109 protein-coding genes (2 of these 109 running past the window's edge) are annotated in these 112,280 nt (G+C 61.6%); 48 read left to right on the top strand and 61 right to left on the bottom strand.

What is annotated here, in order from left to right; translation table 11 throughout:
- Window positions 1–775: the 3' portion of an MFS transporter gene (locus tag B2J69_RS06565; RefSeq protein WP_081137565.1), read on the top strand. 545 nt of this gene lie to the left of the window's left edge; 775 of the gene's 1,320 nt are visible here — the last part of the coding sequence; its start codon lies beyond the left edge, outside the window; it ends in the stop codon at window positions 773–775.
- Window positions 776–788: 13 nt separating this feature from the next.
- Here the strand turns inward: B2J69_RS06565 and B2J69_RS06560 are convergent, their stop codons facing one another.
- The 5 genes from B2J69_RS06560 to B2J69_RS06535 form a co-directional block, all read right to left on the bottom strand.
- Window positions 789–1,403 (bottom strand): glutathione S-transferase family protein, encoded by a 615-nt coding sequence (locus B2J69_RS06560; RefSeq protein WP_081137563.1) that lies wholly within the window; start codon window positions 1,401–1,403, stop codon window positions 789–791.
- 757 nt (window positions 1,404–2,160) lie between these two features.
- On the bottom strand, window positions 2,161–3,453 hold the full coding sequence (locus B2J69_RS06550) for a PQQ-dependent sugar dehydrogenase (RefSeq protein ID WP_081137561.1): 1,293 nt from the start codon (window positions 3,451–3,453) through the stop codon (window positions 2,161–2,163).
- 11 nt (window positions 3,454–3,464) lie between these two features.
- Window positions 3,465–3,872, bottom strand: a complete 408-nt coding sequence (locus B2J69_RS06545; RefSeq protein ID WP_081137559.1) for a DUF2231 domain-containing protein — start codon at window positions 3,870–3,872, stop codon at window positions 3,465–3,467.
- Window positions 3,873–3,999: 127 nt separating this feature from the next.
- Window positions 4,000–5,115 carry an ABC transporter substrate-binding protein gene (locus B2J69_RS06540; protein ID WP_081137557.1) on the bottom strand — a complete coding sequence of 372 codons (1,116 nt, stop codon included), beginning with the start codon at window positions 5,113–5,115 and terminating at the stop codon, window positions 4,000–4,002.
- A gap of 99 nt (window positions 5,116–5,214) precedes the next feature.
- Complete coding sequence (locus B2J69_RS06535) at window positions 5,215–6,042, bottom strand: MBL fold metallo-hydrolase (RefSeq protein ID WP_081137555.1); 828 nt, start codon at window positions 6,040–6,042, stop codon at window positions 5,215–5,217.
- Window positions 6,043–6,366: 324 nt separating this feature from the next.
- Between B2J69_RS06535 and B2J69_RS06530 the strand changes: the two genes are divergently transcribed.
- Genes B2J69_RS06530 through B2J69_RS06505 form a run of 6 tightly spaced genes read left to right on the top strand, consistent with a single transcriptional unit; the run spans window position 6,367 to window position 12,747 of the window.
- The gene (locus tag B2J69_RS06530; RefSeq protein ID WP_081137553.1) at window positions 6,367–7,521 is read left to right on the top strand and encodes a mandelate racemase family protein; all 1,155 of its coding nucleotides are present in this window, start codon (window positions 6,367–6,369) and stop codon (window positions 7,519–7,521) included.
- Between the two features lie 57 nt (window positions 7,522–7,578).
- Window positions 7,579–9,210 (top strand): ABC transporter substrate-binding protein, encoded by a 1,632-nt coding sequence (locus B2J69_RS06525; RefSeq protein ID WP_081137551.1) that lies wholly within the window; start codon window positions 7,579–7,581, stop codon window positions 9,208–9,210.
- Window positions 9,207–10,232: an ABC transporter permease gene (locus tag B2J69_RS06520; RefSeq protein WP_081137549.1), complete on the top strand. Its 1,026-nt coding sequence runs from the start codon at window positions 9,207–9,209 to the stop codon at window positions 10,230–10,232. The genes B2J69_RS06525 and B2J69_RS06520 overlap by 4 nt, the downstream gene beginning before the upstream one ends.
- On the top strand, window positions 10,229–11,134 hold the full coding sequence (locus B2J69_RS06515) for an ABC transporter permease (protein ID WP_081137547.1): 906 nt from the start codon (window positions 10,229–10,231) through the stop codon (window positions 11,132–11,134). The genes B2J69_RS06520 and B2J69_RS06515 overlap by 4 nt, the downstream gene beginning before the upstream one ends.
- The gene (locus B2J69_RS06510) at window positions 11,106–11,972 is read left to right on the top strand and encodes an ABC transporter ATP-binding protein (RefSeq protein ID WP_081137717.1); all 867 of its coding nucleotides are present in this window, start codon (window positions 11,106–11,108) and stop codon (window positions 11,970–11,972) included. Before B2J69_RS06515 ends, B2J69_RS06510 begins: the two co-directional genes overlap by 29 nt.
- A 10-nt stretch (window positions 11,973–11,982) precedes the next feature.
- Window positions 11,983–12,747, top strand: a complete 765-nt coding sequence (locus B2J69_RS06505) for an ABC transporter ATP-binding protein (protein WP_081137719.1) — start codon at window positions 11,983–11,985, stop codon at window positions 12,745–12,747.
- A gap of 38 nt (window positions 12,748–12,785) precedes the next feature.
- On the opposite strand, the gene B2J69_RS06500 is transcribed toward B2J69_RS06505, so the two are convergent.
- Entirely contained in the window at window positions 12,786–13,424 is a 639-nt protein-coding gene (locus B2J69_RS06500) for an RpiB/LacA/LacB family sugar-phosphate isomerase (protein WP_081137546.1), read from the bottom strand.
- Window positions 13,425–13,562: 138 nt separating this feature from the next.
- On the opposite strand from B2J69_RS06500, the gene B2J69_RS06495 reads away from it, so the two are divergent.
- Entirely contained in the window at window positions 13,563–13,886 is a 324-nt protein-coding gene (locus B2J69_RS06495; RefSeq protein WP_081137545.1) for a cupin domain-containing protein, read from the top strand.
- A gap of 11 nt (window positions 13,887–13,897) precedes the next feature.
- Here the strand turns inward: B2J69_RS06495 and B2J69_RS06490 are convergent, their stop codons facing one another.
- From B2J69_RS06490 to B2J69_RS06410, 18 genes are all read right to left on the bottom strand, one after another.
- Window positions 13,898–14,326, bottom strand: a complete 429-nt coding sequence (locus tag B2J69_RS06490) for a thiol-disulfide oxidoreductase DCC family protein (RefSeq protein ID WP_081137544.1) — start codon at window positions 14,324–14,326, stop codon at window positions 13,898–13,900.
- A gap of 107 nt (window positions 14,327–14,433) precedes the next feature.
- The gene (locus B2J69_RS06485; RefSeq protein WP_081137543.1) at window positions 14,434–15,030 is read right to left on the bottom strand and encodes an AAA family ATPase; all 597 of its coding nucleotides are present in this window, start codon (window positions 15,028–15,030) and stop codon (window positions 14,434–14,436) included.
- Entirely contained in the window at window positions 15,027–15,464 is a 438-nt protein-coding gene (locus B2J69_RS06480) for a PTS sugar transporter subunit IIA (RefSeq protein WP_081137542.1), read from the bottom strand. The genes B2J69_RS06485 and B2J69_RS06480 overlap by 4 nt, the downstream gene beginning before the upstream one ends.
- 9 nt (window positions 15,465–15,473) lie before the next feature.
- Window positions 15,474–15,743, bottom strand: coding sequence for a hypothetical protein (locus tag B2J69_RS06475; protein WP_081137541.1), 270 nt, complete (start codon window positions 15,741–15,743; stop codon window positions 15,474–15,476).
- 59 nt (window positions 15,744–15,802) lie between these two features.
- The gene (locus tag B2J69_RS06470) at window positions 15,803–16,645 is read right to left on the bottom strand and encodes a class II fructose-bisphosphate aldolase (protein WP_081137540.1); all 843 of its coding nucleotides are present in this window, start codon (window positions 16,643–16,645) and stop codon (window positions 15,803–15,805) included.
- Window positions 16,632–17,999, bottom strand: a complete 1,368-nt coding sequence (locus tag B2J69_RS06465; protein ID WP_081137539.1) for a PTS sugar transporter subunit IIC — start codon at window positions 17,997–17,999, stop codon at window positions 16,632–16,634. The genes B2J69_RS06470 and B2J69_RS06465 overlap by 14 nt, the downstream gene beginning before the upstream one ends.
- The gene (locus tag B2J69_RS06460) at window positions 17,992–18,306 is read right to left on the bottom strand and encodes a PTS sugar transporter subunit IIB (RefSeq protein WP_081137538.1); all 315 of its coding nucleotides are present in this window, start codon (window positions 18,304–18,306) and stop codon (window positions 17,992–17,994) included. The genes B2J69_RS06465 and B2J69_RS06460 overlap by 8 nt, the downstream gene beginning before the upstream one ends.
- A gap of 10 nt (window positions 18,307–18,316) precedes the next feature.
- Complete coding sequence (locus B2J69_RS06455) at window positions 18,317–19,297, bottom strand: 6-phosphofructokinase (RefSeq protein WP_081137537.1); 981 nt, start codon at window positions 19,295–19,297, stop codon at window positions 18,317–18,319.
- A gap of 463 nt (window positions 19,298–19,760) precedes the next feature.
- A complete protein-coding gene (locus B2J69_RS06450; RefSeq protein ID WP_081137534.1) occupies window positions 19,761–20,345 on the bottom strand; it encodes a YceI family protein in 585 nt (194 codons plus the stop codon).
- 116 nt (window positions 20,346–20,461) lie between these two features.
- The gene (pqqF, locus tag B2J69_RS06445) at window positions 20,462–22,756 is read right to left on the bottom strand and encodes a pyrroloquinoline quinone biosynthesis protein PqqF (RefSeq protein WP_081137531.1); all 2,295 of its coding nucleotides are present in this window, start codon (window positions 22,754–22,756) and stop codon (window positions 20,462–20,464) included.
- Between the two features lies 1 nt (window position 22,757).
- The gene (pqqE, locus tag B2J69_RS06440) at window positions 22,758–23,900 is read right to left on the bottom strand and encodes a pyrroloquinoline quinone biosynthesis protein PqqE (protein ID WP_081137528.1); all 1,143 of its coding nucleotides are present in this window, start codon (window positions 23,898–23,900) and stop codon (window positions 22,758–22,760) included.
- Window positions 23,887–24,165 (bottom strand): pyrroloquinoline quinone biosynthesis peptide chaperone PqqD, encoded by a 279-nt coding sequence (gene pqqD, locus B2J69_RS06435; RefSeq protein ID WP_081137715.1) that lies wholly within the window; start codon window positions 24,163–24,165, stop codon window positions 23,887–23,889. Before pqqD ends, pqqE begins: the two co-directional genes overlap by 14 nt.
- Before the next feature lie 4 nt (window positions 24,166–24,169).
- Window positions 24,170–24,925 (bottom strand): pyrroloquinoline-quinone synthase PqqC, encoded by a 756-nt coding sequence (gene pqqC, locus B2J69_RS06430; RefSeq protein WP_081137525.1) that lies wholly within the window; start codon window positions 24,923–24,925, stop codon window positions 24,170–24,172.
- A gap of 3 nt (window positions 24,926–24,928) precedes the next feature.
- Window positions 24,929–25,846: a pyrroloquinoline quinone biosynthesis protein PqqB gene (gene pqqB, locus B2J69_RS06425; protein WP_081137522.1), complete on the bottom strand. Its 918-nt coding sequence runs from the start codon at window positions 25,844–25,846 to the stop codon at window positions 24,929–24,931.
- Window positions 25,847–25,899: 53 nt separating this feature from the next.
- Entirely contained in the window at window positions 25,900–25,971 is a 72-nt protein-coding gene (gene pqqA / locus B2J69_RS06420) for a pyrroloquinoline quinone precursor peptide PqqA (protein WP_010617686.1), read from the bottom strand.
- Window positions 25,972–26,119: 148 nt separating this feature from the next.
- Window positions 26,120–27,139 carry a dipeptidase gene (locus B2J69_RS06415; RefSeq protein ID WP_081137519.1) on the bottom strand — a complete coding sequence of 340 codons (1,020 nt, stop codon included), beginning with the start codon at window positions 27,137–27,139 and terminating at the stop codon, window positions 26,120–26,122.
- Window positions 27,140–27,352: 213 nt separating this feature from the next.
- A complete protein-coding gene (locus B2J69_RS24165) occupies window positions 27,353–27,502 on the bottom strand; it encodes a hypothetical protein (RefSeq protein WP_167376554.1) in 150 nt (49 codons plus the stop codon).
- Between the two features lie 166 nt (window positions 27,503–27,668).
- On the bottom strand, window positions 27,669–28,601 hold the full coding sequence (locus B2J69_RS06410; RefSeq protein ID WP_081137516.1) for an ABC transporter substrate-binding protein: 933 nt from the start codon (window positions 28,599–28,601) through the stop codon (window positions 27,669–27,671).
- Between the two features lie 185 nt (window positions 28,602–28,786).
- On the opposite strand from B2J69_RS06410, the gene leuA reads away from it, so the two are divergent.
- Window positions 28,787–30,469 (top strand): 2-isopropylmalate synthase, encoded by a 1,683-nt coding sequence (gene leuA, locus B2J69_RS06405; RefSeq protein WP_081137514.1) that lies wholly within the window; start codon window positions 28,787–28,789, stop codon window positions 30,467–30,469.
- Here leuA and B2J69_RS06400 read toward each other — a convergent pair.
- Together B2J69_RS06400 and B2J69_RS06395 are read right to left on the bottom strand one after the other, a co-directional pair.
- Window positions 30,420–31,202, bottom strand: a complete 783-nt coding sequence (locus tag B2J69_RS06400; RefSeq protein ID WP_081137511.1) for an AraC family transcriptional regulator — start codon at window positions 31,200–31,202, stop codon at window positions 30,420–30,422. The genes leuA and B2J69_RS06400 overlap by 50 nt on opposite strands.
- A 3-nt stretch (window positions 31,203–31,205) precedes the next feature.
- Window positions 31,206–32,069, bottom strand: coding sequence for an NAD(P)-dependent oxidoreductase (locus B2J69_RS06395; protein ID WP_081137508.1), 864 nt, complete (start codon window positions 32,067–32,069; stop codon window positions 31,206–31,208).
- A 210-nt stretch (window positions 32,070–32,279) separates the two neighbouring features.
- Between B2J69_RS06395 and pqqU the strand changes: the two genes are divergently transcribed.
- Window positions 32,280–34,391: a TonB-dependent receptor PqqU gene (gene pqqU / locus B2J69_RS06390; protein WP_174580889.1), complete on the top strand. Its 2,112-nt coding sequence runs from the start codon at window positions 32,280–32,282 to the stop codon at window positions 34,389–34,391.
- Between the two features lie 34 nt (window positions 34,392–34,425).
- Here pqqU and B2J69_RS06385 read toward each other — a convergent pair whose 3' ends face one another.
- The 4 genes from B2J69_RS06385 to B2J69_RS06370 form a co-directional block, all read right to left on the bottom strand.
- Window positions 34,426–35,496 (bottom strand): AbrB family transcriptional regulator, encoded by a 1,071-nt coding sequence (locus B2J69_RS06385; RefSeq protein WP_094078481.1) that lies wholly within the window; start codon window positions 35,494–35,496, stop codon window positions 34,426–34,428.
- A gap of 1 nt (window position 35,497) precedes the next feature.
- The gene (locus B2J69_RS06380) at window positions 35,498–36,055 is read right to left on the bottom strand and encodes an isochorismatase family protein (RefSeq protein ID WP_081137505.1); all 558 of its coding nucleotides are present in this window, start codon (window positions 36,053–36,055) and stop codon (window positions 35,498–35,500) included.
- Between the two features lie 11 nt (window positions 36,056–36,066).
- Window positions 36,067–36,498: a MarR family winged helix-turn-helix transcriptional regulator gene (locus tag B2J69_RS06375; protein WP_081137502.1), complete on the bottom strand. Its 432-nt coding sequence runs from the start codon at window positions 36,496–36,498 to the stop codon at window positions 36,067–36,069.
- Between the two features lie 79 nt (window positions 36,499–36,577).
- The gene (locus tag B2J69_RS06370; RefSeq protein ID WP_081137499.1) at window positions 36,578–37,123 is read right to left on the bottom strand and encodes a helix-turn-helix domain-containing protein; all 546 of its coding nucleotides are present in this window, start codon (window positions 37,121–37,123) and stop codon (window positions 36,578–36,580) included.
- Between the two features lie 92 nt (window positions 37,124–37,215).
- On the opposite strand from B2J69_RS06370, the gene B2J69_RS06365 reads away from it, so the two are divergent.
- From B2J69_RS06365 to B2J69_RS06350, 4 genes are all read left to right on the top strand, one after another.
- Entirely contained in the window at window positions 37,216–38,391 is a 1,176-nt protein-coding gene (locus B2J69_RS06365; RefSeq protein WP_081137496.1) for a benzoate/H(+) symporter BenE family transporter, read from the top strand.
- Window positions 38,392–38,552: 161 nt separating this feature from the next.
- A complete protein-coding gene (locus tag B2J69_RS06360; RefSeq protein ID WP_081137493.1) occupies window positions 38,553–39,833 on the top strand; it encodes an SrfA family protein in 1,281 nt (426 codons plus the stop codon).
- A 2-nt stretch (window positions 39,834–39,835) separates the two neighbouring features.
- Window positions 39,836–42,799 carry a virulence factor SrfB gene (locus tag B2J69_RS06355; protein ID WP_081137490.1) on the top strand — a complete coding sequence of 988 codons (2,964 nt, stop codon included), beginning with the start codon at window positions 39,836–39,838 and terminating at the stop codon, window positions 42,797–42,799.
- On the top strand, window positions 42,796–45,168 hold the full coding sequence (locus B2J69_RS06350; RefSeq protein WP_081137487.1) for a virulence factor SrfC family protein: 2,373 nt from the start codon (window positions 42,796–42,798) through the stop codon (window positions 45,166–45,168). The genes B2J69_RS06355 and B2J69_RS06350 overlap by 4 nt, the downstream gene beginning before the upstream one ends.
- Here B2J69_RS06350 and B2J69_RS06345 read toward each other — a convergent pair.
- From B2J69_RS06345 to B2J69_RS06335, 3 genes are all read right to left on the bottom strand, one after another.
- Window positions 45,165–45,434, bottom strand: coding sequence for a barstar family protein (locus tag B2J69_RS06345; RefSeq protein WP_081137485.1), 270 nt, complete (start codon window positions 45,432–45,434; stop codon window positions 45,165–45,167). The genes B2J69_RS06350 and B2J69_RS06345 overlap by 4 nt on opposite strands.
- Before the next feature lie 2 nt (window positions 45,435–45,436).
- Window positions 45,437–45,871 (bottom strand): ribonuclease domain-containing protein, encoded by a 435-nt coding sequence (locus tag B2J69_RS06340; protein ID WP_081137482.1) that lies wholly within the window; start codon window positions 45,869–45,871, stop codon window positions 45,437–45,439.
- 86 nt (window positions 45,872–45,957) lie between these two features.
- Window positions 45,958–46,302: a helix-turn-helix domain-containing protein gene (locus B2J69_RS06335; protein WP_081137479.1), complete on the bottom strand. Its 345-nt coding sequence runs from the start codon at window positions 46,300–46,302 to the stop codon at window positions 45,958–45,960.
- 310 nt (window positions 46,303–46,612) lie between these two features.
- Here B2J69_RS06335 and B2J69_RS06330 point away from each other — a divergent pair, with 310 nt between their 5' ends.
- Together B2J69_RS06330 and oqxB are read left to right on the top strand one after the other, a co-directional pair.
- Window positions 46,613–47,773, top strand: a complete 1,161-nt coding sequence (locus B2J69_RS06330; RefSeq protein ID WP_081137477.1) for an efflux RND transporter periplasmic adaptor subunit — start codon at window positions 46,613–46,615, stop codon at window positions 47,771–47,773.
- A 17-nt stretch (window positions 47,774–47,790) separates the two neighbouring features.
- A complete protein-coding gene (oqxB, locus tag B2J69_RS06325) occupies window positions 47,791–50,943 on the top strand; it encodes a multidrug efflux RND transporter permease subunit OqxB (RefSeq protein ID WP_081137474.1) in 3,153 nt (1,050 codons plus the stop codon).
- A 181-nt stretch (window positions 50,944–51,124) separates the two neighbouring features.
- Here oqxB and B2J69_RS06320 read toward each other — a convergent pair whose 3' ends face one another.
- From B2J69_RS06320 to B2J69_RS06310, 3 genes are all read right to left on the bottom strand, one after another.
- Window positions 51,125–51,457: a hypothetical protein gene (locus tag B2J69_RS06320; RefSeq protein ID WP_081137472.1), complete on the bottom strand. Its 333-nt coding sequence runs from the start codon at window positions 51,455–51,457 to the stop codon at window positions 51,125–51,127.
- Between the two features lie 164 nt (window positions 51,458–51,621).
- Window positions 51,622–52,110 carry an RrF2 family transcriptional regulator gene (locus B2J69_RS06315; RefSeq protein ID WP_033789942.1) on the bottom strand — a complete coding sequence of 163 codons (489 nt, stop codon included), beginning with the start codon at window positions 52,108–52,110 and terminating at the stop codon, window positions 51,622–51,624.
- A 193-nt stretch (window positions 52,111–52,303) separates the two neighbouring features.
- The gene (locus B2J69_RS06310; RefSeq protein ID WP_081137469.1) at window positions 52,304–53,485 is read right to left on the bottom strand and encodes an MFS transporter; all 1,182 of its coding nucleotides are present in this window, start codon (window positions 53,483–53,485) and stop codon (window positions 52,304–52,306) included.
- Between the two features lie 216 nt (window positions 53,486–53,701).
- Between B2J69_RS06310 and tus the strand changes: the two genes are divergently transcribed.
- Window positions 53,702–54,628, top strand: a complete 927-nt coding sequence (gene tus, locus B2J69_RS06305) for a DNA replication terminus site-binding protein (RefSeq protein WP_081137466.1) — start codon at window positions 53,702–53,704, stop codon at window positions 54,626–54,628.
- Between the two features lie 42 nt (window positions 54,629–54,670).
- Here tus and fumC read toward each other — a convergent pair whose 3' ends face one another.
- On the bottom strand, window positions 54,671–56,068 hold the full coding sequence (gene fumC, locus B2J69_RS06300; RefSeq protein WP_081137464.1) for a class II fumarate hydratase: 1,398 nt from the start codon (window positions 56,066–56,068) through the stop codon (window positions 54,671–54,673).
- Between the two features lie 189 nt (window positions 56,069–56,257).
- Here fumC and manA point away from each other — a divergent pair, with 189 nt between their 5' ends.
- Window positions 56,258–57,433, top strand: coding sequence for a mannose-6-phosphate isomerase (gene manA, locus B2J69_RS06295; RefSeq protein WP_081137461.1), 1,176 nt, complete (start codon window positions 56,258–56,260; stop codon window positions 57,431–57,433).
- Between the two features lie 133 nt (window positions 57,434–57,566).
- Window positions 57,567–59,066, top strand: a complete 1,500-nt coding sequence (locus tag B2J69_RS06290; RefSeq protein WP_081137458.1) for a YdgA family protein — start codon at window positions 57,567–57,569, stop codon at window positions 59,064–59,066.
- A gap of 39 nt (window positions 59,067–59,105) precedes the next feature.
- On the opposite strand, the gene malI is transcribed toward B2J69_RS06290, so the two are convergent.
- Window positions 59,106–60,137 carry a Mal regulon transcriptional regulator MalI gene (gene malI, locus B2J69_RS06285; RefSeq protein WP_081137455.1) on the bottom strand — a complete coding sequence of 344 codons (1,032 nt, stop codon included), beginning with the start codon at window positions 60,135–60,137 and terminating at the stop codon, window positions 59,106–59,108.
- A 181-nt stretch (window positions 60,138–60,318) separates the two neighbouring features.
- Between malI and malX the strand changes: the two genes are divergently transcribed.
- The 3 genes from malX (at window position 60,319) to add (ending at window position 64,221) form a co-directional block, all read left to right on the top strand.
- Window positions 60,319–61,902: a maltose/glucose-specific PTS transporter subunit IIBC gene (gene malX, locus B2J69_RS06280; RefSeq protein WP_081137452.1), complete on the top strand. Its 1,584-nt coding sequence runs from the start codon at window positions 60,319–60,321 to the stop codon at window positions 61,900–61,902.
- 5 nt (window positions 61,903–61,907) lie between these two features.
- Entirely contained in the window at window positions 61,908–63,089 is a 1,182-nt protein-coding gene (locus B2J69_RS06275; RefSeq protein WP_081137449.1) for a MalY/PatB family protein, read from the top strand.
- 133 nt (window positions 63,090–63,222) lie between these two features.
- Window positions 63,223–64,221, top strand: a complete 999-nt coding sequence (add, locus tag B2J69_RS06270; RefSeq protein ID WP_081137446.1) for an adenosine deaminase — start codon at window positions 63,223–63,225, stop codon at window positions 64,219–64,221.
- Between the two features lie 61 nt (window positions 64,222–64,282).
- Here the strand turns inward: add and B2J69_RS06265 are convergent, their stop codons facing one another.
- From B2J69_RS06265 to B2J69_RS06245, 5 genes are all read right to left on the bottom strand, one after another.
- Window positions 64,283–65,323 carry an oxidoreductase gene (locus tag B2J69_RS06265; protein ID WP_081137443.1) on the bottom strand — a complete coding sequence of 347 codons (1,041 nt, stop codon included), beginning with the start codon at window positions 65,321–65,323 and terminating at the stop codon, window positions 64,283–64,285.
- Window positions 65,324–65,401: 78 nt separating this feature from the next.
- Complete coding sequence (araC, locus tag B2J69_RS06260; protein ID WP_081137440.1) at window positions 65,402–66,319, bottom strand: arabinose operon transcriptional regulator AraC; 918 nt, start codon at window positions 66,317–66,319, stop codon at window positions 65,402–65,404.
- Window positions 66,320–66,381: 62 nt separating this feature from the next.
- Window positions 66,382–67,368, bottom strand: coding sequence for an L-arabinose ABC transporter permease AraH (gene araH, locus B2J69_RS06255; protein WP_081137437.1), 987 nt, complete (start codon window positions 67,366–67,368; stop codon window positions 66,382–66,384).
- A gap of 14 nt (window positions 67,369–67,382) precedes the next feature.
- Entirely contained in the window at window positions 67,383–68,903 is a 1,521-nt protein-coding gene (gene araG / locus B2J69_RS06250) for an L-arabinose ABC transporter ATP-binding protein AraG (protein ID WP_081137434.1), read from the bottom strand.
- A 61-nt stretch (window positions 68,904–68,964) separates the two neighbouring features.
- Complete coding sequence (locus tag B2J69_RS06245; RefSeq protein WP_081137432.1) at window positions 68,965–69,948, bottom strand: arabinose ABC transporter substrate-binding protein; 984 nt, start codon at window positions 69,946–69,948, stop codon at window positions 68,965–68,967.
- 368 nt (window positions 69,949–70,316) lie between these two features.
- Between B2J69_RS06245 and B2J69_RS06240 the strand changes: the two genes are divergently transcribed.
- A complete protein-coding gene (locus B2J69_RS06240) occupies window positions 70,317–72,002 on the top strand; it encodes a ribulokinase (protein WP_081137429.1) in 1,686 nt (561 codons plus the stop codon).
- Window positions 72,003–72,013: 11 nt separating this feature from the next.
- Entirely contained in the window at window positions 72,014–73,516 is a 1,503-nt protein-coding gene (araA, locus tag B2J69_RS06235; protein WP_081137426.1) for an L-arabinose isomerase, read from the top strand.
- Between the two features lie 507 nt (window positions 73,517–74,023).
- On the opposite strand, the gene yjfF is transcribed toward araA, so the two are convergent.
- The 4 genes from yjfF to ytfQ are packed head-to-tail and all read right to left on the bottom strand — an operon-like array spanning window position 74,024 to window position 78,541.
- Window positions 74,024–75,010 carry a galactofuranose ABC transporter, permease protein YjfF gene (gene yjfF, locus B2J69_RS06230; RefSeq protein ID WP_081137424.1) on the bottom strand — a complete coding sequence of 329 codons (987 nt, stop codon included), beginning with the start codon at window positions 75,008–75,010 and terminating at the stop codon, window positions 74,024–74,026.
- Complete coding sequence (ytfT, locus tag B2J69_RS06225) at window positions 75,007–76,017, bottom strand: galactofuranose ABC transporter, ATP-binding protein YtfT (protein ID WP_081137422.1); 1,011 nt, start codon at window positions 76,015–76,017, stop codon at window positions 75,007–75,009. Before ytfT ends, yjfF begins: the two co-directional genes overlap by 4 nt.
- On the bottom strand, window positions 76,010–77,530 hold the full coding sequence (locus B2J69_RS06220) for a sugar ABC transporter ATP-binding protein (protein WP_081137419.1): 1,521 nt from the start codon (window positions 77,528–77,530) through the stop codon (window positions 76,010–76,012). The genes ytfT and B2J69_RS06220 overlap by 8 nt, the downstream gene beginning before the upstream one ends.
- Window positions 77,531–77,584: 54 nt before the next feature.
- The gene (ytfQ, locus tag B2J69_RS06215; RefSeq protein WP_081137416.1) at window positions 77,585–78,541 is read right to left on the bottom strand and encodes a galactofuranose ABC transporter, galactofuranose-binding protein YtfQ; all 957 of its coding nucleotides are present in this window, start codon (window positions 78,539–78,541) and stop codon (window positions 77,585–77,587) included.
- 710 nt (window positions 78,542–79,251) lie between these two features.
- Here ytfQ and ydgT point away from each other — a divergent pair.
- The 9 genes from ydgT (at window position 79,252) to nth (ending at window position 86,566) form a co-directional block, all read left to right on the top strand.
- A complete protein-coding gene (ydgT, locus tag B2J69_RS06210) occupies window positions 79,252–79,467 on the top strand; it encodes a transcription modulator YdgT (RefSeq protein WP_081137414.1) in 216 nt (71 codons plus the stop codon).
- Between the two features lie 91 nt (window positions 79,468–79,558).
- Complete coding sequence (locus B2J69_RS06205; RefSeq protein WP_081137412.1) at window positions 79,559–80,002, top strand: DUF2569 domain-containing protein; 444 nt, start codon at window positions 79,559–79,561, stop codon at window positions 80,000–80,002.
- A gap of 123 nt (window positions 80,003–80,125) precedes the next feature.
- On the top strand, window positions 80,126–80,707 hold the full coding sequence (gene rsxA, locus B2J69_RS06200) for an electron transport complex subunit RsxA (RefSeq protein WP_033747388.1): 582 nt from the start codon (window positions 80,126–80,128) through the stop codon (window positions 80,705–80,707).
- Window positions 80,707–81,285, top strand: coding sequence for an electron transport complex subunit RsxB (gene rsxB, locus B2J69_RS06195; protein WP_033747391.1), 579 nt, complete (start codon window positions 80,707–80,709; stop codon window positions 81,283–81,285). The genes rsxA and rsxB overlap by 1 nt, the downstream gene beginning before the upstream one ends.
- Window positions 81,278–83,542, top strand: coding sequence for an electron transport complex subunit RsxC (gene rsxC / locus B2J69_RS06190; protein WP_081137410.1), 2,265 nt, complete (start codon window positions 81,278–81,280; stop codon window positions 83,540–83,542). The genes rsxB and rsxC overlap by 8 nt, the downstream gene beginning before the upstream one ends.
- A complete protein-coding gene (gene rsxD / locus B2J69_RS06185; protein ID WP_081137408.1) occupies window positions 83,543–84,601 on the top strand; it encodes an electron transport complex subunit RsxD in 1,059 nt (352 codons plus the stop codon). It begins immediately after the preceding gene.
- Between the two features lie 3 nt (window positions 84,602–84,604).
- The gene (gene rsxG / locus B2J69_RS06180) at window positions 84,605–85,237 is read left to right on the top strand and encodes an electron transport complex subunit RsxG (RefSeq protein ID WP_081137406.1); all 633 of its coding nucleotides are present in this window, start codon (window positions 84,605–84,607) and stop codon (window positions 85,235–85,237) included.
- Window positions 85,230–85,934, top strand: a complete 705-nt coding sequence (locus tag B2J69_RS06175; protein WP_081137404.1) for an electron transport complex subunit E — start codon at window positions 85,230–85,232, stop codon at window positions 85,932–85,934. Before rsxG ends, B2J69_RS06175 begins: the two co-directional genes overlap by 8 nt.
- Window positions 85,931–86,566: an endonuclease III gene (gene nth, locus B2J69_RS06170; protein WP_081137402.1), complete on the top strand. Its 636-nt coding sequence runs from the start codon at window positions 85,931–85,933 to the stop codon at window positions 86,564–86,566. The genes B2J69_RS06175 and nth overlap by 4 nt, the downstream gene beginning before the upstream one ends.
- Window positions 86,567–86,591: 25 nt before the next feature.
- On the opposite strand, the gene B2J69_RS06165 is transcribed toward nth, so the two are convergent.
- Complete coding sequence (locus B2J69_RS06165; RefSeq protein WP_081137400.1) at window positions 86,592–87,290, bottom strand: CTP synthase C-terminal region-related (seleno)protein; 699 nt, start codon at window positions 87,288–87,290, stop codon at window positions 86,592–86,594.
- Window positions 87,291–87,970: 680 nt separating this feature from the next.
- On the opposite strand from B2J69_RS06165, the gene dtpA reads away from it, so the two are divergent.
- Window positions 87,971–89,467 (top strand): dipeptide/tripeptide permease DtpA, encoded by a 1,497-nt coding sequence (gene dtpA, locus B2J69_RS06160; RefSeq protein WP_081137398.1) that lies wholly within the window; start codon window positions 87,971–87,973, stop codon window positions 89,465–89,467.
- Between the two features lie 145 nt (window positions 89,468–89,612).
- Window positions 89,613–90,248, top strand: a complete 636-nt coding sequence (gstA, locus tag B2J69_RS06155; RefSeq protein WP_081137395.1) for a glutathione transferase GstA — start codon at window positions 89,613–89,615, stop codon at window positions 90,246–90,248.
- A gap of 6 nt (window positions 90,249–90,254) precedes the next feature.
- On the opposite strand, the gene pdxY is transcribed toward gstA, so the two are convergent.
- From pdxY to anmK, 5 genes are all read right to left on the bottom strand, one after another.
- Window positions 90,255–91,115 (bottom strand): pyridoxal kinase PdxY, encoded by an 861-nt coding sequence (gene pdxY / locus B2J69_RS06150; protein WP_081137393.1) that lies wholly within the window; start codon window positions 91,113–91,115, stop codon window positions 90,255–90,257.
- Window positions 91,116–91,179: 64 nt separating this feature from the next.
- The gene (gene tyrS / locus B2J69_RS06145; RefSeq protein ID WP_081137391.1) at window positions 91,180–92,454 is read right to left on the bottom strand and encodes a tyrosine--tRNA ligase; all 1,275 of its coding nucleotides are present in this window, start codon (window positions 92,452–92,454) and stop codon (window positions 91,180–91,182) included.
- 137 nt (window positions 92,455–92,591) lie between these two features.
- Entirely contained in the window at window positions 92,592–93,248 is a 657-nt protein-coding gene (pdxH, locus tag B2J69_RS06140) for a pyridoxamine 5'-phosphate oxidase (RefSeq protein ID WP_081137390.1), read from the bottom strand.
- Window positions 93,249–93,253: 5 nt separating this feature from the next.
- Window positions 93,254–93,586 carry an MliC family protein gene (locus B2J69_RS06135; RefSeq protein WP_081137388.1) on the bottom strand — a complete coding sequence of 111 codons (333 nt, stop codon included), beginning with the start codon at window positions 93,584–93,586 and terminating at the stop codon, window positions 93,254–93,256.
- A gap of 17 nt (window positions 93,587–93,603) precedes the next feature.
- Window positions 93,604–94,719 carry an anhydro-N-acetylmuramic acid kinase gene (gene anmK, locus B2J69_RS06130; protein ID WP_081137386.1) on the bottom strand — a complete coding sequence of 372 codons (1,116 nt, stop codon included), beginning with the start codon at window positions 94,717–94,719 and terminating at the stop codon, window positions 93,604–93,606.
- 282 nt (window positions 94,720–95,001) lie between these two features.
- Here anmK and B2J69_RS06125 point away from each other — a divergent pair, with 282 nt between their 5' ends.
- Window positions 95,002–95,469 (top strand): outer membrane lipoprotein, encoded by a 468-nt coding sequence (locus B2J69_RS06125; RefSeq protein ID WP_081137384.1) that lies wholly within the window; start codon window positions 95,002–95,004, stop codon window positions 95,467–95,469.
- A gap of 42 nt (window positions 95,470–95,511) precedes the next feature.
- On the opposite strand, the gene slyA is transcribed toward B2J69_RS06125, so the two are convergent.
- Complete coding sequence (gene slyA / locus B2J69_RS06120) at window positions 95,512–95,949, bottom strand: transcriptional regulator SlyA (RefSeq protein WP_081137382.1); 438 nt, start codon at window positions 95,947–95,949, stop codon at window positions 95,512–95,514.
- Between the two features lie 152 nt (window positions 95,950–96,101).
- On the opposite strand from slyA, the gene B2J69_RS06115 reads away from it, so the two are divergent.
- From B2J69_RS06115 to B2J69_RS06105, 3 genes are read left to right on the top strand one after another with little or no spacing between them, the layout of a single operon-like run.
- Entirely contained in the window at window positions 96,102–96,347 is a 246-nt protein-coding gene (locus B2J69_RS06115) for a DUF1656 domain-containing protein (protein ID WP_081137380.1), read from the top strand.
- Complete coding sequence (locus B2J69_RS06110; protein ID WP_081137378.1) at window positions 96,344–97,210, top strand: efflux RND transporter periplasmic adaptor subunit; 867 nt, start codon at window positions 96,344–96,346, stop codon at window positions 97,208–97,210. The genes B2J69_RS06115 and B2J69_RS06110 overlap by 4 nt, the downstream gene beginning before the upstream one ends.
- Window positions 97,207–99,207: an FUSC family protein gene (locus B2J69_RS06105; RefSeq protein ID WP_081137376.1), complete on the top strand. Its 2,001-nt coding sequence runs from the start codon at window positions 97,207–97,209 to the stop codon at window positions 99,205–99,207. The genes B2J69_RS06110 and B2J69_RS06105 overlap by 4 nt, the downstream gene beginning before the upstream one ends.
- On the opposite strand, the gene B2J69_RS06100 is transcribed toward B2J69_RS06105, so the two are convergent.
- The 4 genes from B2J69_RS06100 to B2J69_RS06085 form a co-directional block, all read right to left on the bottom strand.
- Window positions 99,208–99,675, bottom strand: a complete 468-nt coding sequence (locus tag B2J69_RS06100; RefSeq protein ID WP_081137374.1) for a hypothetical protein — start codon at window positions 99,673–99,675, stop codon at window positions 99,208–99,210. It abuts the gene before it with no gap.
- A gap of 139 nt (window positions 99,676–99,814) precedes the next feature.
- Entirely contained in the window at window positions 99,815–100,336 is a 522-nt protein-coding gene (gene sodC, locus B2J69_RS06095; RefSeq protein WP_081137372.1) for a superoxide dismutase family protein, read from the bottom strand.
- Window positions 100,337–100,419: 83 nt separating this feature from the next.
- Window positions 100,420–101,316, bottom strand: a complete 897-nt coding sequence (locus tag B2J69_RS06090) for an aldo/keto reductase (RefSeq protein ID WP_081137370.1) — start codon at window positions 101,314–101,316, stop codon at window positions 100,420–100,422.
- Between the two features lie 57 nt (window positions 101,317–101,373).
- Window positions 101,374–101,613 (bottom strand): DUF1289 domain-containing protein, encoded by a 240-nt coding sequence (locus B2J69_RS06085; protein ID WP_081137368.1) that lies wholly within the window; start codon window positions 101,611–101,613, stop codon window positions 101,374–101,376.
- A gap of 202 nt (window positions 101,614–101,815) precedes the next feature.
- Here B2J69_RS06085 and eptA point away from each other — a divergent pair, with 202 nt between their 5' ends.
- From eptA to rnt, 5 genes are all read left to right on the top strand, one after another.
- Window positions 101,816–103,456, top strand: a complete 1,641-nt coding sequence (gene eptA / locus B2J69_RS06080; RefSeq protein ID WP_094078485.1) for a phosphoethanolamine transferase EptA — start codon at window positions 101,816–101,818, stop codon at window positions 103,454–103,456.
- Between the two features lie 39 nt (window positions 103,457–103,495).
- Window positions 103,496–104,077, top strand: coding sequence for a TetR/AcrR family transcriptional regulator (locus tag B2J69_RS06075; protein WP_081137709.1), 582 nt, complete (start codon window positions 103,496–103,498; stop codon window positions 104,075–104,077).
- Window positions 104,078–104,125: 48 nt separating this feature from the next.
- Entirely contained in the window at window positions 104,126–105,223 is a 1,098-nt protein-coding gene (nemA, locus tag B2J69_RS06070) for an alkene reductase (RefSeq protein ID WP_081137364.1), read from the top strand.
- 111 nt (window positions 105,224–105,334) lie between these two features.
- A complete protein-coding gene (gloA, locus tag B2J69_RS06065; protein ID WP_081137362.1) occupies window positions 105,335–105,742 on the top strand; it encodes a lactoylglutathione lyase in 408 nt (135 codons plus the stop codon).
- 111 nt (window positions 105,743–105,853) lie between these two features.
- Window positions 105,854–106,525, top strand: coding sequence for a ribonuclease T (gene rnt / locus B2J69_RS06060; protein ID WP_081137707.1), 672 nt, complete (start codon window positions 105,854–105,856; stop codon window positions 106,523–106,525).
- 35 nt (window positions 106,526–106,560) lie between these two features.
- On the opposite strand, the gene B2J69_RS06055 is transcribed toward rnt, so the two are convergent.
- A complete protein-coding gene (locus tag B2J69_RS06055) occupies window positions 106,561–106,896 on the bottom strand; it encodes a Grx4 family monothiol glutaredoxin (RefSeq protein ID WP_174580892.1) in 336 nt (111 codons plus the stop codon).
- A gap of 362 nt (window positions 106,897–107,258) precedes the next feature.
- On the opposite strand from B2J69_RS06055, the gene B2J69_RS06050 reads away from it, so the two are divergent.
- The gene (locus B2J69_RS06050; protein ID WP_081137358.1) at window positions 107,259–108,059 is read left to right on the top strand and encodes a C40 family peptidase; all 801 of its coding nucleotides are present in this window, start codon (window positions 107,259–107,261) and stop codon (window positions 108,057–108,059) included.
- A gap of 45 nt (window positions 108,060–108,104) precedes the next feature.
- Here B2J69_RS06050 and cydH read toward each other — a convergent pair whose 3' ends face one another.
- Window positions 108,105–108,194, bottom strand: coding sequence for a cytochrome bd-I oxidase subunit CydH (gene cydH / locus B2J69_RS23570; protein WP_094078480.1), 90 nt, complete (start codon window positions 108,192–108,194; stop codon window positions 108,105–108,107).
- A 285-nt stretch (window positions 108,195–108,479) separates the two neighbouring features.
- Between cydH and purR the strand changes: the two genes are divergently transcribed.
- A complete protein-coding gene (purR, locus tag B2J69_RS06045; RefSeq protein ID WP_081137356.1) occupies window positions 108,480–109,505 on the top strand; it encodes an HTH-type transcriptional repressor PurR in 1,026 nt (341 codons plus the stop codon).
- Here purR and punR read toward each other — a convergent pair.
- Window positions 109,502–110,407 carry a DNA-binding transcriptional activator PunR gene (gene punR / locus B2J69_RS06040; RefSeq protein ID WP_081137354.1) on the bottom strand — a complete coding sequence of 302 codons (906 nt, stop codon included), beginning with the start codon at window positions 110,405–110,407 and terminating at the stop codon, window positions 109,502–109,504. The genes purR and punR overlap by 4 nt on opposite strands.
- 123 nt (window positions 110,408–110,530) lie before the next feature.
- Here punR and punC point away from each other — a divergent pair, with 123 nt between their 5' ends.
- On the top strand, window positions 110,531–111,733 hold the full coding sequence (punC, locus tag B2J69_RS06035; RefSeq protein WP_081137705.1) for a purine nucleoside transporter PunC: 1,203 nt from the start codon (window positions 110,531–110,533) through the stop codon (window positions 111,731–111,733).
- A 307-nt stretch (window positions 111,734–112,040) separates the two neighbouring features.
- Window positions 112,041–112,280: the 5' portion of a cyclopropane fatty acyl phospholipid synthase gene (gene cfa, locus B2J69_RS06030; RefSeq protein WP_081137352.1), read on the top strand. 909 nt of this gene lie beyond the right edge of the window; only the first 240 of its 1,149 coding nucleotides appear in the window; the start codon lies at window positions 112,041–112,043; its stop codon lies beyond the right edge, outside the window.

The raw sequence follows: 112,280 nt of genomic DNA, 5'->3' as shown, positions 1-112,280 counted from the left end.
TTTCTCGCTACTGGCGATGCTGCTGTTTGCGCGCCGCTTCAGCGACCTCCCTGAACAACAGCCCGCCGCCAACGCGGCAGAGCGCGCGCTGATCCGCAACGGGCAGCGGCAGGAGGCGCACGACGAGGCGCCGCTGCCCTGGTGGCGCTTCTTCACCAGCAGAACGCTGGTGTGCAACGCGCTGGGCTACTTCTCCTTCCTCTATATCACCTTTACGCTGGTGACCTGGCTGCCGAAATACCTGCAGGACAACTTTCATTACGACCTGCATTCACTCTGGTATGTGGCGATGATCCCCTGGAGCGGCGCCTGTCTTACCGTGCTGCTCGGCGGCCGCATCGCCGATCGTCTGCTGGCGCGCTTCAGCAACCTGCGCGTGGCGCGCAACGGCTTTGCCGCCGTGACGCTGCTCGGCACCGCCTGCTGTTTTATGGCCATCCCCTACGCTGGATCGGCCGCGGCGATTATTGCGCTGATGACGTTAGGCAACGCGCTCAACGCGATGGTCAATAACGTTTACTGGTCGGTGGTGATCGACGTGACGCCGAAAGCCTCTGTAGGCGCCTTTAGCGGCATGACGCTGGCGATCGCCAATCTCGCCTCGATTATCTCGCCGATGCTGTGCGGCTGGCTGGCGGAGTATTACGGCTACAACGCGATGTTTACCGTCACCGCCGTGATTGCGCTGGGCAGTATGCTGGCGATGACCCTGCTGCAGCCCGAGAAACGTCTGCAGCCGCAGCGCGCGTCCGGCGTGGCGCAGAGCGCGTTGTAGCCGCAGCGCGCGCCTACAGCTCATTGCGCGCCACCACGGTTTGCAGCGCTTCTCGCGCTTTCACGCGCTGAGCAATCGCCCACAGCTTCGGGGTATTTACCTGAAACCAGGCTTCACGCGGTTGCCAGCGCACCAGCACCGGCAGATAAGCATCAAGCAGCGTGATGTTATCGCCGAGCAGATACTCGCCATCGCCGATCTGCGATTCGAGCCAGCGATACCCCTGTTCGCGATGGGCGCTGGCGCGCTGGCGCAGCTCCTGCGCACCGGCGGTCGTCCAGCGCTGCGGATAGTCGCCGAGCGTAAAGGTGGGATAAATATTCGCCACCAGCCAGACCAGCCAGTGATAAAAGCGCTCGCGCTGCGGATCGCCAGCCGACGGGATCAGCGCAGGATGGCGATCCGCCAGCAGTAGCGCAATGGCGGCGCTCTCCGTTAACACTCGGCCATCCTCGTGCTGCAGGGTCGGCACCTGGCCCAGCGGATTAAGCGCCAGCAGCCGATCGCGAGCCTCGCCTGGCTGGTCGAAGCCAGAGACATCCACCCAGCGATAGGGTTCATCGCAGAGGCAAAGCATCAGTTCGCTAATTGCCGATCCCCATCCCGGCGCGCCGTAGAGCGTGAACATAGCCTTCTCCTGTTCGGGTTGTGACCGAATAAGTGTAGTCAGCCGTGGCGTTCGCAGAAGCGCTCGATGTCGTGGATAACCGTCTGCTGCAGTGGGGCGGAAGAGAGAGCGTGCAAAGACATAGAGGCCTCGTCTGGTCGGATATCTGGATAAGCGACGCATCAGGCGCGCCGGAATCAGCACTGACGGTAACGGGCAGAGATGACAGGCAAAAGACAGCAAGGGGGCGAGACCACGAAAAAAGGCGGAGTGGTTAGCTCCGCCTTTATTCAAGTTCCGGCTAGTGATCCTGGCCGGTCAGTTGCAAAAGGGCAACGATGATCTGCAAGATGACCCGGACGAGATCCAGGAGCAATCTAATCAGTTCCATCACTTTCCTTCTCCTTTACCAGGAGCGCGCTGTTCGGCTACCGAGGCTTTGACTCTACCCGCCGGGCGCCTAAGCACATCTTGTGGAGAGCGCTGAGCGGCACTCGTTGCTAAAGCCACAGGCCAGCACCACCTGATGCCTGCCGGGATTTTCAAAACCGTGCCCCTGGGAGCGGCCAGTCAGCAAGTCGGCTCAGCTTTGCGCTCAACACCTGTATAACCATACAGTATTTTGCCGAAACTTGAAATATTTCTCCGCGCTATTTAGAATCGCAGATGTGGAGAGTGCTGAGCACCTCGTTCGTGGCGCGGTCACCAGCCGTTAAGCGAACAAAAAAAGAAAGGATTTGGCCATGACGCCAAATCCTTTTTTTATGCCTGCGATCCGCTACTGCGCGCTGACGCGCCACACCGTGTTGCCGGCGTCATCCGCAATCAGCAGCGCGCCCTGGCGATCCGCCGCCAGCCCGACCGGCAAGCCGCGCACCTGCTTCTGGTCGTCGGTGAGGAATCCCGTGACCACCGGCTGCGGCAATCCGACCGGCTTGCCGTTCTCAAATTTCACCCACACCACCTGATAGCCGTTAAGCGGCGTGCGGTTCCAGCTGCCGTGCTCGCTGATAAAGGCGCCGCCGCGATACTGCGGCATATTCTCCGCCTGGTAGAAAAGCAGCCCCAGCGGCGCGACGTGCGAGCTGAGGGCGTAGTCCGGCTTAATCGCCTTCTCGACCAGATCGGGACGCTGCGGCTGCGCGCGCGTATCCACATGCTGACCGTAATAGCTATAGGGCCAGCCGTAGAAGCCGTTCTCCTGCACCGAGGTCATATAGTCCGGCACCAGATCGGAGCCAATCTCGTCGCGCTCGTTGACGATGGCCCACAGCCGGTTGCTCTGCGGCTCAAACTGCAGGCCGGTCGGGTTGCGCAGACCGGTGGCGTAAAGACGCGTCGCGCCGGTGGCGGCGTCCACTTCCAGCACCGCGGCGCGATGGTATTCGGCGCCGATGCCGTTTTCCGTGATATTGCTGTTAGAGCCGATGCCGACATAAAGCTTGCTGCCGTCGGGACTGGCCACCAGCGATTTGGTCCAGTGGTGGTTAATCGGGCCGCCTGGCAGATCGGTCACCCACTGCGGCGGCGTGCGGATCTCGGTTTGCCCTTCCTGATAGGGAAACTTCACCAGGCTGTCGGCGTTGGCAACATAGAGCGTATTGCCGATCAGCTGCATGCCGAAGGGGGAAAAGAGGTTTTCGATAAAGGTGTGCTGCTCCCATTTGCCGTTGACGTTGCGCAGCAACGTAATGCGGTTGCCGCCCTCGCCCCCTTTGCCAGAAGCTTTCTGCACGATGCCCATAATCAGCTGCTTGGGCCGCGTGGTGGGCTTGGCCGGGCCGTTGGACTCCGCCACCAGCACGTCGCCGTTCGGCAGCGTCAGCACCTGACGCGGATGCTTGAGATTCTCGGCGATCTTCTCAATCTTCAGCCCCTGCGCCACCTTCGGCATCTCGCCCTGCTTCCACGGCACCCCTTCTGGCACCTGCATCGGCGGCATAAAGAAGTTTTTCGCTTCCGGCAGTTCCGGGTTGGGGCCAGTCTGCTTCTGCGGGTCGAGCTGCGCGCCGCTGTCGCAGCCGGCCAGCAGCGCGGTCAGCGCCAGGGCAATAAGCGTTTGCTTTTTCATGGTGCTTCTCCTTAAGCCGTGCGCTGACGCAGCGCGAGTTGAACATTGGCGATCAGCATCAGCACCACCACGATGGTCGACAGGATCACGCCGGACGGCACCACGGCGTAAGCGTCGCGGCTGTGAACAAAGGCATTCAGGATCGCCAGCACGATCGCCAGCAGCGTGAGCCAGAAATGCACCTTCTCTGCGCGGTCAGGGCCGCGAAACAAGGCGATCAGGGCGATAAGACGCGGAATAATGGCGATAACCAGCCCGATGGCGATCAGCCAGCTGGCGGCGTGCGTCCACTCCACGACAAAACTGTTCAGGTAAATAATGTCGAAGATCCATGCCGCCACGAAAAAACCGAGCGGCACAGGTTCAAACAGCGTGTAAAGCGCCACGGCGAAAGCCGATCGTCCCGAGGTTCTGGTCATTATCATCTCCATATTATTGAGCGTCTCAGCGCATAAATGCGCCGCGCCTGTAAAATATTAGTAAATATGAAGAAAATGTGCGGAAAGTTTCCGCACAGGATGCGGCGTCCCTGCCGCAGCCTGACCGTCAGCCCTTGTCCGCCGGCAGGGTGACCCAGTAGCCCGGCTGATAAGGCAGCGGTAAAAACTTCTCATGAAATTCACGGAAGGTGGCGTCGGGATCGAGATCGGCGAAGAGATCGGGATGCAGCCACTTCGCCAGCGCCTGAATGGCGACGAACTGATAAGGGCTGTCGTAGAACTGATGCCAGATGGCGTGCGCGTGGCCGTTGTGCGCCACCGGCAGGGTTTTAAAGGCGTCGCGCATCATTAGCCGCTTCAGGCGCGCTTCGGCTTGCTTCACGTCGGCGCCAGGCCCGACGCCGACCCACTTGCCCACGGTGTTGTAGTTTTTCCAGTTGGCGCCGGTCACCACCACCACATCAGGCTGGCTGGCGATAATCTGCTCCGGGTTGAGGGTGCCGAAAGTGCCAGGGATCAGATCCTTCGCGATGTTGCTGCCGCCGGCGATCTCCACCATCTGACCGAAGTTTTCATTGCCGAACGACATGCAGCACTCATCGGTGTAGCCGCCAGCGCGGTCGATCATCACCTTCGGGCGCGGACCGTGAAAATCGTTTAGCCGCGCGGTGACGCGCGCGATCTGCTGGCGGCGGAAATCGATAATCGCCTCTGCGCGCGCGGGCTTATTCAGCAGCTCGCCCATCATGCGGATGCTTTTTTCCGCGTTAACCATCGGCGCTTCGCGGAAGTCAATAAACACCACCGGAATGCCAACCGCCTGCAGCTTCTCAATCAACTTGCCTTCGTCGGTCGCCGCTTTCGACTCCAGATTCATCAGCACCAGATCGGGCTTCAGGGTCAGCGCCTGCTCGACGTTAAAGGTGCCGTCTTTGGCGCCGCCGAAGGTCGGCAGCGTCTTGATCTGCGGATAACGTCTTTCATAAGCCTGATAGCCGTCCCAGTCCGCTTTGTGAAAATCGTCGCGCCAGCCCACCACGCGCTGAAACGGCGCCTCGGTGTCGAACGCCGCCAGCAGATAGATCTGCCGCCCCTCGCCCAGAATAATGCGTTTCGATTCCGCGGCGACCTCTACCTGGCGGCCCGCCACGTCGGTGATGGTTTTGGCCGCAGCCGTTCCCGCTATGCACAGCAACCCCAGCGCTAACATCCATTTTTTCATTGAATTAACCCATACAAATGATAATGAGAATTATTAATGTAAAGCGCCGTTACTATCACGCAAAATGGGTTAAAGGAGAAGAGGCAGCGAAAAATGTTTTTACCGGTGGTCAAGCAGTCCCAGCTCGCGCCGGTCGTGGCTGCAAAACAGCGTCACCTTCGCGTCGGCCTGCAGCGAGAGCGCGCGTAGCCGCTGCTGATTGGTGCGCCAGGCCTCGCGATCGCTGCACATCATCCACTGGTAGAAGCGCAGGCCAGGCGTGCAGTGGCGTTCCGCCTGCCGCATCTCCTCACGATAAAACCAGGCGTCACCGCCGTGCAGCAGCCAGCCGTCGCCCTGCCGTACCGCCACGCCCGCGTGGCCGAGCGTATGGCCCGGCAGCGGCACCAGCAGCACCTCGTCGTTGAGATCGTCGAGCGCCCGCACCGCGTCAAAGCCGAACCAGCGCTCCCCGCCGGCGGCGTAGCCGCGCCAGCCGCTGTGGTTGCCCCACTGCTGGGGACGAAAACGCTGCCGCTGTAGCCAGCTCTGGCGCTGCGGCGCGGTCTCCAGCTCTCGCTGCAGCAGATGCACGCGCGCCTGAGGAAAGTCGCTGATGCCGCCCGCGTGATCGAAGTCGAGATGCGTCAGGATAATATGGCGCACATCCTCCGGCTTAAAGCCGAGATCGACGATCTGCTGCCAGGCGCTGAGCCTGCGGTCGAACTGAATATTGTTGAACAGCCGGAAAAAACCCGACAGGCGCTGGCCGGGACGCGCCATATCCTGCAGGCCAATGCCGGTATCCACCAGCACCAGCCCGTGGGCGTCGGTTTCCAGCAGCAGGCAGTGGCAGCTGAGGTGCGCCAGCGGCGAGCGGCTGAATCCGTCATAGAGCGCGCCGCCGAAGGGACACATACAGCCGCAGTTAAGATGATGAACGCGCATTGTCTTCTCCTTGCCTTTCGCCGTCGCGGCGAAAGAGCCGGTTAATGATGAACGGGTGATGTAACCAATAATGGTCAGCCCTGCCGCATCTGCAAGCGTGAGCGGCACAATCAATGGGGAAGTTTTTCACTGCGGCCTCGCTCACAAATCCACCACTCTTCGTGAATCTGTTCACATCAGGCTGTGCGGCTGCCCAAATATGCGGCTGCATTTACCCCGCTTTGGCTAATGCGTAAACAATCTGTGAACGCTAGATTACGAAATGAAACGCCGTTTTACTTTTATTTCACAATAGCAGCAGCAGCCGCATAAGGAGCCTGTGCCGTGAAGATCAGCGCCATTGAGGTCACCCAGTTTACCTATCCCAGCCGACGTCATGCCGACAGCGCCGGACACTCTCATCCCGGCGACGAAACCGAGGCGCAGATGGCGCTGCTGACCCTGACCACCGAGGAGGGTCACAGCGGTTACGCCTTTGCGCCGCCGGAGGTGATCCGCCCGCATGTGGTCAACGCCTTTTTCCGCAAGGTGCTGATCGGGCAGAACGCCATGGATCGCGAGCGGCTGTGGCAGGATCTGGCGCACTGGCAGCGCGGCAGCGCGCATCAGCTCACCGAGCGCGCCCTGTCCGCCGTGGAGCAGGCGCTGTGGGATCTGATTGGCCGTCGGCTGCAGCAGCCGGTGCACAAGCTGCTCGGCGGCTATCGCGAACGGGTGCCCGCCTACGGCAGCACCATGTGCGGCGACGAGCTGCCCGGCGGATTGTCGACGCCGGACGACTATGCGCGCTTCGCGGAGAAACTGGTGGCGCGCGGCTATAAAGCGATCAAGCTACACACCTGGATGCCGCCGGTGGCATTTGCGCCCAGCCCGCAGATGGATATCAAGGCGTGCGCCGCGGTGCGCGAAGCGGTGGGCCCCGATATCGCCCTGATGCTCGACGGCTACCACTGGTATAGCCGCAGCGAGGCGCTCACCATCGGCAAGGCGCTGGAGAAGCTTAACTTCAGCTGGTTCGAAGAGCCGATGGAGGAAGAGAGCATGGCCTCCTATGCCTGGCTGGCGGAGAACCTCAGCATCGACGTGCTGGGGCCGGAGAGTCTCGGCGGCAAACATCACAGCCGCGCCGACTGGGTGCGCGCCGGGGCCTGTGACATTCTGCGCGCCGGAGCCAACGGCGTCGGCGGCATCGGCGCCACCATGAAGGTCGCCAGCCTGGCGGAGGCGTTCGGCATGGACTGCGAGGTGCATGGCAACGGCGCGGCCAGCCTGGCGGTGGTTGGGGCGATCCGCAACTGCCGCTGGTACGAGCGCGGCCTGCTGCATCCGTTCCTCGACTATGAGCAGCCGCCCGCCTACCTGAACAGCCTGATCGATCCGATGGACGACGCGGGCTATGTGCAGCTGCCGACGCGACCCGGCCTCGGCGAAGACATTAATTTCAGCTGGATTGAGACCCATACCCTGAACCGCTGGTAACGCTGAGAGAGAAGTACAGCAAACAACTATAAACCTCTGACCTGCTGGACTTACTTTATGACTATCCGCACCCGCTGCGGCGCGTGGCTCGCCACGCTGCTGCTGCTGGCGAGCAGCGCGTCGCTCCAGGCGAATACGCCTGACGACCAGCTGATCGTCGGCATGAATATGAATAATCTGCTCACGCTCGATCCCGCCGCTATGACCGGCAACGAGGTGGTCGGCATGGTGGTCAATCTCTACGACGGGCTGGTGGAGCTGGATCCGCAGCAGCTGACCCACGTGCGGCCTGCGCTGGCGGAGAGCTGGGATATCAGCCCCGACAACAGCACGCTCACCTTCAGGCTGCGCGACGGCGTGCGCTTTCACTCCGGCAACGCGCTGACCAGCGCCGACGCGCTCTGGTCGATGCGTCGCGTGCTGCATCTCAACCTGGCGCAGGCGTCGGTGTGGAAATCCTACGGCTTCAGTAAAGCCAACGTCGACCAGGCGATCGTCGCCCCCGACGCGCGCACCCTGGTGATCCGCCTGCCGAAGCCCAACGATCCCCATCTGGTGCTCTATTCCCTCGCCGCGCTCGGCAGCATGGTGGTGCTCGACAGCAAGACCGTGCAGGCGCACGCGGTCAACAACGACTGGGGCAACCGCTGGCTCACCACCCATGCGGCGGGCTCCGGCCCGTTCCGGCTTGACGGCTGGCAGGCGAAAGATGTGCTGACCATGAGCCGCGCGCCGGACTACTGGCGCGGCGCGGCAAAAATGCAACGCGTGGTGTTCCGTCATCTGCAGGAGTCACAGACCCTGCGCCTGATGATGGAGAAAGGCGACCTCGATATCGCCAGCAATATGGCGATCCCGGACGTGCGCGCCCTGCGCGACGATCCCGACCTGAGCATCGACAGCGTGCAGCGCGGCACGATCTACTACCTGGCGATGAGCATGAAGGACGCCCATTTCGCCAACCCGAAGGTGCGCGAAGCGCTGCGCTATCTGGTGGACTATCAGGGCATCAACAAAACCCTGATGGCGGGCTACGGCGTGCTGCATCAGCGTCCTATCCAGTCCGGCATGCCGGCGACGCTGCCCGATCCCGGCTATCGGCTCGACATTGCACGCGCCCGCGCGCTGCTGGCGGAGGCGGGCTATCCTGATGGCTTCGACACCACGCTGCGCGTGCTGGCGGATCAGCCGTTTCTTAACGTCGCCATCGCCATTCAGTCGACGCTGATGCAGGCGGGGATCCGCGCGCGCATTATCACCGGCACCGGCAACCAGATTTACGGCGCGATGCGCGATCGGCAGTTCGGCCTGCTGGTGGGGCGCGGCGGTAGCGGCGTCGAACCGCATCCCCACTCCAGCCTGCGCTCGCTGGTCTACAACCCCGACAACGCCGACAGCGCGCGGCTGACCAACTTTCAGGGCTGGCGCACCAGCTTCTATGACGCGCAGCTCAACCGCATGATCGACCAGGCGCTGACGGAGCGCGACGCCGCGAAGCAGCAGCAGGCCTATTTCGCCATCCAGCAGCGCTATGACCAGCTGATCCCGGCGCTGATGCCGATTTCACAGATGGTCGACTCCGTGGTGGTCAACAATCGCGTCCAGGCCTATCAGCCGCATCCGTCCGCCACCACGTTCCTGCGCGACGTATGGAAAACGCCAGAAAGCCTGGCAGGAGGCACGCCATGATCGCCGCTCTTCCCCAGCTGCGCCGCGTCAGCAGGCGCGCCACCCAGGTCTTTATCACTCTGTTCGGCCTGCTGCTGCTCACCTTTTTTATCGGCCGCGTGATGCCGCTCGATCCGGTGCTGGCGATCGTCGGCCCGGACGCCGATCACGCCACTTATCAGCAGGTTTATCATCAGCTCGGCTTCGACAAGCCGCTGTGGGCACAGTTTGGCATCTATCTGAATGGCCTGCTGCACGGCGATCTCGGCCATGCGCTGCTCACCGGCCAGCCCGTCAGTCAGGATATTCTGCGCGTCTTCCCCGCCACGCTGGAGCTGGCGACGCTGGCGATCGTGATCGGCGCCGGGCTCGGCGTGCCGCTCGGCGTTATCGCCGCGGCGCGGCGCAACGGCGCGATCGATTATGCGGTGCGCGTGGTCAGCCTGGCGGGCTACTCGACACCGATCTTCTGGGTCGGCATGGTCGGTCTGCTGCTCTTCTATGCGCATCTCGGCTGGGTCGGCGGCGCGGGGCGCATCGATTTCAGCCTCGACGGCGTGGTGCCGCGCCGCACCGGCCTGATGCTGGTGGACGCCCTGCTGGCGGGCAACGGCACGGTGTTCTGGAACGCGCTTAATCATCTGGTGCTGCCCGCCTCGCTGCTCGGCTTTCACTCTCTCGCCTACATCAGCCGCATGACGCGCAGCTTTATGCTGGCGCAGCTGTCGCAGGAGTTCATCCTGACGGCGCGCGTCAAAGGGCTGACGGAGTGGCAGGTGATCTGGCAGCACGCCTTTCGCAACATCCTGGTGCAGCTGCTGACGGTGGTGGCGCTCGCCTACGGTTCGCTGCTTGAGGGCGCGGTGCTGATCGAGACGGTCTTCTCCTGGCCCGGCTTCGGCTCCTATCTCACCGGCAGCCTGATGCTGGGGGATATGAACGCGGTGATGGGCTGCGTGCTGGTGGTCGGCCTGATTTTCGTGCTGCTCAATCTGCTCTCCGACCTGCTCTATCAGGTGTTTGATCCGAGGACCAAAGTATGACGCTATCGATCGATACGCCGACAACCGGCCGCGCGCGCGAACGGCTGGCGCGCTGTCAGCGCTGCGCCGCGCGCGCCGGCCATTTTCTGCTGCGCATGGCCCGCAATCCGCTGACCGCCATCGGCGGCACCATCGTGCTGCTGCTCTGCCTGACAGCGCTGTTCGCCCCGTGGATCGCCCCTTATCATCCGCTGGTGCAGGATCTCGACAATGCCCTCAGTCCGCCCGGCGCGCAGCACTGGTTCGGCACCGACGAGTTTGGGCGCGATATCTTCAGCCGACTGGTGTGGGGCGCGCGTATTACGCTCTATATCGTGCTGCTGGTGTCGGTCACCGTTGGCCCAATCGGGCTGCTGCTGGGCGTCACCGCTGGCTATTTCGGCGGCAAGGTGGACGCGGCGCTGATGCGCGTCACCGATATCTTTATCTCGTTTCCCAGCCTGGTGCTGGCGCTGGCGTTCGTCGCCGCGCTCGGCCCTGGGCTGGAACATGTGGTGATCGCCATTACACTCACCGCCTGGCCGCCCATCGCGCGTCTGGCGCGCGCCGAAACCCTCTCCCTGCGTCAGGCGGACTTTATCTCCGCCGTGCGGCTGCAGGGCGCGTCGCCGCTGCGCGTACTGTGGCGCCATATCGTGCCGCTCTGCCTGCCCTCGGTGATTATCCGCATCACCATGAATATGGCGGGCATTATCCTTACCGCCGCCGGGCTCGGCTTTCTCGGCCTCGGCTCGCAGCCGCCCGCGCCGGAATGGGGCGCGATGATCGCCAGCGGCCGCACCTATATGCTGGAGTGCTGGTGGGTGGTGACCGTGCCGGGCATGGCGATCCTGATCAACAGCCTGGCGTTTAACTTCTTAGGAGATGGCCTACGTGACCTGCTCGATCCCCGCAGTGAGTAACGGCGCGCCGTTGCTGGACGTGCACGATCTGCGCGTCGATTTTGTTAACGGACGCCACAGTACCCCGGCGGTGCGCGGCGTCTCCTTTCAGCTTGGCCGGGAGAAGCTGGCGATCGTCGGCGAATCCGGCTCCGGCAAATCCACCGTGGGCCGCGCCCTGCTGCAGCTGCATCCGGCGAAGGCGCGCGTCGAGGCGGCGCGCATGCAGTTCGGCGACCTCGATCTGCTGCGCGCCAGCCCGGCGCAGATGCGCGCGGTTCGCGGCCGGCGCATCTCGATGATTATGCAGGACCCGAAATACTCCCTTAATCCGGTGCTGCCGGTCGGCGAGCAGATCGCCGAGGCCTGGCGCAGCCACCATCGCGGCGAGAAGGCCGCGGCGAAAAGGCGCGCGCTGGAAATGCTGGAGGTGGTGCGCATTCGCGAGCCGGAGCGCGTCTATCGGCTCTATCCCCATGAGATCTCCGGCGGCCAGGGGCAGCGCGTGATGATCGCCATGATGCTGATCACCGAGCCGGAGCTGGTGATCGCCGACGAGCCCACCTCCGCCCTCGACGTTTCGGTGCGCCTGCAAATTCTGGCGCTGCTGGATGAGCTGGTCAGGGCGCGCGGGCTGGGGCTGATTTTCATCAGCCACGACATCAGCCTGGTGCGCAGCTTCTGCGACCGGGTGCTGGTGATGTACGCCGGCCGCGTGGTGGAATCACTGCCGGCGGCGGATCTGGACCGGGCGCAGCATCCCTATACCCAGGGCCTGCTGGCGGCGCTGCCGGATATCGATCGCCGTCGCAGCCGTCTGCCGGTGCTGCAGCGCCAGGCGAGCTGGCTATATGAATAAGGAGCGCAGCATGATCACTGTCGAGGGGCTGAACCTCAGCTTTGGCGAAGCAGCGGCCAAAACCCAGGTGCTGTCTGCTGTCTCGCTGCGCGTCAGCGAAGGGGAAATTTTTGGTCTGGTGGGCGAATCGGGCTCCGGCAAGACCACGGTGCTGAAGTGTCTGGCGGGCCTGTTTACCCACTGGCAGGGCGAGCTGGCGATCGCCGGCGAGCCGCTGGGGCGCCGCCTCAATCGCGCGCGCTGTCGACGGGTGCAGATGGTGTTTCAGGATCCTTACGGATCGCTGCATCCGCGCCACACCATTGGCGATATTCTGGAGGAGCCGCTGCTGATCCACGGTATCGGCCAGCGCCAGGCGCGCGTGGTCGCCATGCTGGAGAAGGTCGGACTCAATCGCGCCTGGCAGACGCGCTACCCCCACCAGCTCTCCGGCGGTCAGCGCCAGCGCGTCGCCATTGCGCGCGCGCTGATCCTCGAGCCGCGCGTGCTGCTGCTGGATGAGCCGACCTCGGCGCTCGACGTCTCGGTGCAGGCGGAGATCCTTAACCTGCTGAGCGACTTGCAGCAGCAGGCAAATCTCACCTACCTGATGGTGACCCATGATTTAGGCGTGGTGGCGCATCTCTGTCATCGCGTGGCGGTGATGCAGCAGGGGCGCGTGCTGGAGACGCTGGACGTGCCGACGCTGGTGGCCGACCGCGCGGCGATGCCCTATACGCGCATGCTGGTTGAGGCGAGCCGTCACTACAATCCGGCGCTGGCAAGAGAGGTATAAAGAGAAGCGCGCGGCAGACGCCGCGCGCAGAGAGAGCGTTACTGGGTAATCTGACGCACGTAGTCGGCGATTTCCGGCACCTGGCCGTGCTCGAACAAACAGTGCTGCAGGCGCGGGCCGCTCAGCGCGGTGCGCACCAGCTCCGGGTCCAGCGCGCGCAGCGTGTCGAGATAGTTCTCTTTCAGCATCGCCGCTTTAACCTGATTGAGGATGCCGGCGTTGCGCACCTGCGGCTCTTTACGCTCCGGCGGATAGCCCAGCCCTTTTTCGCCGGTGAAGGCTTTCTCAAAAATAAAGCGCAGGTTCAGCTCCGCACCCCAGCCGAAGCCTTTGGCGAACGGCAGCGACAGCGCGTTGCCGTTGTTGATCTGGGCGAAAAGATAGGCGTCCGCCGGATCGATGCAGTAGCCGCAGACCACGCCTGGATGCAGGTTCAGGGACATCAGTGCGCCCTGTCCGGTGCCGCATCCGGCGATAACGAAATCGACCGCCTTGCTGTTGAGCAGCACGCTGGCCATGATGCCGAGATGAATATAGGTCAGATGGTGATCCTGTTCGTCGCTCATGCCGACGTTAAAGACCTGATGGCCTAACGGCTGCGCCACGTTTTCCAGCTCCTTGCGCACCACAGCATTTTTGGCGGCCTGGCTGTTTTCCATCATTAATGCGATTTTCATGATCTGCCCTTAAGTATTTATGAAACACCGTTTCATTTTAATCAAAAGCAGCTAAAGTGCATGGGTTAATCGCGCGCCGTGGTGTGAGTCACTTCACAAAAACAACAGCGCATCGCTTTTTATCGCGGAGGAGCAGAGATGTTTGTTTACCGAAACCAGACTCAGCAGGAAGCAGCCGGTAACGGCGTCACGCGGCGCGTGCTGGCGCACGGCGGCGCAATGATGGCGGTGGAAGTCACCTTTGAAGAAGGTGCGGCCGGGCCGCTGCATCATCATCCTCATGAGCAGCTGACCTATGTGTTAAGCGGACGTTTCGCCTTTACCATCGATGGCGTGACGCAGGAAGTCGGCGCGGGCGACACCCTGTATAAGGGACCGAACGTGGTACACGGCTGCCTCTGCCTGGAGGCGGGCACGCTGCTGGATACCTTTACCCCGCAGCGTGACGATTTTCTGTCCTGAGTCGCCGCGCCTCAGGCGTGCAGGAAGCGCCCCGGATAATCCGAGGTCACCGGATGCTGCGTGTCATAGCGGCCAAACAGCCGGTAGCGGTTCAGGGCGATGCGGTTGTAAAAAAAGTTGCTGATGAAATGGGGAATAAACAGGCCCGGCAGCGACAGCAAACCCCAGGGAAAAGGCAGCAGCCGCATAACGCGCAGAATCGCCTCGGCGCGGATCCAGTGACGGTCGCCGTCGATCAGCACAATGGTGCGAATATTTTCATCAGGCAGTCCGGCAAAGCGCAGCAGCGCCTTGCCCTCTTCGCTCTGCACCGCCGCAAAGCGGACGCGGCGCGACAGCTTCAGGCGCAGCAAGAGGTTAACCCAGCCATTGCAGATTTTGCACACGCCGTCATAGAGCACGACTTTTTCGCCCGGTTTGAGAAAGGGTGGCAGTGACATAATCCTCTCCTTTTTGATGACGGTTAATGATTAAGTACGGTCATTAACTGCTCATACGTCAAGCGATTGCAAGGGATAAAAAAACCGGCGCGGCGGCCGGTTGAGGGTTATCCCTGCTGATACAGTGAGTTATCGGGTGCAAATAAAGTGGTGCGCGGCGGCAGTAATTGCTGCCGCAGCCAGCGTTCCGCCCCTTCTGTGTCCGGCTGACAGGCGTCGACCCGCAGCAGCGGACCAGCGCCCATCGGCTGCGCCTGCTCTGCCAGCCGCCTCAGCTCCGGCAGATATTCCGCGCCGGGATGGCCAGGCATGCGGTCCGACAGCCGCGCCTGATAGCGTGCGACCGCCTCATCAGGGGAGATCGCCATCCACAGCTCCAGCGCCCGACTGACGCCTGCGCTTGCCAGCCCCTGCTCCAGCGCGCTTTTCGGCTGAAAACCGAACCAGGCGTCGATCAGGTAGACGCAGCCAGCCGGCGCCTGGGCGACAATCTGCCAGATCGCCTGATAGGCTGCGCAGCCCAGCTGACGATTACGCTGTCGATCGACCGGCGCGAAGCTCGCCATAAACGGCTCTTTAATGCTGTCGAGCGTCAGCACCGGCAGAGCGAGTCGCGCGGCGAGCGTGCGCGTCAGGCTGCTCTTGCCGGAAGCGGGAATGCCGTTCACCAGCACCACCTGTCTGGAATACGTCGCGCGTGTCATAGGATGTCGATCACCTCCGCTACGCTGTTCGCCTGGCGCAGCCGCGCCAGCGTCGTCTCATTATCCAGCAGCGACACAATGGCGCGGATGCCCTCTTCGATGTGCGCGTTGCTGTCGCGCGCGCCGAACATAATCACGATGTCCGCTTTGTCGCTGCCCTCAAACGAGATCGGCTCCGCCAGCAGCAGCAGGCTAAAGCAGTCTTTCACCACGCCGCTTTCCGGCCGCGCATGGGGAATAGCGATCCCCTCCTCAAACACGTAATAGGCGCCGTGCGTCAGCGTATTGGCGATCACCGCCTCGGGATAGGAGGCCTTTACATAGCCGCCGCGGATCAGCGGCTGCGCCGCCAGTGCGATCACCTGCCGCCAGTCATTTTCCCTGACGCCGATTTGGATGGCGCCCGCCTCCTGTAAACCCTGTTTAATACTCATCAGGTCTCCTCAGATCGACTTGCGGGTCAGCGTGCGCAACGCATCCATTTTGACGAACAGGCCATCTATCTCATCGCGATGGCGTCGACTTTTCGCGAACAGGCTCAGCGCCCGGTTATAGGCCACCATTAGTTGCTTCTGCGCCTCGCCGTCGCGCGCGTTCATCTCCAGCCGCTGCTCCAGCGCGCCTATTTCAGCGCTCAGCTGCGCCGCCTGACGATCGATGTCCGCTTCATCCGCGCCCTTATCGGGGGCTGACTTTTTCATAAATCCAAACATAGCCTCTCCTGCCCCGACTCGCGCCGGGTCATTACTGGTTTAATCGGAAATCAGGCGAATTAACGGAACAGCTGGATCTTCTCGACCAGCACGTTGGTCACCGCGTCGTTGGCCGGCACCAGAAAATTACGCACGCTGTCGTTGACCTTGCCCTGTTCAAAGGTCTGTTTACAGCGCGCCACCCACTGCACGTTCATTTCGGTGCCGACATTGACCTTCTCGATGCCGCTACGCACCGCCAGCCGCATATCCTCATCGCTGACGCCGGTGCCGCCGTGCAGCACCAGTGGCGTGGCGGTGGCGCGGGTGATCTCCGCCAGCCGCTGATGCTGGATATGCGCCTTGCCGGTGTAGAGGCCGTGAACCGTGCCGATGGAGATCGCCAGCATATCGACGCCGGTTTCATGCACAAAGCGCCGGGCATCCTCAACGGTGGTGAAGGCAATCGCCTCCATCGCCACCACCTTGCCATCTTCCGAGCCGCCTATCGCCCCCAGCTCCGCCTCGACCGAGACGTTGTGCGGACGCGCCATATCAATCACGCGGCGCGTATTGGCGATATTCTCCTCAATCGGCAGATGCGAGCCGTCATACATCACCGAGCTGAATCCCGCGTCGATCGCGGTCTGAATCGCCTCTAAATCTGAACAGTGATCGAGATGCAGACAGGTCGGCACATTTTTACTCGCCGAGAGCGAACAAATCGCATCCACCAGCAGCCGATGGCCTAAGTATTTCGCGGTGCCGGTGGAAATCTGGATCATTAAAGGACTGTTGGTCTTTTCCGCCGCCTTAAAAAAAGCGGGCAGCATTTCCAGACAGTGCAAATTAAAGGAGCCAAGCGCTTTGAATTCGCGTTGTTTAGCCACCTGCAGCAGATCGGTAAAGTTATACAGATTCATGGAGTTTTTCCTCACGGGGCTTAGTGGATTTTCCGTTAACAAACCAGGCGATCAGGGTAATAAAGAGCACGAACAGCGCGACGAACAGCCAGTTGCCCTGGAAGGCGTGGCCCAGCACCAGGCCGGTGCTGATGACGTCGGCGTCGCTGAAGGTCACGCCGGTAAAACCGTAGCTTTCCAGCATCGGCACCAGAATGGCGGGCAGCAGCGTAATGAACAGGCCGTGCACCACGCCGCCGATCATCGCGCCGCGCCGGCCGCCCAGCGCGTTGCCAAACACCCCGGCCGCGCCGCCGGCGAAAAAGTTAGTCAGCAAACCCGGCAGGATCATCGCCAAACCGAACAGGGGAAAGACGATCATGCCGATGATGGAGCCGAGCGTGGTGGCGAGAAAGCCGACGATGACGGCGTTCGGCGCATAGGGAAACAGCACCGGGCAGTCGAGTGCCGGTCTGGCGTTGGGCACCAGCCGCATCGCGATGCCGCGAAACGCCGGCACCAGCTCATTGAGCAGCAGTCGCACGCCGCTGTAGAGCACGAAGACCCCGGCGACAAACTGCATCGCCTGCATAAAGGCGTACATCAGATAATTCATGCCGTTGCTGTACTGGGCAATAAAGGCGGGACCGGCGGCCAGCGCCGGGATGAGGTACATCGGCACCATAACGATGCCCATCGCGAGGTAGGTGTCCTGCAGGAATTTAAAGTTGTCCGGCAGCTTGAGGTCTTCCGTCGAGCGGGAGCCTTTGCCGACCACCTTTGCCACCGCCGCCTGCACCAGATAGCCGATGGTGCAGAAATGGCCGAGAGCGATATCGTCGGAGTCGGTAATGCGGCGCACAATCGGCTGCGCCAGCGCAGGCATCACCACGGCCATCACGCCGCCGAAGATGCCGCCGGTCAGGATCAGCGGCAGTCCGGTCAGCCCCGCCTTATAGCCGATTACGGTGCCGATGGTGGCCATCCACAGCAGCGCCTGGCCGGTAAGGAAGATATATTTAAAGGGCGTGACGCGTGCGATAATAATATTGACGATGAAGATCACCAGCAGGGTCAGCGCCACTTCCGATCCCAGCTCGCGGTTGGCCAGCCCGGCGATTGCCGCCACGTCCGTAATATAACCCTGCATGCCAAAGCCGTGGGTAAATATGGTGTTCAGGAAAGTCAGCGCGCCGACGATAATATTAATGCCCGCCATCATAATCAAAAAGCCCAGCAGGGTTTTAAAGGTGCCTTCCACCACTTTCCCCGCCGATTTACGCTGCAGCAGCAGGCCGATCAGCGCAATAAAGGCGATCAGAATCGAAGCCTGCCCCAGTAAATCTTTCACCAGAAAATTAATGACGCTATTCATGATTAACAACCTTTGCGTTGCGATCTTTTAAAAACGCCAGGATCTTCTCTTCAATCTCCCCTTTATCGGTAAGACGGTTCAGCACAATGACGCGCTTCATCTCTTCCGGCGTGGCGTCGGCATTTAATACGTCGGCAAAGGCTTTTTGCGTCAGAATAATGTCGGACTTAAAAGCGTTGGCTTCCGAGATGGTGGTGTGATCGATGTCGGCGTCAATTTCCAGCTTTTTTAATACCGCCTTTGCGCTCATTTCGATGGCAAAACTGGACCCCAGTCCGCAGCCGCAGACACATAAAATTTTAAGCATGGCTCTCTCCTCAGACGATATTCAGTTGTTTTGCGAGTTTGTAATAGTGCCCTTCGGTATCGACAAGACGTTTTTTCATGCTGATTAAATCAATCGGAATCGGTTTATTGCTGCCGTTAATAATGACCGCTTTATTCCGCATGCCCGACTGAATACAACGCACCACTTCCGCCGCCATAATGGCGCCCTGATAGATCTCTTCGCAGGTGGGATCGCCATTACGCAGGCCGTATCCAATAATGGTTTTACGAATGCGCACGCCGGTCAGCGGCTCCAGCTGCCTGATAAGCGTGTCGATGGCGCCCTGGAAGCCCGGCGAATATTCGCGCGTATAGCCCTCGGAGCAGAGGATCACCACGCTGTTCTGCACCTCCAGCCGCGCCCGGATGCGGTCGGCCAGCTGCGTCACCGGGATTTGGCTCTCCGGGATCAGCGCGAAGTCGGCGTTGCTTTTAATCGCCGACTGCAGCGTCAGCTCGCCGCAAAAGCCGCCCAGCAGCTCTGCCATAAAGACACGTCCCGGCAGCGCGCGGCCGGTGTTGCGCAGCTTCGCCACCTCCTTCAGCACCTGCTCGCAGGCGGTGGAGAAGCCGATGGTGTAGTCGCTGCCGAACACGTCATTGTCGATGGTCATGCCAACGCCGAAACAGTTGACGCCAAATTCGCTCAGGATATGCAGGAATTGCAGCGAGCCATCGCCGCCCGCCAGTATTAATATCTCTACGTGCAGCGCCTTAAGCTGTCGGGCAATGCGCTCATAGTCGCTGCGCGCTAATTTTTTTTCGGTTCTGCCCGACTGCATCAGCGGAATCGACGCCACGGAATAATCTATTAACTCGCGCCAGCCTATCTCCTGATGCCGATTTTCCAGCAGGCCGGGAATGCCTCCGTTAAATAACACCATCTCCGCCTGCGCCAGTCGCGCCACCTGAAAGATAAAATTATTAATCCCGGCGACATCGCCGCCGCTTATCACCATGCCAATGCGCATTCTGCCCCCTCGCTGAGGTCATCCGGTCTGAGGCTATTGTTCCGACGCAGGGGCTTTAAATTTGCAACGAATATCACAAATCAGGGAGAGATTACGCATGGCGCAAGATTGACACGGCCTTTGAAAGACCAATATTTGAGAGGATCATCACAATATTAAATCACGCTAAAAATGCTTTTTTTGATGAATATTCATCTGGTTGGATAAAAAAAGCCTGTTTATTTTCGTCTGAGCCGGGGAGGTGATTTCGCCTTAACAGCGATCGTGCGGATTTGTGATTATCGCCTCATTTTTAACGGGCGCAGGCTTATTTAACGCGGCGTTTTTATTTCAGGCGTGATGATTTACTGCGCAACAGGTTGTCAGCGTTAACCGGTTTTAGCGCCAGCAGTTAAAAGAGATATAGCGAGGATAAGGATGGGGAAAACCTCTCTCTCCAGCGTCAGAGAGAGAGGCAAAAAACTTATTTTGCGTAGGCTTCGGTGGAAATAGTCAGCGTTACGTCGTCGCCAACGGCGGGCACATATTTATCCAGTTTGAAGTCAGAGCGCTTGATGGTGCCGGTGGCATCAAAGCCAATCGCCTGCTTCTTCACCATCGGGTGCTCGCCCTGCTTGTTCAGCGTGGCGTGCAGGGTAACCGGTTTGGTGATGCCTTTCAGCGTCAGGTTGCCCTCTACGTCAAATTTGTTGTCGCCCTTCGCTACCACTTTGGTGCTGTGGAAGGTGGCGGTCGGGTATTTAGCGGTGTCGAAGTACTCAGCGCCTTTAAACTCTTTGGTCAGCGCCGGGACATGGCTGTCGATCTGGCTGACAGGCAGCGTCACGTCAACGCGCGAGGCGGTGGGATTTTCGCTGTCGAAGACCAGTGTGCCTTTGCTGTCAGGAATATCCGCGGTGGGATGGGAAAAGCCAAAGTGGGTCCAGGTGACGATGACCGAGGTATGCTCTGGGTTAAGCTCGTAGTGCTGAGCAGCCGCCTGTGACAGCGGGGCGTAGAGTGCAAAAGCGGCCAGCAGCGGCAGCGCAAGACGTTTACTATTTTTCACTTTAGGTTCCTTTTAAAACAGCCGAATCCTTTTGAGTGTCTCTGAAACCCCGGCGCAGATATAGTGAAGAGTTTTGGTCTTAATTTTCAAATAAATTCAGCAATATCCTGGCGTGACTATTGCGTTTCGACGCAACGCGTTTCCAGCGCCACCGCGCCGGGCCATCCGATAACCAGCTGCGCCTGCGCCTGACGCAGCGCCTGCGGCGTAAGCGCGTCCACTGACGCCCGGCCCAGATCGCGCAGGCCGTGCGCCTGGCGCAGTGCACGCTGTAACTTCTCCGCCCTGGCCGACGCGGCCGTTAGCTGGGCGCAGAGCCGCGATTGCAGGGTCGCCAGCCTCTCCGCCTCCTCAGCGATGGCGAACTGCTGCAAAAAGGTTTCGCACTGCGCCCGCAGCGCGTCGGGCGCGACATCCGGCGACTGCAGGGCAAACAGAATGCCGTCGCGGTCGGCGCAGCGCTGATAGCGGCAGCTGACCACATAACCAATCTGCTGCTCGACGCGCATGCGCTGAAAAAAGCGCGGCTCCATCAGCAGCGCCAGCGCGCGCAGCGCGGCCAGCGAGACCTCAGGCGGCGCAGGCAAGAACAGCAGCAGCGCACGATCGCGGCTGGGATGGGCGACAGTCAGACACCGGCCAGCTCGGGGCGGCGGGCATGGATCGTCAGACTCTCTGGCCAGCGGCGCCAGCCACTGCGCGATAACCGCCTGCTGCTCGGGCGAACCGCCATAGAGCGCCGCGCGCCAGCGGCCGGTGGCAGAGCGTGCGGCAACCGCCTGCGGCAACTGGCGCAGCAGCTCGCGGATCGCCACATCGTCCGGCGGCGGCTCAGCAGGCGGACTGCCGTCCAGACGCAGGGCGTCCGGCAGCGACGCCAGCCAGCCTTCGCTGCCTGCCGGCAGCTGCGCCTCAAGCTGCCAGACGCCCTGCGCCTCGCGCCAGCTTCCCGCGCCGCCCTGATGACGCAGCAGCGCGAACAGCGGCCGCAGGCGGCGGTCGATTGCGGCGGCGTCCGCAGGGCTCACCGCAGTGAAAAAAGGCGGGCGCAGCAGCAGCGTCGCCGGAGCGTCGCCTGCCAGCGAGATCAGCGGCGCGCGGTCGGCGGGCGGTGTCAGCTCAGCGTGCCGGTGCGCCAGTGGATGGAAACGCAGCGGCGGCAGCGCCCCGTGAAAGTGGCCCGGCGTCCAGGGTTGCAGCTGCAGGCTGAAGCCCTGCGTCTCTGTCGCCTCGCCCTGCACGCTGGCGGCGCTCCACAGCCGCGCCTGCGGCGCCTGGGCTAACTGACGCAGCAGCGCGCTAAAATGCGTCGTCTGCGCGGGCGGCGCGAAGCCGAACGCCCGTTCGCGTAGCTGATCGAGCGGCGTGAGCGCGGCAAAGCGCTGCTGCGCCAGTTGCAGATAGTGCGCGCGCTGTGCAGATGAGGTGTGCGCCAGCGCGCGCAGCGCATGAGCAAGCCAGGCGCAGACCGCGTCGGGCTGCTCGGTGTCGAACTGCAACGCCAGCCAGCTGCCCGTCGCGTCAAGGCTGAGCCAGCTGAACGTCAGCTGCTGCGCCCACGCCTGCTGGCGCAGGCTATGCATCGCGCCGTCTGGCGCCTCATCCTGCAAAAACTCGCGCAATAAGGTGACGTTGTCACGAACGTCATGCGTGAAATCGTGCAGGTAAAAGGTGATCCCCAGCGCGCCAGGGCTGTGGGTCGTCAGCGCGATATCCGCCTGCGAGAGAAAACGAATCTCCTCTGCCCGCGGTGCCGCTCTGCCCGACGGCAGCCGCCCGGCGAAATCGTGCGCCAGCTGTTCCAGCGCCGCCAGCGACTGCGGCCCCTGCAGCAGGAGCTGCGTCTCGCCGGCGACAAAGAAACGCTGGTGAAACTGATGCAGCGCCTCTTTAAGCGCCGCCATATCGTCGCCAAACGCCTCGCGGCTGCCGATGTGGAAACGCTGAAAAGCGGACGGTGCGCTGACGCGCGTATAAAGCGCGGCTTCGCGACGCGATGGCGTGTGCTGCTGGATCAGCCGGTATTCGGCATCGATCACCGCTGCTTCCTGGGCGATCGCCTCGGACGGGAACTGCGGCGCGGCCAGCATATCCGCCAGCCGCGCCGCGCCCTCAGCCAGCAGCGCAGGCTCCACTTCGAAAAACCAGGCGCTGCTGCGCGGCAGCGTGGTGGCATTGAGCCGCCCGCCGGCGGCCTGCACCCAGGGCATCAGCCGTTCGTCGCCCTGAAACCGGGCGCTGTCGCTGAACAGCAGGTGCTCCAGCAGGTGCGCCAGCCCAGGCCAGGCGTCAGGCTCGTCATGGCTACCCACCGCCACCTGCGCCAGCGCGGCGGCCTGCTGCGCGTCGGGCTGATGGATCAGCGTAACGCGCAGGCCCTTATGCAGCCGCAGCTGACGCGTCTCGACCATGTTAAAAGGTCCGGGTTTTGTAGATCAGCTGGGAGTTGGTGCGGTTGCGGAACTGCAGCTGGCCGATTTTCACGTCGCTGCACGCCGCTTCGCGTCTCGCCTCAAGGATCACCTCATGATGCGGCGACTTGCTGCACACCGGATCGGTGTTATCGGCGTTGCCGGTCAGCATAAAGGCCTGACAGCGACAGCCGCCAAAGTCCTTCTCTTTCTCGTCGCACGAGCGGCAGGGTTCCGGCATCCAGTCGAAGCCGCGATAGCGGTTAAAGCCGAATGAGCGATACCAGATATCCTCCAGCGGCTGCTCCAGCACTGACGGGAATTGCACCGGCAGCTGGCGCGCGCTGTGGCACGGCAGCGCGGTGCCCTCCGGCGTCACGCTGAGGAAGATCGCGCCCCAGCCGCCCATGCAGGGCTTGGGACGCTCTTCATAGTAATCCGGCGTCACAAACAGCAGATTGGTCAGGTTGCCGCTGGTGCTCATGCGCTCGCGATAGCGGCTGACCACCGCCTCCGCCTGCGCAATCTGCTCGCGCGTCGGCAGCAGGCCCTGGCGGTTGAGCTGCGCCCAGCCGTAGAACTGGCAGGTGGCCAGCTCGACATCGTCCGCTTCCAGCTCAATGCAGAGGTCGATAATCTTGTCGATCTGATCGATATTGTGACGGTGTAACACGAAGTTCAGCACCATCGGATAGCCGTGCTTCTTCACCGCGCGCGCCATCTCCAGCTTCTGCTGGAAGGCTTTTTTCGAGCCAGCCAGCGCGGCGTTCAGCGTCTCGTCGCTCGCCTGGAAGCTGATCTGGATATGGTCCAGGCCCGCGTCGGCGAAGGCGTCGAGCTTCTTCTCGGTGAGGCCGATGCCGGAGGTGATCAGGTTGGTGTAGAAGCCGAGATCGCGCGCGGCGCGGATCAGCTCCGGCAGATCTTTGCGCGTCAGGGGTTCGCCGCCCGAGAAGCCGAGCTGGACGCTGCCCATGGCGCGCGCCTGACGGAATACCTCAATCCACTGCTCCGTGGTCAGCTCTTTCTCCTGCTGCGCGAAGTCGAGCGGGTTTGAGCAGTACGGGCACTGCAGCGGGCAGCGATAGGTCAGCTCCGCCAGCAGCCAGAGCGGCGGATTGACGGCGGGTTTATTCTGGGTCACGAAACATTATCCACTTTTGTTCATACGCCGCGCGCAGAAACTCTTTAACGTCTTCGCCGACGCCGCCCGCTTCCGGGAAGCGCGCGTCGAGGATGGCGATAATCGCTGCCACGCTCGCCTTGCCGTCTACCTGTTCGAGAATGGCGGCGGCGGTTTCATTCAGCTTCGCCATGCCTTCCGGATAGAGCACCACGTGGCTCTCCTGCGCGGCTTCCCACTGCATGCGATAGCCGCGGCGAAAGGCGGGAATAGCGTGTTCATTCATCATGTTATACCAGTCGTGTGGTGTGCCAGGCCGCCTTGTCGGTGACCGTATGGTAAGGCGGGCGCTGCAGCGCGTAGGCCATGGTCATGGCGTCGAGCATCGTCCAGAGAATATCGAGCTTAAACTGCAGGATCTCCAGCATGCGGTTCTGTTTCTCGACCGTGTTGCAGAACTCCAGCGCCAGCGCCAGGCCATGCTCGACGTCGCGGTTCGCCTGGCTCAGGCGGCTACGGAAGTAAAAGTAACCCTCTTCCTTGATCCAGGGATAGTGCTGCGGCCAGCTGTCGAGGCGCGACTGGTGGATCTGCGGCGCGAAGAGTTCGGTCAGCGAGCTGCAGGCCGCTTCCTGCCAGTTGGCGCGGCGCGCGAAGTTGACATAGGCGTCGACGGCAAAGCGCACGCCCGGCAGCACATGCTGCTCGGACAGCAGCGCCTCGCGCGTCAACCCCACCGCCTCGCCCAGCTGCAGCCAGGCCTCGATGCCGCCGTCGTGACCGTTGCTGCCGTCGTGATCGAGAATGCGCTGCACCCACTTGCGGCGCGTGGCAGGATCCGGGCAGTTCGCCATGATCGCCGCGTCTTTCAGCGGAATGCTGGTCTGGTAGTAGAAACGGTTCGCGACCCAGCCCTGGATCTGCTCGCGCGTCGCCTCGCCGCTGTGCATCGCGATATGGTAAGGATGATGAATATGGTAGTACGCGCCTTTGTCGCGCAGCGCCTGTTCAAACGCCTGTGGCGTCAGCGTCTCGGTGATTTGCATCACTCACTCCTGGAGATGAATCGCCATGCCGTCCCAGCTCACTTCAATGCCCTGCTGCGTCAGAAACTGACGCTGCGGCGACTGCTCGTTGAGGATCGGATTGGTGTTGTTGATGTGAATAAGGATTTTGCGCTTCGCCGGCAACGACGCCAGCAGCGCCATTAGCCCCTGCTCTTCAGAGAGCGCCAGATGGCCCATCGCCCTGCCGGTGTTGGTGCCGACGCCGGTTGCCTGCAGCTCGTCATCTTTCCAGACGGTGCCGTCGATCAGCAGGCAGTCCGCCTTCTGCAGCCAGGGCATGATCACCGCGTCCGGCTCGCCGAGGCCCGGCGCATAGAGCAGCGTCTGTTTGCTGGCGAGGTTTTCGATAAACAGCGCCACGTTGTGTCCCGGCAGCGGCCGGTCGCGCCAGGGCGAATAAGGCGGCGCGTTGCTGAGGATCGGGATGGCGGTAAAGCGCAGATTCGGGCAGACATCGACGCTGAACGGTGCCAGCGGCGCGATGGGACGATGCTGTAACCCGCCGTTCCAGTGTTTCAGCATGGTGAAAACGGGAAAACCGCTGGTGAGATCGTCGTGCACTTCCGGCGTACACCACACCTGATGCGGGCAGCCTTCGCGCAGGCTTAGCAGGCCGGTGGTGTGGTCGATCTGGCTGTCGGTGAGAATAATGGCGCCGATGGCGGTGCCGCGCAGCACGCCTTTTTTTATCAGTTCTGGGGTATGGGCGATCTGCTGGCTGATATCCGGCGAGGCGTTGCATAACACCCAGTTTTCGCCGTCGTCGCTGAGAATAATAGAGGACTGCGTGCGAGCGCTGGCCTGGATAGTGCCGTCACGCACGCCCTGACAGTTGGCGCAGTTACAGTTCCACTGAGGAAAACCGCCGCCAGCGGCGGATCCAAGGACTTTGATGAACATAGGGGAAACCCGGCGTTGAAACAAAATGCCCGCACAGCAGGCGGGCATGAATATTAACGGTTGGAGATGTACAGCGTCACTTCCAGACCGAGACGTAAATCAACAAATTCAGGTTTTTTCCACATAATAGTCTTCCTCTAAGGTGAATGAACAAAGCGATACCCGTCAGGTATCATTACGTAAACAATCCAGTGATTATGCACGCAATTTTGAGCCGGCTGATGGTGCGCTAACCGCGCAGCGAGATCAACCCGCAAATGTTAAGGAAATGAATCAGCCCTGCCAGATTTTCTGCAGCACCCGTTGCCAGTTGCGCCAGGCCAGTTTTTCCAGCCGATCCTGATCATAGCCCGCCTCACGTAATGCGGCGAATAGCCGCGGCAAACCCGCCACGTCTTTTAACGCCTCTGGCGTGGAGATGCCGTCAAAATCGGAGCCAAATCCCACATGATCGTCGCCCATTACCATTATGAGCCGTTCACAATGCTTAACAATTTCGCTCAGCGGCGTGTCGCTGTCGCGTTTGCCGTCGGCGCGCAGGAACGCATTGCCGAAGTTAATGCCCACCATGCCGCCGCTGTCGCGAATGGCGATAAGCTGCGCGTCGGTGAGATTACGCGGCTGGGCGCAGAGCGCATGGGCGTTGGAGTGGGTGGCGACCAGCGGCGACGCGGCGCGCGCGGCGGTGTCCCAGAACGCTTTTTCGTTCATATGCGACACGTCGATCAGCATATTCAGCGCGCTGGCCTGCTCAATCAGCGCGAGGCCGGCGTCGGTCAGGCCGGGGCCGCTGTCCGGCGAACCGGGGAAGCCACCGGTGACGCCGACGCCGAAGCGGTTAGGCAAATTCCAGAAAGGCCCAATGCTGCGCACGCCGGCATCGTAAAACGCCTGCAGCTGCTCGCCGTGCTCATCCAGCGCATCGGCGCCCTCAATGTGCGCCACCAGCGCCAGCACGCCCTCGTCGCGGCAGGCGGCGATTTCAGCGGCGCTGCAGCACAGGCGCGCCCGACCCTGCGACTGCGCGGCAATCTGCTTCAGGATAGCCAGCTGCTGCCACATAATTTCCAGCGGCTGATAAGGCGTATCGGCATAATGCGGCGTTGTCTGGGCGATATAGGCCTGCGGCGGCACAAAAATCGCGAACAGGCCGCCGGCAAAACCGCCCTGCTGCATGCGCGGGAAATCGAGGTGGCCGCGTTCAATGCCGTTAAAGAAGGCGTCGACCGGCGCGTCACGATGGTGCAGCCAGAGATTCAGCAGCAGATCGTTATGACCATCAAAGGTTAACATCGGGGAAATAAGCGCTTAAATAACTCAACATCGCGCTATGTTACGCGCAGGCGTGACAAACGCCAAACAAGAGGGCACGAATGGTCACTCTGACGGGGTCGGCGTGGAAAACTGGTCAAAGATTTTGTAGCTAAGCGCCAGCCCAGCTCAAAAAAGAGCGGATAGTTCATCAGCGTGGTATCGGTCAGCCAGGAAATGTTCCATCGCGCGTACTTAACGTTTTTGCGCCAGCTCTTTCATGCGGGCGCGCATCGCTCTGCCGACGTCGGGGTTATTCATGTTTAGCCGGGCAGTGCCGTTGACGTCGAGGATCAGTGTGTCGCGATCGGAATAGCGCAGATCTTCATTGGTTAAGCCGCGCATAAACTGATCGGGTTCGGCGAATCACTTGCCCATCAGGATTTTTAGCCTGTTCATCGTTCCTCCTCACGGTATGCGGTTGCGCTCTGGTGAGTAAACGCCAGGCGCAGCGAACATGCTCTGCTCGCTTTCTATGCCTTTTTGCGCCGGCGCGCAACCGCATCCTGCGTTAACCGTCCTGCGCCACCGAAAGTCCGCGATAAAAGGTCGGCTGCACATCAAGCGTTTTCTGGATCAGACCGTACTTTTGATAGAAGTCGGCGGTCTCCTGCTGCTGCCGCACCGTGTTGTCATCAATGCTCTGCCAGTGCGACTGGCGGCGCGAGAACGCTTTTTCCGCCGCCTCGGGCGGGAAACCGATGATCTTCGCCAGCGTCTGGGCGTAATCGCTGACGTGGCTGTTAGCCCAGCGATCCGCCGCCGCCAGCCGGTTGACGTAATCCTGCAGCGCGGCGCGTTTTTCGCGGTCATTAAGCGCGGCGTCGGTGGCGGCCAGGAAGCTGTTGCCGGTAGAGAGCCCCACCCCGTTCACCAGCACGCGGCCGGTCTGCGTCACTTCCGCCAGCGCGGTATAGGGATCCCAGGTCGCCCAGGCGTCTACCGAGCCGTTGGTCAGGGCGATGCGGGCGTCGGCAGGCTGCAGAAAGCGCCAGGTAACATCTTTATCGCTCAGGCCCGCCTGCTCCAGGGTTTTCAGCGCCTGAAAATGGCCGATAGAGCCGCGGCCGGTGGCGATGCTTTTCCCCTTGAGGTCGGCGGCGGTTTTAATCGGCGAGTCGGGACGCACCAGCACCGCCAGCCCGGCGGGCACCGATTTGCTGACCGCCACCGCTTTAACCTGTGAACCGGCGGCGAGCGAAAAGAGCAGCGGCGCGTCGCCGATGATGCCGGCGTCCACTGCGCCAGCGTTGAGCGCCTCCGCCAGCGGCGCGGCGGCGGGAAACTCCGCCCACTCGATGCGGTAATCCAGCCCGTCGAGCTGATGCGCCGCCGTCATCTCGGCGCGCATATTGCCCTTCTGATCGGCGATGCGCAGCGTAACGGCCTGCGCGGACGTCGCCCCCGCCAGCGCCAGCGCCATACCAATAACGTGATATTTCATTCAGCCTCCTCTTTGCGCAAAAAAGCCAGAGTAAACCAGACGTTGAAAAGCGCCGATGCCGATTCCGCATGAGGTTAACCGGACGGCGCATAACGCTGTCGCGTTTGCGCGATGGGTTGTCATTTTTGCGCGCGCCGAGAAGCTGCGCGTCACGGCAGACTGAGCTGACCCAACCAGGAGGTAGTATGTTGACGCAACCCGCAGAGAAGTACCGTGCTTTTCCCGTTCTCGCCCTGCCCGATCGCCAGTGGCCCGATCGCCAGCTGACCAGCGCGCCGCGCTGGCTCTCTACCGATTTACGCGACGGCAACCAGGCGCTGGCGGAGCCGATGGACGCCGAACGCAAGCTGGCGTTCTGGCAGCTGCTGCTGGCCTGCGGCTTTAAGGAGATCGAAGTCGCCTTTCCCGCCGCGTCGCAGACCGATTTTCAGTTTGTGCGCGAGCTGATCGAACAGCGCCGCATTCCCGACGACGTCACCATTCAGGTGCTGACCCAGGCGCGCGACGCGCTGATCGCCCGCACCTTCGAGGCGCTGCAGGGCGCGCCGCGCGCCATCCTGCACCTCTACAACGCGACCGCGCCGCTGTTTCGCGAACGGGTGTTCGGCCAGAGCCAGGCGGAGATCGTCGCGCTGGCCTGCGCGGGCGCGCGCCAGATCCGCGCGGGCTGCGAGGCGCGGCCCGAAACGCACTGGACCTTTGAATATTCGCCGGAAACCTTCTGCTTTACCGAGCCGGCGTTCGCGCTGGCGATCTGCGAGGCGGTCGCCGATGTCTGGCAGCCGTGCGCCGAACGCCCGATGATTATCAACCTGCCCGCCACCGTCGAGGTCAACACCCCCAACGTCTACGCCGATCAGATCGAATATTTTTGCCGCCACTTTAGCCGTCGCGATGCCGTCTGCATTAGTGTGCATCCGCATAACGATCGCGGCACCGGCACCGCCTGCGCTGAGCTGGCGCTGCTGGCGGGCGCCGATCGGGTCGAGGGCTGTTTGTTCGGCAACGGCGAGCGCACCGGCAACGTCGATATCGTCACGCTGGCGCTCAATCTCTACAGTCAGGGCGTCGCGCCGCGTCTCGACTTCAGCGATATCGCGAAGGTGGTTGAGGTGGTGACCCGCTGCAACCAGCTGCCGGTGCATCCGCGCCATCCCTATGCGGGCGAGCTGGTGTTCACCGCCTTTTCCGGCTCGCATCAGGATGCGATCCGCAAAGGCTTCGCCATCCGCGAGCAGCGCCAGGAAAGCATCTGGCAGATGCCCTATCTGCCGCTCGATCCCGCCGATATCGGCTGCAGCTACGAAGCGGTGATCCGTGTTAACAGCCAGTCGGGCAAGAGCGGCACCGCCTGGCTGCTGGAGCAAAATCACGGGCTGAGGCTGCCGCGCGCGCTGATGCAGGATTTCAGCCATCGGGTGCAGCAGGAAACGGATCGTCACGGTAAAGAGATGACGCAGCGCGCCGTCTGGCGCTGTTTCTGTCTGCATTACGGCGTCGAGCAGCCGACGCTGAAACTGCTGGAAGCAGAGAGTCGCAGCGACGGCGACATTACCCGGCTGGAGGCGAGCCTGAGGGTGGACGGCGCCGTGCAGCGCCTGCAGGGCCGCGGCAACGGGCTGCTCTCTGCGGCAACCGATGCGCTGCGGCGCGCGCTGGGGCTTACGCTGACCATCGCGGATTACCACGAGCATACGCTGGGCAAGCGCAGCGACAGCCGTTCGGCCGCCTACGTCTGCTGCCTGAACAACCAGGGCGAGCGCGCCTGGGGCGTCGCCATCGACAGCGATATCGCTCGCGCCTCGCTGCAGGCGTTGCTTAACGCGGCGGCGGCCGCGCTGCCTGCGGAAAATACGCGGCGGGCGTGACGCCCAACAGACGGCGAAACATCGCGCTAAAGGCGCTGGGGCTCTCGTAGCCGAGATCGAGCGCCACGCGCAGCACCGACTCGCCCTGCGCCAGACGCGTCAGGGCGATAGCGAGACGCGCGCGCCGCACCCAGTCGCTGAACTGAAGCCCCGTCTCGCGCAGAAAATGGCGCGCCAGGGTGCGCCCGGAGAGATTCAGCTGCCGCGCCGCGCCCTCCAGCGTCCAGCACTCCCCCGGCGCCTGCTGAATGTCGCGGCACAGGCGCTGCAGGCGAGCGCTCTGCGGCTGCGGCAGATGAAACGGCAGCACGTCCAGCCCGCGCAGCTCATCGAGGATCAGCTCATAGATACGCTCGCTGCGGCTGCCGGGCGCATAGGTTTCCGGCAGCGGCAGCGCGCTGACGATCAGCTCGCGCAGCAGCGGCGATATCTGCACCACCTGACAGCTGGCGGGAAGATCCGCGCGCGCCAGCGGATCGACGAACAGCGTGCGCGCCGCGACGCTGCCGGTGATCTGCAGCGCGTGGCGGGTGAAGGCGGGCAGCCAGACGCCGCGCCCTGGTGGCACCACCCAGCTGCCCTGCTCAATGTCGACGCGCACCACGCCGCTGAGCGTGTGGATCAGCTGCGCGCAGCTGTGGTGATGCCAGGGTTCGCTGTCGCCGTGCGCATAGTCGTGCGCATAGGGCACCAGCGGCCGCGCGGTAAAATCGAACGCCAGCCGCGCCGTCACGCCTTACGCCTGCAGAAAGCGATAGATCGACGCCAGATCCTGTTCACCGTAGCCGGCGTCGACCGCCTGCTGCCAGAGTTCGGCGATATTCTCCAGCGCCGGCAGCTTCGCCTCGCCCTTCGCTTCCAGTGCCAGCTTCGCGTCTTTCAGCGCCCACACCAGATGCATCTGCGGCGTGTAATCGTCGCTGGCGATCATGGCGAGCTTCACTTTGGCGTAGGGCGCCGCCAGCGGGCCGCCTTCCAGCACCTGCCAGAGATCGTCGGTGCTGAAGCCGAACGACTCCGCCAGTCGCGTGCTCTCGGCGAGGCTCTGCATCAGGCCGATCAGCCAGCTGTTGACCACCAGCTTCATGCGCGACGATTTGCCCGCCTCGCCCAGCCACTGGGTGCCTTTGCCGATGGCGGCGAACACCGTTTCCGCCGCCTGAGCGCGCGTCTGGTCGCCGCTGGCCATCACCAGGATCTGCGCGTTTTCAGCAGGCGCTTTGGTGCCGGAAACCGGCGCGTCGATAAACAGCACGTCCGGACGCTCTCCGGCGAACCAGGCGATCAGCGCGTCGGTTTTCTCGACGCCGATGGTGCCCATCTGCGCAAGGGTTGCGCCCTGCTTCAGCGCATCCCTGACCTGATGCAGCGTCTGCTCCGTGGTTTCTCCGTCGGCGAGCATGGCAATCACTACGTCGGCGTCGCGCACCGCCTCTTGCGGGCTGTCGCTCAGCGTCAGGCCGGCCGCGACCAGATCCTCGCCGCGCGCGCGGGTGCGGTTCCAGCCATAGACCTTAAAGCCTTTTTTCAGCAGGTTGGCGGCGAAGGCGTGTCCCATCGCGCCTAAACCCAGTACGGCGACTGCGGGTTGTTGACTCATACTCATTCTTCCTGTTGTCCATCCACTAAACAGCTAACACTGAAGGGAAAGTCGGCAAAAAGCCAGCCTGGGAAAACATTTTTTGACGCTGAATTTCGCATAAAACGTCCTTATTATTTACGCTTTTCAAATAATCGTAAAAAACCTTAACATACGCGCACATTGTTCCAGCTGGTTCATTTTCGTCTCTTTTACAACGGTCTTTCATCCATGAAAAATGTCTCCCTGCGTCAGGCCAGCGTGCTGCTGCCCGCTCTGCTGCCGCTGCCGCTGCTGGCGGCGGACAACACCGGCAGCAACACCATGGTGGTCAGCGCCGCGCCGGCGCCAGCCGGCCTGTCCGAACTCGATACGCCCGCCGCCGTCAGCGTGGTGAACGGCGAGGATATGCGCCAGGCCGCGCCGCGCGTCAACCTGTCGGAAAATCTCGGCAGCGTGCCGGGCCTGCAAATTCAGAACCGCCAGAACTACGCGCAGGATCTGCAGCTCTCGGTGCGCGGCTTTGGCGCGCGTTCAACCTACGGCGTGCGCGGGCTGCGCCTCTACGTCGACGGCATTCCCGGCACCATGCCCGACGGCCAGGGGCAAACCTCCAATATCGATATCGGCTCCATTGACCATATTGACGTGCTGCGCGGCCCCTTTTCCGCACTCTACGGCAACGCCTCCGGCGGCGTTATCAACGTTGATACCCAGACCGGCCAGCAGCCGATCACGCTGGAAGTCGGCAGCTGGTACGGCAGCTACGGCAGCTGGCGCAACAGCGTTAAGGCCAGCGGCGCCACCGGCGACGGCACGCACGCGGGCGATGTCAACTACACGGTTTCCGCCTCGCGCTTCACTACGCACGGCTACCGTGACCACAGCGAGGCGCAGAAGAATCTCGGCAACGCGAAGCTCGGCGTGCGCATCGACGATGTCAGCACCCTGACGCTGCTGTTCAACAGCGTGCATATCGAGGCGCAGGATCCCGGCGGCCTGACGCCCGATCAGTGGCGCGACAATCCGCGCCAGGTGGTAAGCAACGTCACGCTCTACAACACGCGCAAAACCGTGGATCAGACCCAGGGCGGGCTGCGCTATCAGCGTCAGATGAGCGAGAATGACGATCTCAGCGTGATGATGTACGCCGGGATCCGTGAAACCACCCAGTATCAGTCGATCCCTAAAGCGACCCAGAGCAACCCGACCCATCCGGGCGGGGTGATCGACCTGACGCGCCACTATCAGGGCATCGACACCCGCTGGACCCATCGCGACACCCTGTTCAGCATGCCGGTCACGCTGACCGGCGGGCTCGACTATGAAACCATGACCGAGCGCCGCAAAGGCTTCGAGAACTTCAGCGGCAGCGATTACGGCGTCAAGGGCGATATCCGCCGCAACGAACGCAACCTGATGTGGAACCTCGATCCCTATCTGCAAACCGCCTGGCAGCTGAGCGACAAGTGGTCGCTGGACGCCGGGCTACGCTTCAGCACGGTTAATTTCGACTCTAACGACTATTACGTCACCGCTCGCAACGGCGACGACAGCGGCGATGCGCGCTACCACAAATGGCTGCCCGCCGCGTCCCTTAAGTATGCGATCGACAGCAGCTGGAACGCCTATCTCTCAGCCGGACGCGGTTTTGAGACGCCAACCATCAACGAGCTTTCCTATCGCGCCGACGGAGAAACCGGCCTGAATACCGGCTTAAAACCGGCGACCAGCGACACGGTGGAGCTCGGCACGAAAAAACGCATCGGCAACGGTCTGATCACCGCCGCGCTGTTCCAGACCGACACCAAAAACGAAATCGTCACCGACACCAGCCTCGGCGGCCGCACCACCTATAAAAACGCCGGCGAAACCCGTCGGCGCGGGCTGGAGCTAGGGGTGGATCAGCAGTTCGCCGCTGACTGGCGGGTCAAGGCGGCCTGGACGCTGCTAGACGCGCGCTATCACAGCAACGCCTGCGGCGACGAGAGCTGCAACGGCAACCGCATCCCCGGCATCGCGCGCAATATGCTTTACACCGGCGTCGAGTACGCGCCGGAACAGGGCTTTTACGCCGGTGCAGAATTGCGCTATATGAGCAATATCGCCGCCAACGACGCTAACGACGTTAAGGCGCCCTCCTATACCGTGGCGGCGCTTAACAGTGGCTATAAGTGGCTGGTGCAGAACTGGACGCTGGATCTCTTTGGCCGCGTCGATAACCTGTTCGACCGCAACTATGTCGGTTCCGTTATCGTTAACGAGGGGAATGGGCGCTATTTCGAACCGGCGCCGGGACGGAATTACAGCGTCGGGCTGACGCTGAGCTACGCCTTTCAGTAAACCTTATCGCCCCGGCCAGACGCCGGGGCGTTTTTCAGAACGCGCGTCGTACCATCCAGTTGGCGATCCAGCGCGATAAAATCGGGCCGGTGAACATCACCACGATAAAGCGCCCGGTCTGCATCGCCATCACAAAGGGCATATTGACGTTGCTTGACGCCGCGATAATCGCCACCGAATCCGCGCCGCCGGGGCTGGTCGCCAGATAGGCGGTGAGCGGATCGATGCCGGCAAATTTCACCAGTAAAAAGGCGAACAGGCCGCAGATGGCGATCAGCGTCAGCACCGACAGCAGCACGCGCGGAAAGGCGTGCGCCGCGTAGCGCAGGATCTCCGCGCTAAAGCGCAGGCCGATGCCCCAGCCGACAAAGGCGTAGGCGAGCGCCAGCAGCCATTTCGGCAGGGTGATCTCGACCCAGCCCACATCCTGCACCACCGAGGCGACGATCAGCGTCATCAGCATCGGACCGGCGGGAATGCGCAGCAGCCGCGCCGCCAGCACGCCGGCGGCGATGGTGAGCAGCGTAAACAGGAACGAGAGCGGCGCGAACGGCGCGAAGAGGTTAAGCGCGGGCGATGTTGCCGGCGCCCCGCCGTCGCCGCCTGCCCAGAAGCGCGTCACCAGCGTTGCCACCAGCGCCACCATCATCACGCGCAGATATTGCATAAAGGCGACAAGACGCACGTCGGCGCCGAAGCTCTCTGCCATCAGCGTCATGGCGGTGGCCGCGCCGGGCGAGGATCCCCAGATGGCCGTCGAGCCGGGCAGCACGCGAAAGCGCGCCAGCAGCCCGCCCAGCACCAGGCTGGCGACGATCACCGAGCCGACGCACAGCACAAACAGCGGCCAGTCATCGGCGATCTCATGAAAGATGGTGGCAGGGATCGCCGCGGCGATCATCGCGCCCACCGTTGCCTGAGCGCAGTTGAACAGCGGCCGCGATATTTTCAGCGCGCGGCCGGATGCGGCAAAGCCGATGGCGGCGAACATCGGGCCGAGCAGCAGCGCGGCCGGAATATGCAGCCACTCCAGCGCCACGACCAGCGCCGCCGAGCCGGCAATCAGCCCGGCCCAGCGCGTCAGACCCGCCTGTGCCATCGTCATCTTAGCGCGCGCTAAGTAGTGCCAGCACGTCGGCGGTAGAGCCGGTTTCGCCGAGGCGCGGGAAAATCAGCTCGACGCTGTTGTGATGGGTGTCGAGATTGAGATCGGTCATGGCGTCGGTGGCTAAGGTGACGTTGTAACCTAGTTCATACGCCTGACGCGCGGTGGACTCCACGCCGATGCTGGTGGCGATGCCGCACACCACCACCTGGGTCACGCCGCGCTGCTGCAGCTCGGCATGCAGATCGGTCTGATGAAACGCGCCCCAGGTTTTCTTGGTCACGGTGATATCGCCCGGCTGCGGCGCCATTTCCGGCACCAGCGTCGCCCAGTCGGCCGGCAGGTCGCCGCTGTGACGCGCCTGCTCGTTGCGGCCCGGCGCGCCGCCGGCGACGTTCACCAGCGCCACCGGCAGCTGATGCGCACGAAATCCGTCGGCAAGCTGCGCGCAGAGGTCGATCACCGGCTGCGGCTGGTGCACCAGCGGCAGACGCACGATGCCGTGCTGCAGGTCAATAATAATCAGGGCGGTTTGGGTATCAAGGGTGGTCAGAGCCATGGAAAATCCTCTCAGGATGCGTTGTCGGCGAGTCGTTGCAGTAAGGGAATAGCGGCGCGCAGCAGTTGCTGTTCGTCGGGGCTAAGCTGCGTGTCGATGACGCGCACCAGCCAGTCGTCGCGCAGGGCGCGGTTGGCGGCGATCAGCGCGCGGGCGGCTGGCGTCGGCAGATAGCGGGTTTTGCGTCCGTCATGAGGATCCGCTTCGCCCTGCACCATGCCCACCGCCAGCAGGCTGGCAACGGTGGCGCCCATCGACTGGGTGCGCACCCCTTCCGCCGCAGCCAGTTCGGTGACGGTCATCGCGCCGTCGCGTACCAGATAGCCCAGCACCGAAACCTGCGACCAGGTGAGATCGCCCGGCGGCGCGGATTCGCGCAGTCGACGACTCAGCTTGCCGATCAGCCTGCGCAGCGTTGCGGCCGATTCAGTCAGTTCGCTCATCGCTCTTCTCCTTACGTTCATCGCAGTATAGAGATACGAAGGTAAACTGTGTAGTTTACCTTCGTATCAATTTGTAAGGTCAGGGGTGCTGCAGGTAGTGGATCAGGCTGTGAAAGCGCAGCGGCGTGGCGAGCGGATTGCGGTAGCTGTGCGCCACGTCGGCGGCGAACTGCCACGCCTCGCCCGCCTGCAGCCGCCGCCAGACGCCGCCGGTGCCGAGCAGCAGCTCGCCCTCGATCACCACCACCTGCTCGACGCAGCCTTTTTCGTGTGGCGAGGAGTCGCTCTGCGCGCCGGCCGCCAGCTCCACCGCCAGCAGATCGAAGCGCAGCTGCGCGTCCCAGGGCAGCAGCGGCCGCACCGTCATCTGCGCATTAGGCTGGCTGAAGCGCGCGCTTTCCCCTGGCGGCAGCCCGTTGCCGTGAATAAAAAAGGAAAACGGCACGTTAAAACCGGTGGCGATTTTCCACAGCGTCGCCACCGTCGGGCTGGACTCGCCGCGCTCGATCTGGCCGAGCATCGCTTTGCTGACGCCGGTGCGCTCCGCGGCCAGCGTCAGGCTCCAGCCGTTCGCCTGACGCAGCTGTTTCAGCGCCTCGCTGAGATGCTGATGCAGATTTTCCATAGGCTTCTCCTGAAATCGTGGCGGCAGTGTAGCACTTGAGCGCTATAGCGCACACTGCTACGATGTGCGCTATAACGCACGACGGAGGTTTTATGCAGAGCATCACGGCGCGATCCGCCTTCTCTTTTCCCCTGCTGGTGTCGGGGTTTGTCGCCGTGCTGGTCGGCTACAGCAGCTCTGCGGCCATTATTTTTCAGGCGGCGCAGGCGGCCGGCGCCTCCTCGGTGCAGATCGGCGGCTGGCTGTCGATGCTGGGTATCGCCATGGGCCTCTGCTCGCTGGGCCTGTCACTCTGGACGCGCATGCCGATCCTGTGCGCCTGGTCGACGCCCGGCGCGGCGCTGCTGGCCACCAGCCTGCAGGGGCTGACCCTCAATGAAGCGGTGGGCGTGTTTATCTTCGCCAACGCGCTGATCGTGCTGAGCGGCGTCACCGGGCTGTTCGCGCGTCTGATGCGCATTATCCCGCCCGCGATCGCTTCGGCGATGCTCGCCGGGATCCTGCTGCGCTTCGGTCTGGAGGCGTTTACCGGACTGCAGCACGATTTTGCGCTGTGCGGCGCCATGTGTCTCGCCTGGCTGCTGGCGCGGCGCTGGCTGGCGCGCTACGCCATTCTCGCCGCGCTGGCCGCCGGCGTCGCGGTGGCGCTGGCCCGGCAGACAATCCATTTTCCGGCGCAGACGGCCAGCTTTGCTCTGCCGCAGGGCATCATGCCGCATTTTAGCCTCACCGCGCTGCTGGGTGTCGGCCTGCCTTTTTTCTTCGTCACCATGGTGTCGCAAAATGCGCCGGGCATTGCCACGCTGCAGGCGCACGGCTATCAGCCGCCGGTTTCGGCGCTGATCGGCTGGACCGGGCTGGCCGCCCTGCTGCTGTCACCGTTTGGCGGCTTTTCCGTCTGCATCGCCGCGATCACCGCCGCCATCTGTATGGGCGACGAGGTCGACGCCGATCCGCGTCGCCGCTGGATGGCCGCCGCGCTGGCCGGCGGCTTTTATCTGCTGGCCGGGCTCTCCGGCGCGCTGATCGCCGCGCTGTTTGTGGCGCTGCCCTCGCCGCTAATCGCCACCCTCGCCGGTCTGGCGCTGCTGTCGACCTTGAGCGGCAGCCTGACGCGCGCGCTGGCGGATCCCAGTACGCGCGACACCGCTGCCATCACCTTTTTGATCACCGCCTCTGGCCTCTCGCTGCTTGGTGTCGGCGCCGCGTTCTGGGGGCTGGTCGGCGGCCTGGCGGCGCACGCGGTGCTGAAGCCGCACGCCGCATAACCGCTTACGCGCGCTGCACATTTTTCTCGCAGCGCGCGAAAAACGCCCTTAATCACCGTTTTTTCCGCCGTTTGATTTGCTGTTGATCGACGTAAAATCACCCCAATCGCCGATAACACACGATTTTCTGCCTCAGAATTCGACCGATAAGGGCCCAACAGGTGGCAAAAACTTTTCTGCGCAGCGGCAATCTCGACGCGGTGCTGGCGCTGGGTGAAAACGGCCAGCCGGTCTACGCATCCGCCCTGCAAATACGTGAAACCCTGCGGCTGCGTCGTCAGACCGCGCTGGCAAACTGCCTCGCCATTCCTCAGCCCAACGCGCGCGGCGACCGCCTCGACTGGTACGCGCCGTTCAGCGGCAAGGTGAAATCCTGGCTGGGCGCCAGCGATTATGAGCGCCGTCAGGCGCTGGATCAGCTCACGACGACCCAGCAGGAGATGCAGGCGCTTAGCGCGCGCGCGCGTGAAGCCGACAATCCGGCGATGCGCCTGTTCGGCGCGCTGCTGGCCAAAGCGCTGCAGTTTCCCGATCAGCAGTATGTCTATCTGGTGGACGGCAAGCCGGTGATCACCTTCTGGGGCTTTGTTGACGCGCAGGCGCGCACGCGCGACGACGCGCTCGCCTGCCTGCGCGAAACGCTGGAAGAGGCGCTGCCGCCGCTGCTGCCGGAGCCGGTCATCGCCGCGCCGCCGCCTGCGATGCCGGAAATCATCCCTGAGCCAGAGCCGCTGTCTGAACCTGAACCCCTGCCTGAAGCTGCGCCGGTGATGACGCCCGCTGTCGCGCCGCGCCGCGCCATGCGCGTCTGGATGCTCGCGCCGCTGGCGCTGGCGGTGGCCGCCGCCGCCGCGTTCTGGCTGCATCAGCCGACGCCGGTCGCCGCACCGCAGCCAGGCGCCCCGGTGGCCGCCACTGTCGCGCCGCCTGCCGCGCTGATTGCCGCGCAGAAGCTGGCGACCACCCTGCCGCAGGCGCCGGCCAGCGTCGCCGCGCCCGCCGAGCCGGCTGCGCCTTCCGCTACGCTCGCCAGCGTGGTGACGCCCGCCGTGCCCACCGCCGACGCCGCGCTGAAAATGAGCGTAGAGGACGTCCGCAACGGCGCGATTAGCGTGGTCGACGGCCGCTGGCGCGTGGTGATGCAAAACTCCCTGCCGGGCGGCGCCTCTCCGGTGCTGCGCTATGAACTCAGCGCGGGCAAAGGCAGCGCCACGGTCACCCAGGGCAATAACCTGCGCTGCAGCGCCGACGAGGTTTCCGCCGCGATGCTCGGCAGCGGCCAGCTCTCGATCCGCAGCCGCTACACCGCCAAATGCAGCGACGGCTCGCGCTACCGCATGCCGCAGCTGATGTGTAAACCGGGAGATGGCGCCGCCGTGTGCGAAGCGCTGTTCAGCGACAACAAATCCTTCCCGATGACGATTACGCGCGAGAGTAAGTAACCATGTTGGCTCCCCTGATCGATGACAAACAAAAAATCACGCTGATCGAAGAGAGCGGCGTGCAGTTTCTCGACTTCGGCCTGCGCATCGCCGCCGGCCAGGCGCGACGCCAGTTTGTGCGTCAGACGGCGAACGGTCCGCTGCTGCGCCTCAACGTTGACGGCAACAGCGGCAAGTTTCTGCTCTATCCCGAGGACGGCGGCGCGCCGGAAGTGGTGCGGCCTGAATCGGACGTGGCGCTGGTCGACTCGCTGGCGCTGCTGGCGGACTGCTGGCTGCCGCTGCCGATGCTGCGCTGCGCCAGCGGCCGGCGCTTTATCGGTGGCCCGGAAAACTGGGCGCGTCTGCGTCTGACCGCGCTGGCGCAGCCGGACGCGGCGGGCAACACCCATCGCGCCACTCTGGCGTTCGATACCCGCCTCGTGGCGGAGGCGGAGGGCGGCGAGCCGCTCGGCCTGACGCCCGCCGACGCGCAAAACGGCGTCACCTTTTCCCTTGCCTGGCACAACTATGAGCTGGGCGAGTTTCTCGATCACCCCTGGGTTGACGGCTGGCTGCGCGAATCCTTCAGCGATCGCGTCGGCGACCGCCGCGAGCAGGCGATCGCCCAGGCGCTGCGCGAGTTCGAATATCAGGCGCACTACCTTAATCTGCTCGAACTGCTCGGCGAGCAGCTCAACCTCAGCGATATCCATATTCAGGCCACCAGCCAGCAGACGCCCGCCGTCAACGTCGACATTATTCTCGACGTCGGCAACTCGCACACCTGCGGCATTCTGGTGGAGGATCATCCCGAAGAGAGCAACGGCCTGAAGCAAACCTATGAACTGCAGCTGCGCGACCTGTCGCAGCCGCATCAGGTCTATAACGAACTGTTCGACAGCCGGCTGGAGTTCGCTGAAACGCACTTCGGCAAGGCGAACTTTTCCCTGCAGAGTGGCCGCGAAAACGCCTTTATGTGGCCGTCGCTGACGCGTGTTGGCCGCGAAGCGAGCCGTCTGGCGCTGCAGCGCGCCGGCCTGGAAGGCAGCACCGGCATCTCCAGCCCGCGCCGCTACCTGTGGGACGAGGCGCGCTATCAGCCAGGCTGGCGTTTTAACCAGCCGCAGGGCGCGAACGAGCCGCAGGCCAACGCCGCGCCCTTCACTTTTCTGCTCAATGACGAAGGCGAGCCGCTGCACGCCCTCGCCGCCGACGATCGCCTGCCGGTTTTTTCCGCCCACTACAGCCGCAGCTCGCTGATGACCTTTATGCTGTGCGAGCTGCTGGCGCAGGCGCTGATGCAGATGAACAGCGCCGCGCAGCGTCAGCGCATGCCGCAGAGTCACGCGCCGCGTCAGCTGCGCCACGTCATCCTGACGCTGCCGTCGGCGATGCCGAAGCCAGAGCGCGAGATTTTCCGTCGCCGCATGCAGCAGGCGATCGCCCTGGTGTGGAAAGCGGAAGGCTGGCACGCCGGCGACGAGCCGTTCGACGCCGCCGCGCCGCCGGTCTGCCGCAAGCCGGTGCCCGACGTGCAGATGGAGTGGGATGAAGCCACCTGCGGCCAGATGGTCTGGCTGTTCAACGAAACCCAGGTCAACTTCGCCGGTCGCGCGCAGGATTTCTTCAGCAGCACCGCGCGCCCGGATCGGCCGCGCGAAGCGGACGAGGTAGCGGGAAAAAGCCTGCGCATCGCCTCGATCGATATCGGCGGCGGCACCACCGATCTGGCGATTACCCACTACCGTCTCGACGACGGCCAGGGCAATAACGTCAAGATCACCCCGCGCCTGCTGTTCCGCGAAGGCTTCAAGGTCGCGGGCGACGATATTCTGCTGGATGTGATCCAGCTCTGGATCCTGCCTGCACTGCAGCAGAGCCTGCAAAAAGCGGGTCTCGCGCTGGCCGAGCCGCTGCTGAACAAGCTGTTCGGCCACGACGGCCGCCTCGACGGCCAGGCCACGCAGCGCCAGCAGGCGACGCTGCAGCTCTTTATTCCGCTGGCGCAGGCGGTGCTGGAGCGCTATGAGAACTGGGATCCGCTGGAGAGCCACGCGGAGATCAACGCCCTGTTCGGCGAGCTGGTCGAACAGCGTCCCGCCGACGCCGTGCTCGCCTTTATCAACGGCGAAATCCAGCGTGCGCTGGGCGCCGAGAGCGCGTTCGATCTGCTGCAGGTGCCGCTGATCGTCAGCCTGGCGCAGCTGCACGCCGAGTTTATGCAGCACCGCATGGCGATCATTCCGGCGCTGCGCTCGATGTGCGAAGTGGTATCGCTCTATCAGTGCGACGTGCTGCTGCTCACCGGTCGGCCGTCGCGCTTCCCCGGCATTCAGGCGCTGGTGCGTCATCTGCAGCCGCTGCCGGGCAGCCGCATTCTTTCGCTGGAGGGCTACCACACCAGCGACTGGTATCCTTTTAATAAGCATGGGCGTATCGACAACCCGAAATCCACTGCGGCGGTGGGCGCCATGCTCTGCCTGCTGGCGCTGGATCTGCGTCTGAACAGCTTCTGGTTCCGCGCGGGCGATTTCGAACCTTACTCGACGATCCGCTACCTCGGCGTGCTCGACGAAAACCAGGCGCTGACCGACGATAATCTCTGCTACAGCGATATCAATCTCGACGATGGCAGCTTCGCGCTCGATCGTAAAAGCAGCTTTCGCATTCGCGGCAACGTCTGCCTCGGCTTTCGCCAGCTCGACAACGACCGCTGGCCCGCCTCGCCGCTCTACAGCCTGACGCTGAACGACGCCCAGCTGGCGCGTAAGGTCGCCGGCGAGAGCGTGCTGCGCGTGAAGCTGGCGGTCGCGCCCGGCCCGGTGCTGCCGGGACCGGAGCGGCTGGTGCTGAGCGACGCGCGCCTCGACGACGGCACGCGCGTGCCCCTTGAGCAGCTGAGCCTGAAACTCAATACCCTCTCGCCGACGGGCAACGCCCATGCCCAGTACTGGATCGACAGCGGAAGCCTGTGTAAACGATGAGAACTGTAAAACCGCGCCAGCCGCAGACGCTGGCAAAACGTCTTAGCCTGCTGCAGGAGGCGCTCAACGCCAGCCTCGGCTGGATTGCCGAACACCGTGACGCCGCGCCGCGCCTGGCGCTGGAGGCGGAGACCGTCACGCGTCAGCTGCGCCGCGCCCGCGCGCAGAGCGACGCCCTGGCGCAGCAGGTGGCGCGCCCGGTGACGCTGGCGCTGTTCGGCCAGTCGCAGGCGGGCAAAGCCTGGCTGCTGAGCGAAATGGTCGCCGACGCGCAGGGCCAGATGCTGGCGCGCCTCGGCGAGAAAACCCTCAACGTGTTCCAGCAGATCAACCCCGGCAACCTCGACTTCGCCGCTGCGACGCGCTACTGCCATCAGCGCGAGCCCCTCTCCGGCGAGTGGCCGGTTGAGCTGGCGCTGATGAGCGAGGCGGAAATTTTACGCCTGGTGCTGAGCTGCCGCGCCGAGGCGCCGCAGCCGGAAAGCGCGCAGCTTGACCAGCAGCTGCAGCGTCTGCAGCGCCAGCGGCTCAACGCGCCCGTCGGCGGGCTCGACGGCGACGCGCTGGTGACGCTCTGGGCCTGGAGCCGCCGTCACCGTCTGCACGAGGCGCGGCTCGACCGTCACTTCTGGCCGCAGGCGGTCGAACTGGCTCCCGCCCTCAGCGTCGACGACCGGGTGCAGCTCTTCGCGCTGCTCTGGCCGACGCAGCCGGCGCTGAGCGAGATGCTGCGCCATCTGCTGCATCTGCGTCATCAGCTGCGCAGTGCCAGCCGCGTGCTCGCGCCGCTCAGTCTGCTGGTGGATCACGCCCTGCTGCCGAGCGAACAGCTGATCGCCCACGCCAGCGAGCAGGATCGGCAGATGAAGGTGGAAGTCTGCCCGCTCAACGGCAACCGCATCGGCAAGCCGCAGCAGGTGCCGCTCGGCTGGCTGGCGCTGCTGACGCTGGAGCTGGTGATGCCGCTGAGTTCGACGCCGCGCACCGCCCTGTATGACGACGCCGATATGCTGGATCTGCCCGCGCCTGGTGAGCCCGCCGACGCGGCAGCGCGTGACGAGCGCCAGCGCCTGGCGCAGCAGGATCCGCTGCTTGCCCTGGCGCTGGAGCAGAAACGCGCCCTGCTGCCTGGCCTCTACGCCGGCCGTCAGGGCATCGATCTGATGCTGATCTGCACCGCCGCCAGCCAGCGTCAGGATGTCGATCTCGCCAGCCGCGCCCTGCGTGAATGGCAGCTGCATCAGCCGCTGCGTGAGAGCGGCGAGAAGCCGCGCCTGATTTGGGCCATCACCCCTTACGACGCGCGCCATCAGCAGATCAACGTCGATGAAGCGGTGCAGCGTCAGATTGGCCAGCCCGGCCAGCGCTGGGGCTCGATGCTGGCGCTCGATCGCGCCGGCGTCGACCGCATGGCGGAGTGGCTTCAGGAGGAGATGCAGCCCGATGCGCGCCGCGAGCGGCTGGTGGCGGAGCTGCGCGACCTGCAGCACAGCGTGCTGGAGCGTCGGCTACTGCCCTGGACCGACGCCGAGGCCAGCCCAGAGCAGGCCGCGCGCAAGCAAACCATCGCCGATACACTGCTGAAGTGTTTGCAGCACCGCACCGGCCTGCACGGCGAGCTGCTGGAGCGGCTGCAGCCGCCGCGCGACACCCTGCGTCAGCTCTGGCTGAGCCAGCATGACGCGCCCAGCGCCGCGGCGATCCGCACCGACGCGCCCGCGCAGCACTTCGGCGTCGGTTTCGAATTCGATCTTTTCAGCGACGCGCCGCTGGCCGATCCGGCGGCGGGACAGCAGCCGGTCAGCGCCGCAGGCCAGAGCTTCGCGCGTCAGGTGATGGCGCTGTGGCTCGATCATCTGCGCGAGCTGCCGGAAAACCGCAGCCTGCTGACGCTGCTGAATGTGGATCGCGTGACGCTGGAGTGGCTGGTAGAGGAGCTGATCGTCGCCAGCTTCCGCCTTGATATTCTCTCCAGGCTGGAGCAGGCGCTGCACGAGCCGGAAAATCAGGCGGTGACGCACGAGTCACGCGCCGATCGTCAGGTTTCGCGGGCGATGACGGTGCTGGGAGATTTTGTCGCCTGGCTCGGCTTTTTGCAGCGCGACGAGGCGGCGCGTCCGCCGAGCCGCGTCAATCGCGGCCAGCCGATTTTCGCCCGCCCGCCGGCGCCGAGCGTCAATTTCTCCGCCGGGCAGCGCCTGACGCGGCTCTCCGCCGCGCCCGCTAACCATACCGCCTACTATATCTATGACTGGCTGGTGGGGCTGAACGCGGTGATCCTTGAAAACAACGGCTACGCCGGCGGTCGCGATCTCACGCCCGCCGCGCGCCACGCGCTGGCGGCAATCCTCGCCTCGCTGCGCAGTTAATCGCGCTTCAGGCGCAGGTCGCCCTCCAGCGCCTGCGCCGCCTCTTCCAGCAGCGACAGCACGGCGCCGAACGTTTCGCTGTTCTCCAGCCCCGCCGCATGGCGCAGGTGAATGCGCGCCGGCAGCGCCATGCCGCCGGTGATCCAGTCCCACAGCGCGTCCAGATTATTGCCGAAGGTGAACGGACAGTGGCTCTGCTGCGCCAGCGCCCGATAGAGCGCGTCGCGATCGTGAAGATGACGGAAATCGAGCGTGATGGTCAGCATGGTTACGGCACCTGCTTAAAGCTGCGGTAGTGATCGGTGGTGATATAGACCAGGCCGTCAGAGGAGTAAACCAGCCGATCCGCCTCACGGTGGCCGCAGCGGTAGTTGACGTCCGCCTCATACCACAGGCGCCCGCTGCGCTGCGGCAGGCGCTTTTCGCGGTTGCCGAAGCGGTCGCCACCGATCGCTTTGCCCGGCAGCGCGTCGCACAGATTGCCTCTGGCAGGATCCCAGCCGAGACGGCGCGCGTCATTTTTGCTGATGTAGTAGTCCGGCAGCTGCTGATGTTGCAGCAGGTAACGCGCCACGGTACGCGCATCGGTCAGCGAACTGATATCGCGGGCGTCGGACGAAGGCAGAGCGTTCAGATGGGGTTTAAGACCGGCCCAGGCGGCCGCAAGCACGATAATCAGTGCGATCCAGAGTTTTTTCGACATGATGGCATCCCAGACAACAGGACGCAGATGATACCAGCTTTACTTGTCAGATACAGCGCGGGCCAGCATAGCTGGCCCTGCGGGGATCACTGCATCACTTGCATCTGGGCACCGTGACGACGCCATGCGCCAGGCGCGACGCCATACTGGCGTTTAAAACTGCGGTTGAAGGATTGCTGCGAGTCGAAGCCCAGCGAAATCGCCACGTTGAGGATCGGTTCGTTGGTGGTGGTCAGACGATCCGCTGATTTTTTCAGTTTCTTCATGCGGATATATTCGCCCAGCGGATAACCGGTATGCTCTTTGAACATACGCTGCAGGTGCCACTTGGAGTAGCCTGCGCGCTCCGATACGGTGTCCAGATCCAGACGTGCTTCGATGTTGTTGTCGATCCAGTCGATAAGATCGTGAATAAATGCGTCGCTCATCATCCCATTTTCTCCCGTCGCCGTTGCGAACAGTATCAGTATCAGTTGCAATTACACTTTAAGGGTGACTGACTTTGCCATTTAATGCAAGTTGGATTGATACATTAAATGCCGCACTCGCCGTAAGGTCATTCTCTTCCCCCGCGCTGTCGGCGTTTCGTCTCAGTCAAAACCGCACATAAAGTGTATCAGATATTCTTGCAGTTGCCTGATGCACGAGCCTACACTCCTCGCGATTAATTGCAATCTTAAAAGTTGCAAATATTGGCTCGCGCGTGTGGGCTCTTTTTTAACGCTATGCGGAATAACAATAATGAACAGACAAACGAAGTGGGTTCGTCAGGGTTCAACCCTTCTGGGCGCGGCGCTGCTGGCCAGCATACTCAGCGGATGTGACAAAGGCGTGGCGCAAAACGCCCCGCCGCCACCGCCTCAGGTCAGCGTCGCCGATGTGGTGCAGAAACCGGTCAGCCAGTGGGACAGCTTTAACGGGCGCATCGAAGCGGTGCAGAGCGTGCAGCTGCGCCCGCGCGTCTCCGGCTATATCGACGCGGTGAACTACCGCGAAGGCGACGAGGTGAAAAAAGGCCAGGTGCTGTTCACCATCGACGATCGCACCTACCGTGCCGCGCTGGAGCAGGCGAAGGCCGAACTGGCGCGCGCGCGTAGTCAGGCCGCGCTGGCGCGCAGCGAATCGGCGCGCACCGAGAAGCTGATCGGCAGCCAGGCGATTTCGCGCGAGCAGTGGGAGCAGCGCCGCTCCGCCGCCAGCCAGGCGCAGGCTGACGTGCTTTCCGCCGAGGCGGCGGTGGATATGGCGCAGCTTAATCTCGACTTTACCCGCGTCACCGCGCCGATCGACGGACGCGCCAGCCGCGCCATGATCACTACCGGCAACCTGGTGACCGCCGGCGACAGCGCCAGCGTGCTCACCTCGCTGGTGTCGCAGGACCGCATGTATGTCTACTTCGACGTCGATGAAACCACCTTTCTGCACTACCAGGCGATGGCGCGCCAGGGCCAGCAGCGCGGCTCGCTGCCGGTCGAGATCGGCCTGGCCGGCGAAAACGGCTATCCGCACCGTGGCGTGGTCGACTTCACTGACAACCAGCTGACCGCCAGCACCGGCACCATCCGCATGCGCGCCCAGCTCGACAACCAGCAGCGTCAGTTTACGCCGGGCCTCTTCTCGCGCGTGCGTCTGCCGGGCAGCGCGGAGTTTCAGGCGCTGCTGATCGACGACAAGGCGGTGCTCACCGATCAGGATCGCAAATATGTCTATGTAGTGGATAAAGACGGCAAAGCGCAGCGCCGCGATATTCAGCCCGGCGAGATGGCCGAGGGCCTGCGCATTGTGAAAAACGGCCTGCAGCCGGGCGATCGGGTGATCGTCGACGGCCTGCAGAAAGTGTTTATGCCCGGCATGCCGGTCACGGCCCAGCAGGTCGCGATGCGCGCGGCTCACGCCAACTAACTGAGGCTACTGCCGCTATGGACTTTTCCCGCTTTTTTATCGACCGGCCGATCTTCGCCGCCGTTTTGTCGATTTTGATTTTCGTGACCGGGCTCATCGCCATTCCGCTGCTGCCGATCAGCGAGTATCCCGACGTGGTGCCGCCCAGCGTGCAGGTGCGCGCCGAATATCCCGGCGCTAACCCAAAGGTGATTGCCGACTCGGTGGCGACGCCGCTGGAAGAGGCGATCAACGGCGTTGAGAACATGATGTATATGAAGTCGGTGGCCGGCTCCGACGGCGTGCTGGTGACCACCGTCACCTTCCGCCCGGGCACCGATCCCGATCAGGCGCAGGTTCAGGTGCAGAACCGCGTCGCCCAGGCGGAGGCGCGTCTGCCGGAAGATGTGCGCCGCCTCGGCATCACCACCCAGAAGATGTCGCCGACGCTGACGCTGGTGGTGCATATGTTCTCGCCGCACGGCAAGTACGACTCGCTCTACCTGCGCAACTACGCCACGCTGAAGGTGAAAGATGAGCTGGCGCGCCTGCCGGGCGTTGGCCAGATCCAGATCTTCGGCGCGGGCGAGTATGCGATGCGCGTCTGGCTCGATCCCAACAAGGTGGCCGCACGCGGCCTGACCGCCGCCGACGTGGTGACGGCGATGCAGGAGCAGAACGTGCAGGTGTCGGCCGGCCAGCTCGGCGCCGAGCCGCTGAAGAAGCAGTCTGACTTTCTGTTGTCCATCAACACCGCCGGCCGCCTCGAAAACGAGCAGCAGTTCGGCAATATCATCCTGAAAACCTCCGACGACGGCTCGCTGGTGCGGCTGCGCGATGTGGCGCGTATTGAAATGGGTTCTGGCAGCTACGCGCTGCGCTCGCAGCTCAACAACAAAGACGCGGTCGGCATCGGTATTTTCCAGGCACCTGGCGCCAACGCCATCGATCTCTCTAACGCGGTGCGCGCCAAAATGAACGAGCTGGCGACGCGCTTCCCGGACGACGTGCAGTGGGCCGCGCCCTACGACCCTACCGTGTTCGTGCGCGACTCGATCAGCGCGGTAGTGCATACGCTGCTGGAAGCGGTCGCCCTGGTGGTACTGGTGGTGATCCTGTTCCTGCAGACCTGGCGCGCCTCGATTATTCCGCTGCTGGCGGTGCCGGTGTCGGTGGTCGGGACCTTTAGCGTGCTCTACCTGCTCGGCTTCTCGCTCAACACCCTGAGCCTGTTCGGGCTGGTGCTGGCGATCGGCATCGTGGTGGATGACGCCATCGTGGTGGTGGAAAACGTTGAGCGTAATATCGCGCTGGGCCTGTCGCCGCAGGCGGCGGCGCATCAGGCGATGCGCGAGGTCTCCGGGCCGATTGTCGCCATCGCGCTGGTGCTGTGCGCCGTGTTTGTGCCGATGGCGTTTCTCTCCGGCGTGACCGGCCAGTTCTACAAGCAGTTCGCGGTGACTATCGCCATCTCCACGGTGATCTCCGCCATCAATTCGCTGACGCTCTCTCCAGCGCTGGCGGCGAAGCTGCTGAAAGATCACCATGCGCCGAAAGATATTCCGACGCGCATTATCGATCGCCTGCTTGGCTGGCTGTTCCGTCCGTTCAACCGCTTTTTTAACCGCAGCGCGCACGGCTATGAAGGGCTGGTCGGCAAAACGCTGCGCCGACGCGGCGCGGTGTTCGGCGTCTATGTGCTGCTGCTGGCGGGCGCGGGCTTTATGTTCCACGCGGTGCCGGGCGGTTTTATTCCGACGCAGGATAAGCTCTACCTGATCGGCGGCGTGAAGATGCCGGAAGGCTCGTCGCTGGAGCGCACCGACGAGATGATCCGCAAGATGAGCGAAATCGGCATGAACACCGAAGGCGTCGCCTACTCTGTCGCCTTCCCCGGTCTGAATGCACTGCAGTTCACCAACACGCCGAATACCGGCACGGTGTTCTTCGGCCTGAAGCCGTTCAGCGAGCGCACCCACAGCGCAGCGGAGATCAACGCAGAAATCAACGCGAAGATCGCCCAGCTGCAGCAGGGCTTCGGCTTCTCGATTATGCCGCCGCCAATCCTCGGCCTCGGCCAGGGGTCGGGCTATTCGCTGTACGTGCAGGACCGCGCAGGGCTAGGCTACGGCGCGCTACAGACGGCGATCAACACCCTCTCCGGCGCGGTAATGCAGACCCCAGGCATGCACTATCCCATCTCCTCTTATCAGGCGAACGTGCCGCAGCTTGACGTGCAGGTCGACCGCGATAAAGCCAAGGCGCAGGGCGTGTCGCTGACCGATCTCTTCAGCACGCTGCAGATCTATCTCGGCTCGTCGTATGTTAACGACTTCAACCGTTTCGGCCGCACCTGGCGCGTGATGGCGCAGGCGGACGGCGAGTTTCGCGACAGCGTGGAGGATATCGCCAACCTGCGCACCCGCAACGATCGCGGTGAGATGGTGCCCATCGGCAGCATGGTGCATATCACCACCACCTACGGCCCCGATCCGGTGATCCGCTATAACGGCTACCCGGCGGCGGACCTGATTGGCGACGCCGATCCACGCGTGCTCTCTTCCGCCCAGGCGATGACTCAGCTGGAAGCGATGTCCGGTCAGCTGCTGCCGAACGGCATGAATATCGAGTGGACCGATCTGAGCTATCAGCAGGCAACCCAGGGCAATACCGCCTTTATCGTCTTCCCGGTGGCGGTGCTGCTGGCGTTCCTGGTGCTGGCCGCGCTCTATGAGAGCTGGACGCTGCCGCTGGCGGTGATCCTGATCGTGCCGGTAACCATGCTGTCGGCGCTGGTCGGCGTCTGGCTGACGGGCGGCGATAACAACGTCTTCGTGCAGGTCGGTCTGGTGGTGCTGATGGGGCTGGCGTGTAAGAACGCTATTCTTATCGTGGAGTTCGCGCGCGAGCTGGAGATGCAGGGCAAAGGCATCGTGGAGGCGGCGCTGGAAGCCTGTCGCCTGCGTCTGCGGCCGATTGTGATGACCTCTATCGCCTTTATCGCCGGCACCGTACCGTTGATTCTCGGCGAAGGCGCGGGCGCGGAAGTGCGCGGCGTGACCGGCATTACCGTGTTCGCCGGGATGCTGGGCGTGACGCTGTTCGGCCTGTTCCTGACGCCGGTGTTTTACGTCACGCTGCGTAAGCTGGTGACGCGCAAAGCACCGAAAGAGGCGCTGCAGACAGCGTAAATAATAAGGGCGGTCGGTGACCGCCCTTTCTTTTATTCAGATGATGGAAACAGAATGTGAAAACTGCGTAACCGCCTTTCTTTTTCATGGATGAAAAATATGACGTCAAACCTGACTATCAAAAGCCGCATCAGCGGCTTTTTATGTTCACACGCATGTACCTGCTTTACGGGAGGTATGATCAGGCTTTGGGGCGCGTCAGAAAAACCAGCGTGCCGATAATGATATCCCCTACGACCCAGAGAATCCCTAGCATCATCGCACCCATGCCCGCGCCTAACGCCGCGCCAGCTCGTTCTGCATCGGAAGCCGCGTTATTGATCACGTCTCCGCTCGCGCCCATACCGGCGAAAATAGAATAGATCATTAACAGGTTAAACAGGATAAATACGATCTTCACAATTTTTCCAAACAGCGTTCGCTTTGGTTTTTTTACCTGATGCCCGCATGAAGGACATTTAAATGCTGAATCGCTGATTGCCGCTTTACATTCCGGACAATTGATTAATGCCACTTCTCTCTCCTTAGATAAAAATAAACAGCAGATAAAATACTATTATCCTGAAAAATCAATCGAATAAAAAAACCGCCATTTGGGCGTTTTTTTTTGCTTTAGTCTGTTATTGATTAATCCTGGCTATTGAACTCCGACGTTGCCGGGCATAAAAAAAGCCGCGGTTAGCGGCTTTTTTTGCACAGGTCTTCGATAGCATCCGGTTCCAGCACCGGGGCGCACTCGGTTTCGTTGCCTTTTTTCAGCTCTTCGAGGGCGTCGGCGACGGTGCGTTTTGCCAGCACGTCCAGCGAGGCCTGCTCGGCTTCGTCGGCAATCGATTTGAAGTACCAGCAGAGGTTGGCGCTGACCAGGCAGCGCGGCGCGACGTCAGGACGCGACGCCCAGAGCTTTTTGTCTTCAATCACTGAGGTGTAGATATCGCGCAGCGTGATTTCGCTGGCCGGACGCCCCAGATGGATCGAACCGGTACGCCCCAGCGTCGAGACGATAATGCCGTCGCGCGTCAGCGGAACCATTAGCTTGCGGATGAAACTGGGGTTCGCTTCAAGACCGTATGCCAGAATGGCGCTGGTCGAGCGTTTACCCATTTGCTCCGCCATCGCTACGCTAAGAACCATTTGCAAAGCTGTCGGGAAGCGGTAATCAAGCATTTCATTTTCCTGAGTTGCGGTGCATCTTATTGTTTTATTGCCGCGTAAGTGAACATTCAGTGAGCAATAAATATAACAAACACTGTTGCTTTTTAGAAGCAAGGCTGCTGCGCCAGGGCACGTATTCATTAAAACATCGCCATCGACAGCACAAGCTGTTCAGCCCAGTGGCGCTGCGGCTTCCGCCCCGCTGCTACGGCACTGACGCCGGTCTCGCCGGCAGCCGCTGTTTCAGCACCATTACCAGCGCCACGTTAAGCAATGCCAGCGCGCAAAGCAACCCCATGGTTGCGGAGGCGCCAAAGGTTTCAAAGACATAGCCGCCCGCCAGCGGCGTCAGCGCCTGTCCGATCAGCGCCGGACGCGCCATGCGGCCCACCACGACGGCATAAGCTTCTGGTTTGACCATCGCCAGCGGTAAAGTTCCCCTGACAATCGCACGCAGGCCGTTTCCCGCGCCGTAAAGCACCATACTGAGCAGCGCCAGCTGCGGAAACAGCGCCAGCAGCAGCAGGCCCAGTGCCACTAGCCCCACCGAGAAAAAAGCGGTCCAGATGGGATGACCGCGCTTAAATAAAATATCGACGATGCGCGAGCCCACCTGGCAAGGGCCAAGGATGGCGCTGATCCCCAGCGCAGAGGCCAGCGTGTAGCCGCTCGCCTGCAGCAGCGATATCAGCTGCACCGAGATTGCCGTCATAATCACCGAGGCCAGGGTAAAGATGGCGCACAGCAGCCAGAACAGCGACGGCGCGATATCCTGCTGCGGCGCGCTCGCGGCCTGCGCTGTCGGCTTAAGCGCCAGCGACCGGTTCGGCAGCGCGTAGAAATAGGCAGGTAATACCAGCAGCAGCATGGCGGCAATGGCGAAACAGGCGCCGCGCCACGTTAGCAGATGGATCAGCAAGGCGGTGCCGGGCCAGACCAGCGTGGTGCAAAAGCCGGAAATCAGGGTGATGCTGGTAATGGCGCCGCGCGCCTGTCCGCCGTAGCGTGTGCCCAGCGTGGCAAACAGCGCATCGTAGAGCCCCATCGCCATGCCGACGCCGATAATCGCCCAGGCGCCCATAAAGAGCAGCAGCGAATGGCTTAGCCCCATGATAACCAGCCCGATCGCCATCACCGCCCCGCTCAGCGCCAGCAGCAGCCGGCCGCCGGTGCGTGCGATAATGCGTCCGCTAAGCGGCGCCAGCAGACCAGAAACCAGAATGCCGGTCGAGAGCGCGCCGTAAACCCACTGCTGCGACCAGCCGGTTTCCGCGACAATAGGGTTTGCCATGACGGCCATCAGATAAAATGAACCGCCCCATGAGAGTATCTGCACCAGGCCCAGCACCACGACCGCCAGCACGCCCGGTTTATTCTGTTGATCCACATCCGTCACCGCTTTTTACAGGTAACGACTTTTATAACATGTTATGCCATAAGCAAAAAACCGAAATGGCGCGAGCTGCCCTGCTTTTACTGCTTGGCCTGCTGGCTGCACGGTTTGAATTATGGGATTGATATGTATGTTGTAACTATTAGAACAGATTGCACACAGCAACACTCTCTGCCAGAGTAAGGTATGTTGTAACTAGGGAGAGCAAAAATGCGTTATGACCTGATATCCGACCTGCATGAGTGCGCAAACAGCCTGGAACAGTCGCTCGGCGAGCTGCGCGAGATGATCATGGCGCAGCCGCTGCTGATTGCGCGCGTCTTTTCCCTGCCACCGGTGGAGAAAGGCCACGAGCACGACGCGGTGACGGAAATCGCCGTGGAACAGCATCTGGGCACCACCGCGCGCGACATGGCGCTGGCGCACTTCTGTCGCCTCTTTATGCAGCATCAGTCCGAGAAGCTCAGCACCAAAGCGGCCGTACGTCTGCCCGGCGCGATCTGCATCGAAGCTGACGACGAACGCGCCGCCGCCCTCACCGCGCAGATCGCCCAGGTGAATCAGTACAAAGCGCGGCTGGAGCAGATCATTACCGTGGAATCGGGGCTGCCGAGCGAGGCGCGCTTTGAGTTCGTGCACCAGCACCTGCGCGGCCTGATCACGCTCAACGCCTACCGCACCATCACCCTGCTGCAGGCGCCGGACAGCCTGCGCTTCGGCTGGGCCAACAAGCACGTCATCAAAAACGTCAAGCGTGAAGAGATCGTCGCGCAGCTGGAGCGCAGCCTGAGCGCCAATCGCGCGCAGGCGCCCTGGACGCGCGAACAGTGGGCGGAGAAGGTGCAGGATGAGCTGGAGAGCGTGCGCGCCCTGCCCGCCACCGCGCGGCTGAAGATCAAGCGGCCGGTGAAGGTGCAGCCTATCGCGCGCGTCTGGCGCGCCGAGGAGAAAAAGCAGACCCAGCTCGCCTGCCCGTCGCCGATCGTGGTGCTGTGCCGCGACCGCACGCAGGTGCCGGTGCTGGGAGAGCTGCTGAACTACAACGCCGATAACGTGCAGCATCGCTATAAGCCGGCGGCGGAGCCGCTAAACCTGCTGATCCCGCGGCTGCATCTGTGGGTTGACTGTCCGATATAACGTAAAAAGGCCAGCAAAGCTGGCCTTTTGTTGTTGGCTGGATTACGCCTTCATGCTGCCGACCATCTCTTCCGGACGCACCCAGGCGTCAAACTCCTCTTCGGTGAGATAGCCGAGCTTCAGCGCCGAGCCTTTCAGCGTCAGCCCCTCTTTATGCGCTTTTTTCGCGATTTCAGCCGCTTTGTCATAGCCGATATGGGTATTCAGCGCGGTGACCAGCATCAGCGACTCATTCAGCAGCTGCGAAATGCGATCGCGGTTTGGTTCAATGCCGACGGCGCAGTGGTGGTTAAAGCTGTCCATGCCGTCAGCCAGCAGACGCACCGACTGCAGGAAGTTGTGGATCACCATCGGCCGGAAAACGTTCAGCTCGAAGTTGCCCGACGCGCCGCCGATGTTGATCGCCACGTCGTTGCCCATCACCTGACAGCAGAGCATGGTCAGCGCTTCGCACTGGGTCGGATTCACCTTGCCCGGCATGATAGAGCTGCCCGGCTCGTTCTCTGGAATAGAGAGTTCGCCGATGCCGCAGCGCGGGCCTGACGCCAGCCAGCGCACGTCGTTGGCGATCTTCATCAGCGACGCCGCCAGCCCTTTCAGCGCGCCGTGCGCGTGCACCAGCGCATCGGTGGTCGCCAGCGCCTCGAACTTGTTCGGCGCGGTGACGAACGGCTGTCCGGTCAGCTCGGCCAGTGCTTTCGCCACGCGCACCGCATATTCGGGATGGGTATTCAGCCCGGTGCCGACGGCGGTGCCGCCCAGCGCCAGTTCGGCGACGTGAGGAATGCTCTGCTCGATATGCTTAAGATTATGCTCCAGCATCGCCACCCAGCCGGAGATCTCCTGGCCCAGGGTCAGCGGCGTCGCATCCTGCAGATGGGTACGGCCAATCTTGACGATATCTTTAAAGGCGCTGGACTTCTCGCTCAGGGTGTTTTTCAGCACCTCAATCTGCGGGATCAGCTTCTCGCGCAGCGCGATCACCGCCGCGACGTGCATCGCCGTCGGGAAGACGTCGTTGGAACTCTGGCTTTTATTCACATCGTCATTGGGATGCACCAGACGCGACATGCCGCGCTCGCCGCCGAGCAGTTCGCTGGCGCGGTTGGCCAGCACCTCGTTCATGTTCATATTGGTCTGGGTGCCGGAGCCGGTTTGCCAGATCGCCAGCGGGAACTCACCGCTGTGCTGGTCCGCCAGCACCTCATCGGCGGCTTTAACAATGGCGTCCGCACGTTCGGCCGGCAGCAGGCCCAGATCGCGGTTAACGGTGGCGGCGGCGCGCTTGGTCTGCGCTAATGCATAGACCAGCTCGGTAGGCATTTTTTCTGTCGAGATACGGAAGTGTTCCAGCGAGCGCTGCGTTTGCGCGCCCCATAACTTGTCTTCGGGTACATCAATGGGCCCCATTGAATCTTTTTCAATGCGCGTGGCTGCCATGTCTACGTCTCCTTTAGCACAGGTTGTGGTGATTGGTCGCCCAGCGCGAAAAGGCTGGACGCGCAGAATGCTTACATACAAGAATTTAACATTATGCGAGTCTGTCGCGCTGTTTGCACTTGATATGTATTATCAGCACCATTTTCTGCTTTAATAGTCGCAATAACTTCCCGTGATTAAGGGTTAATCATGCAAAAAATGGTCAATTCGCTGCAAAATTACGCATGGGGCAGCAAAACCGCCTTAACGGAACTCTATGGCGTTACCAATCCCCGCCATGCGCCCATGGCGGAGCTGTGGATGGGCGCGCACCCCAAAAGCCCGTCGCAGATTGAGGTCAAGGGCGAGCGCCGCTCGCTGCGCGATATCATCGACGCCGATCCCGAAGCGACGCTGGGCTATGCGGTGGCGAAGCGCTTTGGCGAGCTGCCTTTCCTGTTTAAGGTGCTGTGCGCCGATCGGCCGCTGTCGATTCAGGTCCATCCCAGCAAAAGCGCCGCCGAAGAGGGTTTTGCGCGCGAAAATGCAGCGGGTATTCCGCTTAACGCGCCGGAGCGCAATTACAAAGACGCCAACCATAAACCTGAACTGGTCTATGCCCTGACGCCCTTTCAGGCGATGAACGGCTTTCGCGAGCTGAGCGACATCGCCTCGCTGCTGCAGCCGGTCGCGGGCGCGCATCCGCAGATCGCCCATTTCCTGCAGCAGCCAGACGAAAAGAATCTGGCGACGCTGTTTGCTACGCTGCTGTCGCTGCAGGGCGAAGCGAAGTCGCTGGCGCTGGGCGTGCTGAAAGCCGCGCTTAACGCGCGCGAAGGCCAGCCGTGGGAAACCATCCGGGCGATCGCGGTGGAGTATCCGGACGACAGCGGGCTGTTCTCGCCGCTGCTGCTGAACGTTATCACCCTGCAGCCGGGCGAGGCGATGTTTCTCTATGCCGAAACCCCGCACGCCTACCTGAATGGCGTCGCGCTGGAGGTGATGGCCAACTCGGACAACGTGCTGCGTGCGGGCCTGACGCCAAAATATATCGACATTCCCGAGCTGCTCGCCAACCTGAAGTTTCAGTCAAAACCGGCGTCGCAGCTGCTTACCCAGCCGCAACAGCAGGATCGCGCCCTGAACTTCCCCATTCCGGTGGAGGATTTCGCGTTCGCCATTCACGCGCTGGACAACGAACCCCAGCTGCTCTCTCAGGAGAGCGCGGCGATCCTGTTCTGCATCGAAGGCGAGGCGACGCTGACGCTGGGCGAGCAGCAGCTGACGCTGGCGCCTGGCGAATCCTGCTTCGTACCCGCCAGCGACGGCGCGCTGAAGGCCACCGGACGCGGTCGTCTGGCGCGCGTTTTTAACGCGTTGCGCTGAAGCGGCTGACGAATCTGGACCTAACTGCTATTATTTCAATCTATTAGATAAAAAACGCCTGCGGGCGTTTTTCTCTCCTCGCCGGGCGTCGGACAGCGGCGTAAGCGGACACAAGGATAAGGACGACTCAGCAATGAAAAAGACCAACGTTGCCGTAGGTGTGATTATCGCCCTGGGCGTAATCTGGACCGGCGCGGCATGGTTTACCGGTAAGCAGCTGGAAAGCCATATGGATGAACTGGTGCAGAACGCCAATACGCAGCTCAACGCCTGGGCGCCCAACAGCCGCCTTAAAGTGAGCTATCAGGATTATCAGCGCGGCGTGTTCAGCAGCAAGGCGAAGCTGGTGCTGCAGGCCAGCTCGCAGACCGAAGATAACGCGCTGCTGAAGCCGGGCCAGAGCATCGTCTTCAACGAAACCATCGATCATGGTCCTTTCCCGTTCGCGCAGCTGCGCCGCTTCACCCTGATCCCGAGCATGGCGTCGGTGCATAGCGAGCTGGAAAACACCGATGCGCTGAAAACCCTGTTCGCCCTGACCGACAACAAATCGCCGATCGACGCGGACACCCGCATCGGCTATAGCGGCGCCACCGACACCGCCCTGCGCTTTTTACCGCTGGATTACCAGAATGCGCAGAGCGGCCAGCGCGTCGCCACCAACGGCGGCACCCTGAACGTCAGCGCCGACAGCAAGGGCGATAAAGTCTCTCTCGACAGCGATATCGGCAGCATCGCCGTAACCAGCAAAAACGAGATGGGCATGCCGGTGCTCTTTACCGCCAATGGCGTGAAGCTGAGCGGTAATACGCATCTGACGCCGGAAGGCGTGCGCATAGGCGATCAGAAAGTTGAGCTGGAAAAACTTAACGCCAGCGTCAACGGCAAAGAGGCGTTAACGCTGCAGAAGCTCAACGGCACCTCGTCGTTCGATAACAAGGCGGGCAAGATCAGCGGCGATATCGACTACCACGTCGATAACGTCCACCTGCAGAATAACGATTTCGGCGAAGCGAAGCTGAGCATGAAGCTGGCGCAGTTCGACGCCCAGGCGGTGAAGGCGTTCTCCGATAACTACAACGCCCAGATGCAGGATTTAATGAACCAGCAGGGTCTGGCCAACGATCCGATCCGCTATCAGGCCGGGGTTAACACCATCCTGATGAACAACCTGCCGACGCTGCTGAAAGGCGCGCCGTCAGTGAGCATCGCACCGCTGAGCTGGAAGAACGGCAAAGGCGAGAGCACCTTCAACCTGACGGTGAACTTTAACGATCCGGCCACCGTCACCGGTCAGCCGCAAAACCTGGCCGGCATGGTGGATCGCGTGCTGAAGAATCTGTCGGGCAAGCTGGTGATCAATATGCCGATGGCGACCGAAGTGATGCGCAACGTTGGCCTCGCCGAAGGCTATACCGGCGACGACGCGCAGAAGCTGGCGGATCAGCAGGTGAAAGGCCTGGCGGCGATGGGCCAGATGTTCCGTCTGACCCAGCAGCAGGACAACAATATTGTCACCAGCCTGCAGTACACCAACGGCCAGGTGAATATGAACGGCGATACGATGACGCTGGAGCAGTTTATGTCGCGCTATATGCTCGGCCTGCCCACCAGCGAGGGCATGCCGCAGTAAGCGGTATGGCGATAAAAAGCGACCTTCGGGTCGCTTTTTTTATGGCCCGTCGCCGGCGATCAGCGTCGGCGTAATAATCATATGCTGGCTGGCCGTTTCCGGCGCGCTAAGCCGCAGCAGCATGCGCGCCGCCGCGGCGCGCCCCATCTCACGCGCCGGGCTGCAGATAAAGGTCAGCGGCGGATCGCTCAGATTCGCCTGCAGCTCATCGCTAAATCCCACCAGCGCCGTCTGCTGCGCGTAGTAGCTGTCAACCGCGCCCTTGCCCAGCGTGCGGCCGCTGCGCAGCAGCGCGAAGTAGCTGCCCAGCGCGGTGGCGGCGTTGCTGGCGATAATCGCCGTCAGCCGGGGAAAGCGCTGCAGCAGTCGCGTGGTCGCCTCGGCCGCCGCCTGCTGGCTCTCGTCGCACTCAATAATCCACTCCGGCTTAAACGGCAAACCGTACTGCAGCAGCGTGGCGCAGTAGCCGCCGATGCGCTCGGCGCGCGTCAGTGAGGCGCCGCTGCCGCCCAGCCAGGCGATATGCTGATGGCCCTGGCGGATAAGGTATTCCGTTGCCATCCGGGCGCCCAGCGCATTGTCCGGCCGCAGACTGTCGCTGCCCTCCAGATAGCTGGCGCGCGAGGCGCAGATCAGCGGTAGCCCGAGCTCGGCGGCGCGCGACGCCAGCGCGGCGCCATTGCCGGCGTCGCCGCCCAGCACCACGCCGTCGACGCCCTGCGCCACCAGCGACTCAAAGCAGCGCGTCAGATGCTGTCCCTGCGCGCCGCTCTGAGCCAGCACCAGCATCTTATCCTGTGCCTCCAGCGCCTCGCTGAGCCCGGCGGTCATCTCGGCGTAAAACCGCTGGCTCAGATCCCGCACAATTAAGCCGATGACGCCGCTGCTGCCGCCACGCAGCGCGGCCGCCGTGCGGTTGCGCACATAGCCTGACTGCTCGATAGCCTGGTTCACGCGCGCCGCCGTGGCGGGCGAGATGCGCCCCTTGCCGGAGAGCACCAGCGACACGGTGGTGACGGAGACGCCCGCCGCTTCGGCGACGTCGTTAATGGTGATTTTTTGCTGCGTCATAACAGGCGCCTGCGGAACAAAAGAGAATGCCCCTATCATATAAGTAAAACGTTTCACCTGCTGAATAAACTTAACTTCACCAGACGACACTGGCTTGTGACGAACCACGCAATATCGAGTGATAAAACGTTTTATCATCTTTTCACCTGCTAAACCGCCTACTTCCTTTTCAGGAGAAAATATGTCTGCTCCGCTTCCTCGCCTGTCGCTCTGGGAGTTTTTTCAGAGCCTGGGCAAGACCTTTATGCTGCCCGTCGCTCTGCTCTCTTTTTGCGGCATTATGCTCGGCATCGGCAGCTCGCTCAGCAGCCGCGACGTGCTGACGCTGATCCCGCTGCTGGATCAGCCGCTGTTGCAGCATCTGTTTACCTGGATGGCGGCCACCGGCGCCTTCGCCTTTCGCTTTCTGCCGGTGATGTTCGCTATCGCCATTCCCCTCGGCATGGCGCGCGAGAATAAAGGCGTCGCCGCCTTTGCCGGTTTCGTCGGCTATACGGTGATGAACCTCAGCAGCAACTTCTGGTTAACCATGAAGGGGATTTTGCCCACCGGTGACGCCGCACTGCTGAAGGCGAACAATGTGCAGTCGGTGCTGGGCATTCAGGCGATCGACACCGGTATTCTTGGCGCCGTGATTGTCGGCGTGGTGGTGTTCTGGCTGCATGAGCGCTTTCACACTATTCGGCTGCCGGACGCGCTGGCGTTTTTCGGTGGCACGCGCTTTGTCCCTATTATTACCCTGCTGGTCACCGGGCTGCTCGGCCTCGCGGTGCCGCTGATCTGGCCTTTTTTCGCGCGCGGCATTGCGGGCCTCGGCTGGATGATCAACGGCGCGGGCGACCTCGGCCCGATGCTGTTCGGCACCGGCGAACGTTTGCTGCTGCCCTTTGGACTGCAGCATATTCTGGTGGCGATTATTCGCTTCACCGATGCGGGTGGCACGATGGAAGTGTGCGGTAAAACGGTCAGCGGCGCGCTGACCATTTTCCAGGCGCAGCTCGCCTGCCCGGAGGTTCAGGGCTTCTCGGAGAGCGCCACCCGCTTTCTCTCCCAGGGAAAAATGCCCGCGTTTCTCGGCGGTCTGCCTGGCGCGGCGCTGGCAATCTATCACTGCGCCAGGCCGGAGAATCGCCACAAGATTAAAGGCCTGCTGATTTCCGGCGTGGTGGCCTGCGTGGTGGGCGGCACCACCGAACCGATTGAATTCCTGTTCCTGTTCGTGGCGCCCGTGCTCTATCTACTGCATGCGCTGCTCACCGGGCTGGGCTTTACGCTGATGGCAGTGCTGGGCGTCACCATCGGCAACACCGACGGTAACATTATCGATTTTGTGGTGTTTGGCATGCTGCACGGCCTGGCGACCAAATGGTACTGGGTGCCCGTCGCCGCCGCGATCTGGTTTGCCGGTTACTATGCGCTGTTTCGCTTCGCCATTGTCCGCTTCAATATCGCCACGCCAGGGCGCGAGCAAGAGAGCGGCGTGGAGCGACAGGTGAGCCGCGCCGGCGCGGGCAAATCGGGCTATAACGCGCCCGCTATCCTCGACGCGCTGGGCGGCGTAGAGAATATCAGTTCGCTGGATAACTGCCTGACCCGCCTGCGTCTGCGCATCGTTGATATGAGCAAGGTCAATGACGCCGCGCTGAAGGCCAACGGCGCCATCGGCGTGGTGCACCTTAGCCCGGTGACGCTGCAGGTGGTGATTGGACCGCAGGTGCAGTCCGTTAAAGAAGAGCTGGCGTCGCTGATGAATGTGACGGTGTAACGAATATGACGAAACCTTTTGATTTTGACCAGGTTATCGACCGCCGCGGCAGCTACTGCACTCAGTGGGATTTTGTCGCCGATCGCTTTGGCGTGCCCGATCTGCTGCCCTTTACCATTTCAGATATGGATTTCGCCGTGGCACCCGCCATTCGCGCGGCGCTGCAGCAGCGCATCGACCACGGCGTGTTCGGCTACAGCCGCTGGCAGCATAGCGACTTTCTCTCGGCAATCTGCTACTGGATGCAGACGCGTTTTAACGCCACGCTGGATGAGAACACGCTGGTGTACGCGCCGTCCGTGATCGCTATGGTGGCGCAGATGGTGTATCGCTGGACCGAACCCGGGGACGAGGTAGTGATCCATACGCCCGCCTATGATGCGTTTTACACCTTGTTGACATCCAGTCAACGGCACATTTTACCGCAGCCGCTGCAGCGCGATACTCACGGCTGGCGCTGCGATATGCAGGCGCTGGAACACCAGCTTGCCCGGCCTGGCTGCAAAGTGATGCTGCTCTGCAGCCCGCATAATCCCACGGGCAAAGTCTGGACGCGCGACGAACTGACGCAGATGGCGGCGCTGTGCGAGCGTTATCAGGTGCGGGTAATCAGCGATGAGATCCATATGGATATGGTGATGAACCAGGTTGTGCATGTGCCCTGGAGCGAGGTGGCACGCGCCGACTGGGCGCTGTTCACCTCCGCGTCCAAGAGCTTTAATATCCCCGCGCTGACCGGGGCATGGGGGATTATCCCACATAGAGAGGATCGCCACGCCTTTTTGAGGCAGATGAAGGCGAACGGCCTCTCGTCGCCGGCGGTACTCGCCGTGGCGGCGCATATCGCCGCCTACCGCGACGGCGCGCCCTGGCTCGACGCCCTGCGCGCCTACCTGCAGGCGAATATGCACTTTATCGCCCAGCGGCTAAACGCCGCCTTTCCGGCACTCGACTGGCAGCCGCCGCAGGCGACCTATCTGGCGTGGCTCGATCTTAACCCGCTCGGCGTCGACGAGACGGCGCTGCAGCAGCAGCTTATCCGCCAGCAGAAAGTGGCGATGATGCCCGGCTCAACCTATGGCGACGCGAGCCGGGGATTTTTGCGCCTGAACGCCGGCTGTCCGCGCAGCAAGCTGGAGGATGGCGTGCATCGTCTGATCGCAGCGCTGCACGCGCTCGGGGTGTGAAACGGGCGGCTGAGCAGCCGCCCTTTCGCTTACTATGCCAGCAGATGCGCCGCAGGTTGCGCAAAGGACTCGCTATGTTGCGCAAGATGTTTCTATAATGGTCTGCACTTTTATCCCTGTCAGAGAGTGCAGCATGTTCGATCCCAGCCTTCCCGTTACCGATATTCATCGCCATCTTGACGGCAACATTCGCGCGCAAACCATTCTGGATTTAGGCCGCCAGTTTAACCTCGCCCTGCCCGCCGCTACGCTGGAATCGCTGCGCCCGCACGTTCAGGTGGTGGAAAACCAGCCCGACCTGGTGAGCTTCCTGAATAAGCTCGACTGGGGCGTCAAAGTGCTGGGGGATCTCGACGCCTGTCGCCGCATCGCGCTGGAAAACGTAGAGGATGCGGCACGCGCCGGCATTCACTACGCCGAGCTGCGCTTTTCGCCGGGCTATATGGCGATGAATCACAACCTGCCGGTGGCGGGCGTAGTCGAAGCGGTCATCGACGGGATCAAAGCGGGCTGCCAGAAATATAACGTTGACGTGCGTCTGATCGGCATCATGAGCCGCACCTTCGGCGACGAAGCCTGCCTGCGCGAGCTGGAAGGCCTGCTGGCGCACCGCGATCATATTACCGCCGTCGATCTGGCGGGCGACGAGTTAGGCTTCCCCGGCAGCGAGTTCCTCAGCCACTTTACCCAGGCGCGCGACGCCGGGTTCCGCGTGACGGTGCATGCCGGCGAAGCGGCCGGTCCGGAGAGCATCTGGCAGGCGATCCGCGAGCTGGGCGCCGAGCGTATCGGCCACGGCGTGAAGGCGATTGAAGACCGCGCGCTGATGGATTTTCTGGCCGAGCACCGCATCGGCATCGAATCCTGTCTGACCTCCAATATCCAGACCAGCACCGTCTCTTCGCTGGCGCACCATCCGCTGAAACAGTTCCTGGAGCACGGCATCCTCGCCACCATCAATACCGACGATCCGGCGGTTCAGGGCATTGAGCTGGCGCACGAGTATCAGCACGCCGCGCCTGCCGCCGGGCTGAGCGCCGCGCAGATGCGCCAGGCGCAGGAGAACGGCCTGACTATCGCCTTCCTGAGCGACGCCGAGAAAATCGCCATCCGCAATAAAGTACAGGCGTAAAAAAAGGCCGCGCAGGCGGCCTCACTACCTCAAGGCCAGCATCGCGCTGGCCTTTCGTGTGTTACTTCAGCGACAGCGTCTGGCGTTTCTCCGCCGACTGCAGCCCCAGCTCAATCAGCTCCATCACCTGAATCGCCTCTTGCGCCGTGACCGGATTGCTGCCGCGTCCGCTAATGGCGTCGCGCACCGCCGCATAGTAGGCGGGATAGTTGCCTGGCTGCGTCATCAGCGTCTCTTCTTTTACACCGTCGCCTTCCGCCAGCGTCAGCACGCCGTCGCGCATGTCATAGCCCCACTCTTCGCCCGGCGGGAAATCGCCCGCTTTCAGCCGATCCTCCTGCGGATCCAGACCGTACTTGACGTAGCTGCCGCGCGTGCCGTGCACCACGTAGCGCGGCGACTCGGCGGCCACCAGCATGCTGGCGTGCAGCACCACGCGGCGCTGCGGATAGGTCAGCGTGGCGTGAAAGTAGTCGGTGGTCTGCGCGCCCGGACGCATCTCCGCCATATCGACGTTGATGGCCACCGGCGCGCCAAACAGCTGCAGCGCCTGGTCGAGCAGATGCGGCCCCAGATCGTACCAGATGCCGCTGCCTGCGCCCTTCATTTCGCGCCAGCGCTGACGCACCTCGGGACGGAAACGGTCGAAATGAGATTCGAAATAGCGCACCTCGCCCAGCGTGCCGTCGTTCAGCAGCTGCTTGAGGGTCAGGAAGTCGCTGTCCCAGCGGCGGTTATGGAACACGGAAAGCAGCAGACCTTTGGCTTTCGCCAGCGCCTCCAGCTCCCGTGCCTGTGACAACGTCACGGTAAACGGTTTGTCCACCACCACGTGTTTACCGGCATTCAGTGCCGCCTTGGCCAGCGGGAAATGGGTATCGTTCGGCGTCGGGATGACGATCAGCTGCAGAGAGGGATCGTCCAGCAGCGCCTGCGGGTCGGCCACCACCTTGACCTGTGGCCAGTCGGCGTGCACTTTCGCTTCGTCGCTACTGGAGATAGCGGCCAGCTCGACATCGGGCGTGCCCGCAATCAGCGGCGCGTGAAACGTCTTACTGGCGAAGCCATACCCTATCAATCCAACACGAAGTTTGTCGCTCATTATCACTCCTCTTATTCGCATACCCGACTGATTTAAGACCATTGCGTCGGTTAGAACAAGCGGGAATCCCCCGAAAAATCAGGAGATAGCACTCTGCGCCATTGGCCAGGGCGTTTCGGCGATCAGGCTGTCCTGCGCATCCTGGTTGCGGCGGCGGAAATCGCTGGGGCTGACGCCGACGCGCTTGCGGAACACGCGCGAAAAGTAGAGCTGGTCGTCGTAGCCGACTTCGCGTCCGACGCTGGCGATCGGCTCCTGGGTGGTTTGCAGCAGCAGCTTGGCGCGGATCACGCGCTGGTCTTCGCGCCAGCGCAGCAGATTCACTCCCATCTGTTCGCGAAACAGGTGCGCCAGCCGCGACGGTGACAAACAGACGTGGCGCGCCACCTCTTCGATTTTCACCTCGCTGGCGAGATGATTGGTGACGTACTGACAAGCTTCGATAATGCGCGGATCGCGCACCTGCTGATGGCTGCGCGGATCTTCCTCTACCGCGCGCAGCAGCAGACGCTCCAGCAGGTTCATCGCCAGCTCCTCGGCGAAGCGGCGACCCGAATTGTGGGTCTGCTCGATGCTGGCGAACAGCCGGTCGAACTCGGCGCGCAGCGTCTCGTTGAGATGCAGCCGGCCTACGCCCTCGCGCGCGTCCTGCCACTGCAGCCAGTCGTTCCAGTAGGCGCGCGGCCGGAAGTAAACCCAGCGGTGATGCCATTCGGGGCTGTCCGACGCGCGTCCATAGTAGTGCGGCGTTTTCGGCTGAAACAGCAGCATATCGCCCGGCAGGCAGTCGAAGCCGTTTTCGCCGTCGAACACGCGCCCTTTGCCTTTAATGGTGAGGTTAAGAATAAAGCCTTTCATGCCGTGGGGACGGTCGATAAAGAAGTCGAGCGGCCCATCGGCCGTCACAGGGGTCAGCCCGGCGACCAGCCAGGCGTTAAAGGGATAACCAGGCAACAGAGGATTTTGCTGCGCCGCTGTGGATTCACGGTGGTACATAACGTCCTCACTTAGTCAGGATTTAGCAGAGCGCGGCGCCTGAGCGCCGCCTCTTTTTGCCGTCAGGCTTTATGCTTCTGTTTGTAGCGGTCGAAAATCACCGCCGCTAACAGTATCAGACCACGCACCACGTACTGTGAGAATGGCGAGATATTCAGTAAATTCATCGCATTTTCAACGGTGCCGAGGATCAGCACCCCTGCGACCACGTAGGAAATTTTGCCGATACCGCCCTTCAGCGAGACGCCGCCCAGCACGCAGGCGGAGATCACCACCAGCTCATAGCCCAGTGAGGTCATCGGCTGACCGCTGGTCATGCGCGAGGCGAGAATAATGCCCGCCGCCGCCGACACCAGCCCGGAGAGAATAAAGATAATGATGCGGGTGCGCACCACCGGCACGCCCGCCAGCCGCGCCGCCTCTTCATTGCCGCCGATCGCCAGCGTGTTGCGGCCAAAGGTGGTTTTATTCAGCAGGAAGCCGAAGATCAGCATGGTGGCAATAGTGAGCCAGATAGGCGCGGGCACGCCGAGCCAGTTGGCGAAGCCGAGGGTAAAGAAGCGCTCATCTTCAATGCCGACCGCCTTGCCGTCGGAGAAGATATAGGCCAGGCCGCGCACGATCTGCATCGTCGCCAGCGTGGTGATCAGCGCGTTGATTTTCAGCCGCGCGATGACAAAGCCGTTGACGAAGCCGGTGGCGACACCGATCAGCAGGCCGGCGAAGACGCCGATCCACAGGCTTTCGGTCATATTGATTACCACCGCGGCGACCACGCCGGCGCAGGCAATCACCGAGGCGACCGAAAGGTCGAAATCGCCGGAGGCGAGGCAGAACAGCATGCCGCACGCCACCATGCCCGACATCGACATCGCCAGGCCCAGCCCTTTCATATTGATAAAGGAGCCGAAGTTAGGCACGAACACGGCGCAGGCGACAAACAGCAGCGCGAACACCACCAGCATGCCGAAATTGTCCCAGATGCGCCCAAAGCGCAGCCCGCTGCGCTGCTGCACCGGCGGCGTACCTGAAGTTGTGGATGAAGACATAATATTTTCCTCTGTCAGGCCACAGCGGCCGCTTGGGTGGTTTTAGGCATCGCCAGGCTCAGCGTCTGCTGCTCCGTGGCGTCGTCATGCAGCAGTTCGCCGGCGATGGCGCCTTCGCGCATCACCACGATGCGGTCGGCCAGGCCCATCACCTCCGGCAGATCGCTGGAGGCGAACAGCACCGCGATGCCTTTGCTCGCCAGCTGATAGATCAGGTTGTAGATTTCATGCTTCGCGCCGACGTCGATGCCGCGCGTCGGTTCATCCAGCAGGATCACCTTCATCTCTTCCGACAGCCAGCGGCCGAGAATCGCCTTCTGCTGGTTGCCGCCGGAGAGATTCATGATCAGCTGCTCGGCGTGCGGCGTTTTGATATTGAGTGAGCGAATATGGCTGTCGGCGTTGCGCGTTTCCCACTGATTTTTGATCAGGCAGCCGGCAGTGAGGTTGTGACGCCGCGCGCTGATGTTGATATTGTCGCGCACCGAGTGCACCGGGATGATCCCTTCGGCTTTACGATCTTCCGGGCAGAGCATCACGCCGGCGCGGATGGCGTCGATCGGCTCGCGCAGCTTTAGCACCTCACCATCCAGCAGAATGCGGCCGCCGCGCAGTCGCGTGGCGCCAAACACCCCTTTCATCAGCTCGCTGCGCCCGGCGCCCACCAGCCCGAACAGGCCGACAATTTCCCCGGCGCGCACCTCAAGCGAAATCGGCTCGCGCACGCCCTTCGCCTCCACCTTCTCCAGCACCAGACGCACCGGCCCGTGCGGACGCGGCGCATAGCCGTAGATGTCGCCGAGGTTGCGTCCCACCATCGCCTGCACCAGATCGTCGTGATGGGTATTGGCCATATCGGTAAAGGTGCGCACGTAGCGGCCATCCTTGAATACGGTAATGGCGTCGCTCAGGGCGAAGATCTCCTCCATGCGGTGCGAGACGTAGAGCACCACGCGTCCCTCTGCGCGCAGCTGGCGGATGACGCGGAACAGGTTCTCGATTTCACGCGCCGACAGCGAGCTGGTCGGCTCGTCGAAGGCGATAATGCGCGCGTTGCGCGCCAGCGCCTTGGCGATCTCCACCATCTGCCACTGGCCAAGAGAGAGATATTTCAGCGGCATATCGGGATCGATATCCATGCCGAGATTTTTCAGCTGCAGCCCCGCTTCGTAGCGCAGCAGCTTGCGGTTCACCAGCCCGCGCCGGTGCGGGATCTGGCCGAGGTAGATGTTCTCCGCCACGCTCATCTCCGGCACCAGATGCAGCTCCTGGTAGATGATGGCGACACCGGCGTCCAGCGCCTCGCCGGTATGCTGAAAGCTCACCGGCTCGCCTTTGATGCGGATTTCGCCGCCGCTCGGCTGATAGCTGCCGCTGAGAATTTTCAGCAGCGTCGATTTGCCCGCGCCGTTCTCGCCCATCAGGGCGTGCACTTCACCACCGCGGCAGTCGAATGAGATATCCTGCAGCGCCTTGACGCCGGGAAAGGTTTTGCTGATGCCATGAAACGACAGAAAGGTTGGCTCGCTATTCATGGTAACTCCTCTGGTTTACCGTAAAGGTGCCGCCGCGCAGGCGGCGGCACGGTACGCGGGTTTACATCAACCCTTTCTTCGCCAGTTCGGTTTTGAAGTTATCGCGGGTAATCAGCACCACGTCGGTGACTTCGGTGAATTTCGGCGGCTCAGCCCCTTTGCTCACCCATTCGTAGAGCATCTGGCTGCTCTTGTAGCCGTGCACGTCCGGGCTCGGCAGCAGCGATCCGTAGAAGCCGGTCGCCTTGTCCTTTGACAGTTCGCTGATGGCGTCGACGCCGTTGATGCCGATGCCGATCACGTCCGCCGCCTTAAAGCCCTGGCCTTCGGTGGCGCGCACGCCGCCCAGCACGGTGTTGTCATTCATGCCGACGATCAGCCAGTGTTTCACTTCCGGATGCTGTACCAGCAGCGAGTTGCCGGCGTCAAACGCGCCGGGGATATCGTTAGATTTGGTCGGCACCTGATAGATCTGCGCCGCCGGGAAGCCGGCCGCTTTCAGCGCCTCCATCGAGCCGCCGGTGCGGCGGCGCGCGGTATCCAGCTCGTTGGCGGTAATCGCCATCACGCCGGTCTCTTTAGCGTTCCAGCCGCGCTTCTGCATCTCTTTATAGAGTTCCTGCCCCTGACGCTCGCCGATTTTAGTGGCGGCCATCATCACCAGCGGCACGCTCTCCATCGGTTTGCCTTTGGCGTTAACGAACTGGTCGTCGACGGCGATCACCTTCAGGTCGTAGCCGCGCGCCTTGGCGACGATAGCGGAGCCGAGTTTAGGATCGGGGGTGCAGATCACGAAGCCCTTCGCGCCGCTGGCGGCCAGGCTGTCGATGGCGTTAAGGGTTTTCTCGCCGTCGGGAATGGCGATTTTGATCACTTCAAAGCCTAAATCCTTGCCGGCCTTGTCCGCGAATTTCCACTCGGTCTGGAACCAGGGTTCTTCAGGCTGCTTGACGAGAAATCCCAGCTTCATGGTGTCGGCGATAGCGGAATGTGACATAACCGCTGCCAGGCCGATGGCCGCGAACGCTTTAGTGAATTTATGCATGATGCTCTCCGGAGCCAGGGTGTTTTTCCCTGCTGTTAACGAATCGGTGTAAACGCTACCAGTTAATTTTCTTTTTTGGGTACAGATGAAAATCAGCGCGTTAGACCGGCGAATGAGTAAAGCCTGTGCAAACGCTGGGCTAGTTGTAGCGGGAAAGCAGATGAAAAATGTAGAGCGGTATCACACCCTGAAATCACGGCAAAATGTTCCATATATTCAGCAATTTTAACCGACCGGCAACTTTTGTCGGCGATCACAAAATCGCTGCTGATGGCAGAAAAGTGCATATTCTCAGCCATCGGTGATTAACGTTTCCGCCGCCGTCGCCACAGGATGGAAGGACGATTATTGATAACAGGAGATTTCTGATGCGTGCTGGAGCCATCACTCTGGGCCTCGACTTTGGCAGTGATTCGGTGCGTGCGCTGGCGGTGGACTGCGACAGCGGCAGCGAGCTGCAAACCGCCGTGGTGAACTACTCGCGCTGGCAGCAGGGTTTGTACAGCGATCCCCACGCCAACCGTTTTCGCCACCATCCGCTCGACTATATTGAGGCGATGGAAAAGGCACTGCTGGGCGTACTTGACGCGCTGACGCCGGAACAACGTGACAGCGTCACGGGAATCGGCGTCGATACCACCGGCTCTACGCCCGCGCCCATCGACCGCGACGGCAACGTGCTGGCGCTGCGTCCCGACTTTGCCGACAACCCCAACGCCATGTTCGTGCTGTGGAAGGATCACACCGCGATCGAAGAGGCTGAGGCGATTAATCAGCTCTGCCGCAGCGGCCGCTTTACCGACTACAGCCGCTATATCGGCGGCATCTACTCGTCTGAGTGGTTCTGGGCCAAAATTCTGCACGTTTCCCGCGCCGACGCCGCGGTGCGCGACGCCGCCGTCTCCTGGGTGGAGCTGTGCGACTGGGTGCCGGCGCTGCTGAGCGGCACCACCGCGCCCGCCAGCCTGCGCCGCAGCCGCTGCGCCGCGGGCCATAAGGCGCTCTGGCACCCTGAATGGCAGGGTCTGCCCGATATCGATTTCCTCAACGCGCTCGACCCGCTGCTGACCCAGCAGCTCGACTCGCCGCTGTTCCACGACACCTGGACCGCCGATATCCCGGTCGGCACCCTGAGCGCGGAATGGGCGCAGCGGCTCGGCCTGACGCAGAGCGTCACTATCGCCGGCGGCGCGTTCGACTGCCATATGGGCGCGGTGGGCGCTGGCGCGCAGCCCTATACGCTGGTCAAAGTGATCGGCACCTCGACCTGCGACATCCTGATTGCCGACGCGCAGCGCGTGGGCGATCGCGCCATCAGCGGCATCTGCGGCCAGGTCGACGGCAGCGTGATGCCGGGCGCGATTGGCTGCGAAGCGGGCCAGTCGGCGTTCGGCGATATCTACGCCTGGTTTAGCCGCCTGCTCGGCTGGCCGCTGCAGCAGGCGGCGGCGCAGCATCCGGAGCTTCAGCCGCAACTGGCGGAGATGCAGCGTAACCTGCTGCGTCAGCTGACCGAGGCCTGGGCCGCCGATCCGCAGCTCGATCATCTGCCGGTGGTGCTCGACTGGTTTAACGGCCGCCGCACCCCTAACGCCAACCAGCGCCTGAAGGGGGTGATCACCGACCTTAATCTCGGCACCGACGCCCCGGCGCTGTTCGGCGGTCTGATCGCCGCCACCGCCTTTGGCGCGCGCGCCATTATGGAGTGCTTCGAACAGCAGCAAATCCCGGTGGAGAACATCCTGACGCTGGGCGGCATCGCGCGCAAATCCCCTGCCATCATGCAGGCGTGCTGCGACGTGATGAACCGCCCGCTCGATATCGTCGCCTCTGACGAGTGCTGCGCGCTGGGCGCGGCGATCTTCGCCGCCGTCGCCGCCGGCGTCTACGCCTCGGTGCCCGAGGCGCAAAAAGCCATGGCCAGTCCGGTCGCCGTCACGCTACAGCCTGACGCCGCGCGCGTCGCACGCTATCAGCAGCTTTACGAACGTTATCAACTCTGGTGCGCGGCGGCCGAGCCGCAGTATGCGTCGCGCCCCGCCAACACTCATTAAGGAGCAGGTTTATGGATCAGTACAACGCGCACAGCGTATGGTTTGTGATTGGCACCCAGCATCTTTACGGCGCGGAAACCCTGCGTCAGGTGGAAGATCACGCCCGCCAGGTAGTGGAAGGCCTGAACGCCTCTTCCGCCTTGCCGTTAAAGCTTATCGTCAAGCCGCTGGTGAAGTCGCCGGATGAAGCGCTGGCGCTCTGCCGCGACGCCAGTCATGACGATAGCTGCGTCGGCATCATCACCTGGCTGCACACCTTCTCGCCCGCCAAAATGTGGATCGGCGGGCTGAACGTGCTGAACAAGCCGCTGCTGCAGTTCCATACCCAGTTCAACGCGGAGATCCCGTGGGACAGCATGGATATGGACTTTATGAACCTGAACCAGACCGCGCACGGCGGCCGCGAGTTCGGCTTTATCGGCGCGCGCATGGGGCTGCAGCACAGCGTGGTGACCGGCCACTGGCAGGATCCGGCCAGCCAGCAGCGCATCGGCAACTGGATGCGCGCCGCGTTCGCGAAGCAGGCCAGTCAGCAGCTGAAAGTGGCGCGCTTTGGCGACAATATGCGCGAAGTAGCGGTGACCGAAGGGGATAAAGTCGCGGCGCAGATCCAGTTTGGCTATTCGGTCAACGGCTGGGGCGTCGGCGATCTGGTCGAGGTGATTAATCAGGTCGGCGACGGCGAGGTCAACGCGCTGATCGATGAGTATGAAAGCCTCTATCGCTTTAGCGAGGTGGCGGCGAGCGGCGGCGAGAAGCGCCAGAACGTGCTGGATGCGGCGCGTATCGAGATCGGCATCAAGCGCTTCCTCGACAGCGAGGGCTGCAAAGCCTTTACCACCAACTTCCAGACGCTGCATGGCATGACGCAGCTTCCCGGACTGGCGGTGCAGCGCCTGATGGGCCAGGGCTACGGTTTCGCCGGCGAAGGCGACTGGAAAACCGCCGCGCTGCTGCGCATTTTTAAAGTGCTGGCGGGCGACCGTCCGGGCGGCACCTCCTTTATGGAGGATTACACCTATCACTTCTCCCCAGGCAACGACCTGGTGTTAGGGTCGCATATGCTGGAGGTCTGCCCCTCCATCGCCAAAGAAGAGAAGCCGCTGATCGACGTGCAGTTCCTCGGCATCGGCGGCAAAGCCGATCCGGCGCGCCTGATTTTCTCCACCCCGGCCGGACGCGCGGTGAACGCCAGCGTGATCGATATGGGCGACCGTTTCCGCCTGCTGGTGAACGTGGTGGATGCGATTGAGCAGCCGAAGCCGCTGCCGAAGCTGCCGGTGGCGCGCGCGCTGTGGCGCGCCCAGCCGTCGCTGGCCACCGCGTCGGAGGCCTGGATTCTGGCGGGCGGCGCGCACCATACGGTGTTCAGCCAGGCGCTGACGCTGGAGGATATGTATCTGTACGGCGAGATGAACGACATTGAAGTGCTGGTGATTGACGAGCACACGCGGCTGCCGGCGTTTAAAGATGCGCTGCGCTGGAATGAGGTTTATTACCGCTCGAAACGCTAGGTTAAGGGTTACAAAAAATTAGCGCCGACTTTTAAAGTCGGCGTTTTTGTTTAAGAAAAACCGAGCTGCTCAGTCGGGAAGATGGGCAGTTCCGTGAAGTCGGCGTAAATCCATCCCTGGAGCCTCGGCCTCGCCTTACTCGCCCCATCCCTGGGGCTCGCCCGCAAGCGGGCCAACGCTACGCGTTATTCAAAAACGCTCCCGGCGTTTTTGTCCATGGCTCGGACGCTTCACTCCACTGCCCATCTGCCCTCCTTTATCAACCTCTGTGCGGTTTGTCTAACAGCCATAAAAATGCTCAACCGTGGAAGGGGGTTCTGCCCGAAGAGCAAAGCGTCCGAGCCAGGATGGCGAGGCCGATCCGCATGGATGCGGGCATTCTTTGCGATCGGGCAGAACCCCCTTTCACGTCGCACATTCTCACCGCTACGCCACCACGCCGCATGTTCTGGCAGCAATACCAAAACAAAAAGCCGCCCTTAGGCGGCTTCACTCGCATCCGACTGGTCAACTCGCTATTCGCTTCACCGGCGCATTCTTCTGCCGATCCCACATCACCGTCAACAGGCGCTGCAGCGCAATAAAGGCAAACAGCAAAATGCCGATGGCGATCTTGGTCCACCAGGAACTCAGCGTGCCGTCAAAATTAATCCAGGTCTGGATCAGCCCCTGAATCAGTACCCCGAACAGCGTGCCGAGCACGGTGCCGACGCCGCCGGACAACAGCGTGCCGCCGATCACCACCGAGGCGATCGCGTCCAGCTCGACGCCCAGCCCCGCCAGCGCGTAGCCCGCCGAGGTGTAAATTGAAAACACGATACCGGCCAGCGTCGCCAGCGTGGTGGAAAGCATATAAATACGGATAGTGGTGGCGCGGGTAGAGATCCCCATCAGCTGCGCCGAGGTCACGCTGCCGCCAATAGCGTAAACCTGATTGCCGAAGCGCGTACGGTGCGCCAGCAGAATCCCGCCCGCCACCACCAGCAGCATCACCAGCGCCAGCAAACTCAGGCGACCGCCGCCCGGCACCTTCCACGCCAGACTGGAAAGCGTGGCGTACAGCGGATGATCGATGGGAATCGAATTCTCCGACACCAGATAGCTACAGCCGCGCAGAAAAAACATCCCCGCCAGCGTAATAATAAACGCCGGGATCTTCAGCGCGTCGATCAGCCAGCCCATCATGGCGCCGAACAGCGCGCCCGCTGCCAGAATAATAGCGAACGCCAGCAGCGGATGAATATGCAAATCGCCGATAGCGCGCGCCAGAAACACGCCGGTAAAGGCGATCACCGCGCCGACCGACAGATCGATGCCGCCAGACAAAATCACAAACGTCATGCCGACGGCGATAATGCCGAGAAAGGCGTTATCGGTGAGAATATTGCAAATCACCCGCGTCGAGGCGAAGCCGGGAAACTGACTCAGACAAAAAAGATAGCCCGCGACAAACACCAGCAGCGTAATCATCAGGGGAAGATGACGTTTAATCATTGGGGACGTCTCCGTTTCAACATCGCCAGAAAGCGCGGCGACTGCAGCAGCAGCACGCACATCACTACCACCGCCTTCACCACCTGATTCAGCTCCGGCGGAAAGCCCGACAGCAAAATGCCGGTATTCATCGCCTGAATAATCAGCGCGCCCACCAGCGACAGCGCCAGATTAAACCGACCGCCCATCAGCGAGGCGCCGCCGATCACCACGGCGAGGATGGCGTCCAGCTCGAGCCAAAGCCCGGCGTTATTAGCGTCCGCGCCGCGAATATCGGCGGTGACGATTAGCCCGGCCACCGCCGCGCACAGCCCGCTCATCACATAGGTGGACATCACCACCAGCCAGCCGTTGACGCCCGCATTGCGCGCCGCGCGCAGATTAATGCCGACCGCCTCGATAAACAGCCCGAGCGCGGTTTTGCGCGTCAGCAGCCAGACCAGCAGCGCCGCCGCCAGGGTAATCCACACCGGCACCGGCAGCAGCCACAGCGAGCCGCTGCCCAGCCAGGCCAGCGTCGCGCTGTCAAAAGTCACAATTTGCCCCTGGGTAATCAGCTGCGCCACGCCGCGCCCCGCCACCATCAGGATCAGCGTGGCGACAAATGGCTGAATGCGCAGCAGCGCCACCAGCACGCCGTTCCACAGGCCGCACAGTAGCCCCGCGCCCAGCGCGGAAAAAATCACCACCGCCAGACTGTGCCCCGACACGGTTAAGGTCGCCGCGGTGGCGCCGGCGATGGCCATCACCGCGCCGACGGACAAATCGATGCCGCCGGTGGCGATCACCAGCGTCATGCCGATCGCCAGCAGCGCCACCGGCGCGGCGCGGTTGAGAATATCGATTGGGCTGCCAAACAGGCGGCCATCCTGCAGATGCACGGCGAAAAAATTATTCGCCACCAGACTGTCTACCAGCAGCACCAGCGCCAGCGCGGCAATCTGCGGCAGGCCCGGCGGCAGGCGAAATTTACGGCGTTCAGGTTTCGTCATATGGGATTCAAGCATGTTGTGCCCCTCCGTCGGCGATGGCGTTCACGATCGACGCCACTGACAGCTGCTCCAGCGGGATCTCCGCCACCTGCTTCAGGTCGCGCATAATCACCACGCGATCGGCGTAGCCCACCAGCTCCTCCAGCTCAGACGAGATCACCAGCAGCGCCAGACCATCGGCGCACAGGGACTCGATCAGGCGAATAATCTCGGCGTGCGCGCCGACGTCAATGCCGCGCGTCGGCTCGTCGAGGATCAGAAACTGCGGTTTAGTCACCAGCCAGCGCGACAGCAGCACCTTCTGCTGATTGCCGCCGGAGAGCAGCTCCACCGACTGCTCGGCGTGCGGCGTGCGAATGCCGAGGCTTTTGATAAAACGCTCGGCGATCGCCTGCTGCTCGCGCCGCTTGATTGGCCGCAGCCAGCCGCGCTGCGCCTGCAGCGCGAGGATAATATTCTCGCGCACCGAGGCGGCGCCGATAATGCCGTCGGTCTTGCGATCTTCGGGACAAAAGCCGATGCCAAGGCGCGATGCTTTAGCCGGCGAGCGGATGGTCTGGGGTTTACCTTTGATGGTCGCCGTGCCGCGATCGGGACGACGAATGCCGAACAGCACCTCAGCGGTCTCGGTGCGGCCAGAGCCGAGCAGCCCGGCCAGCCCGACCACTTCTCCTGGGCGCACCTCCAGGTCGAACGGCTCGATGGTGCCCTTCTTGCCGTAGTCGCGAAACGACGCCACCGGCTGGTTGCTGCGCAGCGTGCTGCCCTGACGCTGCAGCGCAGTCTCCAGCAGCTCGCGCCCCAGCATCAGCTTGATCAGCTCAAGCTGCGGCAGCGTCGCGGTGTCGCGCGTGGCGATAAACTGGCCGTTGCGCAGCACCGTAATCCGGTCGGTAATGCGGTAGACCTGATCGAGAAAGTGCGTCACGAAGATCAGGCTCATGCCTTTGGCTTTCAGCTGCGCCATCAGGGTAAACAGCATCTCCACTTCGCTGGCGTCAAGGCTGGCGGTCGGCTCGTCGAGGATCAACACCTGCGCCGACAGGTCGACGGCGCGACAGATGGCGATAATCTGCTGCATCGCCACCGAAAAGTGCCCCAGCGGACGGGTCACGTCGAGAACAAAACCGTAGTTGCGCATCAGCGCGTCGGCGTCGCGCACCATGCGGCGACGATCCACCATGCCGAAGCGGCGCGGCTCGCGGCCGATAAACAGGTTGTCGGCCACCGACATGTTCGGCAGCATATTCACTTCCTGATAAACCGTGCCGATACCCATCTTCTGCGCATCGGCGGTGCTGCGCGGCGCAATGGTCTGCCCGTTCAGCGTCAGCGTGCCGGCGTCGCGGCTGTAAACCCCGGTCAACACCTTAATCAGGGTCGACTTGCCCGCGCCATTCTCGCCCAGCAGCGCCATGATCTCGCCTTTGCGCACGCTAAACGACACGTTATCCAGCGCCTTCACGCCGGGAAAGCCCTTACTGACGCCGCTGATGGTGAGCAGCGCATCGTCATTGTGCCTAATCATCTTGTCAGCTCCGCCTCAACAGATAAAAAGCCGCTCCGCAGAGCGGCGCGCGGCTCAGTAACCCATGCCTTTTTTGGTGTCCAGCTGCGCCTGGGCGTCGGCTGGCAGATAGAGGCGGGATTCAGTTTTGGTGATTTTCGGCGGCAGCGTGCCGTCTTTCTTGAATTTCTCCAGCGCGTCGAAAGCCGGACCCGCCATATTGGGCGTCAGCTCGACGTTGGCGTTGGCTTCGCCCGCCAGCATCGCCTTATAGATATCGGGCACGCCGTCGATCGAGCCGGTGAGGATATCTTTGCCCGGCTTCAGGCCCGCCTCTTTAATCGCCTGGATGGCGCCAATAGCCATATCGTCGTTGTGCGCGTAGACCATGCAGATGTTCTTGCCGTTGTTCTCCGCTTTGATAAAGCTCTCCATCACCTCTTTGCCCTTGCTGCGGGTAAAGTCGCCCGACTGCGAGCGCACCAGTTTGATATTGGAGTGGCCGGCGATCGCCTCGGCAAAGCCTTTCTTACGGTCGATGGCCACGCTGGCGCCGACGGTGCCCTGCAGCTCGACGACGTTGCACGGCTTGTCGCCAACGGTTTTCACCAGCCAGTCGCCGATCAGCTTGCCTTCCAGCACGTTGTCGGCGGTGACCACCGTCATATAGAGCGATTTGTCTTTTACCACGATGGCGCGATCCAGCAGGAAGACCGGGATTTTGGCATCTTTAGCTTCTTCCAGCACCGGCTCCCAGCCGGTCTGCACCACCGGCGCGATGAAGATAGCGTCCACACCCTGGGCGATAAACGAGCGCACCGCCTTGATTTGGTTCTCCTGCTTCTGCTGACCGTCTGCGATTTTCAGCGTGATGCCGCGCTTCGCCGCTTCACTTTTCGCCACGTTGGTTTCCGCTGAACGCCAGCCGGATTCGGAGCCGACCTGAGAGAAGCCGACCGTCAGGTCAGCCGCCGAGACCTGCGCGGTTAATGCGGCGCTGACCAGGCCGGTCAAAAGTAAACGTTTCCACATAGTTTGCATTCCTCTGAAGGGCTTTTGCGAGTAAGGGTAAAGAGCCCGTTTAGCCTGGCGTAAAACAGGCGAAATAAGGGCGACGCGCCTCACAAAACAGTGCAAATTAAAGGGGTTACGTGCAGGTAACACGAAGTTTCGCCTAACGGAGCATGGACAAATTAACTGTGTTTTCTGAAAATGCCGGTTAAATAAATGTAATAAACAGAATCGCTTATGAAAATGAGTTCTGAAAGCGATTACAACAATACGTAAACTTTGGTCATTACTCTTCTCTCCAGACGAAATAACAAATTTGTGATTATCCGCACAGTCGCGCGGCTAAATGGTCGTAAGCAGAGCGGCTTATGCAGAAAACAATAAATCCGCACTCAACTCAGTAAGGAGTTCTTTACCTGTTTTGCGCCAGCCAGGCGGCTAAGCGTAATAAATAGCAGTTTATAGCCCTAAGCAAGGCGACTTTTGGCTGCTATTAGCGTCATTAATATTGCCGCTGCGTTAGCAGAGAAAGAGCGGCGAGTCGGGTCTGCCGCCGCGGCTGGCGGCGTTATTCCGCATTGAGCAGGCGGGCGCGCCTGATAAAAAGTGGCGTTTTTGACTTATTGATTAGCGCACATAAATCATTTATGCCTTTTTTAGCATAAGGCGCTGGACAGCAGACGGCGGCCCCCTATACTGGGCGCTTCTCTGTTCTCTCTATTATGGCAATCATGACCGCGCAAGATTACCTGCTCAAATTCCGCAAAGTGAATAATCTGGAAAGTCTGGAAAAACTCTACGATCATCTCAACTACTCGCTTACCGATGATAAAGAGATTATCAATATGTATCGCGCGGCGGATCATCGACGCGCCGAGCTGGCATCGGGCGGACGCCTTTACGATTTGGGCCGCGTGCCGAAAACGGTATGGCACTACGTCGTCTGAGCCGCCAGGTTTGGGTCTGGACTGCGCGCAGGCAGGCCCGCCCGGAACGTGATATTCTCCCCGCTTTTCTCGCCGCAACAGGATCGTCTCAATGAATGAATCGGTAACCGCGCCGCGTCTTGGGGGCTGGCTGCTTCTCCCGCTCGCCTGGCTGATTATGATGATGCTGACCAGCGCCATGGTGCTGGCGATGTACCTCAGCCCGCTGTTTAATCCGGTATGGCGCGTCACGCTGTTTTCGCACGACGGCATGCTGGTCACTAACTGGGCGGTTTCGCTGCTCACCGCGCTGGCGGTCTGGCTCTACAGCCTGTGGGTCTGCTGGATTTTTTGTAAGCGTTCGCGTCGCCTGCCGCGTCACTACATTATCTGGCTGCTGGTGACCCTGCTGCTGGCGCTGAAAACCTTCGCCTTTACGCCGGTCTCCGACGGCAAGGCTGCGCAGACGCTGCTGCTGGCGCTGCTCGCCGCGGCGGTTTTCGTGCCCTATTTCAAACGTTCTCAGCGGGTCAAAAGCACCTTTATTCAGCCGTAACGCCGCGAGTTTAGTCAGGAATTTAATTCTGAGTGCGATAGCGTCCGCTGCGCCTCGCACAGTGGTTGAGATAGCGTCACAGATCACAGATAATAGGCCGCTTTCCGAATCAATGGCGAAAAAATGACCGATTATCTCTTGCTGTTTGTAGGCACTGTGCTGGTGAATAACTTCGTGCTGGTGAAGTTTCTCGGCCTTTGTCCCTTTATGGGCGTTTCCAAAAAACTGGAAACGGCGATTGGCATGGGTCTCGCTACCACTTTCGTGATCACCCTGGCGTCAATCTGCGCCTGGCTGGTGAACCACCTGATTCTGGTGCCGCTCGACCTCGTCTACCTGCGCACCATGGCCTATATCCTGGTGATCGCGGTGGTGGTGCAGTTCACCGAGATGGTGGTGCGTAAAACCAGCCCGTCGCTCTACCGCCTGCTGGGCATCTTTCTGCCGCTGATCACCACCAACTGCGCGGTGCTCGGCGTGCCGCTGTTGAGCGTCAACCTTAACCACACCTTTTTACAGGCGGCTCTTTACGGGTTCAGCGCCTCGCTCGGCTTTTCGCTGGTGATGGTGCTGTTTGCCGGCATGCGCGAGCGTCTGGTGCTGGCTAACGTGCCCGCGCCCTTTAAAGGCTCCTCTATCGCGCTGGTGACCGCCGGCCTGATGGCGCTGGCGTTTATGGGCTTTACCGGTCTGGTGAAATTCTGATGAGCGCGATCTGGATTGCCATTATCGTTCTGAGCGCGCTGAGCCTGGTGTTCGGCGCCCTGCTGGGCTACGCCTCGCGCCGCTTTGAAGTGGAAGAAGATCCCATCGTTGAGCAGATCGACGAGCTGCTGCCGCAGAGCCAGTGCGGCCAGTGCGGCTATCCTGGCTGCCGTCCCTATGCGGACGCGGTGGGCAACAACGGCGAGGCGATCAACAAATGCGCGCCGGGCGGCGAGCAGACCATGCTTAAGCTGGCGGCGCTGCTCAACGTCGATCCTCAGCCGATTGACGGCGACGAGACGGCAAAAGAGCCGGTGCGCACCGTGGCCTGGATCGATGAAGCCAACTGCATCGGCTGCACCAAATGCATTCAGGCCTGTCCGGTCGACGCCATCGTCGGCGCGACGCGCGCCATGCACACCGTACTCAGCGATGTCTGCACCGGCTGCGATCTCTGCGTCGCGCCCTGTCCTACCGACTGCATCGAGATGCGTCCCGTGGCGACCACGACCGCTAACTGGAAGTGGGATCTTGAAACCATTCCTGTACGGGTGATCCCGGTAGAAAGCCATGCTTAATCTGTTGAATATCTTTCGTAAAGAGAAACTGTGGGATTTCGAAGGCGGCATTCATCCGCCGGAAATGAAAACCCAGTCGAACGGCACGCCGCTGAGCCAGCTGCCGCTGCCGGACCGTTTTATTATTCCCCTGAAGCAGCATATCGGCCATGAAGGCGAGATCTGCGTGGCGCCGGGCGATCGCGTGCTGCGCGGTCAGCCGCTGACGTTCGGCAACGGCCGTATGCTGCCGGTCCATGCGCCCACCTCCGGCACCGTCGACGCCATTGCGCAGCATATGACCGCGCACCCTTCCGGGCTGTCGGAACTCTGCATTTTTATGTCGCCGGACGGCGAGGATCGCTGGACGACCCTTGAACCGCTGGCGGACTATCGCCAGCGCGCACGCGCCGATATCGTGCAGCGCATTCACGACGCGGGCGTCGCCGGCCTCGGCGGCGCGGGCTTCCCGACCGGCACTAAGCTGCGCGGCGGGCTGCGCGGCGTGAAAACGCTGATTATCAACGCCGCCGAATGCGAACCCTATATCACCGCCGACGACCGTCTGATGCAGGACTGTGCCGCCGAAGTGCTGGAAGGCAGCCGCATTCTCGCCTGGGTGTTGCAGGCTGAGCGCGTGTTGATCGGCATTGAAGACAACAAGCCGGAGGCGATTGCCGCGCTGAAACGGGCGCTGGGCGGCGAGCGCGATCTGCAGATCCGCGTCATTCCGACCAAATATCCCTCCGGCGGCGCGAAGCAGCTGACCAAAATTCTTACCGGGCTGGAAGTGCCGCACGGCGGCCGCTCCACCGATATCGGCGTGCTGATGCAGAACGTCGGCACCGCCTGGGCGGTGAAGCGCGCGGTGGTCGACGGCGAGCCGCTGACCGAACGCGTGGTGACGCTGACCGGCGAGGCGATAGCGCAGCCGCGCAACGTCTGGAGCCGCATCGGCACGCCGATCAGCCATCTGCTGCATCAGGTCGGCTTTACCCCCGCGCCGCGCCAGATGGTGATTATGGGCGGTCCGCTGATGGGCTTTACCCTGCCGTCGCTGGATGTGCCGGTGGTGAAGATCACCAACTGTATTCTGGCGCCCTCCGCCAGCGAGATGGGCAACAACGACGAGGAGCAGTCCTGTATTCGCTGCTCCGCCTGCGCTGACGCCTGTCCAGCTAAGCTGCTGCCGCAGCAGCTCTACTGGTACAGCCAGGGCGGCGATCACGATAAAGCGCGTGCCCACCATATCGACGACTGCATTGAGTGCGGCGCCTGCGCCTATGTCTGCCCGAGCAATATCCCGCTGGTGCAGTATTACCGCCAGGAGAAGGCGGAGCTACGCGCCATTGACCTTGAGGCGAAGCGCACCGCAGAGGCGAAAGCGCGCTTCGAGGCGCGCCAGGCACGTCTGGAACGCGAGAAGCTGGCGCGCGAAGCGAAGCATGAGCAGGCGAAGCAGCGCGTAGCGCGCAGCGACGAAGGCGAGCTGGCGGCCGCGCGCGAACGCGTGATGGCGAAGCGTCAGGCCGCGGGCGAAGTCGATCCGGCGGTGGAAGAGGCGCAGCGTCAGGCGCGCCATGCGCAGGCGCATCTGCGTCAGGCTGAAGCGCAGGCGGAAACCCAGCCAGTAACCCGTCAGACGGCCGATCCGCGTAAAGCGGCGGTCGAGGTCGCTATCGCCCGTGCGAAGGCGAAGAAGGTCGCGCAGCCAGAGGCTGCTGAACCAGCAGAGGACCCGCGCAAGGCGGCGGTAGAAGCCGCCATTGCCCGCGCCAAAGCGAAAAAAGCCGCGCAGGCCGAGGCGCCGCAGCCGGACGCCGCAGTCGAAGCGGTCGATCCACGCAAGGCAGCGGTGGAAGCGGCTATTGCCCGCGCCAAAGCGAAAAAAGCCGCGCAGGCCGAGGCGCCGCAGCCGGACGCCGCAGCCGAAGCGGTCGATCCGCGCAAGGCAGCGGTAGAAGCCGCCATTGCCCGCGCCAAAGCGAAGAAAGCCGAAGCGGCGCAGGCTGCCGCTGGCACCCTGACCGAAGAGGTATTGCCGGTTGAGGATGTGCCGCCGGTGGATCCGCGTAAGGCGGCGGTGGAAGCCGCTATCGCGCGTGCGAAGGCGAAAAAAGCCGCCGCCGCGCAGCAGTCAGAAAAGGACGTCGTGACCCCCGACGTTGAAAACAGTGATGCGCATCCGTCGCAAGACGCGCGCAAGGCAGCCGTCGCTGCCGCTATCGCCCGGGCCAAAGCGCGTAAAGCGCAGACGCCGTCGACGTTTGAGGAATAAATGGCTTTTCGTATCGCAAGTTCTCCCTATACCCACAACCGCCGCAGCACCGGCAATATCATGCTGCTGGTGGCGCTGGCGGCCGTGCCCGGCTTTGCCGCGCAATGCTATTTCTTTGGCTACGGCAGCCTGTTTCAGCTGCTGCTGGCGGTCCTGACCGCCTGGCTGGCGGAAGCGGCCATTCTGCGCCTGCGCAAGGCGCCGATCGTCCCCAGCCTCGCGGATAACTCCGCGCTGCTCACCGCCGTGCTGATCGGCATTAGCCTGCCGCCGCTCGCGCCCTGGTGGCTGGTGGTGATTGGCACCCTGTTCGCTATCGTCATTGCCAAGCAGCTCTACGGCGGGCTGGGCCAGAACCCCTTCAACCCGGCAATGGTCGGCTATGTGGTGCTGCTGATCTCCTTCCCGGTACAGATGACCAGCTGGCTGCCGCCCGACGCGCTGCAGGCGGTGAAGCCCGGCCTGCTCGACTCGCTGAGCATGATCTTCACCGGCCATACGCTGGCGGGCGACACCATGCAGCAGTTGCAGCTCGGCGTCGACGGCGTCAGCCAGGCAACGCCGCTGGATACCTTCAAAACCGGCCTGCGCGCCGGCCACAGCGCGGAGCAGCTGCTGGCGCAGCCGATTTACACCGGCGTGCTGGCCGGTCTCGGCTGGCAGTGGATTAACGTCGGCTATCTGGCGGGCGGCCTGTTCCTGCTGTGGAAGAACGCCATTCGCTGGCATATTCCCGCCGCGATGCTGCTGTCGCTGGCCCTCTGCGCCACGCTGGGCTGGCTGATTTCGCCCGAGAGCCTGAACACGCCGCTGATCCACCTCTTTTCCGGCGCCACCATGCTCGGCGCGTTTTTTATCGCCACCGATCCGGTGACCGCCTCCACCACCAACCGCGGGCGTCTGATTTACGGCGCGCTGATCGGTCTGCTGGTGTGGCTGATCCGCAGTTTCGGCGGCTATCCGGACGGCGTCGCCTTTGCCGTGCTGCTGGCGAATATTTGCGTGCCGCTGATCGATTACTACACGCAGCCGCGCGTTTACGGCCATCGCAAGGAGTGATCGATGCTTGAGACTATCCGTAAAAACGCCGTCACCCTGGCGCTGTTCGCCGTCTTCACCACCGGTTTGACTGCGGTGGTGAACTACGTGACCAAACCAACCATCGCGCATCAGACGGCGCTCAACCAGAAAAACCTGCTGGATCAGGTGGTGCCGGTGGATCTGTACGATAATCAGATCCAGCGCGAATGTTACCTTGTCACCGACGCCGCGCTGGGCAACGCCGCGCCGCATCATCTCTATCTGGCGCGCAAAGGCGATACGCCGGTTGCCGCCGCGCTTGAGACCACCGCGCCGGATGGCTATTCTGGTGCCATCCAGATGCTGGTCGGCGCCGATTTTCATGGCAAAGTGCTGGGCGTGCGCGTCATCGAACATCACGAAACGCCCGGACTCGGTGACAAAATCGAGCTGCGCATCTCTGACTGGATCAACAGCTTCAACGGCAAAGTGGTGCACGGCGCCGACGATAAAGCCTTTGCGGTGAAGAAAGACGGCGGCGAATTCGACCAGTTTACCGGCGCCACCATTACCCCGCGCGCCGTGGTCAACGCCACCAAACGAACCGCGCTTCTGATTGAATCTTTGAGCGGCAGGCTCTCGTCGCTGCCTGAATGTGGAGACGCAAATGAGTGAAGCTAAGAATTTACTGGTTGGCGGCCTGTGGAAAAACAACTCGGCGCTGGTGCAGCTGCTGGGGCTCTGTCCACTGCTGGCGGTCACCTCGACGGCCACCAACGCGCTGGGCCTGGGGCTGGCGACCACGCTGGTGTTGACCATCACCAACAGCGCCATTTCCGCCTCGCGCCGCTGGGTGCCGTCGGAAATTCGCATTCCGATCTATGTGATGATCATCGCCTCGGTGGTGAGCTGCGTACAGATGCTGATCAACGCTTACGCCTATGGTCTTTATCAGTCACTCGGCATCTTTATTCCGCTGATCGTCACCAACTGCATCGTGGTGGGCCGTGCCGAAGCGGTCGCCTCGAAGAGCAGCATTCCCCTTGCCGCGCTGGATGGCTTTGCTATCGGCATGGGCGCCACCTGCGCCATGGTGACGCTTGGCTCGATTCGCGAGCTGATCGGCAGCGGCACGCTGTTTAACGGCGCGGATCAGCTGCTGGGTCCGTGGGCGAAGGCGCTGCGCATCGAGGTGGTGCATTTCGACTCGCCGATGCTGCTGGCGATGCTGCCGCCGGGCGCCTTTATCGGACTCGGCATGCTGCTGGCGGCGAAGTACCTTATCGATCAGAAGATGAAACAGCGCGCCGCACGCCGCGACGCTGAAGCCGCAGCGGCCGAACCGCACGCGCCTGCCGGGAAAGCGGTGTGAATCAGAGCAAACGCGTAGAAATTCTTAGCCGGCTGCGGGCCAGTAACCCGCATCCCACCACCGAGCTTAACTTCTCCTCGCCGTTTGAACTGCTGATCGCCGTTTTGCTGTCGGCGCAGGCTACCGACGTTAGCGTCAATAAAGCCACGGCGAAGCTGTATCCGATAGCGAATACCCCCGCCGCGATGCTGGCGCTGGGCGTCGATGGGGTCAAGGAACATATCAAAACCATCGGCCTGTTCAACAGTAAAGCGGAAAACGTTATCAAGACCTGTCGCATCCTGCTGGAGCAGCACGGCGGCGAGGTGCCAGAAGATCGCGCCGCGCTGGAGGCGCTGCCTGGCGTCGGCCGCAAAACCGCCAACGTGGTGCTGAATACCGCTTTCGGCTGGCCGACCATCGCGGTCGACACCCACATTTTCCGCGTCAGCAACCGCACCCGCTTTGCGCCGGGGAAAAACGTCGAGGAAGTTGAGGCGAAGCTGCTGAAGGTGGTGCCAAAAGAGTTTAAGGTCGACTGCCATCACTGGTTGATCTTGCATGGCCGCTACACCTGCGTGGCGCGCAAGCCGCGCTGTGGCGCCTGCCTGATCGAAGATCTGTGCGAGTTTCCCGACAAGACCGAGATTTAACGGGCGTCGCGACGCCCGTTACGCGTCAGCCGCGCGCCAGCGCCGCCTGCAGCCAGGCGATAACCAGCGGCGACGCTTTATCCTGCAGCGCCGCCCGCTCCGACTGAAATAGCGTGGCGACAAAGTAAGGGTGATCGATCAGCTCAATGCCGCGCACGTCTCCTGCAGCGTCCCATGAGGTAATGCGCAGATTCTCCCCCTCCAGCGCCTCGCTAAAGGCGGGATTGACGCCAAAATTACAGTGGTAGCCCTCATCACTCGACTGCGCGCCATAGGCCTCGGCGATGCGCGATCCCGGCGCGAACCTCACCTCGCCTCGCTGCTCTACCAGCGAACAGCTCAGGGGCGCAATCACCATACGGCCGCCTTCGTCGGTTTCGGCGTGATTCGCATCCTGCCAGCCCAGCGCGTTGCGCGCATATTCAATCACTGCATACTGAAAGCCGCCGCAGGATCCAAGAAACGGATGGCGATGCTCGCGCGCCCAGCGAATAATTTCAAACACGGCGTCATCGTTTTTATAGGGGCTGCCCGGCACCACCCAGAGGGCATCGCTGCGGCGCGCGGCGTCGACCACGCCTGCCTCGTCGGTTGCCAGCCAGTTGAAAGAGACAGATGCGCCGAGGTGCTGGGCGGCGCGCTCGATAGCCAGAGGAATAGCCTGATGTGCAACGGCGCTGGCGCGATAATCGCCCACCAGCGCCAGGTTTAAAGAAGCTGCCATGATTACGTCCTGTAAGGGGAAATTTCGAGGTTACCGGATCGTTAATTTGTTGTCGATACGGTAAAAATCGCAATCTTTATCTGACAACGTTGCCGCGTTCAGGCGCCGAAAAAGCCGCTGCCTGGCCCGCGAAGCGATCTGTTTTTTTCCCCTTCCGTTTTGCCTTATCGCCGCTTTTTTCCCGCCTTTTAGGCCTGCGCAAACGCTTTCTTCTTTTACTTCATGAATTAATTGCAAATTTTGTGCGAGAGATCAACTTTTACCGCACCACCCCCCTTTCCGGAAGACAATCTGTTTGATCCTTATGCAAACTGGCTAATAAACGCCATAAATGCCGAACAAAAAGCTGATTAATTATCAATCATTGACACCATAATCTGCCGATCACCGCAAAAGCAGCTTATCTTGTTTATATCGCCCTTCACGCGTGAAAAACAAACGTTTGTTCTGATATAATCTTCCTCACTGAAATTTAAATCCGATTCCCAGGCGCGGTTAAGTTTTTAAACCTTACCTCGCCAGGGGTTTTCAGCATTCAAAAAATTCTTGCCCTGATGCGCTTAATCAGCCACATTAGGCGCCGCTTTTCCCTACTAATAACAATGTCGCGCATGGAATCCTGACATGACGCGGACTTATTTCCTGTCGTAAAACAGGGTACGAGAAAAACTGAGGTACACGTGTCAACTGCAAACAAACACACTGATGAGGCGGTCAGCCTCAATGCGTTCAAACAGCCGAAGGCGTTCTACCTGATCTTCTCGATTGAGTTGTGGGAACGTTTTGGCTTTTACGGCCTGCAGGCCATCATGGCTGTTTACCTGGTTAAGCAGCTCGGCATGTCGGAAGCGGCGTCTATTACCCTTTTTGCTTCATTCAGCGCGCTGGTCTACGGCCTGGTGGCGATTGGCGGCTGGCTGGGCGATAAGGTGCTGGGCACCAAACGCGTTATCGTGCTGGGCGTTATCGTGCTGGCGCTCGGTTATGCGCTGGTTGCCTTCTCCGGGCACGACGTCGGCATGGTCTATGTCGGCATGGCGACCATTGCGGTCGGCAGCGGCCTGTTTAAAGCCAACCCGTCTTCGCTGCTTTCTACCTGCTACGAAAAAGACGATCCGCGCCTCGACGGCGCCTTCACCATGTTCTACATGTCCATCAACGTCGGTTCGCTCTTCTCGATGATGCTGACCCCGTGGCTGGCGGCGAAATATGGCTGGAGCGTTGCCTTTTCACTGTCGGTCGTTGGCCTGGTGATCACCCTGCTCAATTTCCTGTTCTGTAAAGGCCTGGTGAAAAACTACGGTTCAAAGCCGGACTTCGCCCCGCTCAACGTCAGCAAGCTGCTGATGACGCTGGTTGGCGTAGTGGTGCTGGTCGCTATCGCCACCTGGCTACTGCATAACCAGACCATCGCGCGCATTACGCTGGGCGTGGTGGCGCTGGGCATTATCCTGATCTTCGCCAAAGAGGCCTTCTCGCTGCACGGCGCGGCGCGTCGCAAAATGATCGTGGCCTTTCTGCTGATGGTAGAGGCGATCGTTTTCTTCGTGCTCTATATGCAGATGCCGACCTCGCTTAACTTCTTCGCCATCCGCAACGTTGAGCACACCATTCTGGGCATCACCTTCGAGCCGGAGCAGTTCCAGGCGCTTAACCCGTTCTGGATCATGCTGGCCAGCCCGCTGCTGGCGGCGGTCTACAACAAGCTGGGTGATAAGCTGCCGATGCCGTTTAAGTTCGCTATCGGTATGGTGCTCTGCTCCGCCGCCTTCCTGGTGCTGCCGCTCGGCGCGAAGTTCGCTTCTGATGCGGGTATCGTTTCGGTGAACTGGCTGATCCTGAGCTATGCGCTGCAGAGCATCGGCGAGCTGATGATCTCCGGCCTGGGTCTGGCGATGGTGGCACAGCTGGTGCCGCAGCGTCTGATGGGCTTTATCATGGGCTCCTGGTTCCTGACCACCGCTGGCGCGGCGATGATCGCCGGTAAAGTGGCGGGCCTGATGGCGGTGCCGGAAAACGTCACCGATCCGCTGGCGTCGCTGAACGTCTACAGCAGCGTCTTCCAGCAGATTGGCATCGTCACCGGCGTGATCGCCGTGCTGATGCTGCTGACCGCGCCGCTGCTGAACCGCATGGCGCAGTCGCCGCAGGCAGAGCTGAAAAAAGCGCAGGCCTGATGCTTCACGCCTCCTGCTGCCGGGCCATGCGCCCGGCTTTTTTTTCTCTTTTTCCGGGCCAGCGGCGGCGCTTGATCGCGGTCACTGGCAAATCGGCGGCAACGCATTAAGCTGCAATGATCCTGTCGAAACCCGGAGGTCCGTGATGAAACTGTTCTGTAAGGCGGGAGCCTGCTCGCTTTCGCCGCATATCGTGCTGCGCGAGTGCGGGCTCGACTTCACCCAGGTAAGCGTCGATCTGGTGAAGAAAGTCACCGAATGCAGCGAAGATTACTGGCAAATCAATCCCAAAGGCCAGGTGCCGGCGCTGGAGCTGGATGACGGCACCCTGCTGACCGAAGGGGTAGCGATCGTACAGTATCTGGCGGACCTGAAGCCCGATCGCCAGCTGCTGGCGCCGGTTGGCAGCCTGACGCGCTACCATACGCTGGAGTGGCTCAGCTTTATCAGCAGCGAGCTGCATAAAACCTTTACGCCGCTGTTTAAACCCGACACGCCCGACAGCTATAAGCCGCTGCTGCGCGCCCGGCTGGAGCAGCAGTTTCGCTTCGTCGACAAGGCGCTGCAGGATAAGCAGTGGCTAATGGGGCTGCGCTTTAGCGTGGCGGACGCTTATCTTTATGTGATGGTGCGCTGGGCGCACGCGCTGAAGCTAGAGCTGGATGGCTTAACGGCGCTGGAGGCCTGGTTTCAGCGGACGTCGCAGCGGCCTGCGGTGCAGGCGGCGCTCAAGGCGGAAGGTCTGGCTCAGGAAACGGGGCCGACGCGCGGTCGGCCCTGACAGAGATTACAGTCGCTCAGCGGCAAAGTGCTGGGTCGGCTGCGCGATGGCGTCCTGAGCGGCCACCAGCTGCAGCTCATACTCGCCCATGGCGTGCGTGGTCAGCATCACCTCATAGACCGCGGCGGTGACGTGCTCCAGCGCGCTGCGCAGATCCTTGCCGTGCAGCAGGTTGACCAGCAGCAGGCCGCTGGTGAGGTCGCCGACGCCGACCGGCTGACGCACGCCGAAATCGACCAGCGGCCGGCTGATGTGCCAGGCCTCTTCCGCCGTGACCAGCAGCATCTCGAAGCGATCGCTGCGGCGTCCGGCGCGCGCCAGGTGTTTCACCAGCACCACGCGCGGCCCCTGCGCAATCAGCGCACGCGCCGCGGCAATCGCCTCTTCCACGCTGGCAACGCTGCGCTCGCTGAGCATCTCCAGCTCCAGCAGGTTGGGCGCGATAATATCGCTGGCGGGCATGGCATATTTGCAGTGGTACTCCGCCACGCCAGGCGCCACGATGCAGCCTTTTTCAGGATGTCCCATCACCGGATCGCAAAAGAACCAGGCGTCGGGATTGGCGGCCTTCACCATGCGCACGATCTCGAGGATCTGCTCGCCCTGCTCGGCGGAGCCGAGATAGCCGCTCAGCACCGCGTCGCAGGTTTTCAGCCGATCGATATCGCTGATGCCCTTAACGATATCGGTCAGATGCGTGGCGGGCATCACGGTGCCGGTCCAGTGGCCGTACTGCGTGTGGTTGGAGAACTGTACGGTGTTCAGCGGCCAGACGTTGGCCCCCATGCGCCGCATCGGAAATTCGGCGGCGGCATTGCCGGCGTGACCGAAGACGACGTGCGACTGAATTGCGAGAATATTTTTCATTATGCTGTTGCTGTCTTGCCCTTGCCTGCCATAAAAAAAGGGCCGGAAACCGGCCCTGAAGCGCTTACTGCCAGACGATCAGGCAGTAGTGTTTTTTGCCGCGACGCAGCAGCGTGTAGCGACCGAACAGCTTGTCGCTGTCGCTGAAGCGATACTCCGCGTCCGACTGCTTCTCGCCGTTCAGGGTGACGGCGTTGGAGCCGATCATGGTGCGCGCCTGGCCGCGTGACGGCACCAGTTCGGCCTTGACCAGCGCCTGCTGCAGATCGTCTTCCGCGCCGAGCTGCACGGTCGGCATACCGTCCTGCGCCAGCTGTTCGAAGTCCGCTTCGGTCATCTCGCTCAGCGCGCCGGAGAAGAGGCTGTCGGTGATACGTTTCGCCGCCGCCAGGCCCGCCTCGCCATGCACCAGGCGCGTGACGTTCTCGGCCAGCACGTACTGCGCGCGCGGCGCCTTGCCGCTGTTTTTGTCCTCTTCTTCCAGCGCGTTGATCTCGTCAAGGCTAAGGAAGGTGAAGAACTTCAGGAAGCGGTAGACGTCGGCGTCCGCGGTGTTGATCCAGAACTGGTAGAACTTATAGGGGCTGGTTTTCTTCGCATCGAGCCACACCGCACCGCCTTCGGTTTTACCAAACTTGGTGCCGTCTGATTTGGTGATCAGCGGCACCGTCAGGCCGAAGACCTGGTTCTGATAGAGACGACGCGTCAGATCGATGCCGGAGGTGATATTGCCCCACTGATCGGATCCACCAATCTGCAGCGCGACGCCGTGACGCTTGTTCAGCTCGGCGAAGTCATAGCCCTGCAGCAGGTTGTAGGAGAACTCGGTAAAGGAGATCCCCTGGTCGTCGCGGTTCAGGCGCTGTTTCACCGCTTCTTTGTTGATCATCTGATTCACAGAGAAGTGCTTGCCGATATCGCGCAGGAAGGTCAGCACGTTCATGCCGCCGAACCAGTCGTAGTTGTTGGCGGCGATAGCGCTGTTGTCGCCGCAGTCGAAATCGAGGAACGGCGCCACCTGACGGCGGATCTTCTCAACCCATTCGCCGACGGTTTCGCTGGTATTGAGTTTACGTTCTGCTGCTTTAAAGCTGGGATCGCCAATCAGACCGGTGGCACCACCCACCAGCGCGACCGGCTTGTGTCCGGCATCCTGAAAACGTTTCAGGCAGAGCAGCGGCACCAGATGGCCCAAATGCAAGCTGTCAGCGGTCGGATCGAAGCCGCAATAGAGGGCGATCGGCCCTTGCGCCAGTCGCTCTGCTAACGCTTCCTCGTCCGTTACCTGGGCGATTAAGCCCCGTTCCTGCAATTGTTGTATCAGGTTACTGCTGGTCATCACTGACTCCAAATTGATCAGACTGCACCTATGCTGGTACACAGCTTTCCGCTGAGTGCGGAAGAAAAAAATGAGGGCTATAGCATAAAGCGCTGGCGACTTCCTTGCCAGCGCTGAGAGCGGAGAAAAACGCTGTTTTACGGGGCTAAGCGGTCGATTTTCCAGCCGTTGTCGCTGCGCTGGTAGAGGAAACGGTCGTGCAGGCGATGCTCGCCGCCCTGCCAGAACTCCATGGTATAAAATTTAACCCGGTATCCGCCCCAGAAGCTCGGCAGCGGCACCTCGCCCTGCTGAAACTTCTGCTTCAGCTCGAGGAATTTTCCCTCCAGCACGCCGCGCGCCGAGATGCGGCTCGACTGACGCGACACCCAGGCGCCGATCTGACTGTCGCGTGGACGGCTGTGGAAATATTTCAGCACCTCCAGCGGCGAGAGTTTTTCCACTTCGCCCAGCACCATCACCTGACGCTCGAGGAAGTGCCAGGGAAAATGCAGCGAAATGCGCGGATTGTTCGCCAGCTGCTGCGCCTTGCGGCTGCCGAGGTTGGTGTAGAACACCAGGCCGCTGTCGTCATAGTGCTTTAGCAGCACGATGCGCTGGTAAGGCTGGCCCTGCTCATCCACCGTCGCCACGGTCATGGCGGTGGGATCGGGCAGCTGCGCGTCGCACGCCTGGCGTAGCCAGGTTTCGAACAGCGCCAGCGGCTGCTCAGGCAGATCCTTACGGCGCAGCCCGCCGCGCGTATACTCGCGGCGCAGGCTGGCGATATCTTGCAGTGTGAAATTCGTGCTCATACGGGTTACTCAAAATGAGCAGTCTGGCTGGCAGGCTGCAGTTCACAGTCATTCACGACGATTTTGTCGTCACGCTCGATAAAGGCGGTCTCGCCTTTGCTCCAGAATACATATTTTCCGTCGCTGTAGCGCGCGCCTGAGGCAGAGATCGCGCGTTTCAGCGTCAGCGGCTGGCCATCCATAATAAAGCTCACCTGCTCGCTGGCGTTGTCGAGCGTGACCGTCAGCGGCAGCGTGCCGCAGCGGTAGTGCAGCGTCTGCGGCGCCTCGGGCTGCTTGTTCATCAGTCCGCATCCCGCCAGCAGCAGCGCGGCGGCCAAGGTTAACCCCTGTTTCATCGTTATTTTCCTTACTGTCAGTAGAACGGATTCGCCGGGTAGATGGCGCCGAGCACGCTCTTTGCGCGCGCGCCAGTGACGGCGGGCAGGTTACCCGGCAGGCCAGAAAGCGTGCGGCAGGCCAGCCAGGCGAACGCCAGCGCCTCCATGTCGTCGCCGCGGATGCCCGCGCTGTCGGTGGCGGCGACTTCGGTGCCGGGCAGCAGCGCGGCCAGACGCGCCATCAGCAGCGGATTACGCCCGCCGCCGCCGCACACCAGCAACCGATCGCAGCCGTCATTCAGCTGCACCTGCTGCGCGATGGTCACGGCGCTCAGCTCGGTCAGCGTCGCCTGCACATCCTGCGGCGCCAGGCCGGGGAAGGTTTGCAGCTGGCGCTCGACCCAGCCCAGATTGAAATGCTCGCGCCCGGTGCTTTTCGGCGGCGGCAGCGCGAACCAGGGGTCGCCCAGCATCTGCTCCAGCAGCGCGGGCGCCACCTTGCCGCTGCGCGCCCAGGCGCCGTCCTGGTCGAAAGGCTTGCCCTGATGACGCCAGATCCAGGCGTCGATCAGCATATTGCCGGGTCCGGTATCGAAGCCGCGCACCGGCTGGCCAGGCAGCAGCAGCGAAAGATTGGCGATGCCGCCGATGTTGAGCACCATGCGGCGCTCGACCGCATCCATCAGCAGCGCCTGGTGAAAGGCGGGCACCAGCGGCGCGCCCTGTCCGCCCAGCGCCATATCGCGCCGGCGAAAATCGCCCACCACGGTAATGCCGGTCGCCGCCACCAGCTGATTGTTGTCGCCGATTTGCAGCGTATTGGGCGCGTCGCTCTGCGGCTCATGCCAGACGGTCTGTCCATGACAGCCGATGGCGACGATATCGCTCGGCTCCAGCGCCTCGCGCCGCATCAGCGTATTGACCGCCTCGGCGAAAAGCTGGCCGAGCCGGGTATCGAGCTGGCCGAGCTGCGAGAGCGTCAGCGTCTGCCCCTGGCAAATCGCCAGGATCTGCTGACGCAGATCGCCCGGCATCGGATGGCAGTAGCTGGCCTGCTGCGCCACCATATTGTCATCGATGGCGGCCAGCACCACGTCGACGCCATCGAGGCTGGTACCCGACATCACGCCGATATAACGTCCTGATTTCATTCCTGCTCCTTACTCCCTGGCGGAAGTGCGATTCAACTGCGATCAGTCTGGCAAATTCCCGCGTCCGATTCGACGTTTACCTCAGGTTTTCTCGCAACTTTGTGCGACAAACGGCGTTGCGCCCGCTTTTTTTGCGCTGCGGTTGAATTATTGTTAACCGCCGATAGTCTATGCTTGGCTCTACCCTGTTTTACTCAGACTAAGATTAATTTGCTTTGTGTCTTATACTGTTTGCAGGATTTCGCGATACACATGGCGCATTGCTTAAGAAAGGAGTTACAGATGATCAAGCGTTTCGTTGCGGTCGCACTGGCTGGCATTACGCTGGCCGGCTGCTCAAATACCAGCACGCTCTCCGGCGATACCTACAGTGCCAGTGAGGCCAAACAGGTTCAGAGCGTCTCTTACGGCACGCTGGTGTCGGTCCGTCCGGTAAAAATTCAGGGCGGCGATGATAACAACGTGATCGGCGCTATCGGCGGCGCGGTGCTGGGCGGTTTCCTCGGCAACACCATCGGCGGCGGCACCGGACGCAGCCTGGCCACCGCAGGCGGCGCAATTGCCGGCGGCCTGGCGGGCCAGGGCGTGCAGGGCGCGATCAATAAAGCCGACGGCGTGGAGCTGGAAATTCGTAAGGATGACGGCAATACCATCATGGTGGTGCAGAAGCAGGCGGCCAGCCGCTACTCGGTCGGTCAGCGCGTGGCGCTGGCGTCCAACGGCAGCCAGATTACCGTCTCTCCGCGCTAACTCTGTGAGCAAAAAAAAACCGACGCCGCTGCGTCGGTTTTTTTATTTCTCGCGCTGCTGTAGCTCGAGGATGTTTTTCTCCAGACGGGCGATAAGCGTCACCATCTGGTTGATCTCCTCACGGCTGATGCCAGCGAGAATATCGTCGCGCGTCGCGTCGATGACGCTCTCGACCTGTTCGATGATCGGCTCCGCCTGGCGCGTCAGCTTAATGCGTTTCGCGCGGCGATCGTTGGCGCAGGTAGAGCGGGTGATCAGCCCTTTTTCTTCCAGCTGATCCAGCGTGCGCACCAGCGACGGCTGCTCGATGCCGATGGCCTTCGCCAGCTGAATCTGCGACTGTTCCGGCGGCAGCTGATGGATATTGTGCAGCGTGACCCAGTGCGTCTGCGTCAGCTCAAGCGGCTTCAGGCGCTGATCGATCAACGCGCGCCAGATGCGCACCAGCCGAGACAAGTCCGTTCCAAGGGGCGTATCCATTTCATCTCCTTATAATTAGCTTGCTAGCTATCAAGCCAGATTTTACACTATTCTGCGAGTTTAAAGGACAAATTACAAACCCCAGGCGAAGCCGCACCGGTTCATCACCGCTTTTTGAGACCGATGCCAGGGTGATTTCAGAAGGATGATACGTGGCCATCTCCCCCTTTCTTGCAGCCGACCCCCTGACGGACCTGGTGTTCGGCGCCTCGCTGTTTTTTCCGCCGCTGTTTAAAGCGGTCCTGCTGGGTTTCTTTTTCTGGCTGATCGTGCACCCGCTGCTGCGCGGCTGGATCTACTCGGGCGACGTCTGGCATCCCACGCTGCTCGATCTCTCGCTGTTCGTGCTCTGCGTCGCCGCCGCGCTTTTTCTGATGGGGCAGGGATATTCGTCATGAGATTTAACCCGATAAAGTACTTTTCGACGCTGATCGTCTTCGCGGCCGCCCTGCTGGCGGGCGGCTGGATGTGGAACTACTACATGCAGTCGCCCTGGACGCGCGACGGCAAGGTGCGGGCGGAGCTGGTGCAGATCACCCCGCAGATCTCGGCGCGCATCGTCAGCCTGACGGTAAAGGATAATCAGTTTGTGCATCGGGGCCAGACCCTGCTGACGCTGGATCGCGTGCCCTGGCAGATCGCACTGGACAACGCCGAGGCGCAGCTGGCGAAAGCGCAGGCCGATCTGGCGAAGGCCCAGCATGAAGCGCGACGTCGCGCCAGCCTGCCGCGCAACGTTATCTCCGCCGAAGATCTTGATGCCGCGCAGCTTAACGCCGCCTCGATGGCGGCCAGCGCCAAAGCGGCGCAGGCGGCGCTGGACCAGGCGCGCTGGAACCTGCAGCAAACCACCGTAATCGCACCCGCCGACGGCTGGGTCAGCAACCTGACGCTGCGCGTCGGCGATTACGCCACCGCCGGCACGCCGCTCTTCGCGCTGGTGGACAGCCACTCTTACTATGTGATGGGCTACTTCGAAGAGACCAAGCTGCGCCATATTCGTCCCGGCGCGCCGGCGAACATTGTGCTCTACAGCAACGGCGCGCGGCTGCAGGGCGAGGTTGAGAGCATCGGCCGCGCCATCTACGACCAGAGCGTCGACAGCGACAGCGGACTGGTGCCGGATATCAAACCGAACGTGCCCTGGGTGCGGCTGGCGCAGCGCGTGCCGGTACGCATTCGCCTGGCCCACATCCCGGATAACGTGCCGATGGTGGCGGGCACCACCTGCACCATTTCTGTCGAGCCGCAGGCGCAATGAACCTGCAGTGGCTGGCGTGGGATCGGCTGCCGTGGGTCAAGGCGAATGCCAGCCAGTGGCGCTACGCCCTGCGCAACGCCATTGCCATGTGTCTGGCGCTCAGCATCGCCTATGCGCTCGATCTGGATGAGCCCTACTGGGCGATGACCTCGGCGGCGGTGATCAGCTTTCCCACCGTCGGCGGCGCCATCAGCAAAAGCCTTGGGCGCATTGTCGGCAGCCTGATGGGCGCAGGTGCCGCCCTGCTGATCGCCGGCCACACCCTCAACGAACCCTGGCTGTTTACCTTTTTTATCGCCGGCTGGCTGGCGCTCTGCACCGGCATCGCCAACCACTATCAAAATAACGTCGCCTACGCCTTTTCGCTGGCGGGCTACACCGCGGCGATTATCGTCTTCAGCAGCGTCGATCTGACCGATGCCACCGATCTCTGGACCCTGACCCAGGCGCGGGTGTGCGAGGTGATCTCAGGCATTCTCTGCGCCGGTTTTATGATGATGGTGCTGCCGAGCACCTCGGACGGCGACGCGCTGATGACGTCGCTGCAAAAAATGCATGCGCGGCTGCTGGAACATGCCGCGCTGCTGCTAAAGCCCGGCGCCGGCGACAACGTGCGCGCCGCGCATGAGGCGGTGATCAGCCAGATCCTCACCATGAACCTGCTGCGCATTCAGGCGTTCTGGAGCCACTACCGCTTTCGTCGCCAAAACAACGTGCTCAACTATGTGCTGCACCAGCAGCTACGGCTGACCAGCGTGCTCTCCAGCCTGCGCCGCATGCTGCTTAACTGGCCCGACGCGCCGCCAGTGCTCTACCAGGCTATCGACGCGCTGATGCAGGAGCTGGCCCGCGCGCAGTGCGACAAATACCGGCTGGCGCAGATCCTGCGCAGCGTGACCCCCGCCGCTGACGGTGACTATCGCCAGCGCGCCTTTTGCCAGCGTCTGCGCTATTTCTGCTGGATGTACCTTAATGTCAGCCGCTGGATCCGCCTGCTGACCCGCGCCGACGCCGATACCCGCTTTCAGCCGCCGCGCGTGCCCTCGCTGGCGCGCGAGAGCGACAGCGCCGAGGCGGGCTGGAGCGCCCTGCGCACCTTTTGCGCCGTCGTGGCGGGCTGCGCCTTCTGGATCGCCACCCAGTGGTCGGCCGGCGCGGCGGCGCTGACCCTGACCGCCATCGCCTGCGTGCTCTACTCGTCCGCGCCCTCGCCCAGCGGCAGCGTCTCGCTGCTGCTGAAAACTTTGCTCTGGCTGTCGCTGTTCAGCTTTGTGATGAAGTTCGGCCTGATGGTGCAGATCTCCCAGCTGTGGCAGTTTCTGCTGGTTCTGTTTCCGCTGCTGCTGACCCTGCAGCTGTTTAAGCTGCAGCAGAAACAGCGCGCCGCGCTCTGGGGGCAGTTTATCGTCTTTATGGGCTCGTTTATCGCGGTGACCAATCCGCCGAGCTGGGATTACGCCGACTTTCTCAATGACAATATCGCCAAGGTATGCGGCGTGCTGCTCGCCTGGCTGGCGTTTCAGATACTGCGTCCCAGCTCCGACGCGCGCCGCAGCCGTCGTCATATCCGCGCGCTGCGCCTCGCCTTTCTCGATCAGCTACGCCGCCGTCCGCGCCTGAGCGAAACCCGCTTCGAGTCGCAGATTTATCATCGCATCAGCCAGCTGAGCAGCAGCCGTGACGAACAGGCGCGCGTCTGGCTGCTGCGCTGGGGCGTGGTGCTGTTGAACTGTTCGCATATTGTCTGGCAGCTGCGCGACTGGCAGCCCACTTCGCCCGCGCTGGCCAAGATGCGCGAGGCGAGCCTGCAGGATTTGCAGCGGATTACAGGCGCACGCGGCGTGCGGCATACGTCGCTCGATCAGACGCTGACCAAACTGGATGAGATGATCCGTCAGCTGGTGGCTGACGGCGAGTCTGAGGCGATTAGCCTGGCGGGCATCCTGTGGCGTCTGCGCTGCTCGCTGGCGCAGCTCAAACAGGCGGTTCCCGAATAGCTATTTACAGTATTGCAGCTGCTGGCGTTCGAAATCTGCCTGTAGCTGCGCCAGGGTTTTTCGCTGTTCGAAGCGGGTTTTATCATTGGGCGACATCGGCTCAATCACCAGCTCCCGCTCCTCCGGCGAGTAGATAAAACGCCGCCGGATTTCGCTGCCGGTGAAGCTCTTGCCGACAATGCTGCCGCACACCATGGTCATGCTGGTGCGATAGATGGCCGCCTGTTCGAAGTTGGTTTCGGTGGCGCTGCGCAGCACGAACTGACAGCCCTTCTCTTCGAGACGCTTCCGCGCGCCGTGGCTGAGCCACTCACGCCCCTTTGCAATATCTTCACACTCGCCGCGCGCCGGACTGACGTCGATGGTGCGCTGCAGCTGACGTCCGGTTTCGGTCATGAGCTGGGTCTCATTGGGTTGATCGCAGCCCGCCAGCAGCAGGCAGAACAGCAGCGCGCCCGTTTTTCTCATTCCATTTCTCCTTTGACCGCACCAGATGAAAGTGTCCAGAATCAGTATCATAGGCGGTAAATCATCAGGAGAATATAGCCAGAGAGTAAACTAAATGATAATAAAACGGCTCCCGCAGGAGCCGTTAGCGCGTCAACATTCAGATTACGCCGCAGGCGTAACGCCCGCCGCCGCCGCCAAGCGGCTGCGGATGATCGGCGTGGTTGTCGCCGCCGATATGCACCATCAGCGCCTTGCCCTTAATCGCGTCGAGCGAGGTGAGACGCGGCGCCAGCACCGGGTAGTCGGCGCGGCCTTTTTCGTCGACATAGAGCGCCGGCAGGTCGCCGAGGTGGCCCCCTGCGTAGGGCCCAAGGTGTTTGCCGGTTTTTTGCGGGTCGAGATGACCGCCCGCCGCACCCGCCGCCACCGTTTTCCCTTCCGAGACGCCAGGCTCGCAGCTGCCGTTGGCGTGCACATGGAAACCGTGCACGCCTGGGGTCAACCCCTTAAGCGCGGGCGTAAACTGCAGGCCGTATGTCGTCTGTTCGATTTCGACCGTGCCGATCGCCTCGCCGATGCCTTCGGCGCTGACCTTATGCAGCGTCACCTGCTGCGCCAGCGCGCCGCCGGCCATGGCGCTGCTCATCAGGAGTAATCCTGCTAATAACGACTTTTTCATTATTGCCTCTTATCTTTCCCAAAGGTGAGATAAGCCTGGCCGCTATTTCCGCTCTCTGCCGCTCTTTGACACAGTTTTACGCTTCAGGGGACATCGTAGCCGAGCGCCGCTTTGCGAATGCGGAACCACTGCTGACGATCAAGCTGAATGCGCAGCGCCGCGACCGCTTCGCTGACACGGTCGACATTACCGGAGCCGATAATCGGCAGCGGCTGGCTCGGCAGCGCCAGCACCCAGGCGTAGACCACCTGCGCCAGGCTGGCGGCGCCGGTTTCGAGGCGCACCTTTTCCAGCTCCTCGCGCAGCGGCTGATAGTGCGGGTCGTGGAACAGCTCGCCGCCGCCGAGGCAGGACCACGCCATTGGACGCAGGCGCAGCTGCTGACAATGGTCGAGGGTGCCATCCAGCATCACATTCTGCTGGATCGGCGAAATTTCCACCTGGTTGGTCACCAGGGTAAACGGCAGGCGCGACTGCAGCAGCGCAAACTGCGCAGGCGTAAAGTTCGACACGCCGAAGTGCAGCACCTTGCCGCTCTGATGCAGTTCCAGAAACGCCTCGGCCACCGCGTCGGCGTTCATCAGCGGATCGGGACGGTGGATCAGCAGCAGATCCAGCCGGTCGGTGGCGAAATGGCGCAGCGAATTTTCTGCGCTCTGCAGGATGTGCGCTTTATCGGTGTTGTAGTGGCCGATCTGGTGCTCGGGCTTCGCGCGGGTAGCGATGCCGCATTTGGTGACAATTTGCAGACGGTCGCGCAAATCGGGCGCCAGCTTCAGCGCCTCGCCAAAGGCGGCTTCGCAGCGGTAGTCGCCGTAGATATCGGCGTGATCCACCGTGGTGATGCCAAGAGAAAGGTGGTGTTCAATAAAGCTGACGCGCTGCTGCGGCGTCATCTCCCACGCCATCAGGCGCCAGTAGCCCATAATCAACGGCGAAAAAGCGGGACCCTGCGGTGAAATCGGTTGCGGTTGTAGCATGATGATATCCCTGTGTTTGTCCGGAAAAGCGCTGACAGGCAGTATAGCGAAAAGCGGTCAAAACAGGGATGGCTGCTGCGGTTCTGGATCGTCGTTCGGCTTTTGCTGGCGCTGCAGGCGCAGGCGCCGCAGATGGCACAGGCGCAGCACGTCGCGTTTTTGCGCGTCGCTGAAGTGCATCCAGTTAAAGCGTTCGTCACGGCTGCGCAGGCAGCCGATGCAGTAGCCGCGCGCATCCGTCTGGCAGATGCCGCGACAGGGGCTGGGTACCGGGAAAAACTCTAGTTGCTCCGCCACAACGTCCTCGTTTCAATCGATAACTCCTTTAAAGATAGCCTATTGCCTGCGCCTTTCTGCTAACGAGAAGCGGTGCTTGTCACTAAATGTAACTATTTAGTTTGGCTAATCTTAAAACTCACGGCATAGTGTTGAGCTTTCGTTAAGGTTCTCCTCATTTTTTCCCCTTATGCTCTTTAAGCGACCTTTGATTTTTAACTGGATACTCATGCTGTTAAATAAGTTACGCTGTCACGAAAGCACCTTTAATATCGTTGTTGCTCTCTTCTTTGCGCTGGCGCTAAACGGTCTCTTCTTGTTTCGGGCGTGGGAGCGGATCCCCTACACCTCGCTGCACGATTACGCCTTCGCCGTCAGCCTTCCCGTGGTGCTGACCGCGGCGTTCACCCTGATTTTTAACCTCGTTGCCTGGCCTTATCTGCGTAAGCCGCTGCTGGCGGTGCTGATCCTCGCCAGCGCGGCAGCGAACTATTTTATGTTCAGCTTCGGCACCGTTATCGACACCAATATGGTGCAAAACGTGTTTGAAACCGATGTGCAGGAGTCCGTGGCGCTGCTGAGCCGCAACGCCCTGCTGTGGGTCGGGCTGATGGGCGTAGTGCCGACCCTCCTGATGGTTTCCGTACGCTTTAAACGGCGCGACAGCTGGTGGATGAACCTGGCGTGGCGCGCGCTGTCGATGGCGGCCGCGCTCGGCGTGATCGTGCTGATGGCGCTGCTGTTTTACAAAGATTACGCGTCGCTGATCCGCAACAATAAAGGGCTGGTGAAAATGGTGACGCCCGCCAATATCATCAGCGGCACCGGCCACTACGTGAATAACCGCTGGATGAAAGGGAGTCAGGCCTGGGTGCATATCGGCCAGGACGCGCACAAAGGGCCGGTTATCCAGGCTGAGCAGAAAAAAACGCTGGTGGTGCTGGTGGTTGGCGAAACCGCGCGCGCGGAGAATTTTTCGCTGGGCGGCTACGGGCGCGAAACCAATCCGCAGCTGAAAAAACAAAACGTTATCTACTATCCGCAGGCGACCTCCTGCGGCACGGAAACGGCGATCTCGGTGCCCTGCATGTTCTCCAACATGCCGCGCGCCCATTACGACGCCAATCTGGCGCACCATCAGGATGGCGTGCTGGATATTCTGGCGCACGCAGGCATTAGCGTACTGTGGCGCGAAAACGACGGTGGCTGCAAAGGCGCCTGCGATCGCGTGCCGCATACCGATATGACCCTGTGGAAGCTTGATAACTGGTGCAAGGATGGCTCCTGCCTGGACGACGTTCTGCTGCACCGGCTGGATAACTACACTGAGAGCCTGCATAACGACGGCATCATCGTGCTGCATCAAATGGGCAGCCACGGCCCCGCCTACTACCGCCGCTATCCACCGCAGTTTCGCCAGTTTACGCCGACCTGCGACAGCAATCAGATCCAGGACTGCGATCATCAGGCGCTGATGAACACCTACGACAATACGCTGCTCTACAGCGACGATATGCTGAGCCGCACCATCGATTCGCTAAAAGCGCTCAGCGACCGCTTTAACGTGGCGCTGGTCTATCTCTCCGATCACGGCGAATCCCTCGGCGAGCACGGCATGTATCTGCACGGCACGCCCTACCTGTTTGCGCCGTCACAGCAGACCCATATCCCGCTGCTGATGTGGATGTCAGACGGCTATGCCCGCGCTTACCAGATTGATGAAGCCTGTTTGCGCCGTCAGGCGCCCACGGCGGAGGTGTCGCAGGACAACCTGTTCCATACGCTGCTGGGGATGTTTGATGTACAGACCGGCGAATATCAGCCGCAGCTCGACATGATCAGAACGTGCCGAAAAGCGGGTTAAGCGTTGCATCTGACCGATCGGTCTACTACCTTAACCGCCATGAACAAGACGCTACCCCGTACCGACACCCGTGAACATCTGCTCGCCACCGGCGAGCAGCTCTGCCTGCAGCGGGGCTTTACCGGCATGGGGCTGAGCGAGCTGCTGGCGCGGGCAGAGGTGCCGAAAGGCTCTTTTTATTACTACTTCCGCTCGAAAGAGGCGTTCGGCGTGGCGCTGCTGGAGCGCTACTTTCACGCGCTTTATCAGCAGCTCGAGGCGCAGCTGCGCCAGGGCGAGGCGCCGCCGCGCCAGCGGCTGTTGCACCACTTTCGTCAGGCGGAACAGCTGTTCAGCGAACGGGGACAGCTCGTCGGCTGCCTGGCGGTGAAGCTCTCTGCCGAAGTGTGCGATCTCTCCGAGCCGATGCGCGACGCGCTGCAGCATGGCGCCAGCCGCATCATTGCGCTTTACGCGCAGACGCTCGAGGCGGATGAGCCGTTGCCTTACGCGCCGCGCGAGATGGCGCAGCTGATCTATATTTTATGGCTGGGCGCGAGCCTGCAGAGCAAGCTTTCTCGTGAAGCGCAGCCGCTGCGTCTGGCGCTAAGAACTCTCGAACAGTGGCTGAGCACGCCCTGATTTAAAAAACCTTGATTGATAGTTGACCGGTCTACTACAGGAGATGTTATGGCAAGTTCCCGGCTGTTTAGCCCGCTTAAAGTGGGCGCGATCACCGTACCCAACCGCGTATTTATGGCGCCGCTGACGCGCCTGCGCAGCATCGAACCCGGCGACGTACCGACTCCGCTGATGGGCGAATATTATCGCCAGCGCGCCAGCGCCGGTCTAATCATCACTGAGGCGACGCAGGTCTCCTTCCAGGCGAAAGGCTATGCCGGCGCGCCGGGCCTGCACACCCAGCAGCAGATCGCCGCGTGGAAAGCGATCAACGCCGGCATTCATGAGGCAGGCGGCCACAGCGCCGTTCAGCTGTGGCATACCGGCCGTATTTCCCATTACAGCGTCCAGCCGGAAGGCAATGCGCCTGTCGCGCCATCTGCTTTGGCCGCTGGCACTCGCACCTCGCTGCGCGCGGAAGATGGCAGCGTTTATCGCGAAGAGACCTCTACGCCGCGCGCCCTGACCGTCGCCGAAATCAGGCAGATTGTGGCGGACTTCGGCCAGGCCGCCGCCAACGCGCGCGAGGCGGATTTCGATCTGCTGGAGCTGCATTCGGCACACGGCTACCTGATGCACCAGTTCCTGGCACCTGATTCCAACCGCCGCACCGATGAGTATGGCGGCAGCATCGAGAAGCGCGGCCGTTTCGCGCTGGAAGTGGTAGACGCCGCTATTGCCAACTGGTCCGCCGACCGTATCGGCATTCGCGTCTCGCCTATCGGCAGTTTCCAGAATCTGGATAACGGCCCTGATGAGGAAGAGGCGGCGCTGTGGTATATCGGCGAGCTGGCGAAGCGCAATATCGCCTATCTGCACCTCTCCGAACCGGACTGGGCGGGCGGTAAGCCTTACACCGACGCCTTCCGCGAAAAAGTGCGCGCGCTGTTCCCTGGCGTGATTATCGGCGCCGGCGCCTACAGCGTCGAGAAAGCGGACAACCTGATCGCGCGCGGCCTGATCGACGCCGTGGCCTTTGGCCGCGACTTTATCGCCAACCCCGATCTGGTGGCGCGCCTGCAGCAGGACGCCCCCCTCAACCCGCAGCGCCCGGAAAGTTTCTACGGCGGCGGCGCGGAAGGCTACACCGACTACCCCACGCTTTAAGCGCGACGCTGGCGCGACAACGGTTACGTCAGCGTCCGTTTTTTGCTATTTTCACCGCTATACTTAGCGTTTGCGCCATCGGAAGATGGCGATTCAATAAAAGAGGATGTTATGCGTTTACTTCACACCATGTTACGCGTTGGCGATCTGCAACGTTCCATCGATTTCTACACCCGCGTGCTGGGCATGCGCGTGCTGCGTCAGAGCGAAAACACTGAATACAAATACACGCTGGCATTCGTGGGCTACACCGAAGAGAGCGAAGGCGCGGTGATCGAACTGACCTACAACTGGGGCGTCGAGAGCTACGATCTCGGCAACGCCTACGGTCATATCGCGCTGGGCGTGGATGACGTGGCGGCGACCTGCGACCGCATTCGCAACGCGGGCGGCAACGTAACGCGTGAAGCGGGTCCGGTGAAAGGCGGCTCGACCATTATTGCCTTCGTCGAAGATCCAGACGGATACAAGATCGAACTGATCGAAAATAAACACGCCGGTCACGGTCTGGGCAACTAAGTTTGCCGCTTCAGCCTGCTCTCTGCGGCGGGCTGAAGCCTTCCCTGCTGCTGCACCCTCTCTTTTTTTTTGCCATAATGCGCGCTGCCCAATTCCTGCTATGAGATGCTGATGTCTGAAACGAACTCCCTGAACGCGCTAAATCAACGTTTCCGAGGCTTTTATCCTGTGGTGATCGATGTCGAGACCGCGGGCTTTAACGCGCAGACCGATGCGCTGCTGGAGATCGCCGCCACCACGCTGAAAATGGATGAGGACGGCTGGCTGCATCGCGACCAGACGCTGCATTTTCACGTTGAACCCTTTGAAGGGTCGCTGCTTCATCCGGAAGCGCTGGCGTTTACCGGCATCGATCCCAGCAATCCCCTGCGCGGCGCGGTCAGCGAATATGAGGCGCTGCACGCCATCTTTAAGATGGTGCGCAAAGGCATCAAGGATCACCACTGCAATCGCGCCATTATGGTGGCGCATAACGCGACGTTCGATCTGAACTTTATGATGGCCGCCGCCGGGCGCGCCGCGCTCAAGCGTAACCCTTTTCACCCGTTCGCCACCTTCGACACCGCGGCGCTGAGCGGGCTGGTGCTGGGGCAGACGGTACTGGCGAAAGCCTGCAAGGCGGCGGGCATGGATTTTGACAGCACGCAGGCGCACTCCGCGCTCTACGACACCGAGCAGACGGCGACGCTGTTTTGCGAGCTGGTGAACCGCTGGAAACGCCTGGGCGGCTGGCCGCTGCCGATGGCAGAAGGCGACGACGAGCAGCAGGCCGCATCGGCCTGAGCATAAAAAAAGCCGACTGGCGTCGGCTCTTTTATTTATTCCGCTTCTTTGTGCTTTTCCGCGGTCTCTTTGATCAGCGACTGCAGTTCGCCGCGCTGAAACATCTCCACGATAATGTCGCAGCCGCCTACCAGCTCGCCGTCAACCCACAGCTGCGGGAAGGTCGGCCAGTTGGCGTATTTCGGCAGCTCGGCGCGAATATCAGGGTTCTGCAGAATATCCACGTAGGCAAAGCGCTCGCCGCAGGCGGAAAGCGCCTGCACCGCCTGCGAGGAGAAACCGCAGCTTGGCAGCTTCGGCGAACCTTTCATGTACAGCAGGACCGGGTTTTCTGCGATCTGGCGCTGAATTTTTTCTACAGTACTCATAATTGCCTTCCTTAATTCCCTACTTCGTGTTTGTTTATTGTAGCGACTTCGCCCCATCACTGAAAACGACAATTTCTCGCTTGTCAGGTGAAACCGCCATGTTTGTTAAGTTCTCAACTAAAGATCTGCTTTTTCCTGACGATAATCAAAACCTAAGCTATTCATAACTGGTAATAATTTTGCTGCTATAACCTGCTGAAATTGCTCATTTAAGAGACAGTTGCAACCCTGTAACAGTTTAATAGAAAAATGGCTTAACTTTTGAAAAAAACCTGGCTTAGAATGGCCCCGGCGCTGATCACCGATCAGATTTTTCTAACCTCGTTACGGCCTGTTGTCGTAACCGCTAACCCTGAAACCGGACGATGCGATTACTGATTACGCTTTTTATCTTAGCTTTCGCGCAGCTGTTTCTGAACATTGCGTCGGCTTCGCCGCAAACGCCGGTTAACGCCAGTCTGCATAAAGCGGAAAAAAAGAGCGCGCGTGAAGATGAGCGGCGCAAACGCCGTCCGGTGAAAACCAGCGCCAAAAAATCTCGCCCCTCGACTGCGCAAAAACTCAAACTGAAAAAACAGCAGAAACTCGACACGGCCGCCCTCTCTCATCCCGCCAGCGACAAGAAAAAATCCGCTAAAAACACCCGTAAGCGCTATGGTCATCAGCGCCCGTTAAGCACGGCTAAAACCGCGGGCGCCGGGCTGCTGGAAGCGGACGATCCTACCACCATTAAAATGAGCAAGTCCCATCGCCTGCGCTATCAAAAAGCGCGCGAAACCGCGATGACCAAGCTGATGGGTCAGCTGGGCAAGCCTTATCAGTGGGGCGGCACCTCGCCGCATACCGGTTTCGACTGCAGCGGCCTGGTCTGGTACGCCTATAAGGACTTAGTAAAATTCCGCATCCCGCGCACCGCCAATGAGATGTACCACCTGCGCGACGCCGCAGAGGTGAAGCGCGAGTCGCTGGAGAAAGGCGATCTGGTCTTCTTCCGCATCAATGGCCGCGGCACGGCGGATCACGTTGGGGTTTACCTCGGCAACGGCAAGTTCATTCAGTCGCCGCGCACCGGGAAAGATATTCAGATTAGCGCGCTGTCGGAAGATTACTGGCAGCGCCACTATATCGGCGCGCGCCGTATGATGACGCCGAAAACCATTCGCTAAGAAAAAAGAAAACCGGGGATGTCCCCGGTTTTTTTATTGCTGCTGTTAGTGCATCACGGCGGTAAAGCTAAAGGCCACGATCATCAGCAGCGCCGCGCCGGTGGTCATCAGCGCCAGTTTTAAATCTGTGCTCATTGCTACTCCTTATCCACACAATTGTCAGGGTCTTGCGGATTTTCCCATAGTCGCCGGTAAAAATCTCGTTTTATCCCGCAAGCCTTGCTAGAATCCCCGCCTTTGTTGCGCAACTGACGCAACGCCCGTGCCGTTCGCACGCAACAGCCCCTGTTTTGTCCTGCCCAGTGCGTGTTTCACCGACAAAAAACTGTAGCGAATTAACAGAAAACCATCCTGGCGGACGCAAACGATTAACATTATGCTTATCAGCGGCTTACTGATAAGTTCTGGAGTCTCTTTTTAATGGCAACAATCAAAGATGTCGCGAAGCGCGCCGGTGTCTCCACAACCACCGTTTCTCACGTTATCAATAAAACGCGCTTTGTCGCGGAAGAGACGCGCAACGCCGTCTGGCAGGCGATTCAGGAACTGCACTATTCGCCCAGCGCCGTCGCGCGTAGCCTGAAGGTTAATCACACGAAAACGCTGGGGCTGCTCGCCACCTCCAGCGAGGCACCCTATTTCGCCGAAATCATTGAGGCGGTCGAGCATCACTGCTTTGAGCGCGGCTATACCCTGATCCTCGGCAATGCCCACAACGATCTGCAGAAGCAGCGCGCCTACCTGTCGATGATGGCGCAAAAGCGCGTCGATGGTCTGCTGGTGATGTGCTCTGAGTATCCTGACGACCTGCTGAAGATGCTGGAAGAGAACCGCAATATTCCCATGGTGGTCATGGACTGGGGCGAATCGCGCGCCGACTTTACCGATACCGTGCTGGATAACGCTTTCCAGGGCGGCTATCTGGCGGGACGCTATCTGATTGAACGCGGTCACCGCGATATCGGCGCCATTCCCGGCCAGCTGGAGCGCAACACCGGCGGCGGACGCCACGCGGGCTTTTTAAAAGCGCTGGAGGAAGCAGGCATCGCGGTGCGCGCGGAGTGGATCGTACAGGGTGATTTCGAGCCGGAGTCGGGCTACCAGGCGATGCAGCAGATCCTGCAGCAGAAGCAGCGTCCAACGGCGATCTTTTGCGGCGGCGATATCATGGCGATGGGCGCTATCTGCGCCGCCGACGAGATGGGACTGCGCGTGCCGCAGGATATTTCGGTGATCGGCTATGACAACGTGCGCAACGCGCGCTACTTTACGCCAGCGCTGACCACCGTGCATCAGCCGAAAGCGCAGCTGGGCGAGAAAGCGCTGGAGATGCTGCTGGACCGCATCACCAGCAAACGCGAAGAGTCGCAGACCATTGAGGTGCATCCGACCCTGATCGAGCGCCGCTCGGTCGGCGACGGCCCGTTCCGCGACTACCGCCGTTAATCCTCGCTCAGCCACTCCTGATTAAGGGTTTGCGCATCGCCCAGATAGCTAAGCAGCCAGCCTAGCGCGGGCGATGCGCCCGCTTCCGACCAGCTGACGCAGCAGGGACTCTCGGGAAAAGGCGCCGGCAGCGCCAGCTCCGCCAGATCGCCTTTATCCAGCAGCGGGCGCGCCAGATGGCCCGGCATCATCGCCACGCATAATCCCTCCAGCACGCACGCCAGCCCCGCCTGCCAGTCCGGCACCACCAGCCGTCGCTGATTGTCGAGCGTCCAGGTCATGCGGCGCGGCAGCGCGCGCGCGGTATCCTCCAGCACCAGCGACGGCCAGGCGCGCAGCGCGTCGTCATCGAGCCGCGGCTGCTGGGTGAGCGGATGCTGGCGCGCCACCACGCAGCGCCAGTTGAGCGCGCCCATATCGCGAAAGGAGAAGCGTCCGCCGACCGGGATCGCCTGCGTTGCGCCGATAGCGACGTCGACGCGTCCGTCAGCCAGCGCATCCCAGACGCCGTTAAAGACTTCGTAGCTAATGTGCAATTCCATGTCGGGGAAGTGACGGTAGAAGTCGGTGACCAGCTGACGGCTGCGCGGTAGCTTGACGATGCGATCCACCGCGATGCTCAACTGCCCGCGCCAGCCGTTCGCCAGCTGCTGGCACTGGCGGCGCGTGGCAAGCATTTTTTTGATAACCTCGCGCCCTTCGCGCACAAAATGTTCGCCGGCGGCGGTCAACGCCACGTTGCGATGCTGACGTTCGAACAGCGGCACCGCCAGCCAGGTTTCCAGCTGACGCACCGTATAGCTGACGGCAGAGGGCACGCGGTGCAGCTCTTCGGCGGCCGCACTAAAGCTGCCGGTGCGCGCCACCGCGTCAACCACCTCCAGGGCGTATTCAGACCACATGCTTTTTCCTTTCAAATTTTTTCACAGCACTCGGCAAATATTAGCGTTTCACAGCGGCGGGCGCACCCTTTTACACTTTGCCGCGTTTAACCTGCCTGACTAATGATGAGAATGAGTAAAACCATGCCGTTATCAAAAGGATTTATGCCCTATCTCGCCCTGCTCAGCATGCTGGGTTTTCTGGCGACCGATATGTATCTGCCCGCTTTTGGCGCGATGCAGCTCAGCTTTAACACTTCTCCCGGCGTGATTAGCGCCAGCATGAGCCTGTTCCTGGCGGGCTTCGCCGTCGGCCAGCTGTTCTGGGGACCACTTTCCGATCGCATCGGCCGCAAGCCGGTGCTGCTGATGGGACTGGCGCTGTTCGCGCTCGGCTGCGCCGGCATGCTGTGGGTGGACAATGTCGCGCTGATGCTGGCGCTGCGCTTTCTGCAGGCGATCGGCGTCTGCGCCGCAGCCGTGAGCTGGCAGGCGCTGGTGGTGGATCGCTATCCGCGCGCGCGCGCCAATAAGGTGTTTGCCACCATTATGCCGCTGGTGGCGCTCTCGCCTGCGCTGGCGCCGCTGCTCGGCGCCTGGCTGATAAGCCATTTTCACTGGCGTTCGATTTTTCTGGTGCTGACGCTCACCGGCGTCGCGCTGATGCTGGTGACGCTGCGCCTGCCTGCTCGCCCGCCCGCGCCGAAAACCGCCGTCGATCAGCCGGGCTTTTTCGCCCTGCTGCGCTCGGGCGTCTATGGCGGCAACGTGCTGATCTACGCCGCCTGCTCCGCCAGCTTTTTCGCCTGGCTCACCGGCTCGCCGTTTATTCTCGCCGATGCGGGCCTGACGCCAGCCGATATTGGCCTGAGCTATATCCCGCAAACCATCGCCTTTTTACTAGGCGGGTTCGGCTGCCGCGCGCTGCTTAATCGCTTCGCCGGCGCACAGCTGCTGCCCTGGCTGCTGGCTCTTTACAGCCTGAGCGTGGCGACCCTGTTCGCCGTGGCGTTGACCGGCAGCCATAGTCTGGTCGCCCTGCTGGCGCCTTTTTGCGGCATGGCGCTGGCGAACGGCGCAATTTACCCCATCGTGGTGTCGAACGCGCTGCTGCCCTTTCCGCACGCGACCGGTAAAGCCGCCGCGCTGCAGAACACGCTGCAGCTCGGCCTCTGCTTTCTTGCCAGCCTCGCGGTCTCAGCAGGTTTACAACAACCGCTGCTGATGACTACGCTGATTATGGTAACGACGATTCTCCTGGCGGCAGCGGGCTATGCCTGGCAGCGACGCGCCAGCGCACAAACGGATATTGTCCACGCGCCCGCACCCTGCCAGGATAATCACTAAGGCAACTTTTATAGTTAGCCGCCTAACAATAAGTCGTTGAATATTGACCTGGTTGAGCTTATACTCGACCAGGTCAATAAATCTGCAACAAATCAATAACATAATAGTTTTATTCTTAGGCGATCCTTTTCGCCCGGATGGTGTCTGCACGATTACCTCCCTGTTGTGTCAGACAAAGATTTTCAGATTCAATCCTCTGTAAAACGTCGGATATCAGGCGCACGGAGCGATCCGTGACTTTTCTCACAACGCCTGGGAAATTGGCTATTCTTTTCTCAGGTTCAAGCGGACAGGTGATGGAGAAGCTATGAGTTCATCGTGTATAGAAGAAGTGAGCCTTGAAGAGAACCACTGGTATCGCATCGTCCATGAAATGCTGGAAAAAGCGGATATCGCCATCAACGGCAGTCGTCCCTGGGATATCCAGGTTAAGCATCCTGACTTTTTCAAGCGCGTCATTCAGGAAGGGTCACTCGGTCTGGGTGAGTCCTATATGGATGGCTGGTGGGAGTGCGAGCGGCTCGATATGTTTTTTCACCGCGTGCTG

The organism is Pantoea latae (assembly GCF_002077695.1).
Taxonomy (GTDB): Bacteria; Pseudomonadota; Gammaproteobacteria; order Enterobacterales; family Enterobacteriaceae; genus Pantoea; species Pantoea latae.
Note: the sequence above shows the minus strand (reverse complement) of the source record. Positions and strands in the feature narration are given on the sequence as shown.

What these genes read in the sequence shown, in the direction of transcription:
- cydH (WP_094078480.1), bottom strand. Translation starts at nt 108,194, where the DNA reads ATGAGCACAGATTTAAAACTGGCGCTGATGACCACCGGCGCGGCGCTG.
- B2J69_RS06265 (WP_081137443.1), bottom strand. Translation starts at nt 65,323, where the DNA reads ATGAGCGACAAACTTCGTGTTGGATTGATAGGGTATGGCTTCGCCAGT.
- araH (WP_081137437.1), bottom strand. Translation starts at nt 67,368, where the DNA reads ATGTCTTCATCCACAACTTCAGGTACGCCGCCGGTGCAGCAGCGCAGC.
- B2J69_RS06460 (WP_081137538.1), bottom strand. Translation starts at nt 18,306, where the DNA reads ATGCTTAAAATTTTATGTGTCTGCGGCTGCGGACTGGGGTCCAGTTTT.
- araC (WP_081137440.1), bottom strand. Translation starts at nt 66,319, where the DNA reads ATGTACCACCGTGAATCCACAGCGGCGCAGCAAAATCCTCTGTTGCCT.
- B2J69_RS06340 (WP_081137482.1), bottom strand. Translation starts at nt 45,871, where the DNA reads ATGTCGAAAAAACTCTGGATCGCACTGATTATCGTGCTTGCGGCCGCC.
- B2J69_RS06205 (WP_081137412.1), top strand. Translation starts at nt 79,559, where the DNA reads ATGAATGAATCGGTAACCGCGCCGCGTCTTGGGGGCTGGCTGCTTCTC.
- ydgT (WP_081137414.1), top strand. Translation starts at nt 79,252, where the DNA reads ATGACCGCGCAAGATTACCTGCTCAAATTCCGCAAAGTGAATAATCTG.
- gloA (WP_081137362.1), top strand. Translation starts at nt 105,335, where the DNA reads ATGCGTTTACTTCACACCATGTTACGCGTTGGCGATCTGCAACGTTCC.
- B2J69_RS06240 (WP_081137429.1), top strand. Translation starts at nt 70,317, where the DNA reads ATGCGTGCTGGAGCCATCACTCTGGGCCTCGACTTTGGCAGTGATTCG.
- rsxD (WP_081137408.1), top strand. Translation starts at nt 83,543, where the DNA reads ATGGCTTTTCGTATCGCAAGTTCTCCCTATACCCACAACCGCCGCAGC.
- B2J69_RS06245 (WP_081137432.1), bottom strand. Translation starts at nt 69,948, where the DNA reads ATGCATAAATTCACTAAAGCGTTCGCGGCCATCGGCCTGGCAGCGGTT.
- pdxY (WP_081137393.1), bottom strand. Translation starts at nt 91,115, where the DNA reads ATGAAAAATATTCTCGCAATTCAGTCGCACGTCGTCTTCGGTCACGCC.
- B2J69_RS06175 (WP_081137404.1), top strand. Translation starts at nt 85,230, where the DNA reads ATGAGTGAAGCTAAGAATTTACTGGTTGGCGGCCTGTGGAAAAACAAC.
- pqqD (WP_081137715.1), bottom strand. Translation starts at nt 24,165, where the DNA reads ATGAATGAACACGCTATTCCCGCCTTTCGCCGCGGCTATCGCATGCAG.
- leuA (WP_081137514.1), top strand. Translation starts at nt 28,787, where the DNA reads ATGTTGACGCAACCCGCAGAGAAGTACCGTGCTTTTCCCGTTCTCGCC.
- ytfQ (WP_081137416.1), bottom strand. Translation starts at nt 78,541, where the DNA reads ATGTGGAAACGTTTACTTTTGACCGGCCTGGTCAGCGCCGCATTAACC.
- malX (WP_081137452.1), top strand. Translation starts at nt 60,319, where the DNA reads ATGTCTGCTCCGCTTCCTCGCCTGTCGCTCTGGGAGTTTTTTCAGAGC.
- B2J69_RS06540 (WP_081137557.1), bottom strand. Translation starts at nt 5,115, where the DNA reads ATGAAAAAATGGATGTTAGCGCTGGGGTTGCTGTGCATAGCGGGAACG.
- malI (WP_081137455.1), bottom strand. Translation starts at nt 60,137, where the DNA reads ATGACGCAGCAAAAAATCACCATTAACGACGTCGCCGAAGCGGCGGGC.
- rsxA (WP_033747388.1), top strand. Translation starts at nt 80,126, where the DNA reads ATGACCGATTATCTCTTGCTGTTTGTAGGCACTGTGCTGGTGAATAAC.
- B2J69_RS06515 (WP_081137547.1), top strand. Translation starts at nt 10,229, where the DNA reads ATGACGCTATCGATCGATACGCCGACAACCGGCCGCGCGCGCGAACGG.
- manA (WP_081137461.1), top strand. Translation starts at nt 56,258, where the DNA reads ATGCAAAAAATGGTCAATTCGCTGCAAAATTACGCATGGGGCAGCAAA.
- B2J69_RS06505 (WP_081137719.1), top strand. Translation starts at nt 11,983, where the DNA reads ATGATCACTGTCGAGGGGCTGAACCTCAGCTTTGGCGAAGCAGCGGCC.
- punC (WP_081137705.1), top strand. Translation starts at nt 110,531, where the DNA reads ATGCCGTTATCAAAAGGATTTATGCCCTATCTCGCCCTGCTCAGCATG.
- B2J69_RS06480 (WP_081137542.1), bottom strand. Translation starts at nt 15,464, where the DNA reads ATGAGTATTAAACAGGGTTTACAGGAGGCGGGCGCCATCCAAATCGGC.
- pqqC (WP_081137525.1), bottom strand. Translation starts at nt 24,925, where the DNA reads ATGCAAATCACCGAGACGCTGACGCCACAGGCGTTTGAACAGGCGCTG.
- B2J69_RS06375 (WP_081137502.1), bottom strand. Translation starts at nt 36,498, where the DNA reads ATGAGCGAACTGACTGAATCGGCCGCAACGCTGCGCAGGCTGATCGGC.
- tus (WP_081137466.1), top strand. Translation starts at nt 53,702, where the DNA reads ATGCGTTATGACCTGATATCCGACCTGCATGAGTGCGCAAACAGCCTG.
- B2J69_RS06110 (WP_081137378.1), top strand. Translation starts at nt 96,344, where the DNA reads ATGAGATTTAACCCGATAAAGTACTTTTCGACGCTGATCGTCTTCGCG.
- B2J69_RS06125 (WP_081137384.1), top strand. Translation starts at nt 95,002, where the DNA reads ATGATCAAGCGTTTCGTTGCGGTCGCACTGGCTGGCATTACGCTGGCC.
- add (WP_081137446.1), top strand. Translation starts at nt 63,223, where the DNA reads ATGTTCGATCCCAGCCTTCCCGTTACCGATATTCATCGCCATCTTGAC.
- B2J69_RS06380 (WP_081137505.1), bottom strand. Translation starts at nt 36,055, where the DNA reads ATGGCTCTGACCACCCTTGATACCCAAACCGCCCTGATTATTATTGAC.
- B2J69_RS06470 (WP_081137540.1), bottom strand. Translation starts at nt 16,645, where the DNA reads ATGAATCTGTATAACTTTACCGATCTGCTGCAGGTGGCTAAACAACGC.
- B2J69_RS06395 (WP_081137508.1), bottom strand. Translation starts at nt 32,069, where the DNA reads ATGAGTCAACAACCCGCAGTCGCCGTACTGGGTTTAGGCGCGATGGGA.
- rsxB (WP_033747391.1), top strand. Translation starts at nt 80,707, where the DNA reads ATGAGCGCGATCTGGATTGCCATTATCGTTCTGAGCGCGCTGAGCCTG.
- B2J69_RS06495 (WP_081137545.1), top strand. Translation starts at nt 13,563, where the DNA reads ATGTTTGTTTACCGAAACCAGACTCAGCAGGAAGCAGCCGGTAACGGC.
- B2J69_RS06050 (WP_081137358.1), top strand. Translation starts at nt 107,259, where the DNA reads ATGCGATTACTGATTACGCTTTTTATCTTAGCTTTCGCGCAGCTGTTT.
- B2J69_RS06415 (WP_081137519.1), bottom strand. Translation starts at nt 27,139, where the DNA reads ATGTTAACCTTTGATGGTCATAACGATCTGCTGCTGAATCTCTGGCTG.
- B2J69_RS06220 (WP_081137419.1), bottom strand. Translation starts at nt 77,530, where the DNA reads ATGATTAGGCACAATGACGATGCGCTGCTCACCATCAGCGGCGTCAGT.
- pqqB (WP_081137522.1), bottom strand. Translation starts at nt 25,846, where the DNA reads ATGTTCATCAAAGTCCTTGGATCCGCCGCTGGCGGCGGTTTTCCTCAG.
- punR (WP_081137354.1), bottom strand. Translation starts at nt 110,407, where the DNA reads ATGTGGTCTGAATACGCCCTGGAGGTGGTTGACGCGGTGGCGCGCACC.
- B2J69_RS06525 (WP_081137551.1), top strand. Translation starts at nt 7,579, where the DNA reads ATGACTATCCGCACCCGCTGCGGCGCGTGGCTCGCCACGCTGCTGCTG.
- gstA (WP_081137395.1), top strand. Translation starts at nt 89,613, where the DNA reads ATGAAACTGTTCTGTAAGGCGGGAGCCTGCTCGCTTTCGCCGCATATC.
- fumC (WP_081137464.1), bottom strand. Translation starts at nt 56,068, where the DNA reads ATGGCAGCCACGCGCATTGAAAAAGATTCAATGGGGCCCATTGATGTA.
- pqqU (WP_174580889.1), top strand. Translation starts at nt 32,280, where the DNA reads ATGAAAAATGTCTCCCTGCGTCAGGCCAGCGTGCTGCTGCCCGCTCTG.
- B2J69_RS06465 (WP_081137539.1), bottom strand. Translation starts at nt 17,999, where the DNA reads ATGAATAGCGTCATTAATTTTCTGGTGAAAGATTTACTGGGGCAGGCT.
- B2J69_RS06545 (WP_081137559.1), bottom strand. Translation starts at nt 3,872, where the DNA reads ATGACCAGAACCTCGGGACGATCGGCTTTCGCCGTGGCGCTTTACACG.
- anmK (WP_081137386.1), bottom strand. Translation starts at nt 94,719, where the DNA reads ATGAAATCAGGACGTTATATCGGCGTGATGTCGGGTACCAGCCTCGAT.
- B2J69_RS06075 (WP_081137709.1), top strand. Translation starts at nt 103,496, where the DNA reads ATGAACAAGACGCTACCCCGTACCGACACCCGTGAACATCTGCTCGCC.
- B2J69_RS06490 (WP_081137544.1), bottom strand. Translation starts at nt 14,326, where the DNA reads ATGTCACTGCCACCCTTTCTCAAACCGGGCGAAAAAGTCGTGCTCTAT.
- sodC (WP_081137372.1), bottom strand. Translation starts at nt 100,336, where the DNA reads ATGAAAAAGTCGTTATTAGCAGGATTACTCCTGATGAGCAGCGCCATG.
- B2J69_RS06090 (WP_081137370.1), bottom strand. Translation starts at nt 101,316, where the DNA reads ATGCTACAACCGCAACCGATTTCACCGCAGGGTCCCGCTTTTTCGCCG.
- B2J69_RS06560 (WP_081137563.1), bottom strand. Translation starts at nt 1,403, where the DNA reads ATGTTCACGCTCTACGGCGCGCCGGGATGGGGATCGGCAATTAGCGAA.
- B2J69_RS06335 (WP_081137479.1), bottom strand. Translation starts at nt 46,302, where the DNA reads ATGATGAGCGACGCATTTATTCACGATCTTATCGACTGGATCGACAAC.
- B2J69_RS06500 (WP_081137546.1), bottom strand. Translation starts at nt 13,424, where the DNA reads ATGAAAATCGCATTAATGATGGAAAACAGCCAGGCCGCCAAAAATGCT.
- rnt (WP_081137707.1), top strand. Translation starts at nt 105,854, where the DNA reads ATGTCTGAAACGAACTCCCTGAACGCGCTAAATCAACGTTTCCGAGGC.
- B2J69_RS06345 (WP_081137485.1), bottom strand. Translation starts at nt 45,434, where the DNA reads ATGCTGACCATCACGCTCGATTTCCGTCATCTTCACGATCGCGACGCG.
- B2J69_RS24165 (WP_167376554.1), bottom strand. Translation starts at nt 27,502, where the DNA reads ATGCGCGGCTTAACCAATGAAGATCTGCGCTATTCCGATCGCGACACA.
- B2J69_RS06100 (WP_081137374.1), bottom strand. Translation starts at nt 99,675, where the DNA reads ATGAGAAAAACGGGCGCGCTGCTGTTCTGCCTGCTGCTGGCGGGCTGC.
- oqxB (WP_081137474.1), top strand. Translation starts at nt 47,791, where the DNA reads ATGGACTTTTCCCGCTTTTTTATCGACCGGCCGATCTTCGCCGCCGTT.
- B2J69_RS06485 (WP_081137543.1), bottom strand. Translation starts at nt 15,030, where the DNA reads ATGACACGCGCGACGTATTCCAGACAGGTGGTGCTGGTGAACGGCATT.
- B2J69_RS06370 (WP_081137499.1), bottom strand. Translation starts at nt 37,123, where the DNA reads ATGGAAAATCTGCATCAGCATCTCAGCGAGGCGCTGAAACAGCTGCGT.
- yjfF (WP_081137424.1), bottom strand. Translation starts at nt 75,010, where the DNA reads ATGATTAAACGTCATCTTCCCCTGATGATTACGCTGCTGGTGTTTGTC.
- B2J69_RS06475 (WP_081137541.1), bottom strand. Translation starts at nt 15,743, where the DNA reads ATGTTTGGATTTATGAAAAAGTCAGCCCCCGATAAGGGCGCGGATGAA.
- rsxG (WP_081137406.1), top strand. Translation starts at nt 84,605, where the DNA reads ATGCTTGAGACTATCCGTAAAAACGCCGTCACCCTGGCGCTGTTCGCC.
- ytfT (WP_081137422.1), bottom strand. Translation starts at nt 76,017, where the DNA reads ATGCTTGAATCCCATATGACGAAACCTGAACGCCGTAAATTTCGCCTG.
- pdxH (WP_081137390.1), bottom strand. Translation starts at nt 93,248, where the DNA reads ATGAGCACGAATTTCACACTGCAAGATATCGCCAGCCTGCGCCGCGAG.
- rsxC (WP_081137410.1), top strand. Translation starts at nt 81,278, where the DNA reads ATGCTTAATCTGTTGAATATCTTTCGTAAAGAGAAACTGTGGGATTTC.
- B2J69_RS06535 (WP_081137555.1), bottom strand. Translation starts at nt 6,042, where the DNA reads ATGCGCGTTCATCATCTTAACTGCGGCTGTATGTGTCCCTTCGGCGGC.
- B2J69_RS06290 (WP_081137458.1), top strand. Translation starts at nt 57,567, where the DNA reads ATGAAAAAGACCAACGTTGCCGTAGGTGTGATTATCGCCCTGGGCGTA.
- B2J69_RS06410 (WP_081137516.1), bottom strand. Translation starts at nt 28,601, where the DNA reads ATGAAATATCACGTTATTGGTATGGCGCTGGCGCTGGCGGGGGCGACG.
- purR (WP_081137356.1), top strand. Translation starts at nt 108,480, where the DNA reads ATGGCAACAATCAAAGATGTCGCGAAGCGCGCCGGTGTCTCCACAACC.
- pqqF (WP_081137531.1), bottom strand. Translation starts at nt 22,756, where the DNA reads ATGGTCGAGACGCGTCAGCTGCGGCTGCATAAGGGCCTGCGCGTTACG.
- B2J69_RS06455 (WP_081137537.1), bottom strand. Translation starts at nt 19,297, where the DNA reads ATGCGCATTGGCATGGTGATAAGCGGCGGCGATGTCGCCGGGATTAAT.
- B2J69_RS06165 (WP_081137400.1), bottom strand. Translation starts at nt 87,290, where the DNA reads ATGGCAGCTTCTTTAAACCTGGCGCTGGTGGGCGATTATCGCGCCAGC.
- B2J69_RS06105 (WP_081137376.1), top strand. Translation starts at nt 97,207, where the DNA reads ATGAACCTGCAGTGGCTGGCGTGGGATCGGCTGCCGTGGGTCAAGGCG.
- nemA (WP_081137364.1), top strand. Translation starts at nt 104,126, where the DNA reads ATGGCAAGTTCCCGGCTGTTTAGCCCGCTTAAAGTGGGCGCGATCACC.
- araA (WP_081137426.1), top strand. Translation starts at nt 72,014, where the DNA reads ATGGATCAGTACAACGCGCACAGCGTATGGTTTGTGATTGGCACCCAG.
- slyA (WP_081137382.1), bottom strand. Translation starts at nt 95,949, where the DNA reads ATGGATACGCCCCTTGGAACGGACTTGTCTCGGCTGGTGCGCATCTGG.
- B2J69_RS06365 (WP_081137496.1), top strand. Translation starts at nt 37,216, where the DNA reads ATGCAGAGCATCACGGCGCGATCCGCCTTCTCTTTTCCCCTGCTGGTG.
- B2J69_RS06330 (WP_081137477.1), top strand. Translation starts at nt 46,613, where the DNA reads ATGAACAGACAAACGAAGTGGGTTCGTCAGGGTTCAACCCTTCTGGGC.
- B2J69_RS06355 (WP_081137490.1), top strand. Translation starts at nt 39,836, where the DNA reads ATGTTGGCTCCCCTGATCGATGACAAACAAAAAATCACGCTGATCGAA.
- araG (WP_081137434.1), bottom strand. Translation starts at nt 68,903, where the DNA reads ATGAATAGCGAGCCAACCTTTCTGTCGTTTCATGGCATCAGCAAAACC.
- B2J69_RS06350 (WP_081137487.1), top strand. Translation starts at nt 42,796, where the DNA reads ATGAGAACTGTAAAACCGCGCCAGCCGCAGACGCTGGCAAAACGTCTT.
- B2J69_RS06520 (WP_081137549.1), top strand. Translation starts at nt 9,207, where the DNA reads ATGATCGCCGCTCTTCCCCAGCTGCGCCGCGTCAGCAGGCGCGCCACC.
- B2J69_RS06385 (WP_094078481.1), bottom strand. Translation starts at nt 35,496, where the DNA reads ATGACGATGGCACAGGCGGGTCTGACGCGCTGGGCCGGGCTGATTGCC.
- B2J69_RS06135 (WP_081137388.1), bottom strand. Translation starts at nt 93,586, where the DNA reads ATGAAACAGGGGTTAACCTTGGCCGCCGCGCTGCTGCTGGCGGGATGC.
- B2J69_RS06275 (WP_081137449.1), top strand. Translation starts at nt 61,908, where the DNA reads ATGACGAAACCTTTTGATTTTGACCAGGTTATCGACCGCCGCGGCAGC.
- B2J69_RS06315 (WP_033789942.1), bottom strand. Translation starts at nt 52,110, where the DNA reads ATGCTTGATTACCGCTTCCCGACAGCTTTGCAAATGGTTCTTAGCGTA.
- B2J69_RS06550 (WP_081137561.1), bottom strand. Translation starts at nt 3,453, where the DNA reads ATGAAAAAGCAAACGCTTATTGCCCTGGCGCTGACCGCGCTGCTGGCC.
- tyrS (WP_081137391.1), bottom strand. Translation starts at nt 92,454, where the DNA reads ATGACCAGCAGTAACCTGATACAACAATTGCAGGAACGGGGCTTAATC.